97 protein-coding genes and 6 pseudogenes (2 of these 103 running past the window's edge) are annotated in these 113,674 nt (G+C 64.9%); 52 read left to right on the top strand and 51 right to left on the bottom strand.

Annotated elements, in window-relative coordinates:
* Positions 1-141 carry the 3' portion of a hypothetical protein gene (locus ACIPK7_RS04955; RefSeq protein ID WP_192431341.1) on the top strand. Its footprint begins 33 nt before the window's first position, so the window shows 141 of its 174 coding nt (coding positions 34-174); its start codon lies off the left edge, out of view; the stop codon is at positions 139-141.
* Between the two features lie 125 nt (positions 142-266).
* On the opposite strand, the gene ACIPK7_RS04950 is transcribed toward ACIPK7_RS04955, so the two are convergent.
* A complete protein-coding gene (locus tag ACIPK7_RS04950) occupies positions 267-434 on the bottom strand; it encodes a general stress protein (RefSeq protein WP_192431342.1) in 168 nt (55 codons plus the stop codon).
* A gap of 285 nt (positions 435-719) precedes the next feature.
* Between ACIPK7_RS04950 and ACIPK7_RS04945 the strand changes: the two genes are divergently transcribed.
* The gene (locus ACIPK7_RS04945) at positions 720-1,007 is read left to right on the top strand and encodes a hypothetical protein (protein WP_192431343.1); all 288 of its coding nucleotides are present in this window, start codon (positions 720-722) and stop codon (positions 1,005-1,007) included.
* A 6-nt stretch (positions 1,008-1,013) separates the two neighbouring features.
* On the opposite strand, the gene ACIPK7_RS04940 is transcribed toward ACIPK7_RS04945, so the two are convergent.
* Positions 1,014-1,196, bottom strand: a complete 183-nt coding sequence (locus ACIPK7_RS04940) for a hypothetical protein (protein WP_401085896.1) — start codon at positions 1,194-1,196, stop codon at positions 1,014-1,016.
* Positions 1,197-1,459: 263 nt separating this feature from the next.
* Here ACIPK7_RS04940 and ACIPK7_RS04935 point away from each other — a divergent pair, with 263 nt between their 5' ends.
* Together ACIPK7_RS04935 and ACIPK7_RS04930 are read left to right on the top strand one after the other, a co-directional pair.
* Complete coding sequence (locus ACIPK7_RS04935) at positions 1,460-1,699, top strand: hypothetical protein (RefSeq protein ID WP_192431344.1); 240 nt, start codon at positions 1,460-1,462, stop codon at positions 1,697-1,699.
* Between the two features lie 94 nt (positions 1,700-1,793).
* On the top strand, positions 1,794-2,039 hold the full coding sequence (locus tag ACIPK7_RS04930; protein WP_192431345.1) for a hypothetical protein: 246 nt from the start codon (positions 1,794-1,796) through the stop codon (positions 2,037-2,039).
* A 9-nt stretch (positions 2,040-2,048) separates the two neighbouring features.
* Here the strand turns inward: ACIPK7_RS04930 and ACIPK7_RS04925 are convergent, their stop codons facing one another.
* On the bottom strand, positions 2,049-2,267 hold the full coding sequence (locus ACIPK7_RS04925) for a hypothetical protein (protein WP_401085894.1): 219 nt from the start codon (positions 2,265-2,267) through the stop codon (positions 2,049-2,051).
* 111 nt (positions 2,268-2,378) lie between these two features.
* Positions 2,379-3,521 carry an FMNH2-dependent alkanesulfonate monooxygenase gene (ssuD, locus tag ACIPK7_RS04920; protein ID WP_401085891.1) on the bottom strand — a complete coding sequence of 381 codons (1,143 nt, stop codon included), beginning with the start codon at positions 3,519-3,521 and terminating at the stop codon, positions 2,379-2,381.
* A gap of 379 nt (positions 3,522-3,900) precedes the next feature.
* Between ssuD and epsC the strand changes: the two genes are divergently transcribed.
* Both epsC and dapA read left to right on the top strand, forming a co-directional pair.
* The gene (gene epsC / locus ACIPK7_RS04915; RefSeq protein ID WP_401085888.1) at positions 3,901-4,854 is read left to right on the top strand and encodes a serine O-acetyltransferase EpsC; all 954 of its coding nucleotides are present in this window, start codon (positions 3,901-3,903) and stop codon (positions 4,852-4,854) included.
* A 341-nt stretch (positions 4,855-5,195) separates the two neighbouring features.
* Positions 5,196-6,062, top strand: a complete 867-nt coding sequence (dapA, locus tag ACIPK7_RS04910) for a 4-hydroxy-tetrahydrodipicolinate synthase (protein WP_401085886.1) — start codon at positions 5,196-5,198, stop codon at positions 6,060-6,062.
* A gap of 141 nt (positions 6,063-6,203) precedes the next feature.
* Here the strand turns inward: dapA and arnT are convergent, their stop codons facing one another.
* The gene (arnT, locus tag ACIPK7_RS04905; RefSeq protein ID WP_401086893.1) at positions 6,204-7,634 is read right to left on the bottom strand and encodes a lipid IV(A) 4-amino-4-deoxy-L-arabinosyltransferase; all 1,431 of its coding nucleotides are present in this window, start codon (positions 7,632-7,634) and stop codon (positions 6,204-6,206) included.
* An 87-nt stretch (positions 7,635-7,721) separates the two neighbouring features.
* Here arnT and ACIPK7_RS04900 point away from each other — a divergent pair.
* A pseudogene (locus ACIPK7_RS04900) lies at positions 7,722-9,092 on the top strand (transposase).
* Between the two features lie 337 nt (positions 9,093-9,429).
* Positions 9,430-9,825 (top strand): DUF4280 domain-containing protein, encoded by a 396-nt coding sequence (locus ACIPK7_RS04895; protein ID WP_192431351.1) that lies wholly within the window; start codon positions 9,430-9,432, stop codon positions 9,823-9,825.
* A 6-nt stretch (positions 9,826-9,831) separates the two neighbouring features.
* On the opposite strand, the gene ACIPK7_RS04890 is transcribed toward ACIPK7_RS04895, so the two are convergent.
* The 11 genes from ACIPK7_RS04890 to tssB form a co-directional block, all read right to left on the bottom strand.
* A complete protein-coding gene (locus ACIPK7_RS04890; RefSeq protein ID WP_192431352.1) occupies positions 9,832-10,377 on the bottom strand; it encodes a toxin-antitoxin system YwqK family antitoxin in 546 nt (181 codons plus the stop codon).
* A 10-nt stretch (positions 10,378-10,387) separates the two neighbouring features.
* Positions 10,388-12,394: a type VI secretion system tip protein TssI/VgrG gene (gene tssI / locus ACIPK7_RS04885; RefSeq protein WP_192431353.1), complete on the bottom strand. Its 2,007-nt coding sequence runs from the start codon at positions 12,392-12,394 to the stop codon at positions 10,388-10,390.
* A gap of 128 nt (positions 12,395-12,522) precedes the next feature.
* Positions 12,523-13,080: a hypothetical protein gene (locus tag ACIPK7_RS04880; protein WP_192431354.1), complete on the bottom strand. Its 558-nt coding sequence runs from the start codon at positions 13,078-13,080 to the stop codon at positions 12,523-12,525.
* A 43-nt stretch (positions 13,081-13,123) separates the two neighbouring features.
* Positions 13,124-14,110: a hypothetical protein gene (locus ACIPK7_RS04875; RefSeq protein WP_401085881.1), complete on the bottom strand. Its 987-nt coding sequence runs from the start codon at positions 14,108-14,110 to the stop codon at positions 13,124-13,126.
* A 56-nt stretch (positions 14,111-14,166) separates the two neighbouring features.
* Positions 14,167-16,716: a type VI secretion system ATPase TssH gene (gene tssH, locus ACIPK7_RS04870; RefSeq protein ID WP_401085878.1), complete on the bottom strand. Its 2,550-nt coding sequence runs from the start codon at positions 16,714-16,716 to the stop codon at positions 14,167-14,169.
* The gene (gene tssG / locus ACIPK7_RS04865) at positions 16,716-17,729 is read right to left on the bottom strand and encodes a type VI secretion system baseplate subunit TssG (RefSeq protein WP_401085875.1); all 1,014 of its coding nucleotides are present in this window, start codon (positions 17,727-17,729) and stop codon (positions 16,716-16,718) included. The genes tssH and tssG overlap by 1 nt, the downstream gene beginning before the upstream one ends.
* Positions 17,693-19,519 carry a type VI secretion system baseplate subunit TssF gene (tssF, locus tag ACIPK7_RS04860; protein WP_401085872.1) on the bottom strand — a complete coding sequence of 609 codons (1,827 nt, stop codon included), beginning with the start codon at positions 19,517-19,519 and terminating at the stop codon, positions 17,693-17,695. The genes tssG and tssF overlap by 37 nt, the downstream gene beginning before the upstream one ends.
* Entirely contained in the window at positions 19,503-19,931 is a 429-nt protein-coding gene (gene tssE, locus ACIPK7_RS04855) for a type VI secretion system baseplate subunit TssE (RefSeq protein ID WP_192431359.1), read from the bottom strand. The genes tssF and tssE overlap by 17 nt, the downstream gene beginning before the upstream one ends.
* A gap of 12 nt (positions 19,932-19,943) precedes the next feature.
* Positions 19,944-20,441 carry an Hcp family type VI secretion system effector gene (locus ACIPK7_RS04850; RefSeq protein ID WP_017518799.1) on the bottom strand — a complete coding sequence of 166 codons (498 nt, stop codon included), beginning with the start codon at positions 20,439-20,441 and terminating at the stop codon, positions 19,944-19,946.
* Positions 20,442-20,511: 70 nt separating this feature from the next.
* Positions 20,512-21,999, bottom strand: a complete 1,488-nt coding sequence (tssC, locus tag ACIPK7_RS04845; protein ID WP_192431360.1) for a type VI secretion system contractile sheath large subunit — start codon at positions 21,997-21,999, stop codon at positions 20,512-20,514.
* A 24-nt stretch (positions 22,000-22,023) separates the two neighbouring features.
* A complete protein-coding gene (gene tssB, locus ACIPK7_RS04840; RefSeq protein ID WP_026079019.1) occupies positions 22,024-22,596 on the bottom strand; it encodes a type VI secretion system contractile sheath small subunit in 573 nt (190 codons plus the stop codon).
* Positions 22,597-22,822: 226 nt separating this feature from the next.
* On the opposite strand from tssB, the gene ACIPK7_RS04835 reads away from it, so the two are divergent.
* Genes ACIPK7_RS04835 through tssA form a run of 5 tightly spaced genes read left to right on the top strand, consistent with a single transcriptional unit; the run spans position 22,823 to position 30,328 of the window.
* Positions 22,823-23,278 carry a type VI secretion protein gene (locus ACIPK7_RS04835; RefSeq protein WP_138214554.1) on the top strand — a complete coding sequence of 152 codons (456 nt, stop codon included), beginning with the start codon at positions 22,823-22,825 and terminating at the stop codon, positions 23,276-23,278.
* A gap of 56 nt (positions 23,279-23,334) precedes the next feature.
* Entirely contained in the window at positions 23,335-24,666 is a 1,332-nt protein-coding gene (gene tssK, locus ACIPK7_RS04830; RefSeq protein WP_401085867.1) for a type VI secretion system baseplate subunit TssK, read from the top strand.
* A 15-nt stretch (positions 24,667-24,681) separates the two neighbouring features.
* Positions 24,682-25,452 carry a DotU family type IV/VI secretion system protein gene (locus ACIPK7_RS04825; protein WP_192431362.1) on the top strand — a complete coding sequence of 257 codons (771 nt, stop codon included), beginning with the start codon at positions 24,682-24,684 and terminating at the stop codon, positions 25,450-25,452.
* Complete coding sequence (locus ACIPK7_RS04820; protein WP_401085864.1) at positions 25,449-29,273, top strand: type VI secretion system protein; 3,825 nt, start codon at positions 25,449-25,451, stop codon at positions 29,271-29,273. Before ACIPK7_RS04825 ends, ACIPK7_RS04820 begins: the two co-directional genes overlap by 4 nt.
* Entirely contained in the window at positions 29,270-30,328 is a 1,059-nt protein-coding gene (gene tssA, locus ACIPK7_RS04815) for a type VI secretion system protein TssA (RefSeq protein ID WP_192431364.1), read from the top strand. Before ACIPK7_RS04820 ends, tssA begins: the two co-directional genes overlap by 4 nt.
* Positions 30,329-30,442: 114 nt before the next feature.
* On the opposite strand, the gene ACIPK7_RS04810 is transcribed toward tssA, so the two are convergent.
* Positions 30,443-30,991, bottom strand: coding sequence for an arsinothricin resistance N-acetyltransferase ArsN1 family B (locus tag ACIPK7_RS04810; protein WP_401085861.1), 549 nt, complete (start codon positions 30,989-30,991; stop codon positions 30,443-30,445).
* A gap of 7 nt (positions 30,992-30,998) precedes the next feature.
* Positions 30,999-31,136, bottom strand: a pseudogene (locus ACIPK7_RS04805) (arsenical resistance protein ArsH); the annotation flags it as partial.
* Between the two features lie 253 nt (positions 31,137-31,389).
* Here ACIPK7_RS04805 and ACIPK7_RS04800 point away from each other — a divergent pair.
* The 3 genes from ACIPK7_RS04800 to ACIPK7_RS04790 all read left to right on the top strand — a co-directional run bounded on the left by ACIPK7_RS04800 (position 31,390) and on the right by ACIPK7_RS04790 (position 32,595).
* The gene (locus ACIPK7_RS04800; protein WP_192290379.1) at positions 31,390-31,728 is read left to right on the top strand and encodes a response regulator; all 339 of its coding nucleotides are present in this window, start codon (positions 31,390-31,392) and stop codon (positions 31,726-31,728) included.
* 228 nt (positions 31,729-31,956) lie between these two features.
* A complete protein-coding gene (locus tag ACIPK7_RS04795; RefSeq protein WP_192209981.1) occupies positions 31,957-32,202 on the top strand; it encodes a hypothetical protein in 246 nt (81 codons plus the stop codon).
* Positions 32,203-32,319: 117 nt separating this feature from the next.
* Positions 32,320-32,595, top strand: coding sequence for a hypothetical protein (locus ACIPK7_RS04790; protein ID WP_192209982.1), 276 nt, complete (start codon positions 32,320-32,322; stop codon positions 32,593-32,595).
* A gap of 72 nt (positions 32,596-32,667) precedes the next feature.
* Here the strand turns inward: ACIPK7_RS04790 and ACIPK7_RS04785 are convergent, their stop codons facing one another.
* Entirely contained in the window at positions 32,668-32,826 is a 159-nt protein-coding gene (locus tag ACIPK7_RS04785; RefSeq protein WP_401086891.1) for a hypothetical protein, read from the bottom strand.
* Between the two features lie 289 nt (positions 32,827-33,115).
* On the opposite strand from ACIPK7_RS04785, the gene ACIPK7_RS04780 reads away from it, so the two are divergent.
* A complete protein-coding gene (locus tag ACIPK7_RS04780) occupies positions 33,116-33,325 on the top strand; it encodes a cold-shock protein (RefSeq protein WP_192209983.1) in 210 nt (69 codons plus the stop codon).
* 65 nt (positions 33,326-33,390) lie between these two features.
* Here ACIPK7_RS04780 and ACIPK7_RS04775 read toward each other — a convergent pair whose 3' ends face one another.
* Positions 33,391-34,299 carry a slipin family protein gene (locus tag ACIPK7_RS04775; RefSeq protein ID WP_401085857.1) on the bottom strand — a complete coding sequence of 303 codons (909 nt, stop codon included), beginning with the start codon at positions 34,297-34,299 and terminating at the stop codon, positions 33,391-33,393.
* Positions 34,300-34,868: 569 nt separating this feature from the next.
* On the opposite strand from ACIPK7_RS04775, the gene ACIPK7_RS04770 reads away from it, so the two are divergent.
* Positions 34,869-35,018 (top strand): lmo0937 family membrane protein, encoded by a 150-nt coding sequence (locus tag ACIPK7_RS04770; protein ID WP_192209985.1) that lies wholly within the window; start codon positions 34,869-34,871, stop codon positions 35,016-35,018.
* A 53-nt stretch (positions 35,019-35,071) separates the two neighbouring features.
* Here the strand turns inward: ACIPK7_RS04770 and ACIPK7_RS04765 are convergent, their stop codons facing one another.
* On the bottom strand, positions 35,072-35,578 hold the full coding sequence (locus ACIPK7_RS04765; RefSeq protein WP_192290377.1) for a hypothetical protein: 507 nt from the start codon (positions 35,576-35,578) through the stop codon (positions 35,072-35,074).
* 209 nt (positions 35,579-35,787) lie between these two features.
* Here ACIPK7_RS04765 and ACIPK7_RS04760 point away from each other — a divergent pair, with 209 nt between their 5' ends.
* Together ACIPK7_RS04760 and ACIPK7_RS04755 are read left to right on the top strand one after the other, a co-directional pair.
* Positions 35,788-36,030, top strand: coding sequence for a hypothetical protein (locus ACIPK7_RS04760; protein ID WP_192290376.1), 243 nt, complete (start codon positions 35,788-35,790; stop codon positions 36,028-36,030).
* Positions 36,031-36,474: 444 nt separating this feature from the next.
* Positions 36,475-44,985 (top strand): GH36-type glycosyl hydrolase domain-containing protein, encoded by an 8,511-nt coding sequence (locus ACIPK7_RS04755; RefSeq protein WP_401085852.1) that lies wholly within the window; start codon positions 36,475-36,477, stop codon positions 44,983-44,985.
* A 7-nt stretch (positions 44,986-44,992) separates the two neighbouring features.
* Here the strand turns inward: ACIPK7_RS04755 and ACIPK7_RS04750 are convergent, their stop codons facing one another.
* A complete protein-coding gene (locus ACIPK7_RS04750) occupies positions 44,993-45,730 on the bottom strand; it encodes a Crp/Fnr family transcriptional regulator (RefSeq protein WP_192319026.1) in 738 nt (245 codons plus the stop codon).
* Positions 45,731-45,776: 46 nt separating this feature from the next.
* The gene (locus tag ACIPK7_RS04745) at positions 45,777-46,226 is read right to left on the bottom strand and encodes a hypothetical protein (protein ID WP_401085849.1); all 450 of its coding nucleotides are present in this window, start codon (positions 46,224-46,226) and stop codon (positions 45,777-45,779) included.
* Positions 46,227-46,288: 62 nt separating this feature from the next.
* On the opposite strand from ACIPK7_RS04745, the gene ACIPK7_RS04740 reads away from it, so the two are divergent.
* Complete coding sequence (locus tag ACIPK7_RS04740) at positions 46,289-46,573, top strand: hypothetical protein (RefSeq protein ID WP_192290374.1); 285 nt, start codon at positions 46,289-46,291, stop codon at positions 46,571-46,573.
* A gap of 356 nt (positions 46,574-46,929) precedes the next feature.
* Here ACIPK7_RS04740 and ACIPK7_RS04735 read toward each other — a convergent pair.
* Positions 46,930-47,114 (bottom strand): annotated as a pseudogene (locus ACIPK7_RS04735) (arsenical resistance protein ArsH); the annotation flags it as partial.
* A gap of 270 nt (positions 47,115-47,384) precedes the next feature.
* Between ACIPK7_RS04735 and ACIPK7_RS04730 the strand changes: the two are divergent.
* Positions 47,385-48,005, top strand: a complete 621-nt coding sequence (locus ACIPK7_RS04730) for a tyrosine-type recombinase/integrase (RefSeq protein WP_401085846.1) — start codon at positions 47,385-47,387, stop codon at positions 48,003-48,005.
* A gap of 605 nt (positions 48,006-48,610) precedes the next feature.
* On the top strand, positions 48,611-49,000 hold the full coding sequence (locus ACIPK7_RS04725) for a response regulator (protein ID WP_192290372.1): 390 nt from the start codon (positions 48,611-48,613) through the stop codon (positions 48,998-49,000).
* A 584-nt stretch (positions 49,001-49,584) separates the two neighbouring features.
* Here the strand turns inward: ACIPK7_RS04725 and ACIPK7_RS04720 are convergent.
* The 17 genes from ACIPK7_RS04720 to ACIPK7_RS04640 form a co-directional block, all read right to left on the bottom strand.
* Positions 49,585-50,892, bottom strand: a complete 1,308-nt coding sequence (locus ACIPK7_RS04720) for a hypothetical protein (protein WP_401085842.1) — start codon at positions 50,890-50,892, stop codon at positions 49,585-49,587.
* Positions 50,889-52,472: a VWA domain-containing protein gene (locus ACIPK7_RS04715; protein ID WP_401085839.1), complete on the bottom strand. Its 1,584-nt coding sequence runs from the start codon at positions 52,470-52,472 to the stop codon at positions 50,889-50,891. The genes ACIPK7_RS04720 and ACIPK7_RS04715 overlap by 4 nt, the downstream gene beginning before the upstream one ends.
* Entirely contained in the window at positions 52,463-53,449 is a 987-nt protein-coding gene (locus ACIPK7_RS04710; RefSeq protein WP_401085836.1) for a vWA domain-containing protein, read from the bottom strand. Before ACIPK7_RS04710 ends, ACIPK7_RS04715 begins: the two co-directional genes overlap by 10 nt.
* Positions 53,436-53,915 (bottom strand): DUF4381 domain-containing protein, encoded by a 480-nt coding sequence (locus ACIPK7_RS04705; protein WP_401085833.1) that lies wholly within the window; start codon positions 53,913-53,915, stop codon positions 53,436-53,438. Before ACIPK7_RS04705 ends, ACIPK7_RS04710 begins: the two co-directional genes overlap by 14 nt.
* Before the next feature lie 2 nt (positions 53,916-53,917).
* Complete coding sequence (locus tag ACIPK7_RS04700) at positions 53,918-54,865, bottom strand: DUF58 domain-containing protein (RefSeq protein WP_401085830.1); 948 nt, start codon at positions 54,863-54,865, stop codon at positions 53,918-53,920.
* Positions 54,866-54,875: 10 nt separating this feature from the next.
* Entirely contained in the window at positions 54,876-55,862 is a 987-nt protein-coding gene (locus ACIPK7_RS04695) for a MoxR family ATPase (RefSeq protein WP_318652856.1), read from the bottom strand.
* 91 nt (positions 55,863-55,953) lie between these two features.
* Positions 55,954-57,744 carry an acyl-CoA dehydrogenase gene (locus tag ACIPK7_RS04690; protein ID WP_401085827.1) on the bottom strand — a complete coding sequence of 597 codons (1,791 nt, stop codon included), beginning with the start codon at positions 57,742-57,744 and terminating at the stop codon, positions 55,954-55,956.
* A 45-nt stretch (positions 57,745-57,789) separates the two neighbouring features.
* Entirely contained in the window at positions 57,790-59,775 is a 1,986-nt protein-coding gene (locus tag ACIPK7_RS04685) for an alkyl/aryl-sulfatase (RefSeq protein WP_401085824.1), read from the bottom strand.
* 104 nt (positions 59,776-59,879) lie between these two features.
* Positions 59,880-60,476 (bottom strand): GNAT family N-acetyltransferase, encoded by a 597-nt coding sequence (locus tag ACIPK7_RS04680; protein ID WP_401085821.1) that lies wholly within the window; start codon positions 60,474-60,476, stop codon positions 59,880-59,882.
* A complete protein-coding gene (locus ACIPK7_RS04675) occupies positions 60,473-61,540 on the bottom strand; it encodes an alpha/beta fold hydrolase (protein WP_225614712.1) in 1,068 nt (355 codons plus the stop codon). The genes ACIPK7_RS04680 and ACIPK7_RS04675 overlap by 4 nt, the downstream gene beginning before the upstream one ends.
* Before the next feature lie 2 nt (positions 61,541-61,542).
* Positions 61,543-61,983, bottom strand: coding sequence for a hypothetical protein (locus tag ACIPK7_RS04670; protein WP_401085819.1), 441 nt, complete (start codon positions 61,981-61,983; stop codon positions 61,543-61,545).
* 15 nt (positions 61,984-61,998) lie between these two features.
* On the bottom strand, positions 61,999-63,309 hold the full coding sequence (locus ACIPK7_RS04665; protein ID WP_401085817.1) for an alpha/beta hydrolase: 1,311 nt from the start codon (positions 63,307-63,309) through the stop codon (positions 61,999-62,001).
* Positions 63,310-63,509: 200 nt separating this feature from the next.
* A complete protein-coding gene (locus ACIPK7_RS04660) occupies positions 63,510-63,926 on the bottom strand; it encodes a MaoC family dehydratase (RefSeq protein ID WP_401085814.1) in 417 nt (138 codons plus the stop codon).
* Positions 63,927-63,940: 14 nt separating this feature from the next.
* Positions 63,941-64,381 (bottom strand): MaoC family dehydratase N-terminal domain-containing protein, encoded by a 441-nt coding sequence (locus ACIPK7_RS04655; RefSeq protein WP_192431376.1) that lies wholly within the window; start codon positions 64,379-64,381, stop codon positions 63,941-63,943.
* A gap of 18 nt (positions 64,382-64,399) precedes the next feature.
* Positions 64,400-65,584, bottom strand: coding sequence for a lipid-transfer protein (locus ACIPK7_RS04650; RefSeq protein WP_401085811.1), 1,185 nt, complete (start codon positions 65,582-65,584; stop codon positions 64,400-64,402).
* Between the two features lie 25 nt (positions 65,585-65,609).
* Complete coding sequence (locus ACIPK7_RS04645) at positions 65,610-66,710, bottom strand: acyl-CoA dehydrogenase family protein (RefSeq protein WP_225614747.1); 1,101 nt, start codon at positions 66,708-66,710, stop codon at positions 65,610-65,612.
* A gap of 508 nt (positions 66,711-67,218) precedes the next feature.
* Entirely contained in the window at positions 67,219-70,029 is a 2,811-nt protein-coding gene (locus tag ACIPK7_RS04640; protein ID WP_401085809.1) for a LuxR C-terminal-related transcriptional regulator, read from the bottom strand.
* Positions 70,030-70,317: 288 nt separating this feature from the next.
* Between ACIPK7_RS04640 and ACIPK7_RS04635 the strand changes: the two genes are divergently transcribed.
* The 20 genes and pseudogenes from ACIPK7_RS04635 to ACIPK7_RS04540 form a co-directional block, all read left to right on the top strand.
* Positions 70,318-71,478, top strand: a complete 1,161-nt coding sequence (locus ACIPK7_RS04635; RefSeq protein ID WP_401085806.1) for a CaiB/BaiF CoA transferase family protein — start codon at positions 70,318-70,320, stop codon at positions 71,476-71,478.
* A gap of 182 nt (positions 71,479-71,660) precedes the next feature.
* Positions 71,661-72,800, top strand: a complete 1,140-nt coding sequence (locus tag ACIPK7_RS04630; protein ID WP_401085803.1) for an acyl-CoA dehydrogenase family protein — start codon at positions 71,661-71,663, stop codon at positions 72,798-72,800.
* 28 nt (positions 72,801-72,828) lie between these two features.
* Entirely contained in the window at positions 72,829-74,016 is a 1,188-nt protein-coding gene (locus ACIPK7_RS04625; protein ID WP_401085801.1) for a lipid-transfer protein, read from the top strand.
* A 111-nt stretch (positions 74,017-74,127) separates the two neighbouring features.
* A complete protein-coding gene (locus tag ACIPK7_RS04620; RefSeq protein ID WP_192431383.1) occupies positions 74,128-75,285 on the top strand; it encodes an acyl-CoA dehydrogenase family protein in 1,158 nt (385 codons plus the stop codon).
* A 26-nt stretch (positions 75,286-75,311) separates the two neighbouring features.
* Positions 75,312-76,322, top strand: a complete 1,011-nt coding sequence (locus tag ACIPK7_RS04615; protein ID WP_401085796.1) for an acyl-CoA dehydrogenase family protein — start codon at positions 75,312-75,314, stop codon at positions 76,320-76,322.
* On the top strand, positions 76,319-77,107 hold the full coding sequence (locus ACIPK7_RS04610; protein ID WP_401085793.1) for a crotonase/enoyl-CoA hydratase family protein: 789 nt from the start codon (positions 76,319-76,321) through the stop codon (positions 77,105-77,107). The genes ACIPK7_RS04615 and ACIPK7_RS04610 overlap by 4 nt, the downstream gene beginning before the upstream one ends.
* A gap of 59 nt (positions 77,108-77,166) precedes the next feature.
* The gene (locus tag ACIPK7_RS04605; RefSeq protein ID WP_401085790.1) at positions 77,167-78,000 is read left to right on the top strand and encodes an SDR family NAD(P)-dependent oxidoreductase; all 834 of its coding nucleotides are present in this window, start codon (positions 77,167-77,169) and stop codon (positions 77,998-78,000) included.
* Positions 78,001-78,137: 137 nt separating this feature from the next.
* Positions 78,138-79,697: a long-chain fatty acid--CoA ligase gene (locus ACIPK7_RS04600; protein WP_401085787.1), complete on the top strand. Its 1,560-nt coding sequence runs from the start codon at positions 78,138-78,140 to the stop codon at positions 79,695-79,697.
* A gap of 40 nt (positions 79,698-79,737) precedes the next feature.
* Positions 79,738-80,562, top strand: a complete 825-nt coding sequence (locus tag ACIPK7_RS04595; RefSeq protein WP_192431388.1) for an SDR family NAD(P)-dependent oxidoreductase — start codon at positions 79,738-79,740, stop codon at positions 80,560-80,562.
* Between the two features lie 140 nt (positions 80,563-80,702).
* Complete coding sequence (locus ACIPK7_RS04590; RefSeq protein WP_401085783.1) at positions 80,703-81,185, top strand: PaaI family thioesterase; 483 nt, start codon at positions 80,703-80,705, stop codon at positions 81,183-81,185.
* A gap of 153 nt (positions 81,186-81,338) precedes the next feature.
* On the top strand, positions 81,339-83,174 hold the full coding sequence (locus ACIPK7_RS04585; RefSeq protein WP_401085780.1) for a DUF1302 domain-containing protein: 1,836 nt from the start codon (positions 81,339-81,341) through the stop codon (positions 83,172-83,174).
* A 22-nt stretch (positions 83,175-83,196) separates the two neighbouring features.
* Positions 83,197-84,561, top strand: coding sequence for a DUF1329 domain-containing protein (locus ACIPK7_RS04580; RefSeq protein ID WP_192431391.1), 1,365 nt, complete (start codon positions 83,197-83,199; stop codon positions 84,559-84,561).
* Positions 84,562-84,779: 218 nt separating this feature from the next.
* Entirely contained in the window at positions 84,780-87,239 is a 2,460-nt protein-coding gene (locus ACIPK7_RS04575) for a LuxR C-terminal-related transcriptional regulator (protein WP_401085777.1), read from the top strand.
* A gap of 173 nt (positions 87,240-87,412) precedes the next feature.
* Positions 87,413-88,753 carry a coniferyl aldehyde dehydrogenase gene (locus tag ACIPK7_RS04570; RefSeq protein WP_401085774.1) on the top strand — a complete coding sequence of 447 codons (1,341 nt, stop codon included), beginning with the start codon at positions 87,413-87,415 and terminating at the stop codon, positions 88,751-88,753.
* 77 nt (positions 88,754-88,830) lie between these two features.
* Complete coding sequence (locus ACIPK7_RS04565) at positions 88,831-89,916, top strand: Zn-dependent alcohol dehydrogenase (protein WP_401085771.1); 1,086 nt, start codon at positions 88,831-88,833, stop codon at positions 89,914-89,916.
* An 85-nt stretch (positions 89,917-90,001) separates the two neighbouring features.
* Complete coding sequence (locus ACIPK7_RS04560; protein ID WP_192431395.1) at positions 90,002-91,198, top strand: acyl-CoA dehydrogenase family protein; 1,197 nt, start codon at positions 90,002-90,004, stop codon at positions 91,196-91,198.
* Between the two features lie 12 nt (positions 91,199-91,210).
* On the top strand, positions 91,211-92,353 hold the full coding sequence (locus tag ACIPK7_RS04555) for an acyl-CoA dehydrogenase family protein (RefSeq protein ID WP_401085769.1): 1,143 nt from the start codon (positions 91,211-91,213) through the stop codon (positions 92,351-92,353).
* Between the two features lie 54 nt (positions 92,354-92,407).
* Positions 92,408-93,988 (top strand): arylsulfatase, encoded by a 1,581-nt coding sequence (locus tag ACIPK7_RS04550; RefSeq protein WP_401085766.1) that lies wholly within the window; start codon positions 92,408-92,410, stop codon positions 93,986-93,988.
* Between the two features lie 61 nt (positions 93,989-94,049).
* Positions 94,050-94,202: pseudogene (locus tag ACIPK7_RS04545) on the top strand (electron transfer flavoprotein subunit beta/FixA family protein); the annotation flags it as partial.
* Positions 94,203-94,259: 57 nt separating this feature from the next.
* Positions 94,260-94,433: pseudogene (locus ACIPK7_RS04540) on the top strand (electron transfer flavoprotein subunit alpha/FixB family protein); the annotation flags it as partial.
* A gap of 135 nt (positions 94,434-94,568) precedes the next feature.
* Here the strand turns inward: ACIPK7_RS04540 and ACIPK7_RS04535 are convergent.
* A complete protein-coding gene (locus ACIPK7_RS04535; protein WP_401085763.1) occupies positions 94,569-95,861 on the bottom strand; it encodes a tyrosine-type recombinase/integrase in 1,293 nt (430 codons plus the stop codon).
* Between the two features lie 137 nt (positions 95,862-95,998).
* Here ACIPK7_RS04535 and ACIPK7_RS04530 point away from each other — a divergent pair, with 137 nt between their 5' ends.
* The 6 genes and pseudogenes from ACIPK7_RS04530 to ACIPK7_RS04505 all read left to right on the top strand — a co-directional run bounded on the left by ACIPK7_RS04530 (position 95,999) and on the right by ACIPK7_RS04505 (position 102,389).
* Positions 95,999-96,502 carry an HAD domain-containing protein gene (locus ACIPK7_RS04530; protein WP_401085760.1) on the top strand — a complete coding sequence of 168 codons (504 nt, stop codon included), beginning with the start codon at positions 95,999-96,001 and terminating at the stop codon, positions 96,500-96,502.
* Positions 96,503-96,639: 137 nt separating this feature from the next.
* A pseudogene (locus ACIPK7_RS04525) lies at positions 96,640-96,747 on the top strand (ISL3 family transposase); the annotation flags it as partial.
* Between the two features lie 1,268 nt (positions 96,748-98,015).
* Positions 98,016-98,858, top strand: a complete 843-nt coding sequence (locus ACIPK7_RS04520) for a sugar phosphate isomerase/epimerase (protein ID WP_192431401.1) — start codon at positions 98,016-98,018, stop codon at positions 98,856-98,858.
* 22 nt (positions 98,859-98,880) lie between these two features.
* Positions 98,881-99,924: an isopenicillin N synthase family dioxygenase gene (locus ACIPK7_RS04515; protein ID WP_401085757.1), complete on the top strand. Its 1,044-nt coding sequence runs from the start codon at positions 98,881-98,883 to the stop codon at positions 99,922-99,924.
* A gap of 33 nt (positions 99,925-99,957) precedes the next feature.
* Positions 99,958-100,767, top strand: a complete 810-nt coding sequence (locus ACIPK7_RS04510; protein WP_192431403.1) for an ABC transporter substrate-binding protein — start codon at positions 99,958-99,960, stop codon at positions 100,765-100,767.
* 65 nt (positions 100,768-100,832) lie between these two features.
* Positions 100,833-102,389, top strand: coding sequence for an amino acid ABC transporter permease/ATP-binding protein (locus ACIPK7_RS04505; RefSeq protein WP_401085754.1), 1,557 nt, complete (start codon positions 100,833-100,835; stop codon positions 102,387-102,389).
* Positions 102,390-102,457: 68 nt separating this feature from the next.
* Here ACIPK7_RS04505 and ACIPK7_RS04500 read toward each other — a convergent pair whose 3' ends face one another.
* A complete protein-coding gene (locus ACIPK7_RS04500; RefSeq protein ID WP_192431405.1) occupies positions 102,458-103,816 on the bottom strand; it encodes a PLP-dependent aminotransferase family protein in 1,359 nt (452 codons plus the stop codon).
* A gap of 137 nt (positions 103,817-103,953) precedes the next feature.
* Between ACIPK7_RS04500 and ACIPK7_RS04495 the strand changes: the two genes are divergently transcribed.
* Both ACIPK7_RS04495 and ACIPK7_RS04490 read left to right on the top strand, forming a co-directional pair.
* Complete coding sequence (locus ACIPK7_RS04495; protein WP_192431406.1) at positions 103,954-104,583, top strand: LysE family translocator; 630 nt, start codon at positions 103,954-103,956, stop codon at positions 104,581-104,583.
* 67 nt (positions 104,584-104,650) lie between these two features.
* Positions 104,651-105,478, top strand: coding sequence for a PhzF family phenazine biosynthesis protein (locus ACIPK7_RS04490; RefSeq protein ID WP_192431486.1), 828 nt, complete (start codon positions 104,651-104,653; stop codon positions 105,476-105,478).
* Positions 105,479-105,510: 32 nt separating this feature from the next.
* Here ACIPK7_RS04490 and ACIPK7_RS04485 read toward each other — a convergent pair whose 3' ends face one another.
* From ACIPK7_RS04485 to ACIPK7_RS04465, 5 genes are read right to left on the bottom strand one after another with little or no spacing between them, the layout of a single operon-like run.
* Complete coding sequence (locus tag ACIPK7_RS04485) at positions 105,511-106,248, bottom strand: ABC transporter permease (RefSeq protein ID WP_401086889.1); 738 nt, start codon at positions 106,246-106,248, stop codon at positions 105,511-105,513.
* Between the two features lie 8 nt (positions 106,249-106,256).
* A complete protein-coding gene (locus ACIPK7_RS04480; protein WP_401085750.1) occupies positions 106,257-107,456 on the bottom strand; it encodes an ABC transporter substrate-binding protein in 1,200 nt (399 codons plus the stop codon).
* Positions 107,422-108,258, bottom strand: a complete 837-nt coding sequence (locus tag ACIPK7_RS04475; RefSeq protein WP_192431408.1) for an ABC transporter ATP-binding protein — start codon at positions 108,256-108,258, stop codon at positions 107,422-107,424. Before ACIPK7_RS04475 ends, ACIPK7_RS04480 begins: the two co-directional genes overlap by 35 nt.
* The gene (locus ACIPK7_RS04470) at positions 108,255-109,313 is read right to left on the bottom strand and encodes an acyl-CoA dehydrogenase family protein (RefSeq protein ID WP_401085748.1); all 1,059 of its coding nucleotides are present in this window, start codon (positions 109,311-109,313) and stop codon (positions 108,255-108,257) included. The genes ACIPK7_RS04475 and ACIPK7_RS04470 overlap by 4 nt, the downstream gene beginning before the upstream one ends.
* A gap of 45 nt (positions 109,314-109,358) precedes the next feature.
* Positions 109,359-109,919 (bottom strand): carboxymuconolactone decarboxylase family protein, encoded by a 561-nt coding sequence (locus tag ACIPK7_RS04465; RefSeq protein ID WP_401085745.1) that lies wholly within the window; start codon positions 109,917-109,919, stop codon positions 109,359-109,361.
* A gap of 104 nt (positions 109,920-110,023) precedes the next feature.
* Here ACIPK7_RS04465 and ACIPK7_RS04460 point away from each other — a divergent pair, with 104 nt between their 5' ends.
* Positions 110,024-110,926: an AraC family transcriptional regulator gene (locus tag ACIPK7_RS04460; protein ID WP_401085742.1), complete on the top strand. Its 903-nt coding sequence runs from the start codon at positions 110,024-110,026 to the stop codon at positions 110,924-110,926.
* Between the two features lie 81 nt (positions 110,927-111,007).
* Here ACIPK7_RS04460 and ACIPK7_RS04455 read toward each other — a convergent pair whose 3' ends face one another.
* The 3 genes in view from ACIPK7_RS04455 to ACIPK7_RS04445 are tightly spaced (each overlapping or abutting the next) and all read right to left on the bottom strand, a layout consistent with a single transcriptional unit that may run on beyond the window.
* The gene (locus ACIPK7_RS04455) at positions 111,008-111,853 is read right to left on the bottom strand and encodes an alpha/beta fold hydrolase (protein WP_401085739.1); all 846 of its coding nucleotides are present in this window, start codon (positions 111,851-111,853) and stop codon (positions 111,008-111,010) included.
* Positions 111,846-113,054: an LLM class flavin-dependent oxidoreductase gene (locus ACIPK7_RS04450; protein WP_401085738.1), complete on the bottom strand. Its 1,209-nt coding sequence runs from the start codon at positions 113,052-113,054 to the stop codon at positions 111,846-111,848. The genes ACIPK7_RS04455 and ACIPK7_RS04450 overlap by 8 nt, the downstream gene beginning before the upstream one ends.
* Positions 113,051-113,674: the final stretch of an ABC transporter ATP-binding protein gene (locus ACIPK7_RS04445; protein ID WP_401085735.1), read on the bottom strand. It continues 987 nt past the right edge of the window; only the last 624 of its 1,611 coding nucleotides appear in the window; its start codon lies beyond the right edge, outside the window; its stop codon occupies positions 113,051-113,053. Before ACIPK7_RS04445 ends, ACIPK7_RS04450 begins: the two co-directional genes overlap by 4 nt.

The raw sequence follows: 113,674 nt of genomic DNA, 5'->3' as shown, positions 1-113,674 counted from the left end.
GGCCAACCCATGAGCACTGTGCTGCGACAGGAAAGCCTGAGTCGCGAGCAGGCACAGAAGTTCGTCCGTGCGCTGCATGGCCCGGTCGGGCGCGATTCGCGCTCGGATATCCAGGTGAGCGAGGTGCTCTGCACTCAGTGACCAGACTGTTGGCATGGCACTCCATGAAAAACGGCGCCGAACCTTCGGCGTCGTTTTCGTTATTGCGGGGAATCAACGATGTGCGGTGAGCCGGCGAGTGCCGATGCGCCTCGCCAACTCGGCGATCAGTGGCCGCCTTGGCTGCGCTGACCTCCCTTGCGGCCCGCGTCGGATGCGCGAGCCGGATCATTCTTGAAGTTGCCGCCACTGTGTTGACCGCCTTTTCTGCCGGCTTCGGAAGCACGCTGGGGGTCTTCTGCAAAGTTGCCTTTACCGCCTCTATGTTCGGCCATGAGAACTACTCCGTGGGCAATGTGCGTGGGAAATGTCCGTAAGAATTGGACAGGCGAATGTCGTGCACTCCCTTCATCCGAGACATATTGCGCAGGCGGGTTCGACCCTTTTTCAGAACGATCCGTCATGGCTCCGACGAAAAGCCGTTATATGTAAAGTCTTGCCGTCGGTCCGGGGTGGTTTATTGGCGATGCCGGAGAATTGCTGTTGCACCTGGTTCAAGCCGCTCAAATCCTTGACCTTTGCAGGTTCAGCAACGAAAGCGGCGCCGGCGGTAGTGGCCAATGGCTGCGGTTTCATTCCTGGCGCAGCGGCGCAAGATGGGCGCAGAAATGCAGGAGAAGCTGATGAACCCGCCAAGCTGTCACGACGTCGCCGACCTCCTTCACAGGAGTTACCCACTGTTCGACTTCACCTGCGACCGCCAGGAAGATGGCCGCTATCTGATCAGTCTCCAGAGTCGCTACACCTCCACGCCACGAACCAACGTGATCGGTATTCACGGACGTGAGCTGCGCACGGATCGACAGGTGAGGGACCTTGGCATGGAACTGATCTGCGGTCTGATGTAAGGCTTTTCAGACGACCCTTTTGCGCAACCGGGCGATAAGCTTCTGCCGCTGCTCAGCGTCGGCGTCCCAGACCTTGCCGTCCAGGGCATGGCAGATCAGCCAGATTTCCTCGTTGTTGAGCATCACCGCGCCACCACCGGACTCCGCCCGGCGTTTTCGATATGCGGCCTGTTTCTCGGCGTTGGTCATGGCGCCTTCCTTGCGAGGCCGTCCTTTGCGCGGTGCTTCGAAGGCGTCGCGGGTGGCTCTGTCCTTGGCGTCTTTCATCGGGGTTCCCTGGTAGTGGAGTAACGCGTTACTGTTATTCATGCGACCTTGTGGTAACGCGTTACTTATCATAGCTACCGCTGCAAGCCTCGCCAATCGTCGGCTGGCACGATGAGCAAGACAAAACCGGGCTATTCCTGCAATGCACACCCACAGGCACGCATTCACAAGGACGGGAGGCTGACGTGGAACGACTGCGAAAGGTACTGATGGCCTCGGCTTTCAACGAGACCTGCGTCGTTCAGGTGCTGCGTGAGGCTGCACTCAAGGCCAGCACTGCCGATACGGCAACCGCGCTGATGGCGGCCGCGCTGTTGCTGGAACACGACGCCGAAACCCTGCTTCACGCTGCCCACCGAATCGACCTTGTCCTGCACCATGCCCCTGCCGAAAGCGGCACGATCACCCTGGTCGTAATGGACTGAGCTGCTTGCCGATAGCCTGGCCAGCAGTCTCTTTGAACCACCGGCGCCGGCGCCGGGTCAGTGCTTGAACCACAGCCAGAAACCCGGAGGCTCCATGCAGGACGAATCCCTGACAAAGCGTTACCACGTCAGCTTTGTGAGAGAGGGGCGGGAGTTCGAATTCGAGGCCGAGGACGACGCCATGAGCGAGGCGCGGGCGTGGAGCCATGTGGCGCGCCACCTGCACATCCCGACCCACGACCTGCGCGGGTTTCAGAAGCGTTACCACACCATCCGGCGCCACGTGGAAGCGCACAACGTACAGGACGTTTCCTTTCGCGCCATGGGCGCTGGCGACTAGGAAGCTGCCTCAGGCCTGCGCGCAGGCGAGACGTACGTCAGTGATGGTGATGCCGCAGGCGCACAGCCACGATTCAACCTCGGCGTTGGCGTGCAACGGTCGTGGCTGCTCGGGGAATTCACGAACATAGACGGAGAAGGCGATGGCCTTGATGTGAGGGATGGTTCGCGCTCGCATGAGCAGATGGCGGTCCTCGCCATTGAATCGATACTCGATCAGCCACTGCATGGTCGTTCTGCTTCCTTGGCAGAGCCGACCTGCAGTATGGGCTGTGAGAATAATAGCCCCAGATTATTCAGGGGCAATGCTGGCCATCGGCCGCCCGCTCTGGGTTGGGCCTCAAGCGGCGGCTTCGCTCGATTTCTCGCGCCCGGCGCGCACGTCGAAGGCGCCGCCGGTGAGCACGCCGTCGATCGTCACGCGCCCCTTGCCGGGCAGCAGCGGGAACACCAGCTCAGCGAAACGATAAGCCTCTTCCAGGTGCGGATAACCCGACAGCACGAAGCTGTCGACGCCCAGCGCGGCGTACTCCAGCAGCCGCTCGGCAACGGTCTGCGGGTCGCCCACCAGTGCGGTGCCGGCGCCACCGCGTACCAGACCGACACCGGCCCAGAGGTTCGGCGCCACTTCCAGCTTGTTGCGATCACCGCCATGCAGCGCGGCCATACGCTGCTGGCCGACAGAATCCATCTTCGCGTAGTTGGACTGCGCGGCGCTGATGGTGGCGTCGTCCAGATGGCTGATCAGTTCGTCCGCGGCGGCCCAGGCTTTCTCGTTGGTCTCGCGGACGATGACATGCAGGCGCACGCCGAAACGCACCGTACGTCCCAGGCGCGCAGCGCGTTCGCGCACGTCGGCAATCTTCTCGGCCACGGCGGCGGGCGGCTCGCCCCAGGTCAGGTAGGCGTCCACGTGCTTGGCGGCCAGGTCGTGGGCTGCGGGGGAAGAGCCGCCGAAGTACAGCGGCGGATAGGGCTTCTGCACGGGCGGAAAGAAGTTCTGCGCGCCGTTGACCTTCAGATGTGCGCCTGCGAAGTCCACGGTTTCACCTGTCAGCAGGCGGCGCCAGATGGTCAGGAATTCGTCGGAAGCGGCGTAGCGCTCGTCATGACTGAGGAAAACGCCGTCAGCCTCCAGTTCGGTACTGTCGCCACCGGGGACGACATTCAGCAGCAGGCGGCCACCACTGGCCTGGTCGAGGGTCGCCGCCTGGCGCGCCGAGGCGGTCGGGTTGCCCAGCGAAGTGCGCAGAGCCACCAGCAGCTTGATGCGTTGGGTCACCGGCACCAGGCTGGCGGCGGTCACCCACGGATCGAGGCAACTGCTGCCGGTTGGGATCAACAGGCCGTCATAGCCGAGTTGGTCGGCGGCGACTGCGATCTGCCGCATGTACTCGTTGGTGGCCGGGCGACCGCTGCTGAAATGCCCCAGATAGCGCGTGTCGCCGGAGGTTGGCAGGAACCAGAAAATATCGAGACTCATGGAGTGTCCTCGTTGCCATCGTCGAAATGGGGCGCAGCCCCGTCGGTGCACGCGTGGCAAGTCTTCATTGGAATTCGGGCCCGGCAGCCGTCTTTGTCGGTGCGCTTGGTCAGGCAGCAAGCAGAGGGCGGCATCCTGGCGGGCAATGCTCGGCAGCAAGGCCTGTGCCAGAGCGGGAGACAGCAGTTTTCGGGCATCTGAAGGTAAGAAAGTGTTTGCGCGGCAACAGCACTGTTGATTCGCTGTTGCTCGGCAAACATGTCGTGCTGCGAAAAAGGCATTAGGTTATGCCTTCCGGCGATTTGTCCTGCGCGGCGCGACCGATCAGGATAGGCAATCGTGATTGAAAGCCCCCGTGGATCAAGGAACACAGCAAGCGATGAACGACGCCAACCGACTGAACGAGAATGGCCCAGTGAACTGGCAACTGGCGCAGATCGTCGAGGACCTGCGTGGCGCACGCAGTGAATGGCGCAGCCGAACGGGCCGGCACCCGGAGCAGGGCGGTCGCGAGCTGCCTTCGCGGCAGTCCGTCGAGGAAGTGGTGGAACGCCTGGCCAGCGCGCTGTTCCCTATGCGTCTAGGTCCCAACGATCTGCGTGAAGAGAGCGAGGACTTCTTCGTCGGCCACACCCTGGACGCCGCGCTCAATGCACTGCTGGTACAGGCCCGTCTGGAGTTGCGCTATAGCGCGCGGCAGCGCGGTGATGTGGTGGACAGCCGAATCGATGAACACGCGGTGGTGCTGGTTCGCGATTTCGCACGCGCGCTGCCGGAGATGCGCAGGCTGCTCGATGCCGACGTGCTTGCGGCGTACCAGGGCGACCCGGCTGCGCGCAGCGTGGACGAGGTCCTGCTGTGCTATCCGGGCGTAGTGGCGATTATTCACCACCGTCTTGCGCATCACCTTTACAACGCCGGTCTGCCGCTGCTGGCGCGAATCATCTCGGAGCTCGCGCACTCGGCGACTGGCATCGACATCCACCCAGGCGCGCAGATCGGCAGCAGTTTCTTCATCGACCATGGCACCGGCGTGGTGATCGGAGAAACCGCGATCATCGGTAAACAGGTACGCATCTATCAGGCGGTGACCCTGGGCGCGAAGCGCTTTACCTCCGACGAAACGGGCCAGCTGCACAAGGGCGAGCCGCGTCACCCGATCGTCGAAGACGAAGTGGTGATCTACGCTGGTGCCACCATTCTCGGCCGCGTGACCATCGGCAAGGGCTCGACCATTGGCGGCAATGTCTGGCTGACCCGCAGTGTTCCGCCGGGCAGTCAGGTGAGCCAGGCCAGCCTGCAGCACGATGAGAGCCGCTGCGGAAAGGATTGATCAGCAACGCCTGCGGACACGCAAAGCGAAGCGGGGGAGTTGACAGCTCTCCCGTTCCTTCAGCAGTATCGGTCAGACATTTCACGCAACCTTATCTTGGATAAGAGAGCTTTCATGTTTTCCATCTTCAACCACTCGCTTTTCGCTTCGGGCTTCCTTGCCCGGGCCTGCGCGTGCGTTGTCGTTGCGAAGAAATCGAAGAAACAGTCGCTCATTTGACCGGGGCGCTGTCCCGTCAGATGGGCTGACAGGACACAAGGCGCAAGGTCGAACCTCCCTCCCGCTTGATTCCCGCACCCTCCCTGACGGCGACCCGACGGTCAGCCAACAGGAGTTTTTGCATGTCGAATTTTCGTGGGATCTGGGTGGCGCTGGTCACACCCTTTCGTGATGGCGCAGTCGATTACCCGGCGCTGCAGGGGGTGGTGGCGCAGCTGCTGGAACAGGGCGTCGCGGGCTTCGTGGTTTGCGGCACCACGGGCGAGGCTGCCGCGCTGAGCCATGAAGAGCAGCTCGAAGTGCTCGACGCCGTTTTGCAGTGGGTGCCCGCGCAGCAGGTGATCATGGGGCTGGCGGGCAACAATCAGCGTGAACTGCTGGCCTTCCTGCAGGACATCCAGCGCCGTCCGCTGGCGGGCGTGCTGGTGCCGGCGCCGTACTACATCCGACCGTCCCAGGCTGGGCTGGAAGCCTTTTTCCGCACCGTTGCCGACGCCGCCAGTGTCCCGGTCGTGCTCTACGACATCCCGTACCGCACTGGCGTGCGCATCGAGCGCGAGACGCTGCGCCGCATCGTGCGCCACCCGAACATCATAGCGATCAAGGATTGCGCGGGGGATGTGGAAACGACCCTGGCGCTGATCGCCGACGGCCAGGTCGCGGTACTCACCGGGGAAGACCTGCAGATATTCACTAACCTCTGCCTGGGCGGTGCCGGGGCAATTTCGGCGTCATCCCACGTTCGCGCCGATCTCTATGTGCAGATGCACCGGGAGATGGGACAGGGAGATGTGACCGCCGCGCGCCGCACTTTCTACCGACTCCTGCCCTGGATGCAGGCTGCCTTTGCCGAGCCGAATCCTGCGGCGGTGAAAGGCGCGCTGGCCCTGCAGGGTTTGATCGCCAATGAAGTACGAGAGCCGATGCAGGCGTGCACGCCGGCAATCCTGGAGCGCCTGAAGGTCGTTCTGGCGGATCTGGCCGACTAGGCGCTGCGGGGCTCCAGCGCGGAAACGTCCTGTAACGCGTTACCTTAAATGATGTCGAGAAATGGTAACGCGTTACGCTGACTTCCATGATTTCATGCCGATATACGTCTGAAAGCCCCGTGCCATGGGTGCTTTGAGCCGTCAGGGCCGGGTAATGACGATCAGCAGGTTGTTTTCCCGGAACACGTCGGCACCCGGCGGAATCCAGGAGGGTGCCGCGCCCCCGGACTTGCCGGACAGATCCAGGACTATCCCGACCGGGCCTTTCTGTGAGCGCTCGGCCAGCCAGCGTCCGACAGCCTCCGAAGTGACCTTGCGATCCTCGGCGTCGGCATAGGACAGGCCGTACTGCAGCTCACCCTGCACATCGAGCAGCGTCACGTCGCTGCGATCGAGTCGCCACGCCAGTGCCGACGCGGCCCCCAGTTCATTGCTCAGGAGACTCTTCGAGCCCTTCAGTTCGCTCAGATGCCGGGCGATAAACTGGTCGGGCATCTTGTTATCGACCACGGACAACGGCATCGCCGCCGGCAGCAGGGCGATCAGCACCCACAACCCCAGGGCCGGCGCGAACCAGTGCCGCGTCGGGCGCATCCATTGGGCGAAGCCACAGGCGGCCCATGCTGTGCAGACCAGCACTGCCAGCGTCAGCTGCAGAGGTTGGCCGATATAAATCGGATGCACGACCTGCACGATCAGCAGGCAGAGCAAGGCCAGGCAGCCCGTGACCAGGTTGAACAACCCGTTGCCGCTGAGTGCGAACACATCCCTTTGCCGAAGCTTGTCGACCAGGGTGTTGGCCATCAACAGGGCCAACGGCACGAAGCACGGCAGTATGTAGGTCGGCAGCTTGCCCTTGCTGAGGCTGAAGAACAGGAAAGGCATGGCAAACCAGAGGGAGAGGAAGGCACTGCGCCGCTCCTTTTTCTCGCGCCAGGCGCGCCGTAGGCTGGGCGCCACCAGCAGGGCCCAGGGCAGGGCACCAGCGAACAGCATCGGCACGAAGAACCAGAAGGGCGCGGCGTGCTGCGCCTTGGTGCCGGCGAAGCGGCGGATGTGTTCGTTCCAGAAGAAGAACTGCCAGAAATCCGCTTCGCGCTGATGCACCGCAAGCGCCCAGGGCAGGCTGAGCAAGACGGCCAGCAGAATTGCCAGCGGTCCGCCCTTGAGCAGTTCGCGCCAGCGCTGTTGCAGAATCGCGTAGGGCATCACCACGATTACCGGCAGCAGCCAGGCCAGGAAACCCTTGGTCATGAAGCCCATGGCGCAGGCCACGCCCAGCAGGCACCAGCCCGTCCAGCGCTCGCGCGGATTTTCGCCCTCCAGCGCATGCCAGGCCGAGGCCAGGCTGAGCGTGATCCAGAGAGTGAGCTGGGGATCGATGTTGGCGTAACCCGCCTGTCCGGCGGCCAGGCCGTAACTCATATAGAGCAGGCACGCCGTCCAGGTTTTCCAGGGGTCGTTCCACAAGCGGCGGGCCAGCAGGGATATCAAGCCCAGGGTAGCGGCGGTTGTCGCGGCGGAGGCGATGCGAGCACCGAACAGGTTGTCGCCGAAGATCGCCTGGCCGATGGCTATCAGCCGATTCTGTTGAAAAAGTAGCTGCCCACCTATGTCGCCGGCAGAATTGCTCTGTCAGCGAGCGCGGGGGCGAACAGCATGATGGGACAGCTACCGAGTGGACAGCAGCGCCTGTTCTACTCGTTCAATCTGGAAGACCACGTTCCGTCCCAACACCTCTTGCGCAGCATCGACCAGTGCCTGGATCTCAGCGATCTGCGTGCCCACCTGGCCGACTTCTACAGCCCCATCGGACGCCCCTCGATCGATCCGGAGTTGATGGTGCGCATGCTGGTCGTTGGCTACTGCTACGGCATCCGTTCCGAGCGACGGCTGTGCGAAGAGGTGCATTTAAACCTGGCCTATCGCTGGTTCTGCCGGCTGGGTCTGGAAGACGAAGTACCCAATCACTCGACTTTCTCGAAGAATCGCCATGGCCGTTTTCGTGACAGTGGCCTATTCCGCTGGTTGTTCAATGAGGTGCTTCGGCGCTGCATGGCGGCCGGCCTGATCAAAGGCGAAGGCTTCGCTGTCGACGCCAGCATCATCAAGGCTGATGCCAGCCGGCAACGTGGGGTGGCGGGTGATGAGGTCGATTGGAGCGATCCAAAGCTCAGCAGCCGCGCCGTGCGTGAGTACCTCGAAGCCCTTGATCACGAGGCGCTGGCTGAAGCTCTTCCCAAGAAAATCTCTCTCACCGATCCTCAGTCCCGTTGGACTGCTGCACCAGGCGGCCCAGCCTTCTTTGCCTACTCCACGAATTACCTGATCGATACTGAGTACGGCGTGATCATGGATGTGGAGGCGACTCCGGCGCACCGTACCGCCGAAGTCGATTCGACCAGGATGATGGTCTAGCGTGTCGCAGCGCAGTTCGACCTCACGCCGGAACGCCTCATCGGGGACACCGCCTACGGCACTGCCCCGATGCTGGCCTGGCTGGTCGAAGAAAAGAACATCGAGCCGCATGTGCCGGTGTGGGACAAGACCGAGCGCAAGGACGACAGCCTCTCCAGTAACGACTTCCTCTGGAATCCGGAGGCCAATGAATACCGCTGCCCGGCCGGCAAACCGCTACGCAGTCAGTGGCGCGCCTTCACTCAGCAAAGGTCGCGCGTGACCAAGGCCAACACCATCATCTACCGCTCCAGCCAAACCGACTGCGCCACCTGTCCGTTGAAAGAAAAGTGCTGCCCCAACACACCGAATCGGAAGATCGTTCGCAGCATCCATGAGGCCGCCCGTGACGTAGCTCGACGCATCGCCAAGACACCGGAATACCTCGTCTCTCGCTGCGAACGAAAGAAGGTGGAGATGCTTTTCGCCCACCTCAAACGGATCATGAAACTCGACCGTTTACGACTGCGTGGCCTGACGGGAGCGACTGACGAATTCACCTTGGCCGCGACAGTGCAGAATCTGCGCCGCATGGCCAAGCTTTTGCCTCAAGGGCCACCGCTCACAGGCTAGTTACGCCTGCTGCGAGCAGAAACCCTCGAATTAACCCTCAAACCTGAGCCCGAACGCTCAGTGCAACGCCGAAAGGCAACTTGAAGTGGCTTGCAGCCACTTCGAAAGCGGGCTCAGTTGTCCGGCTGGCTGCCGCAGAACCGCCTTTTTCAACAGAATCGGCCGATTGCTGCCCCTGGCGAGAAGCCGCTACCGACCCACATCTGCCGTCATGCAATAGCGCCAGCTAATCTATCTGTCGCAAGCGTTGGCGCTTGGAAGGGCTATATTTGACCCACTCATCCTCAACTGCGACACGAAGGAAGGCTTGCCAGGCGAAGGCAGGCGAGGTGACTCCATGGGCTGTCCCCAGGTCTGCAGCGGCGCGACGCTGCAATGCAGTTTCGGTGTTGCTCCGTCGGTGCTCAACGTACTGCCGGTCAATCGCACCCTGACCGGCGGTATGCCGGCAGCCAACCTGCAGGATCACATCCCTCTGCTGAATATCTTGCCCTTCGATATGTGCTCCAGCCCAGCCAACCCGACGGTGGCCGCCGCTACTGCAGCCGCCCTCGGGGTACTGACGCCAATGCCCTGCATACCGGCCACCGCAGCGCCGTGGATACCTGGCGGTCCGCCTACGATGCTGCTGGGCGGCATGCCTGCGCTGGACGCCAACGGAACGCTAATGTGCACCTGGGGCGGGGCGATCAAGGTGGTGTTTCCCGGCCAGGTGCAGATGCTGATTCCCTGATTCGGATCAGGCCTCGCTGGCCTCGCCGCGGTTGCCCAGCCACCAGCGCAGTCGCGAAATGGGTTTGCCGTTTTCGTCCAGCGGGCGACCGTCCTCGGCATAGGCGCGTGGCTGATCCAGTGGCGCACCTTTCACGTAGCGTGCCTCCTGCGCCAGTTGGCCGTTGCCGTGGAAGCGGCGGAACGGGCCCTCCTGTACACCCTCGCGGTAGAAGGCCTGCTCGGCAAGCGTGCCGTCGGCGAGATAGCTACAGGCCTCGCCGTGCATCAGCCCGTCGTGGTAACCCACCTTGCGCTGCAGCCAGCCTTCGGCCGCAAAGAAGCGCGCCTCGCCCTGCAGGCGCCCGCGTACGTAGGGCAACTGCGCACTGACCTGGCCGTTGGGGTAGTAGAGCGTGCTGGTGCCGTGCAGTTCGCCGTCGCGGTAGTCCAGGCTGGCCTGCGGGCGCCCACGCTCGCTGATGCGCAGCGGGCCTTCCAGCCCGCCGTCCTGCAGGCGGCCCTGCAGGGTGCTGTCGCCGCGCTTGAGGTCGAGGGTTCCGCTGTTGGCCATGTCGTTGTCCTCAGTTGACCTTCACCAGGCCGCCCTTGAGGGTCAGCATGCCGCCGCCGTCCACCGTCTGCTCGGCGGCGGCTTTGTTGGTAAGGCTGACGCCAGCATCGTTGGTCAGGGTGGTGCCGGCCTTGTTGGTGAGCGAGGTGCCTGCCTGGTTGGTCAGGGTCGTGCCTGCCTTGCTGGTCACAGAAGTGCCGGCCTGGGCGGCGAGATCGGCGTCGGTCTTCAGCGTCAGGCTGCCGCCGCTCTGCAGGGTCAGGGTGCCGCTGACCTTGATGGTCAGGTTGCCGTCCACCGTCAGCTCGAAGTTGCCGCTCACCTGGTGGCTGTAGTTACCGCCAGTGCTGTGGGTCTGGTCGGCGCCGACCTTCACGGTGCGCGTGTCCTTCACGTCCAGCGTGTCGCTTCCGGTCTGGATGGTCACGCTGCGCTTGCCCTTTTCCAGGGTGATGGTTTCGTCGCCTTCCTTCACCGTACGGGTGCGGGCGTTCTGCACCGTGAGCGTCTCGTCGTGGCCGATGGTGGCGGTGCTGTCGTTGAGCACGTTCACCTTCATGTCCTTCTGCGCCTGCAGGAAGACTTCCTCGGCGTCCTTCTTGTCCTCGAAGCGCAGCTCGTTGAAGCCGCCGCCACCCTTGGAGGAATTGGTCTTGATGCCGGACTGGGTCTGGTTGTCCGGCAACGCATAGGGCAGGGCGTTGTCGCCGTTGTAGACGCAACCGGTGACCAGCGGACGGTCCGGGTCGCCATCGATGAAGGTGACGATAACCTCCTGGCCAATGCGCGGGATGAACTGCATGCCGAAGCCCTTGCCGCTCCAGGGCAGCACCACGCGCACCCAGCAGGACGAGGCCTCGTCGTTCTTGCCGTCGAGGTCCCAGGGGAACTGAATCTTGATGCGGCCGTACTGGTCGGTCCAGATTTCCTCGCCGGCCTTGCCCACCACCTTGGCGGTCTGGGTGTGCATGCGCGGCTTGGGCGTGGTGCGGGGAGGACGGTAGGCAGTGGACTTGGGGATGGCCTCGAAGCGATTGCGGTAATGCTCGTGGTCGGCCTCGTGGGTCACCGAGGTCAGCACCCAGTCGATGTTCAGGCTGGCGTCGTCATGTCCGGTCAGGGTGAACCAGTGCCCCGGCACCAGCCAGCGGCAGTCGCTCTCGCCGATCAGCCGCTTCTCCTGGCTGCGCAGGCCGTCCACGCGCTGCTTGGTCAGCGCATCGCCCCGCGCCTTGGCGGTATAGCCCCCGGGGTGTTCGTATTGCGCGCGTGGCCCTGCTTCCGCCTGGGCCTGGGAATAGAGCGAAGTAGCGGGTGTGGTGAACTCATAGTCAGTAGCGCTGTAGGTCCCGGCCACCGCCTGCAGGCAGTACTGTGCCGAGCGAATGCCATGCAGTTCGCGTACGCCGATCTCCTGGCCCACGTACGCCACCTTCGGCCCGTTGGGGATGGGCGGGAAGGCGTCGTTGCTGTCCGCCAGCACCAGCGTGTGCTTGCCCTCTTCGTGGGTGAAGAACCAGAAGATGCCTTCCTCCTCCAGCAGCCGCGAGACGAAGGCGAAATCACTCTCGGCGTACTGCACGCAGTACTCGTGGGGCTCATAGCTGCCGGTCAGCGACAGCTTGAAGTCGGTGAAGCCATGGGCCTTGAATATCGTGGTGACGATGTCGCTGGTGGCGAGGTTCTGGAATACGCGGTTGTTGCTGGCCAGGGTCAGCCACCAGAGCCAGGGGCGGAGGACGAGCTGGTAGCGCTCGGCGGTGGCGTCGGCGGGGAGTTGGTGGATTGCGGCGACGAGGGCGTCGAGGGGGCGCTGCTGGTCGTCGTGGCGCAGGCTGGTGGTGATGTGGGAGGTTACGGCGCCGAATAGGCTGAGTGAGGTGCTGCTGATGCCCATTAGTTGTAAGTGGAAAAATTCATTCAACGCTTCCCGTCCTGTGACCATTTGCGGATAGAGGTCCGACAGCACCGACGCCTTGAATAGAAGGCTGGTGGTGGCATCAATGGGACTAGGCATGGCGTATCTCGATCAGTTGCTGAATTCGGAAAGGCCGAGCGTCGAGAGTCTGAACGAGTCGCTGTGTTCCATTGTAAGTTTCTTGCTCATATTGTGCTCTTGGAGGGAAAGTTATGAATTGCACGGTTTTATGATTTTTTAATCTTCAAATAGGTGCCAAAATCGCAGAGTCTTATGGTTTCTCCGATCAGGTCGTAGTTGAGGACCATTGCACGATTGGCGATGATTTCTTTGGCAAATGATTTGTGCGATTCGAATAGGTAGGAGATGTCAAATAAACAGATTATGTTGTCTCTTTCCTCTTTGGAAATGGCGGTTGTTATAGAGTATTCGAGTTGGCCTTCGGATGATTCGCTAAGTATGTCGATGTCATTATTCTCATCTTCGGAAAGCAAGTATTTCCCTACATATTCAGTTTTTAAATCTATGTAGCGATTGGGTGTGCTGCCCAGAGCGTTGCCAATGACCAAGTCGTAGGCGGCGTTCGCATTGGCCGGGCGTTGGCACTGGTAGCTGCAGTTTATTAGCATGGCTGTAGATATGCACTCTCGTCTGACCGTGTGTGCTTGGCTTTCATAGTCGCCGGGTAGAAAGCCGAAAAGTGCACACGCGTAAGTGAAACAGTTGTCGTTGATCATGACGTCAAAAGTTTGCGATTTGTCGAATATCACCTGTTTTACTGTCATGGCATGCCTTTGTCAGTGTGTTGTTGCTCTTGTGCGTGTGGTATTAGGGTGATGTCATGTAAAGATATCCAGGTGTGTCGTGAAAAACCACTTCATGAAGTGTTCGATCTGAAAAGCGGTTGTCGTCGCTTATTTGTTTCCGAATGAGCCTGGCCGTGGCGAATTCACTTCGTTTCCAGTCTGTCTGGGTTGAGTCGTCTACCTTGATATTTGCAAATTTTACTTTTGCAGTAGGGGTGTTTTGATTTACTGCTGTTGCCCAATTTCGATTTGCATAGCGCATGCATAGGTAATTTGAAATGAAGTGGTTTTCCCTTGGCTGAAAGCGAGGGTAGCTTATCAGGTGTCGCGTAATGTTATTCGGTGATCTAAAGCTGTTTGTGACGAGTCGCGTGTCCGGGTCGCGTGCGCCACCTCCATCAAGGGGGAAGCAGTCCACAAGAAATTGCCAAAGATTGATATTGTCCGTCTTTTTCATTGTCCAGTAATCGACAACCCTGGAGTAGAGGTCGTCGATAGGAGAGATTGTTTGTCCGTTGAGTCGCCTTGCTATAGCTAGCCACTGTATGCTGTGGCTGTGCTCGCCATGATCCGCCGATATACTGTCTTTCCAGAATAGCTTCCGTCGAATCAGATAGCCAATATAAGGGTCGCCGCCGGTCAACTTCACGCCGATGGGGACCGAGTTAAAGTCGGTATCCGCCGATAATCCTTGCTGAAAAGTGAAGTTGCAGGCTCGGGCGGTCATTCCCAGTGCCCTGGTAAATAGATTTCCTGGAGGGCAGTGGATGGGCTGATAGAATCGAGTGACCTGATTTGTGATGATCCGATAATTGGTCCAGAGCTCTTTTGAAAGTTCGTTGATGGCAGTGATAAAGGCATCTCGATTTTCGAGTAGATCATAGATGATGCCGTAGTCATGTCGGTCATTTTCCAGTTGTTGCTTGTTGACCAATATTTCGCGTGGCTGATCCTTTTTCTTCTCGGTGAGAAGGAAATTTAGTTCCTTGATGATGTCGTAGCCAGGCATGTCTATTCTCCTGTCTTGAATGTTCTTTTTCGCGCCGCGTTATTGGCTATTTTGATCTACTCCAACACCCACTCCGCCAACTTCCCTGTCACTTCCGCCATCAACACATTCTCGATATCCCGCGCTCCCGCTGAACTGCACTTTGCGAGCACTGCCTTGACGATTGCCTGGTCGAAATCGAATTGCTTGCCAGTCGCCGCCTTGTAGCGCTCGCGCAGTTTCTCCAGCTTGGCGACCACGATGCCTTCCAGCGTCGTTTCCTCCAGCGGCCGGTAGGGCACCACGGTCATGCGCGCGAGGAAGGCGGCGCGGAAGGCTTGCAGGAGCACCTTGCGCAGACGTTCGTCGAAGGTGGGCGTGGCGATCTGTTCGGGTGGGGTGTCCTGCAGCAGCTCGGCGCCGACGTTGCTGGTGGCGAGGATCACGGTGTTCTTGAAATCCACCACCAGGCCGGTGCCGTCTTCCATCACGCCCTTGTCGAAGACGTTGTAGAAGGCTTCCAGCACGTCCGGGTGGGCCTTTTCGATTTCGTCCAGCAGCACCACCGAGTAGGGGCGGCGGCGCACGGCTTCGGTGAGCACGCCGCCGGTGCCGTAGCCGACGTAGCCTGGCGGGGCGCCCTTGAGCTGGCTGACGGTGTGGGCTTCCTGGTACTCGGAAAGGTTGATGCTGATGAGGTTGCGCTCGCCGCCGTAGAGGGCGTCGGCCAGGGCGTAGGCGGTCTCGGTCTTGCCCACGCCGGTGGGGCCGAGCAGGAGGAACACGCCGACCGGCTTGGCCGGATCGGTGAGCCCGGCGCGGTAGGCCTGGATGCGTTGGGCGATGGTGCCCAGCGCGGCTTCCTGGCCCATCACCCGCTGGCCCATGCGCTGCGCCAGGGTGCGGATGGCGTGGGCTTCGTCGGCGAGCATCTTGCCCACCGGGATGCCGGTCCAGCCGGCGATTACTGCGGCGACGGTCTTCGAGTCGACCTGCTCGGGCACCAGCGGATCGTCCTCGCGGATGGCATCGAGGCCGGCTTCCAGGCGCGCCAGTTCGGCGGCCAGGTGGTCGATGCGGCCGTCGAGTTCCTCGTCGGGTTTGGCGGCGTCGGCGCTCTCGCTCAGGGTCAGCAGTTCGCGGCGTGATTGCAGCAGCTCGCGCACGGCTTCGCGCTCCTCGCCCCAGCGTTTTTCCAGGGCGCGGATGGCCGAAAGGTTGTCCACTGACTCCTGCTCCAGGCCGGTGATGCGCGCGCTGTGGTCCAGGCCGGTGGCCTGTTCGCGGCGCAGGCGTTGCAGCTCTTCCTCCACTGCCAATTCACGGTGGCGCAGGTTCTCCAGGGCCGGCGGCACGTCGTGCTGGGCCAGGGCGACGCGGGCGCAGGCGGTGTCCAGCACGCTGATGGCCTTGTCCGGCAACTGGCGGCCGGAGATGTAGCGGTGCGAGAGCTTCACCGCGTCCTGGATGGCCACGTCCAGTACCTGCACGCCGTGGTGCTGTTCGAGTTTGGCGGCGACGCCGCGCAGCATGTCAACGGCGGTGGCCTCGTCGGGCTCCTCGACCTGCACCAGCTGGAAGCGCCGGGCCAGTGCCGGGTCCTTCTCGAAATACTTCTTGTATTCGAGCCAGGTGGTGGCGGCCAGGGTACGCAGCTCGCCACGGGCCAGCGCCGGCTTCAGCAGGTTGGCGGCGTCGCTGCCGCCTTCCGAGCCGCCGGCGCCGATCAGGGTGTGGGCCTCGTCGATGAACAGGATGATCGGCTGCTCGCTGCTGCGCACCGCGTCGATCACACCTTTCAGACGCTGTTCGAATTCGCCCTTGACCCCGGCGCCGGCCTGCAGCAGACCGAGGTCGAGGACGCGCAGCACCACGCCTTGCAGGGGCGGCGGCACCTCGCCGGCGGCGATGCGCAGGGCCAGGCCTTCCACCACGGCGGTCTTGCCGACACCGGGTGCGCCGACCAGGATCGGGTTGTTCTGCCGGCGACGCAGGAGGATGTCCACGCATTGGCGGATCTCGCCGTCGCGCCCGACTATGGGGTCGATGCGCCCGGCGTGGGCGTCGGCGGTGATGTCCAGGGTGTACTGGTCGAGCACACTGTCCTGGACTGGTGCGCTGTTGGGTGCGGCCTTGGCCGGGGTGCGTGCGCCGGGGGGCTGCTCGCGGGAGCCTTCGGTCCACTCTAGGAGTTTCTCCCGCAGCGTCTCGTGGGGAATGCGCAGCAGCGACGAGGCGCTGTTGAGCAGCAGGGCGCGGCGCTCCTCGCGGTCGAGCAGGGCGAGCAGCAGCAGCCCGGAGCGGATCGCCGGCTGGCCGAGCACGCTGGCCTGCACCACTGCGTCTTCCAGCAGGCCGATGGTCTGCGGCGACAGCGCCGGGGTACGCGTGCTGCCGATGCGGAACAGCTCCAGCGCGGTGTTGATCTCGCCCACCAGTTGGTCGCGCTCGAGGCCGAAGCGTGGCAGCAGCCGGGAGAGATCGCCACCGTCGATGTCCAGCAGTTCCAGCAGCAGATGTTCGATCTCGACGTAGTGGTGGGTGCGTTGCAGGCAGCGCTGTGCGGCGCGCTCCAGGGCGCGGCGGGATTCGGGATTGAGGCGGCCGATCAGGCTGGCGAGGTCCATCAGGGCATCTCCGCGTGGCGCAGGGTCAGGTCGATGGGTTGTACGGCGCCGCCGCTGCGACGCAGGCCGGTGTTCCAGTTCAGTCTCGGGCCATTGCCACGTCCCAGGGCCAGCGGCCCGCTGGCGCGCACCAGCAGACGTAGCCGGCAGTCCAGGTCGGGGCCGAAGTACAATGCGCAGAGGTGGGCCAGCAGCGGATAGGCGATGCCGTCCGGGAAGAAGTGCCGAGCCGCGGCTTCGTCCAGCGGGCCGAGGCGCAGATGGAAACCGGCGTGTTCGTCCCACACACGGGTGCCGGCGATGGCGTCACGGCCAAGGCCCAGGTTGGCGCCGCCGCGTTGCAGCACGCTGCGGCGGGCCAGGGGAATCTCGCGCCAGGCGCCGGCATAGGCTTCGCACTCGGCGGGGAGGCCGAATTGCTCGCGGAGCATGGCGGCGAAGCCGGCCAGCGAGCGCCGACTGCCGGAGAAGTGCGCGCTGCGGGCGAGCACGCTGGCATCGGGCAGCGCACCGCGCTCATGCAGGCCTGCTGGCAGCAGGCCCACCAGGGCACGCAACGGGCGGCGCAGGGGCGCGGCGGCGGGGGGCTGGAAGCCCACGGCCAGCCGGTGCTTGCGCAATACCCGGTAGAGCAGGCTGAGCAGGCGGTGCTGGAACAGGTCGAGGAATTCGGCGGGCGCGTGATCCTTCTGCCGGGCGCGTTGCTGCAGCCATTCCTGGTAGGCGTAGGGCAGGGCGCCGTCGGCTCCGCCCAGGCCGAAGATGGAGGTGCTCAGCAGCGGCCGGCCGTCCTCGTCTTCCAGTGCGTCGATCTGGCTGGGGGCGAATACTGGCGTCAGCGGGCCGCGCAGGCGCAGCGCTTCGGCGTCCGGGCGGCTGCCGTGGCCCAGCGGCGTGGCCTGGGGCCGCTCATGCTCGAGCAGCAGCAGGGCCTGCAGCCACTCGAAGCGGTGCGGCTCGGCGCGCAGGCGCCGGCTCAGAGAGTGATGGGCTGGCCGGCCTGGGGTTGCCATCGGCAAATCTCCTGGTCCGATTGCACCAGCACCGTACGCACGAAGCGGTTGGCATTGGCGTAGAGCGAAAAGAACTGCGCGAGCACGGTGCCGAACAGCACCGCACTGGCACCGACGAAGGCCTGGCGTTCGAGGTGCACGCGAACTTCCAAGCCGTTGCGCCAACCGCGCCAGGCATCGCTGCCGACGTGGTCGACCACGCGCGCGCAGTCCAGCCGGACCAGCCCTTCGATCTGCCGGGCGGCCAGCTTGTCTTCGCTGAATTCGTGCAACGCGAGGATTTCCCGCAGGGCATCGAGGGCTTGCGGGCCTTCCACCAGCGACAGGTGATTGAGCGTGAGCTGCGAGACCAGCTGCCAGCGTGAAGGGCCATCCAGAGCTGGCTGGCATTGCCGGCTCGGTGCGCGCAGCAGGCTGGCGCGGGCCACCGGGCCGGGGCGCTCGAAGGCCAGCTCGGTGCCGGCCGGCAGGTACTCGGCCAGGCCGCGGTTGGTGCACAGCAGCTCCGCGCTGAGGCTGTACTGGGGCGTTTCTTCAAGGGGTTGCAGGCCGGCGTCTACCAGGGTCAGCAACAGGTCGCTGCCACGTCGGTTGGGAGTCATGCCCTCGACCCGCCGTGCGTGCCAGTAGAGGCCGAGCGCGCCGGGGCGGTGCTGGGTGCCGTGGTAGGGCGCGACCTCGACCACGCCAAGGGGGGTGCTGGCGCGCAGGGAACGGATGCTGTGGATCTCCACCGAGTTCTCGCGGTGGGCGTCGGCGATCAGGCGGTACTCGCTGCGCGTGCCGTCCGGCCGTAGCGGCTCGGAGGTGCGTGGGAACAGGTTGATCGCCGGTACGCAGCCCAACGCCAGGTCGCTGGCTTGCAGGGTCAGGCGGGCGGGCGCGGGGCGGTCGAAAAGGATGTAGAGGTAGAGCTGCTCGCCGCTGGCACGCAGGCCCTGGAGCGGCAGGTCGAAGAAGGCGAACTTGTCGGGGAAGGAGAAGTATTCGGCGAGCAGGCGCAAGCCGGGCTGCACGCGCTCATCCTCCGGCAGCAGGGCCTGTTCGGCGACGAAGCCGACCCGTTGCGGCAGGCCGGGGAGGCGTTGCGGTTCGGCGCCCTCGGCCTCGGCGATGAGGCCGCAGGCATGGGCACCGAGCAGGTCGTAGAGGGCGGCCTTGGCGATGGGGTTGGCGGCCAGGTGGATACGCAGGCTATCGATGTCCAGTGCAGCCCAGCCGTCCTTGTCGAGGCAGCGCAGGTCCAGTCGCAGGGCGCCACGCACGCCGGCGCTGCCGGTGGCGGCCTGGGCTTCCTCGGCGCCGAGCAGCACCGCTTCCTCGATGCGCAATGGCCACAGGGTGACTTCGTCGGTGGTGCGCCAGTGCAGGGTCTGGCCGCGAAGTTCTTCAGGCAGTTCGATGCGCTCCTGGCCCGGCACACTGACGAACAACGGGGTGCCGCGCGGCAGGTGGAAGCCGGCGCTCAGCTTGCCCTTGGCCGGGTCCGGCTCGAAGCGCACCACGGCGCAGGAGGGCAGGGGTCGCAGGGCAAGGGGATAGAGTTGCTCCAGCAGGGCGTCGCTGAACTGCGCGTAGTCGTCGTCCAGGCGTCTCTGCAGCCGTGCGGCAAGCAGGGCGAAGCCTTCCAGCAGACGCTCGACGTGGGGGTCGCCGCACTCACCGGGGCCCAGTTCCAACCGCCGTGCCACCTTGGGGTAGCGCGCCGCGAAACCGGCGCCGGCGTGGCGCAACCAGGTCAGTTCGCGCTGGTAGTAGTCCAGCAGTTCGGCATCAATCGAGTCGCTCATGGCGTACTTCCAGTGTTCCGCCAACGGGGATGAGTTCGAACAGCAATGGCGCGCGGTCGGCGCCCTGGCGCAGGTTGCCGAGCAGGCGCACGCGTAGGCGCTGCGGATGCTGCGGATCGGCGTCGACCACCACTTCGCTCAGCCCCAGGCGCGGCTCGAAGCGAGCAACCGCCCGGCGGATTTCCCGTGCCAGGTGCAGGCGGTCAGCCTCGCGGCGGGCCTGCAGGGCCGTCCAGTCGGCAATGCCGTAGGCCAGGATGCCAACACCGTTGCCGGCAGGGCTGCGGCTGTTGAGCAGGCGCGACAGTTCCTGCGCGACCGAAGCCGCCAGGGCGCGCTGGTCGAAGGCCGGTTCCGCCTCTCCGGCTTCGGAGAGGCGGTCCAGCAACGGTGGCCGTGCGATGCCGTGCAAGGCCGGGCTGCCTTAGCTGGCCAGCTTGTTGGCGGCCAGGTCCCAGGTCGACGCGGCGGTGCCTTCCTTGCTGCCGTCGTCCTTTTGCGCGGTGAGCTCCCATTTGATCTTGGTGAAGTTCAGCGACAGGGTTTCCACCGGCTTCCCACCGGCGCCACCGCTGACGCTGACGTTCGACAGCACGACGTTGTCCAGGGTGTAGGTAATGAACGGCATGATCTTGCCGTCGCCCTCGGCGGCGTTGCGGCCGATGGTCAGGGTGGCGGAGGGGATGGCCTTGCCGGAGCAGCAGTATTCGTTGAGCGTTGGGGTCGAGGTGTCGACGAACTTGGTCAGGGTGAATTCGCCGATGTGCGGCTTGCCGGAGGTGCGCTCCGAGTTGCTGACATCGTTGGTCACCTGCATGGCGACGTTGTGGCTGTACGACATGATTTCGATCTTGTTTTCGAAGCCGGCCAGCAGGCTGTCGCCCTTGATGTCGTCGCCCAGGTCGAGAAGTATCGCGTCCATGTTGGAAAACTCCGCAGCTTGAAAGAGGGGGATCAGGTGAAGGGGCCGCCCGAAAGGGCGGCCCCCTGGCTCAGGCGGCGACCGGCGGCGGCAGGCTGGCGACCAGGCGGATCGAGGCGGTCAGTTCCTCGAGCTGGAAGTGCGGGCGCAGGAACACCGTGGCACGGTAGACCCCGGGCTTGCCGGCGACCTCGCTGACATCCACGCGCGCCTCGCGCAGCGGGTACTGCGCCTTGATCTCCTGCGGGGCGTTGTCGTTGATCAGCACGTAGTCGGCGATCCAGTTGTTGAGGTAGGTCTGCACGTTGTCGCGGGTCATGAAGCTGCCCACTTTGTCGCGCATGATCACCTTCAGGTAGTGGGCGAAGCGCGAGGCCGCCAGCACATACGGCAGCATCGCCGAGAGCCGAGCGTTGGCGTTGGCCTCGTTGGTGTTGTACTGGCGCGGCTTGTTGGTCGACTGGCCGCCGAAGAACACGGCGAGGTCGGTGTTCTTCTTGTGGCACAGGGCGATGAAGCCCAGGTCGTTGAGTTCCTTCTCGCGGCGGTCGGTGATCGCCACTTCGGTCGGGCACTTGAGCGACAGGTCGCCCGCCTGGGTGCGGAAGGTATGAGCCGGCAGGCCTTCGACGGCGCCGCCGCCTTCGCTGCCGCGGATCGCCGCGCACCAGCCGTATTTGCTGAAGGCTTCAGTGATGCGCTGGGCCAGGACCCACGCCGCGTTGCCCCAGAGGTACTTGGCGTGGTCGGTGCCGTCCACGTCCTCGACGAAGTTCATGCCTTCCACCGGCAGGGTTTCCGGGCCGTAGGGCAGGCGCACCAGGAAGCGCGGCAGGGCCAGGGAGACGTAGCGCGAATCCTCGCTCTCGCGGAACGAGCGCCACTTGATCAGCTCCAGGCTCTCGAAGACCTTGCTCAGGTCACGCGGCACCGCCAGCTCGGTGAAGCTGCCCATGTCGAACAGGCGAGGGCTGGCCGCAGCGATGAAGGGCGCGTGGGCCGCGGCGGCGACGTTGGAGAGTTTTTCCAGCAGGGCGATGTCCTGCGGATGGCGGCCGAAGGAGTAGTCGCCTACCAGCAGGCTGAACGGGTGCCCGCCGAAGGTGCCGTATTCCTCTTCGTAGATCTTCTTGAACAGCGCGCTCTGGTCGAACTCGACGGCCTTCTCCAGGTCGTTCTGCAGGTCCTGCTGGCTGACGTTGAGCAGGCGCAGCTTGAGGCGCGAGCCGGTCTCGCTGTTCTGCACCAGCTGGTGCAGGCCGCGCCAGGAGGATTCAAGTTGCTGCAGCTCCGGATGGTGGAGGATCTGGTTGAGCTGGGCGCTGATCAGCTCATCGATTCGGCCGATGCGCTCGTTGATCATGGCCACGGTGTCCTTGCTGACGGCCATGCCTTCGTCGAGGACCTGGGTGGCGAACTCCGCGAGCATGTCGCGGGCGTATTCCTGCTGGCTGTCGTCGTGGGCCATGCGGCCGTCGGCAATGATGCGGTCAAGCAGGTCGAGGGTCTGGGTGTTGCCTTCGGCGCCTTGCGCCGCGGCGGAGCTGGGTTTGGCCATTGCTGTGCTCTCCTGGCGGCGGGATCAGGCTTGCGGTTCGGCAGGCGCTTCGCCTTCGTCGGCGGCGGCCTGGGCGGTGTCGTTGGCGGCACCGGCATCGGCGGTCACCGGATGGGTTGCGCGGATTTCCTGCAGGCCTTCGGTGTTGCTCACCACGTCCTGCAGCAGCTGGTCCAACTCATCATTTCCATCGAGCTTGGTGAGCAGGTCGCGCAGGCGCTGGCGAGCTTCGAACAGACGGCGAAGGGGCACGACCTGATTGACGATGCTGACCGGGTCGAAGTCGTCGATGTGCTTGAAGTTCAGCTCGACATTGAGCCGGCTTCCGTCGTTGCTCAGCGTGTTGTCGACCTGAAGCGCCACGCGCGGTCCGATGGACGAGAGCACGGCGTTGAAGTTATCGCGGTCAATCTCGGTGAAGCGGCGCTCGCCGAGCTTTGGAAGGGGAGTGACGGGCTTGCCGGAGAGGTCGGCGAGGATGCCTACGACCAGCGGCAGCTCCTTCTTCTCGATGGCGTTGCCGATTTCCACGTCGTAGGTGATCTGGACCCGAGGCGGACGCACTCGGTCCAGTTTGTGCTGCGTGCTTTCTGCCATGCTGGCGAACTCCACTGCGTAGGAGACGGGCACGCCGCAGCGGGGCTCGCTGTCGTCGCGCTCCTTGGCTGGACCACACGACAGGAAGGGGAAATGCGATACAGGCCTGTCCTTGGCGATCCCATCTGAACTCGTTTATCGACGAGCTAACCAAGCACGCTAGATCAGGTTGGTGAAAACGCAAATCCGAAACTAATCTCTGACAGTCATCCCACAAGGACGTTTCATGAAGTCGACGAAAGCCTGCCTCTGTGCTGTGCTCCTGGCAGTTCTCGGAGGCTGTTCCTGGTTCGGCCCGAAGGTCGATGTCGACCGTCTGACCCTCGATGTCGCGAGCAAGGCCAATGGCGATTCGCCCATCGCCGTGGACTTCGTCGCGGTACAGGATGCGGACCTGCTCAAGCTGCTCTCGGCGATGAGCGCCAAACAGTGGTTCAGCGACCGCGAACAATACCGCCGCGACTACCAGAAGCAGCTCTCGGTGTGGAGCCTCGAGCTGGTGCCCGGGCAGTTCATGGAGGCCAGGGACTTCCCCCTGGCCGGCAAGCCGGCTTCTGGACTTTTGGTCTTTGCCGGCTATAACACTCCCGGCGCCCATCGCATGCGCCTGGATCAGCAGCCCAACGTATGGCTGCGTTTCGACAGCAGGGAGATGCGCCTGCTGAGTGCCGAGGAGCACTGAACCACCGCCTTTCCAGGCGGGCCCATGACAATCCAGGACGTCGAAGGGGGAGTGGTGTGAGAGTTCTGCCTGACGCAGTTTGTTGGCACGAAGGGATGCAACTGCTTCCCCAGCACTTCCAGCTCCAGGGACTGCGCGCCGAGGTGCTGTCCGCGCGCCTGGCCCATGCGGCCAACCCCTGGTTCTGGGGGCTCGAACACCTGGATCTGGACCCTTCCGCCCTGAGCACCGGCGTGGTGCGTATCCTCGCGCTGGAGGCGATCCTGCCCGATGGCTTGCCGGTCAGCCTCAGCCCGGGCGATACCCTGATCTTCGACACAACGACCGCCATCGCCGCCTCCCCCGATGCCAGCATCACCCTCTACCTCGCACTCAGCCCGCTCGCCCGTGGCGGCCAGGTGCTGCCGCTCAAGGGTCGCCTGCAATCCCTGAGCGGGCCGGCCGTGCCGGACCTGGCCAGTGGCGAGAATCCGGAACCCGTTGTCGTCTGGCGTCCGGCCCTGCGGCTGGTGACCGAAGCCCAGCGCGCCGACTCGGTGTGCCTGCCGCTGTTGCGCGTGGGCAAGGACGCCGGTGGCTTCGTCGGCCTGCCTTACGTGGCGCCCACTCCGCGAATCGCACCGGCGTCGATGCTGGGGCAGGCGCTGGTGGCGGTGTGCGCCCATGCGCGGGAGAAATGCGTGTTTCTCGCTGGCCGCCTGCGCCAGGCGCAGCAGGCGGAAAACACCGAGGACAGCCAGGAAATCCGCCGCCAGCTGGCGGCGCTGTGGGCGCGCCTGCCGGAGCTGGAGGCTTCGCTCTACAGCGGTACAGCGAGCCCGGCACAACTGCATGGCCTGCTGTGCGGTATGGCCGGCAGCTGGAGCGTACTCGATCCGCTGGGCGGCGTTCCGGCCTTCCCGACCTTCGATTTCAACGAACTGCTGCGGACTTTCAACCCGGTGATCGAGTGGCTGGAAGTCACCCTTGGCAGGGTACGCGCGGGCTATCGTAGTCTGGCATTTGAACGGGTCGGCAATGACTTCGTGCTGGCCCTGCCGGACCTGCGATCGCCGGTACAGCGTCTGGTCATCGGCCTGCGCATGCCGCCCGGTTGTGGCGAGGAGCAGGCGCACGAGTGGCTGTCACGCTGCATCGTCGCCTCCGAATCCAGCCTGGCGATACTGGGCAGGCAGCGTATGTCCGGCCTGGAACATCTGCCCATGAGCCGCGCCGAGCAGATCGCCTACAGCGTAGGGGAGGACACCCACCTGTTCGTGGTGCAGGCCGAGGGCGACTGGTTCGATCCCGCCCAGCGCCTGTGCCTGCGCGCCGCCGCGGCAGGCAGTGGCGGTGGCAGTCCATGGCAGGTCGTGCTGTTCATCGTGGACGGCGCCAGCGGCGCCTGAGGCAGGGAAGCGAAGATGCTTGAAGGGAGTCAGGCGATCTATCCGCCGTCGTTCGGCGAGGCACCCCTGAGTGGCGCTTTCCAGGGCGCCTGGCTGGAGTGGCGCAGGCGCTGGGAAGACCTGCGCGAATCCACCGGCGACGACAGCGCGACCCTCGAACGGGTTGCCGACGAAGCTCAGGCGGTAGTGCGTCGCCTGTGGCGCAGCGCCAATGCCAGCGTCGGCGATGCCGCCGGCGATCAGGTCAAAGGCATGGTCTACGCCTTCGTCGCACTGCTCGACGAAAGCCTGCTGTTCGACCCCTGGAATGGCCAGTCCGGGTGGCAGGAACGGCCGCTGGAATCCCGTCTGTATGGTACGCGCAATGCCGGCGAGCGCGTGCCCCAGGCGATTCATCGCCTGCTGGACACCCGCGCACCGGGCACTCGTGATCTTGCCAACGTCTACCTGCAATGCCTGTTGCTGGGCTTCCACGGCAAGCTGCGCGGCCCGAAGGGCGAAGCGCTCCATGAGAAGTGGCGGCATGCGCTGTTCGCCCATGCCTGGCAGCGTGACGCCGAGGTGCCAGCGCTGCTGGAGACCCTGGCGCATCCGGCCGCTGCAGCGCCGCTGCGACTGCCATTGCGGCGCGCCTTGCCCGACGGCCTGCGCCTGACGCTGATGGTTGTCGCCGGCGTCCTTCTGCTCATCGTCCTCGGCCATTGGCTTTGGAGCGACGTTCGCGGTGAACTGGCGCCCCTGCTCGACCTCGCCTGGGCGGCTACATTCCCGGAGCTGGCGGCTTGAGCGGCTGGCTGGCGCTGGCCCTGCTGTTGCTGCTGTTGGTGGCGCTGGCGGTCGCGGGATTCCTCTGGCTGCGCAGCAAGGGCGGCGAAGCGGTACGCGCCTTCTACCTGACCGTGCGGCAGATGGAGCAGGACCACGATGTCGCCGATCGCTACGACGTGTCCTGGTATCTCCTGCTGGGCGACCCGCTGCTGGGCGAGCGCCTGGCTGCAGATTGGAGCCTGGCCCCGGTGAACCGCCCGGCCTGGTTCGGCCGCTGGTGGGCCGATCAGGACGGGGCCGTGCTGGCCGTGCCGCAGACCCTGTTCATGCCGGAAGAGGGTGTGCCGTCGTCACTGCAGCCCTGGCGGCGTCTGCTCGGCCTGCTGCTGCGGATGCGCCCGCGTCGCCCGCTGGATGGCGTGATCTGGGCGGTGCCGGCGGAGCGTCTGCTGGACCCGGCCAGCCTGGCCCAGGAAAGCATCCAGCTGCGTCGACGCTTCAACGACCTGTTGCAGCGGCTGGGGCTTAGCCTGCCGGTCTACGTGGTGGTGACCGGGCTGGAAGAACTCGATGGAATCGCCGAACTGCGCGCGGCGCTGCCTGCCGAGGTTCGCGAGCGACCGCTGGGCTGGGCCTCGCCCTTGCAGGCGGATGCGGCCTGGCAGGGCGAGCACCTGGAGCGAGGCTTCGACCAGGTATTGCAGGCGTTGCAGGCGGCGATACTCGAAGCGGGCGTGCTCAAGGGGCAATTGAGCGAGGAGCTGTATCGCTTCCCGCAGGCGCTGGAGAGTCTGCGCGAAGGTCTGCGCCAGCGACTGGAACCGGTCTTCCAGGGCAATGCGCTGGGTGAAGCACCGCGCTTGCGTGGCCTGTACTTCAGCGGCGCGTACCGCATGGCTCCCAGTGGTGACGACTGGGCGCTCTCGGCGCGGGAGGAGGCACCCGCGCAGTTGCTGTTCACCCAGCATCTCTGGCAATCGCGCCTGCTCGCCGAGCGCGGGTTGGCCCAGGCCGTGCCACGGCTTCTGCGCCTGCGCCAGCGCTCGCAGCGCGTGCTGGGAGCTGTGGCTGGTGTGATTGGCGTCTGCTGGCTACTGGGGATGCTCTGGGTGTGGCACGTGGATTCCCGCGAGGCGCAGGCGCTGGGGCAGCGCATCCTGGCCATGCAGCGTGGGCAGGGCGAAGGCGAGGCGGCCGGCGCATCGCCGGAGGAAGCCGCCCGACAACGCCTGCAGGCCTACTGGGCGCTGCTGCAGGCTGCGCCGCGCTGGCACTTCAGCTCACTGGTGTATCCGAGTTCCTGGTTCTCCGGTTTCGACGAGCACATGGATGAACTACTGCGCGACCTGACCCGCCGGGAAGTGCTGGTGCCCCTGCAGCAGGCGCAGGCCGCTGAGCTGGTCCGGCTGCGCGCCATCCGTAGCAGCGAGCGCCGCGCCAACGTACAGAGCGACAGCCCCGAGCAATGGCCGAACTTCGTCGCTGCCCGCGACCTGGCGCACGGCGTACTGGCCTTCGAGCAGCGCAACCGCTGGTACACCGAGCTGCGTGCCGGCACCTCGAAGAACGCTCTGGAAACCCTCGGCAAACTGGGCGGACAGGCCTACGGCCTGACCCTGGAACCGGGCTCCTTGCGCAATGCAGGCTACCTGCAGTCCGTGCTCGGCCAGGGCATTCCCGATGCTCCGGCGCCAGTCGACCCCGGCCCGCGCGAGGGCCAGTTGGCGCGCAACTTCGACGACCTGATGAACCTCTGGCTCGACCAGTTCTTCCTCGCCGACAACTTCGTGCGCCCAGCCGGCTTCCTGCGGCTGCACCTGAACGAACTCAAGGCACGGCAGGGCAACAGCCTCGAGGAGCTGGAAGAGACCGCGGCGCAGATCGACGCGCTACGCAATATGGTGGCACTGACCAACGCCGCCTGGAGCCACGGCAATGCCCAGGAAATCGTGCCGGGCTTTCGTGCGATGCTCGACGACATACGCCAGTCCTACTTGCTCGGCCCCTCGGCGGAGGCCCGGGTAACCAGCCAGGCCAGCAAGCTGCAGCGGGCCTTCCACGACCAGTGGATCTCCGCCGCCGGTTCCCGTGACAACCTGCTGCAACTGCAGCCCGGAGGTACTCTCGCGTTACAGGAGCATGTGGTGGCGCTGGGCAGCACCATCGATTCGCTGTTGCGCCAGGACTTCGCCGGTACCGCCTTGAGCAAGGGCACGCAGGACATTGATCCGCGCGGCCTGGGCAATCTCGATGCCCACTCGCTGAATGCTGCCCTGGCGTACTACGCCAGCTATCGCAAGTACAGCGAGCAGGAGCAGGCGCGGATTCCGGCCGAGTACCGCGATGCTCTCGCCGAGAGTGCCGCGGCCGCTGCCGCCAGCGCGATGTGGAGCAGCCTGACGCAATCCGTTTCGGCCAGCGGCGCGCCTGCGAAGAACACCTTCGATGTTCCGCTGGAGCAAGCCGAGCAGGTCCGTTCGGCCCTGGAGTCCGTGCAGCGAAGCGACCTGGCGAACGCGCTGGACATTCACCTGACCCGTGGTGCGCTGGCCGACGTCGACGAAGTGTTGAAGTCTATCGATGCGTTGCCACTGTTCCGGGTTCGTTCTGAGCCTTCTGGTTGGGATGGCACACGTAACTTCGGCTTGCAGCTGTATCGCTCGACCGACACCCAGGACCTCAAACGCAATCTCGCCCAGCAGTTCGAGACCATGCTCGCCCTGAGCGAAGAGCATGCGCCGGCGCTGACCTGGCTGCGTGACCGGGGAAACCTCGGCTCCACGGACCAGGACAAGGTGCGGCGCTTTACTGACCTCAGCGATGAGCTGGTCAAGTACAAGGCGCAGAACCCGACCAGTTCGCCGATGCTGCTCGACCAACTGGTGACCCGCGACTTCGTGGAAATGGACGCCGCTAGCTGTGGCAAGATTCTGAGCACTTCCGCGCTCGTGCCGGGACAAGGCGACGTGGCACGTTTCACCCGCGGATTGCACAGCCAGGCGCAGCAGCGTTGCCTGGAACTGCAGCAGAAGGATGCGGCCCAAGCCTGGGCCGCCATCGCCGACTACTTCAACCAGTACCTGGCCAACCGCTTCCCCTTCGCCTACAGCCTGCAGGCGGAGGATGCTGACCCCGCGCGGGTGCAACACCTGGTAGAGCTGCTCGACCAGAATCTGGAGCGGGCCCAGGAAGGCCTCAAGCTGAGCCAATCGGTGGATCGGGCCGCTGCCGCGGACTTCCTCCATCGCCTGCAGCTGGCCAGGGCCTGGATGGGGCCGCTGTTCCAGCGCGACAAGGGCGGTTCGCAGGGGGTCGACCTCGATGTGCGCTGGCGCACCGACCGCGAAGCCGAGCGTGGCGCCGACCAGGTGATCGCCTGGACGCTATACGCAGCGGACCGCCCGTTGAGCTTCCCCGGCAGCGACAGCCAGCGTCTGCACTGGAACGTCGGCGAGCCGATGAAGTTGATGCTGCGCTGGGCGAAAGACAGCCCGCAACGGCCGGACATCGATCCGCAACAGGCAAGCATGGCCGTGGCGGACCTGGAAGTGGGCTGGGAATACGGCGGCCCGTGGGCACTGATGCGCCTGCTGCGTTCGCACCTGATCCTGCAGCGCCAGCCCAGCGCCGACTACACCGATTTTCCGCTCGCGCTGCAGGTACCGGTCAGAGCGCCCAACAGCCGCGAACCCGAGGCACGGATGTTCCTGCGCATTTCGTTGATGACCCAGGACGCCAAACAGCCTTTGTCCGTCCAGCCCTTACCTGTACGCGCGCCGCGCACGCCCTTCAGCGGTATCGGCGTGGCGAACCTTGCCGGCGCTCAGGAGTTGCCATGATTTCAGACGAGGCGCTGCAGGCGCTCCTGCAACCTCTGCCGGGCGAGTCGCCGTGCGGAGAGTCGCTGCGCCATGATCCGGTGATGGATCGCCTGCGTGAGCTGCGGCGCGAGGAGGATACCGAGCTGCCGGCTGGCGTTTGGAAAGCTGAGCCTAAGCGTGCTGATTGGCTGGCCCTGACTGCACTGGCCGAAGAGGTACTGAAACAGCGAAGCAAAGACCTGACCATCGCAGGTTATCTAGGTGAGGCCTGGATCGTCACCCACGGCCCAGCAGGTCTCGCCGCAGCACTGAGGTTGCTGGCCGATCTTTGCATTGCATTTCCCGAACAACTGCACCCGCAGGCCACAGATGGCGACCAGGAGTGGCGCGCTGCACCGCTTGCCTGGGTGTCGCGGCGCTACAACGAACTCCTGCTCACCCGCGTCCCGCTGTGCAGCGGCTGGCCGCAAACCACACTGCACGGCTGGCAGGAGCTGCAGAGGCGGCAGGTGCAGGTCAGCGACAATAAAGTCGACAAGGTTGCTGCAGAGAACGCACGCCAGGAGCAGAAACGGCTGAACGAATCGATTCGCAGTGGCGCGGTGAATGGCTGGGCGGCGACGTTGGCCCAGCTGGACAGCGCGGCCGGCCATCTGCGACGTCTGGATGCCTGGTGTGACCTGCAGCTCGGCGATGCAGCACCGAGCCTGCACCAACTCGCAGTGTCCATCGACGCTTTCAGCAACATCATCCAAGGATGCAAAGCCATGGCCCCGCAAGAGTTCGTACCCAGCGCATCATCGGAAGCGCCTTCCGAGCCGGAGCCGGCTCCTTTGGTTGCTTCCGGATCGCTTCCCGCCGGCGGTGCTCCGCAGAACCGTGAAGAAGCCTACCGACAGCTCACCGCCATCGCCGAGTACCTCGCGCGCACCGAACCGCACAGCCCGGTGCCCTATATCATTCGTAGGGCGGTGGAGTGGGGCGGCATGCCGCTAAGCGCATTGATGGACGAGTTGGTCCATGCCGACGCGGAGGCTCGCAGGGTGTGGGTCATGTTGGGGGTGCTGCGTTAGGCCCTGAGGCGGTTTTGACCTTAGTAGATGTGCAATGCGCAACATGCTGTTTGCTAGCGGCCGCAGGATTTGATTGTTCGCTGATTACGTCAGTTACCGACCCATTGCTGCCGCTCAGCGGGTGATTTCCGGGTATCGACAGGGATCGCTGGGCGAGTTGCTCGGCGTACCGAGTTCCAGTCGCCAATAGCCCACGTCGTGCCACTGGCCCAGCTTGAAACCGACCTGCGGGAGGGTGCCGATGTGCCGGAATCCCAGCCATTCATGCCGGCCAACGCTTCCGGCGTTGGGCAGCGCGATGCCGGCATAGGCAGCGTTGAATCCCTGCTTGGCAAGAATGGGAAGCCGCGCTGCGTTGAGACTGCGACCCACTCCAGCACGACGCTGCTCACCCTCTGCTATGTAGACGGTCACATCTACTGTCCATCGGCATGCGGCGCGCGCCCTGTGCTGGCTGGCGTAGGCGTAGCCAACCAGGCGTCCAGCGCGCTCTGCAACAAGGTACGGGTAGTTCTGCAGCGTCGTGACGATGCGCTGCCGCATCTTCTCGATTGTCGGCGGTATCTCCTCGAAGGAGATTGCCGTATTCGCCACTATGGGGGAGTAGATGAGTTGGATTGCCGGCGCGTCTTCAGGGCGTACTTGTCTGATTTCGATGGGCATGGCGACCTCAGATCGAGCGCTGAGTCACGCGGGCGGAAAGCTGCTCGGCGCTCTCCTTGCGCTCCGAATAACGATCCACCAGGAAGTCCTGGCGATCGCGCAGCAGCAGGGTGAACTTCACCAGTTCCTCCATCACGTCCACCACATCTGATTTGGCTGAGCTACCCACGAGTTACTTGCTCCTTCACTTAGACATCTCAGGCGTCATCTTCTGGGCCCCTAGGCTCGGATGAGAGACCGCCATCTTAGATGGGCGTCAATCGCTCCAAGACGGTAAGCGGCTGATGGTGGAAACCCTAACAATTTCCACCACACGTCGGCAAAGTGACGAGTAACGCGGATAAGGTGAACGTACGCGAGACTGTGCCTTCTACCGCTGCACACAGAGGAGTTTAGGCATGGAAACGCTCAGAGGCCCGCTCACGAAAAACGTCACATACGTGCTCGTCCTCGATGATGATTCGACTCTGGCGAGAGTTCTGGGTCTAGCGATGGAAGACTATGGAATCCCCGCGATCGTTCTTGGAAATGCCGATGACGGGCTCGACTGGATCAATACTAATCCTGGCCAACTAGCCCTCTTGCTTACTGACATCTCAATGCCTGGAGAAATCGACGGCGTAGAACTCGCGCGTCAAATTGCAGAAAGATCCCCAGACATCCCGGCGGCTCTTGGAGCAGAGACTTCCCAACGCATAGATTTCTCGACAAGCCATTTGATTTCACGGCGCTCATGACCACTGTAGAAGAGGCTCTAGCGCCTCAACACTGAGCGAACAGCTCGCGTGCGCGTGACAACGCCGATGGATCTGCCGAGCAGTTATCGGCAGTCAGTGCGGTCAGTGAAGGGTAGGGAGATCAGTGTCTGTCGCGTTCTCGACCCTTGGTCGAATAACCGAACCATTGAGAGCTATTCAGCGGTATCAGGAGGATAGTGGGTTATCCCCTGAAATTGTGAGGCTCCCATGAACGAACGTGCATTCCCCGGTTACGACACGTGGAGCCTAGCCAAGATGAATGGCGACCACGCATTAGCCTTTATCGCAGTGCAGGACCAGTATGAGGGCTCGACGCCGAGTTTTCACTTGGTCTATGGGTTGTCCTGCTTTGGTGTGATGTCCCAAGCGTTTGCCGCAGCAGAAAAAGCTCTGGCAAAGATCACGCGCATCAATCGCCACGGCGAGCCGGTATTCAGCTCGCCAGATTGCTGACGCAACCTACCAATAGCTCCGCTTAGGGGCATACAGTCGCAAGCTGTCTTCCCTGCCCGCAGGTCCCCGCGGGCTTTTAGTTCCCGCCCTAAGAGAGCTTTCACTTAGGAGACCGGCATGACCGATACTACTGTCTCGGCGCTGCTTTATCGCCTCAATGAGAATATCAACGCCATCGGTGCAGCAGCAGAGGAGTTGGCAATCTGGATCGAGCAACGCGGTTCCACCGAAACAGCCTTGGCGGCTAAAAGCCATCTCGATGTGCTGGTTAGCAATGCTGACCTGATCGCGAATGGATTGGCGGAATTGATTGCGAGGGAGGCGAAGACCAAGAGCGATGTGCGGGCTTGGCGGTGCAGGTCGAGGACTTGCAAACCGGCTGGGATCTGGTGATGCCGAATGGTTTGAGGAGTAGCGGTCACACGGTAAAAGCCGCATCTTCCGATGCGGTTTTTTTCAAAAACATCAGGCGGCTGAATTTTTCGCCTTGCCAATCGTCCACTCGCTCCGTTTGTATGGCTCCTTACGGCCATGCCTACCGGCGGGAATTTCTTGGATTTCTCCGCCTTTGGAAAGGAACGCTGCGATTTTCTTCTCCAGATCCGAACGCGCAGTTTCTAACATTGAATAAGACATCATGTCACCTCAGGCGATGAGCCACCAGGTTGGTGACTAGCATTCACTATACGCATATCTCGTGCTCATCCCCGACCGTCTGCCAGATATCTGCATATTTTTTAAATTGCCTATCTATTCCTTGCAGAACCTGTATGGTGAGTCTCCTGCCTGCTCGGTTTAGCGGCACCGATTGATGTTTTGTCTTCTGGATTCTCCATCTTTGCGGCCCCTCTTCACTTCGCATCCAGTCATGTCTCGCATATCGCATGGCATGATCATTATTTGGAGATTCATCATGACTACTCGTCAAACTGGTATCGTTAAATGGTTCAACGCTGAGAAAGGTTTCGGTTTCATAACCCCCGAAAACGGCGCAGATGTTTTTGTTCACTTTCGCGCGATCGAAAGCAGCGGATACAAAACGCTTGATGACGGTCAGCAGGTCAGCTTTTACGTGACCAACGGGCCCAAAGGTCCTCAGGCTGATCAAGTGCAAGCAATGTAATCTGCGCAAATAAAAAGCCCCGCAAATGCGGGGTTTTTTTTCCAATGCCCCGTCCTGAATAAGGTTTACACCTTTCCCCTTATTGCAGCATTGACTCGCGGACTCTTATACGAAGGTTCGTCGCCGACATCAGTCGCACCGGCCTGGGTGGCCACGGCTGTGGCGACGGCAACGGTCGGATTCATGCTGTCGATCATGGCGCTGGGAATGAGGATGGTGGTTCCGCGCTCCTTGGTGGTCTCGTAGATGATGTTCATTGCGCGCAACTGCAAGGCAGTAGGCTGACCGGCATAGATAGTGGCCGCTTCCACGAAACGTCCGGCGATTTCCGCTTCTGCGGAGCCTAGGATGATTCGCGCCTGCTTCTCGCGTTCGGCCTGCGCCTGGCGTGACATGGCGTCCTGCAATGCTACCGGGATGGCCACGTCGCGGATCTCCACCGAGCCGACGGTGACACCCCATTCCTGAGTCTTTTCACCAATCTCGCGGCACAACTGCTGATCGGAGCTGCGTCGATCGGATAGCAGCGCGGCCAGCATCGACGAGCCGATCACTTCCCGCAGAGAGGTCTGTGCTACCCGGTAGATGGCCTGCCGGTAGTCGGTGATCGCCAGTGCCGCTTTGCGGGCGTCGTGCACGTGCCAGAAGATGATGGCGTCGACGTTCACCGGCACTGTATCGCGGGTCAGTGCCTGCTCGGCATTGAACGCCGTGGTCTGGATTCGCTCGTCGATCACAGCGACGACGCTGTCCAGGACCGGAATGATCATGAACAGTCCGGGCCCGCACACGCCTTGCAGGTTGCCTGCGCGCAACACGACGAATTTCTGCCAGGTATTGGCCATCTTGAGGGACAGCGAGACGACCAGTGCGCACACCAGCACAACGATGCCCACAACCGTGTGGCCAAAGTAGATGAGGACGGCCCCCATGGCTGTCAGAACCATGACAATGAAGAGGGTGATGGGGTTCATAGTGTCCTCCTGCATTCAAGTGCAACGCTCATTTGAAGATTGCGTCTTAGGCGTTCGTCTGTCTGTGCGCTAGACCACTGGAGCAATCCGCTGGGAAGGTCCCCGCGAGCACTGCCGGTCTTTGTGAGGGGCTAAGCGCGCTTGCGCACCGACGCCAGGAGTTGCGACCTGCCATGGTTGCATTCCGTCGACAGCGAGCTGGCCTGGTGTTTCGGTACGTCCTGGCGACCAGCAGTGATCGGCTCACCAGAGGTCGCCATGAAAAGACAACCGGGAACAGTTCCGGACAGCCCATCGCCAGCCGGTGGTGGTGTCAGGCCCACACTGCCGGGCGGTGAATATGGCTCTCCCGCCGAGCGATATTCATTTCGAGATCGCGACAAGAAACAGCCGACGCTGCCTCCATCGTTTAACCCGGCCGAAGCACCATCACAGGCTCCGCACCAGTCTCCGGTCGATCCCTCGGAGGAGTAGTCCCCACCGAACGTGCGATGGCGCACGGACGGCTATCCGGCCTGGCTGGCGAATCAGGTCATCGAGTGCCGCAAGCCGCAGTAGGAGAAATCATCATGCTGGAAACCGTTGTTGTTTGCTTGCTCATCCTCTGGGCGCTCGGGATGTTCACCGCCTACACCCTGGGCGGCTTCATTCATGTTCTGTTGATCGCGGCAGTAGCAATAGTGGTGATGCGTATGCTCCAGGGACGACGGCCATCCTGACGCTGTTGTCCGTCCGCTGCCCGGAGTCGGCCGCTGCGTCGTCATGTGCCAACTCAGACCAGGCTGATGTCCATGTGCGCACCGACTCCGGGTGCTCTTTCGATGATGTCGAAGGCGCGCAGGGTTTCGCGCGCCGAGCGGGTCTCGGCAAGCAGAACGACATTTCCTGGCAAGAGGGTGTACCCGAAGGGATGGTCGTCCTGGCTGACGTTCGCCGACGCGCCGATTGCCGCGCCCACCAGCCCTCCCACGACAGCACCCCAGCCCAGCAATTCGAATAGCGGCGAGCCGCCGAAGAGGCCTGCTCCGGCGTTCGTCATGGCGAATGCGAACAGCGCACTGACCAGCAGGCCGAACAGCGTCCCGACGGCAACGCCCTTGATGACCTGCCTGAAGGGGCGCCGCTTCGCGCGCAGGCGCCCGGAGGGCACCAGTTCCTGGTTGTCGAATATGCGCACTCGGTCCAGACGAATGCCCAACCCCAACAGGTCCTGTTTTGCGCAATCGGCCTGTGATCGTCGGTTGAACACACCTGAGACCTGATGGCAGTAGCGGGTCATGGTTGCTCTCCTGGCATGCGACCTTTCGAACCAGTTTCCAGCATCCGCGAAGCCAAGGCGTCGGTCCGTCTGTTACCGCACGTACCGGTGCCCGTTATTGGATGACCAGCGCAAGTGGGCTACCGCACCGACAACCTGGTGAAAGGTTGTCATTGTCGCTCCCTCCACACTCTGCATGGTGCAGGAGTGGCAAGCGCGGCGAGGCGACCATGAACCAGACAGGCAAGCAAGGCCCCCATGGCGGGGCCGCTGATCCCAAGGGGAAGACTCATCCGCCCGGCAGGCGCAACGAAGCGCCGCGTCTGCCGGGCTCAGATAACGACGTCAATCCGAAGACCAGAGCGGAAGCGATACTCCAGCAATCGCTGGAGGTCGATTCTGCTGGAAAGCCCACCCATCGACCGGAGAAGGGAACGAAGCCCAGCCGCGCCGGAGCTGTTCATGAGCAGTGATGCGCCATCAATGGATGACTACAGAAGGCGCAGTGTGGCGGCGGGTCTACGGCGCCAATGGCGGCATGCGGTGATTCTCTGCAAGAGGGCATGGCGTCATGCTGTCCATGACCACACACTCCGTGCCGCAGGTCAATCGCCGGACCAGGGTGAAAGAAACGTCGGTGGTTCGGCGCAAGCCGCGTCGTTGATCGTGCAACTGCCGGTTACGATGGAGGTCACCAGAGCCGAGCATCAAACGGCCCTTACCTTAAGTGCGCAACCGCACCGACGTCGTAGTCCTGGTCTGCGAAGGTTGCAGTCAGACATGCCTCACGGCTTGCGGTGATACAGGCAGCCTCTTCAGGACTCGCCGGGTACCGACAGACGCGGCTTGCTCTGTACGTGCCACCCTGACGCTCGTGTCGGCCGGCCAGGTTTCCGCTGCACTTCCGGAGCAATGCCATGATGTCGCTCCATTTCCGGGCCTTGCGCCGCGACCGATCAAAGCCTCCCTGGGACAGTCTGGCACCGGTTCGAGAAGAACTCTTCGGCATCGAACGGCTCGAACAGCACGCGCAGAGCCTGGCCCTGGCACAACAAGTGACGGATACGCCAAAGCGTGTACTGCCGTTGCATGTGCGCCTGGATGACAACTCCCGTGTCCTGCTGGCTGCCTACCGGGCTAGCGCTGTCGAGTTGGAAAGGGGCAATGGTGTGGTACCGGCTGCCGAGTGGCTGCTGGACAATTACCACATTGTCGAAGAGCAAATCCGCGAGGTCCACGACGACCTGCCGCCTGGCTACTACCGGCAGTTGCCCAAGCTGGCCGATGGGCCGTTCGCCGGCTACCCGCGCGTCTTCGGGCTGGCCTGGGCCTTCGTGGCGCACACCGACAGCCACCTCGATGTTGAACTGCTGCAGCGCTACATCCATGCCTACCAGCGGGTCCAGCCGCTGACTATTGGCGAGCTGTGGGCGGTAGCGATTACCCTGCGCATCGTCCTGATCGAGAACCTGCGGCGCTTGGCCGAGCAGATCAGTGCCGGGCGCATAGCCCGTGCCGATGCCGATGCCCTGGCCGAGCGTCTGCTCTCGCCAGGGCACGCTCGTTCGGCACTGGAGGCGGATATCGCCGCGCGCTCGACCGGTCCGCTTTCCGAGGTGTTCTCGGCCCAACTGGCCAAACGCATGCGCGACCAGGACCCGCGCACGACACCGACACTGGGTTGGCTCGAAGACCGCCTGCACGAACAGGGTGTCAGCGTCGAGGCGGCGGTCCAGCATGCGCAGCAGCGCCTGGGCGCCTCCAATGTCACTGTGCGCAATGTGATCACTAGCATGCGCCTGATCTCCGATATCGACTGGGCACAGCTGTTCGAGAATGTCAGTCTGGTCGACGCGCGGCTGCGCGACGGCAGCAACTTCGCTGCCATGGACTTTCCCACTCGTAACCTCTATCGCAGCGCCATCGAACAGTTGGCGCGCGGCTCGTGTCTGGACGAGCTCCAGGTGGTCGATCACGCCCTGGAGGCTTGCCGTCAGGCCGTTGCCGAACATCCGGACGGCGAAGACTCCCGCCGTGAATTCGATCCCGGATTTCATCTGATTGCTGAAGGTCGCCCGACGCTGGAGCGCGCCATCTGCTTCAGCCCGACGCTGCACCTGCGCCTGAATCGCTTCAGCGTGCGCCTGGGCATGGGCGGCTACATCGGTGCCATCGGCCTGCTCAGCCTGGTGCTGCTGGGATTCGTATCGCATCTGCTGAATCAGCCTGCGTTCTCCTGGGGTTGGATGCTGGCCTTCCTGGCCTGCCTTTTCGTTCCGGTGACCGAAGTGGCCACGGCACTCATCAACCGCTTGGTGACCTGGAGCTTTGGCGCGATCACGCTGCCTGCGCTGGAACTCCTGGCCGGCGTGCCACGGGCGTTGCGCACCGTGGTGGCGGTGCCGACCTTGCTGACCACCGAGGCCGATCTGCTGGAGCAGATCGAGCGGCTGGAGGTCCACCATCTGGCGGGTATCGGCGGTGACCTGACTTTCGTGCTGATTCTCGATGGCGTCGACGCGCCACAGGAGGTCCTGCCCAGTGATGCACCGCTGCTCGATGCTGCGGCTGCGGCCATCGACCGCCTGAATCAGCATTACGGCCCAGGGCCCGGCGGCCAGCGCTTCTTCGTGCTGTTTCGCAGGCGCTGCTTCAACTCTGCCGAGGGCTGTTGGATGGGCTGGGAGCGCAAGCGCGGAAAATTGCATGAACTGAATCGGCTGTTGCGCGGCGCCACCGATACCAGCTTCGTGGCGATTGCCGGAGAGCCGCCGCGAGTGCCGAGCGAGGTACGCTTGGTCATCACCCTCGACGCCGATACCCGCCTGCCCCGCGAGGCGGCTCTGCGCCTTATCGGCAAGATGGGCCACCCGCTTAACCAGCCGCGCTTCGATGCCTTGCAGCAGCGAGTGATCAACGGCCACGCGGTACTCCAGCCGCGGGTGACGCCATCGCTGCCGATGGGCGGGGAGGGGTCGTTGTACCAGCGCGTCTTTTCCGGCCCGGCAGGGATGGACCCCTACGCGGCGGCGGTGTCGGACGTTTATCAGGATCTGTTCGGCGAAGGCTCCTTCACCGGCAAGGGGATCTATGACGTCGATGCCTTCGAGCGCGCGATGGCCGGTCGGGTCGCGGACAATCGACTGCTCAGCCATGATCTGTTCGAAGGCATCTTCGCCCGCGCAGGGCTGGTGTCGGATGTCGAGGTCGTTGAAGAGTCGCCGTCGCGCTTCGATGTGGCGAGCAGGCGCATGCATCGCTGGACCCGCGGCGACTGGCAGCTATTGCCGTGGATGCTCGGCCACTGGCGCGGGCCGCAGGCGATGCCGTTGATCGGCCGCTGCAAGATGCTCGACAATCTGCGACGATCGCTGGTCGCGCCCTTCGCCCTGTCCGGCCTTCTGCTCTGCTGGTGGTTGCCATTGCCCCAGGCGCTGCTGGCCGCGATGTTGGTCATTCTGACCCAGGCGATCCCCCCGTTACTGCCGATCTACTGCGCATTGCTGCCAGCGCGCTCGGGTGTTCGAATACGCAGCCACTTCGCCATGCTCGGTGCCGACTTCCGTCGTGCGTTGCTGCAGATCCTGCTGTCGCTGGCCTTTCTGGCAAACGATGCCTGGAGCATGGTCGATGCCATCTTGCGCACGCTTTGGCGGATGTACGTCAGCCAGCGCAACCTGCTGGAGTGGACCACCGCCGCACAGTCCTCACGCAAGCCGCGCCCCGGCTGGCTCGGCAGCTATCGGCAGATGGCCGGCGGGACGGCCCTCGCCGCATCGGCCGGCATCACCGGGTTGGTATTGCATCCGGCGAACTGGTTGCTGATCCTGCCATTGACCCTGCTCTGGTTAGGCGCGCCTCTGCTCGCGTTCTACAGCAGCAGGCCCACGCAGCCGGCGCGCCGTTCAGGCCTGGAAGAGGATGACGCAACTGCACTGCGCCTGGGCGCACGGCGGACCTGGCGCTTCTTCGAGACCTTCGTCACACCGGCGGACAATCTGCTGCCGCCGGACAACTTCCAGGAGCAGCCCCGGCCTGTGCTGGCTCACCGCACTTCACCTACCAATATTGGCCTTTACCTGCTGTCCGCGGTGGCCGCCCGCGATTTCGGTTGGGCCGGCGGCCTGCAGACGCTGGAGCGCCTCGAAGGCACCCTGGCGGTGCTGGAGAAGCTGCCGCGCAGCCACGGCCATTTCTTCAACTGGTACGGAACCCACGACCTGCGTGCCCTCGAACCGAGGTACCTGTCCTCGGTGGACAGCGGCAACCTGGCTGGGCACCTGATCGTGCTGGCCAACGCGTGCGAGGAGTGGCGCGCCAGCCCGCTGGTGGTGGAAGCGCGCCAGGGCCTGCTCGACACCCTGCATCTGGCACGGCAAGCCGTCGCAAGGCTTCCGCTGGTAGAAGATGTCGCGTTGCTGCAGGTGAAGGAGGACGTGCGGGTGATTCACCGGGCCCTCACCGGCCCACAATCGCTCGACGCCTTGCTGCCCGCCCTCGGGCACCGCGCGGAAAAGGCCGTGCGTTGCGTCGCGGGCCTCGCGCCGGCTGGCGAGGAGGGCGACGACCTGTCGTTCTGGTTCGACGCACTGTGCAGGGCCTTTGCCGAGCACAGCCGAGACCGACGGCATGGCCATGAAAAGACAGTGGACCGTCGCCTTCAGGCCTTGGCCGATACCTCACGGCGGCTGGCACTGGAAATGGATTTCGGTTTCCTACTCAACCAGGAGCGCCAGCTGCTGTCCATCGGCTATTGCGTGGACAACAACCGCCTGGACCCGAGTTGCTACGACCTGCTGGCCTCCGAGGCACGCCTGGCCAGCCTGTTCGCCATCGCCAAGGGCGACCTGCCGACCCGCCACTGGTTCCGCCTGGGCCGCACGGCCACGCCGGTGCCCGGTGGCTCGGCGCTGATCTCCTGGTCCGGTTCGATGTTCGAGTACCTGATGCCCTCGTTGGTCATGCGGGCGCCGGCCGGCAGCCTGCTGGAACAGACCAACCGCCTTGTCGTGGCGCGGCAGCAGGCCTACGGCGCCGCGCTGGGAATCCCCTGGGGCATCTCCGAATCGGCCTACAACGCCCGCGATCTGGAATTCACCTACCAGTATTCGAACTTCGGCGTGCCGGGACTTGGTCTCAAGCGCGGGTTGACCGAAAACGTTGTCATAGCGCCCTATGCCACGGCGCTGGCGGCCATGGTCGATGCGCAAGGGGCGCTGCGCAATTTCGATCACTTGACGGCTGTCGGTGCGCTCGGCCGCTATGGCTTCTACGAGGCTCTGGACTTCACCCGCTCACGCCTGCAGGACGGGGAAAGCGTCGCCATCGTCCGCAGTTTCATGGCCCACCACCAGGGCATGAGCATCGTTGCCATCGCCAATACTCTGCTGCACGGGCGCATGCGCTGCCGCCTGCATCGCGAGCCGATGATCCAGGCCAGCGAACTGCTGTTGCAGGAGCGCGTCCCGCGCGACGTGGCGCAGGGGCATCCCCGCGCCGAGGAAATTACGGTAGCGCCCAGTGACACCATTGCCGATGCGTCCACGTTGCGCCGAGTCGATGCAATGCTCGATGGGCCGCCGATCACTCATCTGCTGTCCAACGGCCGCTACGCATTGATGCTGACTGCCAGCGGTGGCGGCTACAGCCGCTGGGGCGATATCGCAGTGACGCGCTGGCGCGAGGATGCTACCTGCGACGACTGGGGCAGTTTCATCTTCCTGCGCGACCTGCAGAGCGGCGCACTGTGGTCGACCACGGCGCAGCCTGGCGGACAACCGGTGGAGAATGGCGAGGTACTGTTCGACGAGGACCACGCCGAGTTCATCCAGCGCGACGCCGCGCTGCTGACCAACCTGGAGGTACTGGTGTCCGGGGAGGACGACGGCGAGGTGCGGCGGGTGTCGCTGACCAATCATGGTCGCCGTGCCTGCGAAATCGAACTGACTTCCTATGCCGAAGTGGTGCTGGCAACGCCGGCAGCCGATGCCGCGCATCCGGTGTTCTCGCGGATGTTCGTACAGACAGAATACCTTGCCGAGTTCGGCGCCCTGATCGCCACGCGGCGCCTGCGCTCGCCGGACGATCCATCGATATGGGCGGCCCATTTCGCAGTGGTCGAGGGCGAGGTGATCGGCGAGACGCAGTATGAGTCCGACCGCGCTCGCTTCCTCGGCCGCGGCCGAACCCTGCGGGAGGCGCAGGCAGTTCTGAGCCACCGTGCCCTGGGCAACTCCCAGGGCAGCGTGCTCGATCCGATCTTCTCCCTTCGCCAGCGCCTGCGGGTGGCGCCGGGCAAGGTTGCACGGGTCGCATTCTGGACACTGGTAGCCAGTACCCGGGACGCCTTGCTTGACCTGATCGACAAGCATCACGAACGCAACGCCTTCGAACGCGCCAAGACCCTAGCCTGGACCCAGGCCCAGGTGGAATTGCGCGACCTGGGGATCGATGCGGAGGAGGCCGCCGATTTCCAGCGCCTGGCGGCGCCGATTCTCTATGCGGATTATCGCTGGCGGGCACCGCAGGAAGCCCTCCGGCGCGGGGCGGGGCGCCAGTCCGGGCTCTGGCCGCTGGCGATTTCCGGAGATTTACCGATCGTGCTGTTGCGCATCGACGAAGTCGACGATCTGTCGCTGCTGCGGCAACTCCTGCGTGCTCGCGAGTACTGGCGGATGAAGGGCCTGGACGTCGACCTAGTGATCGTCAACGAACGAGCCTCGTCCTATGTCCAGGATCTGCAGACAGCTATCGAAACGGCCGTACGCAGCAGCCCCTCGCGTCAACGCAGGGAGGGCGAGGCCATACGGGGTGCCGTGTACACTTTGCGTGCCGACCTGATGACCGTGGAGGCAAGGGCACTGCTGAACGCCGTGGCGCGGGTCAACCTGCTGGCGCGCCGCGGCTCCATCGCTGCCCACCTGGAGCGCCTGCCGCTGGCCCAGCCGCGGCCGTCTGCCGCCCTGCACTCACCGGTGGCCTTGCCGCTGGTGCCCGCGACCGAGGGAGCGAGCAGTGATGAGCCGCTGGAGTTTTTCAACGGCCTGGGCGGCTTCGCGCTGGGCGGGCGCGAGTACCACATCGCTCTGAACAATGGCCACATGACCCCGGCGCCGTGGATCAATGTGATCGCCAATCCAGCGTTCGGCTTCCAGGTCTCGGCGGAAGGCAGCGGCTACACCTGGGCCGGCAACAGTCGGGACAATCAGCTTAGCCCCTGGTCCAACGACCCGGTCATCGATCCTGCAGGTGAGGCTTTCTACCTGCGCGACGAAGAAAGTCTGGCAGTCTGGGGCGTTACCGCCCAGCCGATCCGCGACGCAGGCTTGTACCGCGCCGCCCATGGTTTCGGCTACAGCCGGTTCAGCCACACGGCCCACGGTATCGAGGCGCAGCTGCTGCAGTACGTGCCGCTGGAAGACCCGCTGAAGATATCGCGGCTGACACTGCGCAATACCTCCGGCCGGCCGCGCCGGCTATCGGTGACAGCTTACGTGGAATGGATACTGGGTACCGCGCGCGGAGCCTGTGCCCCTTTCATCCTGACGGGGGTGGATGTCGACAGCGGCGCGCTACTGGCACGTAACCCATGGAGCATCGCTTATTCCGAGCTGCTGGCTTTCGCAGACCTGGGCGGGCGGCAGAGCAGCTGGACCGCCGATCGCAGCGAATTCATCGGTCCTGCCGGTAGCCTGTCGGCTCCTCGGGCGCTGCTCGGCACCACGGCGTTGTCGGGCGCCAGCGGCGCTGGCTTCGATCCTTGCGCTGCCCTGCAATGCATCGTCGAGCTGGGCGTCGGCGAGTCCGTGGAAGTGCTGGCGTTGCTGGGGCAGGCCGGATCGAACGAGGATGTTAGTCGACTCGTGCTGCGTTACCGCAGTCTTGATCTCGATGCAGTGTTGGCCGACGTGACCCGGTATTGGGAACAACGGCTTGGCGCGGTTCAGGTCCGCACGCCCGATCGCGCCATGGACTTGATGCTCAATGGCTGGCTGCTCTACCAGACCCTGTCGTGCCGCATCCATTCCCGATCGGCGTTCTACCAGGCCAGCGGTGCTTATGGTTTCCGTGACCAGTTGCAGGATGCTCTGGCGTTGTCGTTCGCCTGCCCAGAGCTGACCCGCCACCACCTGCTGCGGGCCGCCGGGCGCCAGTTCGTCGAGGGCGATGTGCAGCACTGGTGGCTGGAACAGACGGGGCAGGGAGTGCGCACGCGAATCTCCGATGACCGGGTCTGGTTGGCCTATGCCTGTGCCAGCTACATCGAGTCATCCGCAGACCTTGCGGTGCTCGACGAAATGCTGCCTTTCCTCGAAGGGCCACAGCTGAATCCTGGCGAGAGCGATACGTTTTTCCAGCCGATGCTTGCGGAGGAGAGCGCCTCGCTGTTCGAACACTGCGCTCGGGGCCTGGACCGGTGCCTGGAGATGACCGGCGCCCACGGCCTGCCACTGATGGGGAGCGGAGACTGGAACGACGGAATGAACCGTGTGGGCGTCGGCGGCCAGGGCGAAAGTGTGTGGCTCGGCTGGTTGCTGTTGCATACCCTGGAGCGCTTCGCTGCCCTGGCCGAGGGGCGGGATGAGGTACGGTCCGTGCGCTGGCGAAAACATTCGGCGGCGCTGCAACTGGCCTTGGAGGAGCATGGTTGGGACGGCCAGTGGTATCGCCGGGCGACCTTCGACGACGGCACCTGGCTCGGTTCGGCGGCCAGCGACGAATGCCGGATCGATTCCATTGCCCAGTCCTGGGCAGTGCTCTGCGGCGGTGCGAATCCCGAGCGTACAGCCACTGCTATGGCGTCGCTGGAGCGCTGGTTGATCCGTCAGGATGAGGGGTTGGCCTTGCTGTTCACTCCCCCCTTCGATCAATCAGCACATGATCCCGGGTACATCAAAGGCTACCCGCCGGGCCTGCGCGAGAACGGCGGGCAATACAGTCATGCGGCGATGTGGAGCATCCTGGCGTTTGCCCGTCTCGGTCAGGGCGACAAGGCGGCCGGGCTGTTCTCCCTGCTCAACCCGATCAACCACACGCGCACGGCGGCAGAGGTTGAGTGCTACAGGATCGAACCCTATGTCGTCGCCGCCGATGTCTATTCCATTGCCCCCCATGTCGGGCGTGGTGGCTGGAGCTGGTATACCGGCTCCGCTGGCTGGATGTACCGAGCGGGGGTGGAGGGAATCCTGGGGCTCCGGCGCGAGGGTGCAAGTCTGGTCATCGATCCGTGTATCCCGCTGGACTGGCCGGGGTTCGACGCCAGCGTAACGGTGGATGGTTGCCATTACAGCATCGTCCTAACCTCGGCCGGGAAGCACTGCCGCGGCATCCAGCGCGCGCTTCTGAATGGCTGTTCACTGGTCTGCGGCGAAAGCCCTGTGCGGGTGCCGCTGGCGGTTGGCGAGCATCGCCTCGAGCTGTTCCTGTAAACGCGTGTCACCCCGCCGTATGGCCTGGACGACGGGGAACGTAGGGTAGCAAGCGGTCGGTTTCCGCCTTCACCACCGCGTAGCACTCGCAACTCAATACCTCCAGGCGCGAGCGGTCCAGCACGGTGATCCGCCCCCGGCTGTACTCGATCACACCTTGCTTCTGCAGTTTGCCGGCCGCTTCGGTGACGCCCTCTCGCCGCACACCGAGCATGTTGGCGATGAGCTCCTGGGTCATGATCAGCTGGTTGCCGGGCAGGCGGTCGAGGGACAGCAGCAGCCAGCGGCAGAGTTGCTGGTCGATGGAGTGATGGCGGTTGCAGACAGCCGTCTGGGCCATCTGAGTGATCAATGCCTGGGTATAGCGGAGCAACAACTGGAGCATGTCGCCGTGGCGGCCGAACTCGTCCTTCATTCGTTGCCCTGCGAGCCGGTAAACGCTGCCGGCGCTTTGCACGATAGCGCGGCCGGGGGTGCTCTCGCCGCCCATGAAGACGGCTATACCGACCAGCCCCTCGTTACCGACCACGGATATCTCGGCCGATGCACCACTTTCCATCACGTACAAAAGCGAAACGATGGAGTCGGTGGGGAAGAACACGTAACGCATCGCATCACCGGGTTCGTAGATCACCTTGCCCAGTTCCAGGCGTTGCAGCTCCAGATGGGGGAAGAGGCGCTCCTGAACCTCTCGGGGGAGTGCGGCCAGTAAATGGTTCTGCGCGGGGGAGGGAGTCTCTCGCATGGCGGCCTCCTCACGGGGCGTATCGCGACTACTCAAGCATACAGTTTCAGGCCTTTACCGGTGGTGCAAAGTTCCCTATCGCACAGACCGGGCTCCCGCTGGCGCGCAGTCTGGAGCTTGCGGCGGCGGATGCTGATCTGGCGCTTTGTACGACCAAGTCATCGCATCTTTTCAGGGATTTTCCATGAACATTGAAGATGGCGATTCCTTCAGTATGTACGAGGGCCATAACGGCGTAGCCGCCGATGACCATTCCTGTCTCGGCCCCCAATTGCTGAGCGCAGATACGCTCATCGAGAGTGACATCTGCAACTTCGAGGACGAAGGTCTTGGCGGCCTCAAGAAAATTATGCTGTATTCGCAAAGTAGGTAAGTTGCCTGCGCCGGGCTGTCGTTCGGCGGATTCCTGGAGATGGGAGAAAAACAGTTTGCAATTCCATGGAGTCTCTTGAGGCTGGATACGGTGAACAAGCGCTTCGTGCTTGATGTTGACCAAGACCGCCTCAGCAGCGCACCGAGGTTCGACTAGGATGATTGGCCGGACATGCAGGGCCCGACATGGGGCGGGATATACATGCTTTATATGAAGCCCGGCCGATTGAGCTGTCATTCCCCAACAATCTCGAAGTATCGACGAGGAATCTCGGGCGAGTTGCCCGGATCACCACGATCCAGTCGCCAATAGCCGACGTCGTGCCATTGGCCCAGATTGAAACCGACTTACTGGAAGGTGCCGATGTGCCGGAAGCCCAGCCGCTCATGCAAACCGACGCAATCCGCGTTGGGCAGCGCGATGTCGACAGAGGCAGCGTTGAATCGCTGCTTGGCGAGTATGTGAAGTAGCTTGCTGTAGAGGTCGCGGCTAACCTCCGCGCGTCGCTCGCTCTCCGCAATTATAGACAGTGACATCCACTTCCGAGCGGTGTGTTGCTCGGGCCCTGTACTGGCTGGCGCAAGCTTAGCCAACCAGACGCCCATCGCGCTCCGCGGCGACAAGGTAGGGTAGGTCTGCTGTGGCGTGACGACGCGCTCCCGTATCTCCTCGCCGCTCGGCGGCAGCTCCTCTGGGGGTCGCCGTGCCGGTCACAACCGGAGCACAGATGGCCTGGATAGCCGCAGCGTCCTCGGGGCCGGCGTCTCTGATTTCGATTCTCATGGCGGCCTCAGATTGGGCGCTGACTCAGGTGGGCGGAAAGTTGCTAGGCGCTCTCCATGCGTTCCGAATAACGATCCGCCAGGAAGCCCTGGCTATTACGCAGCAGGGTGAACTTCACCAGTTTTTCCATGACGTCCACCACGCTATCGTAGTAAGCCGACGGTTTCGCACCCCCGCGTCGTCGAACTCCAGGTAGGCCTTGGGTACCGAGGTTTGGTTGGGAATGGTGAGCTTTTCGCTCGACGACGGACCCAAACTGGAATGGAAACAGGCCGCTCCATTCTTGCTGGGTCATGCTGATTACCCCAGGGGCGATCGATGAGGGGAGTATCAGCGGCGAATCTGAAAGTAGTCTGAAGTCGCTGAGAGCCAGCGGCGGTGGAAACGAAATATCCAGCACGCGCGTTATAAGGGCATTCCACCCATAGGGCTTGGCCGAAGCTCTTTTGGAGCTAGGAGCGATGCACCCTATTCCTTCACTCATGTGGAGGACGAATCATGGCCACACACAAAACGAAAGCTTTCGAACCTTGGAACAAGGGCAAACTGGTCGGCCAGAAAGCACCGCTGAGACTCAGGGACATTTGGGCTATCAGAGTGCGACTGGAAATCGCAAACAAGGAACGTGATCTGGCGCTGTTCAACCTCGCCATCGACAGCAAATTGCGAGCCTGCGATTTAACGAAGCTGCGCGTCAGAGACATCGCTCACGGTGATCATGTATCGACGCGTGCAATCGTCATGCAACAGAAGACCCAGCGGCCGGTCCAGTTCGAAATCACCGCCCAGACGAGAGCATCAGTTGAAGCTTGGATCAGTGCCGCCCACCGTCGCAACGACGATTTCCTTTTTCCCAGTCGTGCTCGACATTCGGCGCACATATCCACGAGGCAGTACGCCCGCATAGTGAAAGCTTGGGTAACGACAATCGGTCTCGACCCCACGCTCTACGAAACCCATACCCTTCGTAGAACCAAAGCATCGCTGATCTATCGCAGAACGAAGAACCTGCGTGCGGTTCAACTGCTGCTAGGCCATACGAAACTGGAGAGCACCGTTCGATACCTCGGGATTGAGGTGGACGACGCTCTAGAAATGGCGGAGCAAACTGAGGTTTGACCTTTTCTCCAGGTTGGCGCCGGGTTTCGAGCCGGCGCCTCTTTGAGTCAGCTAGCGACCCATAGCTGATATCGACAGGTACTAGGTGACACGCCCTTAGGCCCTGTGTTCAACCAAATCGATTGCAGAATCAGAGATAAGGGGGGAGTGTGACCTCATAGCGCCCGAGTTTTGGCGGAAATCCCTTCCCCCGTTCGGTCGTCAGCCGAGGACGGTATGGATGATCGACGATTCACCTCTGGTCTAAACATCGCTACGTGCTTTCTGAGGATGTTGGCGGATGAGCTCTCTACAGAAGCCGCCCCATCTGATCCCCCCTTTTCTGCTCAGCGCTTCAACGAGCTTCGGCGCAACATTGAGTGCTGCGTATTTATTTTGGAGAGCCTACAAGCGAGTCACGGGCATTCACCTGGCATTCAAAAGCAGCCTGAAATTACCCACAGCTCTGGATGGCTCGCAGCGAGAGGTCAGAGTACTGGCGTAAACCTGATTTGGCTGAGCTACCCATCAACTCCACCGTGCGTCGGATAAAAAACGGGTAACGCGAATAATGTGAACGTAGGCGAGGAAGTGCCTTCTACCGCTGCACACGCAGGAGATTAGGCATGGAAACGCTCCGAGGTCCACCCACAGAATGCGTCACATACGTACTCATTCTTGATGATGATTCGACTCTTGCCAGAGTCCTGGGGCTGGCGATGGAAGATTACGGAATCCCCGCCATCGTTCTTGGAAGTGCTGATGATGGACTCGCGTGGATCAATGCAAATCCAAGTCAACTTGCCCTCTTGCTCACTGATATCTCAATGCCAGGAGAAATTGACGGCTTGGAGCTAGCGCGCCAAATTGCGCAGAGATCCCCAAGCATCCCCATTATCATTATGTCAGGCGGCTATTGGAGTAGAGACTTCCCGGCCTACCGCTTTCTCGACAAACCATTTGATCTCACGGCACTCATGACCACAGTAAAAGAGGCTCTTGCTCTTCCACACTAAGCGAGTGGATCGCATGGGCGCCTATCCAAGTAGTTTGAGTAGTTCCTCGGGGGGCAGCCGTCTGTTCTGCGCAAGGTCACGACGATACAGCTCTATCACCTGGCTCGCTTAATTCATTGGTTGAATGCCTGCTTGCTTTGCCGCATGGCACAGCTCTGACCAGACCTTATGCCGAAAGAGGGACCCACCCTCCTCGCGAGACATCGAAGCAGGAATTAGCAGTCTGATCTGTTCGCGTAAGGAGGGAGTCAGCTCTAGGAAGGCTAGGATTGCGAGCTCGATCATTTCACGTTCGGTGTCTTTCATGACTGCTGTCCGGAAGCAAAAATGAAAGTTAAGCGATTGTTTGGGCTGGTCTTCCACGGTTGCGGCGTCTACAACGACCAAAGCCTTTTCAACATAGCTCAGCATCGGAAAATCATCACCAGCTACGCCGCAGAAGAAGCTATGAGCTGCTACGACAGTCCGCTAGTGGCCGATCTCTGCCAGTCGCGACCGACAGAAAGCGACTCTCTGCATCCGTTCTGGAAGTCTCCTGCAGGATTTCCTTAGAAAGTCCATATCCTGATTTTCCTTTTTCCAGCTTAACCCGTAAGCACGCGCAGCGGCCTGAGCGCGCCCGCGCCGCCGGGGCCGGCGGGGCCGGCGGTGCGCCGTTTCTGCGGTCCGGCCTTGCCCAGAAGGCGGGCAAGGCTCCGGAGTTGCGCGTCAGCCGAAGCCATTGCGGCGAATCGCGCGCGGAAGTAGTGGTCGAGCGCTTGCTCATGGGCGGCGCAGCCAGCCAGCTGTTGGCGCAGCTCGAGGCTCCCGGTCGACTTGCGCGCCCATCCATAGAGCCCGTCCAGCCGTGCCGGGCGCATCGCCAGATGGCGCAGCGCCAGGCGCCATGCGTACTCGGCGGAGGCCAGGCGCCTGGCCTTGCGTGCGCTCCACCTATGCGACCAGCGCCTGCCAAGGGTGCTGCCCCAGGTGCGGATCAGCACATACAGCGTCGCGGCCATGCCGACCAGCGCGCCGATCATCAGACAGTGACGGCCCAGCCAGCGGGGCAGAGCCTGCTCGTCGACGAGGGCGAACGGGCTTGGCAGCGCCTGTGCCTGCCGCGCCGAGACCTCGACGCCCGACACGCTTGCCGCCTGGCGCTGGCCAGTCATGTCCCACCAGTGCAACTCGATGGGCGGTAGGGTGAAGTGGCCGGAACGTTCGATCAGGTAGTCGACAGACGCGACTCGGCGGGCGCCGATGAAGCCGCCGCGGCCATCGTGCAGCGACTCGACGCGGGCCGGCAGGGGATAGGTGCGCAACCCGTCGACGCTGGCGAAGACGATGGGCGGCATGGCCTCGGCCTGCGCACCGGTGGCTTCCACCACGACCTCGCGGGTGATCCGCCCACCGACCGCCAGCGGATCGGCGGAGCGGAGGACGCGCTGCGTGACGTTCAGCGCCTCGGCGACCAGCGTCGGCGCGCCGCTGGCAGCGCCCGCCGGCTGATGGGCGGTGAAGGTCAGCGTCGGCAGGCGCACGCTGACCCGGCCGCTCGACTGGCCAGGCTGCACCTGCACGGTCAGTGCCGGGGTGCCGAAAACACCGGCGCGGCGAGGAGAGATCAGGTAGCTGTAGCGCAAACCGAAAAACGGCGTGCCGTCGCGCACCACGCTGAGGTTCTGCTCGGCCTGCTCCGGCATCGTTACCGTGGCGCCGTCCAGGTTCAGCTCGGGCAACTGCGGCGCGGCCCTGAACCAGCTGTCCACCAGCACGTCCACCTGCAGGCGCAGCGTCGCGCCGACCAGTACCGAGTCGGCAGGTTGCAAGTGTTCCTCGATCCGCACTTGAGCTTGATCCGCACACGCCAGCGCACTCATCAGGCACAGATACAGGGCCGGCCATTTCATCGCGGATCCTCGTGGACCTGGGCCGCGCGTGCGTCCTGCAACTGGAATTTGCGGCGCAGGAACTGCGCGGGCGAGGTATCGAGGTTCTGCAGCCAGCGTTCCTCGCTGACGACCCGGTGCTGCAACGTGGCGTCCTTGCCGTTTTGGCCCTTGAGATCCATTTCGACCTTGTCGGCGGACTGCTGCGGCGCATTGGCCTGGGCGTCTTCGTAGTCCTGCTGCAAGGCCAGGGCCAGTTGCAGGTTGGCCTGGGCCTCGGGGAAGACCGGCTGCAGGACCAGCGCCTGGCGATAGGCGGCGATCGCCAGCCCGAAGTGCCAGAGACGGCAGTAGACATTTCCCAGGTAGAAGTACGCAGGCGCCGTCTGCAGGCGCGCGAAGCTTTCCAGCGCCAGCGGATAATCCGCCGCACGGTAGGCTGCCAGCCCTTTCCAGTAGGGATCCTCGAAGCGGGCGGCGGCCTGGGCATAGCGCCCCTGCTCGAAGGCCCAGCGCCCCTGCTGATCGGCGCTCATGAAGGCTTCGTCGAAGGGCTCGGCCCGCGCGCCCTGAGCTTGTCCGGCGAGACCGATGGCCAGCAGCAGCGCCGCCGCCCAGGACAGGTTCCAGCCACGGCGAATGCAGCCCAGGGCGAGCAGCGCAAGCGGCCAGCACAGCCAGTAGCCGGCGTCCTGCCATTGCGGAGCCTGCTCGCCACTGGCGCTGCGCAGGTGCTGTTCGGCGTGACGCTCGATCCAGTCGAGGTCGCCGCTGTCCACCCGGAGGCTGGCGATCGGCGCATCGGCCGCATCGGCGAGCGACTCCAGGGCGTCCTTGTCGAAGCTGCCGAGCAGCGGCCGGCCGTTGCCATCGACCCTGGGCTGGCCCGTGGCGTCGCGCAGCATGCCGCCATCGTACTGGCCCACGGCGAGGATCAGGACCTGCAAGGCGCTGCCGCTCAGGCGTTCGCGGATGGCCTTGAATTGCCCGCGGTCGGCGCCATCGGTGGCGATGACCAGGGTGCCGGGCTGCGCTTCGGTGGCGAGCAGGCGCTGGGCCAGTTCGACCACCGCCAGCAGGTTCTTGCCCGGGTGCTCGATCATGCCGCTGCTCAACGCCTGGCCGAAGCTGTCCAGCAGCTCCGTGTCGGCGGTGGGTGGCAATACCAGGTGCGCGCTCCCGGCGAAGGCGATCAAGCAGGTCCGGGCGCCGGCCCGTCGATGCACCAGTTCGCGCAGCTTGTAGCGCGCCGCGTCGAGGCGGGTGGGCGGCACATCCGAGGCGTCCATCGAGGCCGACAGGTCGAGGGCGAAGATCAGCGGCGCGCGGTCTTCCAGGAAAGCCGGACGGTCCTGCTTCCAGGTCGGCCCGGCGGCCGCCAGGGCACCGCCGAGCAGCAGGGCACTGATTAGGTGGATTGGCCGCAGGCGTCGACCCTGCTCGCCACCGAGCAGCAGATGCCGCGACAGGTGCGCGGCTATGCCCGCTCCCTCGATGCCGGGGGCGCGGCGGCGAGCGCGCCGGATCAGCGGCAGCAGGAAGCCCGGCAGCATGGCCAGCAGCCAGATCGGGCGCAGGAAGTGAAAGGCGCTCAGGTCCATCGGTCACTCCGCGCGCGTGCACCGGCGAGCGCAGCCAGCGAGTGGCCCAGCAGCAGCGCCAGGAGCGCGCCGCCCAGCGGTAGCCAGAACAGATCGTGGCGCGGTTGCCTGATAAGGGTCGCCACGTGACGCGGGGTCATGCGGTCGAGGCTGGCGTAGACCTGTTCCAGCGCCTGGCTGTCTTGGGCGCGCAGCAATTGCCCGCCGGTGGCGTCGGCGATCTGCCGCAGGGCCTCGAAGTCGACCTTCTCCTCACCGCTGGTATTCGGGTCGCCAATGCCGATGCAGTGCACGCGGATGCCGTGTTGCGCGGCCATCTGCGCGGCCCGCAGCGGGGCCACGGCGCTGCCGTTGTCACTGCCGTCGGTGAGCAGGATAAGCACCTTGTCCGTGGCGGTGGAGTGCTCGAACTGACGAATCGCCAGGCCGATGGCATCGCCTATGGCGGTGTTCGGACCGGCCATGCCGACGTCGGCTTCGTCGAGCAGCAGTTTCAGGCTGGCGTGATCCATCGTCAGCGGCGCCTGCGCAAACGCGGCGGTACCGAACAGAATCAGCCCCAGGCGGTCGTCCTGACGGTGCTGGATGAACCCCTTTACCACGCGCTTGACGGCGCTCAGGCGGTCCGTCCGCGCTCCTGAGCGGTCACTGAAGTCGCGGGTTTCCATGGACTGCGAAATGTCGATGGCGAGCATCAGGTCGCGCAGCGGCACCGTGCGCTGCAACGGCTTGTCGACCCACACCGGCCGCGCCAGGGCGATCAGCAGCAGACCCCAGACCAGCAGGTTGAGCGGCAGCTGCCAGCGGCTGGCGCCATCGCTCAGCGGCCGGGAGCGCTGGCCCAGCGTGGTGGCTATGGCGGTGAAGAACGGGATGCGCAGGGCCAGGCGGACTTCGCGGTATTCCGGCAGGCAGCGCCAGGCCAGCCAGGGCAACGGCGCTGCCAGCAACAGCCAGGGATAGTCAAACTGCCACATGATGGCTCTCCACCCAGCGACGGCACTGCCCCAGCAGGGTTGCGCACTGGGCCGCGTCGAGCCCCTCGAGGTAGTCCGCGGGTGCATAGGCGAGCAGCGCCAGGCGCTCGGCGAAGTCCGCCGGCAGGCGTTCCGGGCAACAACGCTGCAGCAAGGCCTGCCAGTCCGCGCCCCCCAACGTCGCGGCGGGTGAGGCGTCCGGCATCGACAGGGCGACGCGCTTGAGCAGCGCCGGCAATTCGCGTAACACCGTGCGATCGTCTGGCAGCGCTCGTTCCACGTACACCAGGCACGCCAGGGCTTCGCGGCGGTAAGCGTCGTGAAGCCAGCGCCGGTAGCGCCGCGCCAGTTGGCCGAGCAGGGCGGCGCCCAGCAGCGCGGCGAGCAGCAGCCAGCCCCAGGTCTGCGGGTAATAGGGTGGCGGCGCCGGCAACGGCAGTTCGCGCAACTGCGCGAGGCTGGCCATGGTCATCCTTGCCACCCTGCTTGTGCGCCAAGCTGCCTGCGCAACTGCGCGAGGGCCGGCTCGGCGGTGCTGAAGCGCAGGCTGGGCACCCGGCTCCGGCACAGCAGTTCGCCGACCGCATCGAGGCGTGCGCGGAGCAGTTCGGCGAGCACCTGGCGAACGGCTCGATTACCCAGCGGGAGGTCCAGCGCGGATTCACCCTGCGTCACCCGCAGACGCTGGCGGACGATTGGCGCCAGCGCTCGCGGGTCATAGACCTGCAGGGCGATAAGCTGGTTGCGCGCGGCGAGCTGGCGCAACAGCAGGCCAGTGCGCTCGCCGGCGCCGGCGAAGTCGCTGACCAGGCAGATCAACTGGTCGTGGCGAGCCAGCTTCAGGCATTCGAGCAGGACCTCGTCCAGGCGCGCCGCGCTGTCGATAGCTGGGTTGCCGGCGTGCAGCTCATGGTTCTGCCTGACCAGGCCGGCGCACAGGCGCTCCACCTGGCGGCGGCCCCGGCGCGGAGCGATCAGGTCGATGCGCTGGTCGTTGAACAGCAGGCCGCCGACCCGGTCGCCGCCGTACAGGGCGATCCAGCCGCAGAGCGCGCCAAGCTCGCAGGCCAGCGCGGACTTCAGGCTGCGGCAGCTGCCGAAGAACATGCTCATGCGCTGGTCGACCAGAATCAGCGCCGGGCGCTCGCGGTCTTCGCTGTAGCTGCGCACGTGCGGGTGGCCGGTGCGCAGGGTCAGGCGCCAGTCCACCTGGCGGAGGTCGTCGCCGGGCTGGTAGTGGCGCAGTTCCTCGAAACTCAGGCCGCGCCCACGCAGGCGCGAGCCGTGATGACCGACCAGCCGGCTGCCGGCGCGCTGTGGGACGCAGAAGCCGAGACCGCGGGCATGCGCTTGATGGCCGATCAACTGCGCCAGCGACACGTACGCCAGCCCGTCGATGTCACTGCTCAGCGGCATGACCGGCCCCTCATGCGGGAATCGGCACCAGGTCTAGCAGGCGATCGAGCACCTGGTCGGCATCGACCCCGTCGGCCAGCGCATCGAAGGACAGGCTCAGTCGATGGCGCAGCACCGGATGGAGCATGGCGCGGACGTTGTCCGGGGTGACGAACGCCTGCCCGTGCAACCAGGCGTGGGCGCGCGCGGCGCGATCCAGGCCGAGCGTGCCGCGCGGGCTGGCGCCGACCGCGAGCCAGCGGCGCAGCTGCGGATCGTAGGCGTCGGGATGCCGGGTGGCGCTCACCAGGTCGAGCAGATAGTCGTCGATGGCGGGCGCCACATAGACACCGCTGACTTCGCGCCGCGCCTGCAACAGCACCTCCGGGTCCAGCGGCGCCGGTTCGTCCTGCCGGGAAGCCGCGGCGCCCTCGAGCGCCTGCTCTTCCTCGCGCAACAGGCGCAGCATCTGCGCCTCGTCCCGCGGTTCGGGATAGTCGAGCAGGACCTTCATGAGGAAGCGGTCCAGCTGGGCCTCGGGCAGGGGATAGGTGCCTTCCTGTTCCACCGGGTTCTGCGTGGCCAGCACCATGAACAGCGGCGGCATGCGGTGGGAGTGCCCGGCGACGGTGATCTGCCGTTCTTCCATGGCCTCCAGCAGGGCCGACTGGACCTTGGCCGGTGCGCGGTTGATCTCGTCGGCGAGGATCAGATTGCCGAACAGCGGGCCGGGCTGGAAGCGGATGTCCTGGCGGCCTTCGGCCTGGTGCAGCACCTCGGCGCCGGTGATGTCCGAGGGCAGCAGGTCGGGTGTGAACTGGATGCGGCTCATGCGTGCATCGAGGTGCCGGGCCAGTGCCTTTACCGTGCGCGTCTTGGCCAGGCCGGGGAGCCCCTCGAGGAGCAGGTGACCGTTGGCCAGCAGGCCCAGCAGGATCTGCCGGATGGCCCGACCCTGGCCCAGCACGGCAAGCGCCAGCGACCGTTCCAGCTCGAGTATTCGATTGCGCACGCTCACCGCTTGTCTCCCCCTCACGGGATGGCTTTGTCGCCCCATAGATAGCGCACCCGGCGCGCCGGATGGGCCCCCCGGGCCGGGGGGGGGTGGGTCAGAATTGCGCATCGTCCAGCCGCAGCGCCGAGTCGCCGCCGTGCCGCACCACCTGCGCCAACGCCGGAGCCCGCACCAGCAGGTGCTCGGCGTAGAACCGCGCGGTCGCCAGCTTGGCGTCCAGGAAGGCGGCGTCGCTGCCGCCTTGAGCCAGTCGCTGCTGCGCCGCCAGCGCCGAGCGCGCCATCTGCCAGCCGCCGGCGACCAGGCCGAGCAGTTCGAGCAGGGGCACCGAACCGAACAGCACCGCTTGGGGCTGGCTGTCGAAGCCGGCGACGATGTAGGCCACCGCGTCCTTCAGCGCCGCGATAGCCCGGCCCAGGCCATCGGCGAGGGACGCCAGAGACGCCGCGTCGGCGGCGCGCAACTGCTGTTCGACCGTGCTCATCCGCCCGATCAGCGCGTCGATGGCACGGCCCTGGTCACGGGCGATCTTGCGCCCCACCAGATCGGCGGCCTGGATGCCGGTGGTGCCTTCGTAGATGGTGGTGATGCGGGCGTCGCGCAGGTGCTGGGCGGCGCCGGTTTCCTCGATGAAGCCCATGCCGCCGTGGATCTGTACGCCCAGGGAGGCGATGTCCACCGCGTTCTCGGTGGCGCAGCCCTTGATCACCGGGATCATCAGGTCGACGAAAGCCTGGTTGCGCTGGCGTTCCTCGGCGTCGTCGTGGGCATGCGCGTAATCCATCGCCAGGGCCACCTCGGCGGCCAGCGCGCGCATGGCCTCGATGCGCGATTTCATCGACAGCAGCATGCGCCGCACATCCGGATGGCGGATGATCGCGACTTTCTCGCGGCTACCCGGCGCGCTGCCCTGTACCCGCTCGCGGGCGTAGGCGAGGGCGCGTTGGTAGGCGCGTTCGGCCAGGCCGATGCCTTCGATACCGACCGAGAAGCGCGCGGCGTTCATCATGATGAACATGGTTTCCAGGCCCCGGTTCTCTTCACCCACCAACCAACCGCTGGCGCCGCCCTGGTCGCCGAAAGCGAGTACCGCGGTGGGGCTGCCGTGGATGCCGAGTTTGTGCTCGATGGACACGCAGCGTACATCGTTGCGCACCCCAGGCTGGCCGTTGGCGTCGAGCAGAAACTTTGGCACGACGAACAGCGAGATACCTTTCACGCCGTCCGGTGCACCTGGGACGCGGGCGAGTACCAGGTGGACGATGTTGTCCGTCAGGTCGTGCTCGCCATAGGTGATGAAAATCTTCTGCCCGAACACTTTATAGCTGCCGTCGGCCTGCGGCTCGGCGCGGCTGCGCACGGCGGCGAGATCCGAGCCGGCCTGCGGTTCGGTGAGGTTCATGGTGCCGGTCCACTCACCGCTCACCAGCTTGGGTAGCCACGTTCGCTTGAGTGGTTCGGAGCCACGCAGCTCGATGGCCTCGATGGCGCCACGGGTGAGCATGGAGCACAGGCCGAAGGAGACGTTGGCGCCGTTCCACATTTCCTCGACCAGCGCCGAGACCAGCCGCGGCACGCCCTGGCCGCCAAACTCAGGCGAGCAGGAGAGGGCATTCCAGCCGCCCTCGACGAACTGCCGGTAGGCCTTGCGCCAGCCGTCGGCCGTGCGCACCTCGCCGGCCTCCCAGCGCGCGCCCTGGCGGTCGCCGATGACGTTGAGCGGCGCCAGGACGCCCTGGGCGAAGCGCGCGGCTTCATTAAGAATGGCGTCGACCAGCTCGCCGTTCATCTCTTCCTGACCGGGCAGGCGGTTAAGCGTATCGAGCAATTGCAGGTCACCCAGAACGAACTGCATGTCGCGCAGCGGGGCGGTGTAGTCACTCATGGCGAAGCTCCTGTTCAAATCGACTGCCGTAGCAGGGCGGCGCGGTCAGGGGGTAACGATGTTGAACTGCGGCGGGAAGCTGTCGAGCATGCCGAAGAAGCCGCCCAGCATCTTGCCGTCGCCTTCGAGCTTGATCTCGCCCTGCTTGATCGCGGTGGGGAAGTCCAGCTTGCGCAGGCTGATCTGGTCGAGGGTCGACTTGGCCAGCTTGATCGTCACGTTCGCGCTGGGGCTGGTCTGATTGTCGCGGTGGGTCAGCACGCCATTGCGGAGGGTCACCGCGTAGGATTGGCCAAGGTCCTCGAAAACCCAGTTCATGACCATGTCGTGGCCCTGCGCCTTGTCCGAGTCCAGGCGGATCGCCAGGAAGTCGAAGAACTGGCTCGGCTCCATGTTCTTCACCAGGTCGACCTTGGTGGCGCTGGAGTCATAGGTGGGCACGCCGTGGCGCAGCTCCATGGCCCCGGTCAGGTAGATGTTGCGCCAGAGGGCGTTTTCCGTTTGATAGCCCAGTTGCTCCAGGGCATCGGCCTGGAGTGACTTGGCCTGCTGGTTCTGTGGCTGGGCGAAGACCAGGTGGTTGCCCAGTGTCGCCGCCCAGCGGTAGTCGCCTTTGTCCATCGCAGCGCGCATCAGTTTCTCCACCGCGGCGCCGCCGCCCAGTGCGTCGACGTAGTGCGTCGCTGCCTCTTCCGGGGTGAGCGGGTCGAGATTGGCCGGGTTGCCGTCGTAGTAACCCAGGTAGCGCTGGTATACCGCGCGGGAGTTGTGGCTGAGCGAGCCGTAGTAGCCACGGGTGTACCACTTCTGCTCCAGGGCGCCGGGCAGCTTGTCCATCTTCTGCGCGATCTCGGTGGAGGTCAGCCCCTGGTTCATCAGGTGCAGGGTGCGGTCGTTGAGGAAGGCATACATGTCGCGCTGGTCGGCGAGCAGGGTGCGGACGCGTTCGCCGCCCCAGGTCGGCCAGTTGTGCGAGACGAACATCACGTCGGTCTTGTCGCCGTAGCGCTCCAGGCTGACATCCAGGTACTGCGACCAGGCCTTGGCATCGCGCACCAGCGCGCCGCGCGGGGTGAGGATGTTGTGCATCATCTGTGTGCTGTTCTCGGACATGCACAGCGCGCGCAATTGCGGGAAGTAGAAGTTCATTTCCGCCGGAGCTTCGGTGCCGGGGGTGAGCTGGAATTCGATGTCGATTCCGCCGACCGTGCGGGTTTCGTAGTGGTCCTTGATCAGGTCGGTCGGCTCGATCAGGGTGAAGGTGCCGCCGGACGGCACCGCCTTGCCCATCCCGACATCCACTTGGCCACGTTCGTTGCGCGGCAGGAAACTCCCGAACTGGTACTGCGCGCGGCGGCTCATGGCGGTGCCGGCGAAGATGTTCTCGCTGATGGCATGTTCGGTGAAGCCGGAGGGCGCGAAGATTTTCACCTTGCCGCTTTTCACATCGGCTTCATCGACTACCCCGCGCACGCCACCGAAGTGATCGAGGTGGCTATGGCTGTAAGCAACGCCAACGATGGGCTTCTTCGGTCGGTGCTGGTAGTAGAGCTCCAGCGCGGCGCGGGCCGTTTCGGCGTAGGTCAGCGGGTCGATCACGAAGAGACCGTCCTTGCCCTCGACGATGGTCATGTTGGACACGTCCATGCCGCGCAACTGGTAGATGTGCTCGGCGACCTGGAACAGCCCGGCGTGGTTGTTCAGTTGCGCGAGCCGCCAGAGGCTGGGGTTGACGGTGTCCGGCGCCTTGTCGGCGTCCAGGAAGGCGTAGCGTTTGGCATCCCAGATAACCTTGCCGTCGGCGTTCTTGATCTGCCCGTCGAAGGGCGCCACCAGTCCGCGGGTGACCGACTGGTAATCGGTGCGGTCGGTGAACGGCAGGTGCTGCATGACCTCGGCATTTTTGGCGACGGTGCTCGCGCTGGCCGCTTCGCCATCACGGCTTTCGGCCGCCGGCAGCGCTTGGCTGAGGCTGGCGGCGACGACCAGGGCGAGCAGGGAAGGGGGCAGAATCTGGAAGGACTTCTTCATACGCAACTCCGTGTTTTTTGTTCTTTGAGAGCGCTCGACAGCGCGCTGTCCGCGCGTGTGAAACTGCCGTGGCGCCCATGCCGGTTCGCCGCGGCAGCGACGGATCATTCATTGAGCGCCGAGGACATCCCTCGCGCCCGCGAGCACAGGTAGAGCTGGCTCACTTCCAGGCTGAGCAAGGCCAGGTCGTAGGTCTTGCCGTCGTGGTCCTTGACGTGGTTGCGCAGCACCGACTCAGGCCGGAAGCCGAGGTCCTCGAACACCGCGATGGCCGCGCTCTGGTCCACGGTCATTTGCACCGTGAGCTTCTCCAGGTCCAGGGCGAGAGCCTGGGCGAAGCTTTCTTCGGTGAGCACCCGGCCCAGCCCGCAGCCGCGCCAGGACGGCTTGACCAGGATGCGCAGGTCGCCGACGTGGGGTGACCAGGACAGCGCATCGGTGACGACCGCCGAGCAGCCGACGATTTCGCCTTCGGCGACGGCCACCAGGCTGGTGATGCGCTCGCCCAGGGCCGCCAGCCAGGCGGCGATCACCCGTGGGTGGCTGATATTACGGCGGACGAAGAGCAGGTCGTGGACGGGCAGACGGCCGATGAACTCGCTCAGCGCGGGGCCGTCGGCGGCGGTCATCAGCCGCAGCTCCACGCTCGAGCCATCGAGCGTGAGGCTGTGCGGGTATTTGCGCGGATGTGGTTTCTTCATACGGAGCGTCTCCCTAACCATTGATCGAGTGCCGGCCACAGCCGTTTCACCGCCGAGGGGCCGGCCACCAGGCTGACGTGGCCGCCGGGCAGGACCAGTTCTTCCTTGTCCGTCGAACTGACTTTCTCCAGCAGGGGACGGGCACAGGCGGGGGGCACCAAGGTGTCGTACTGAGCTATGACGTGCAGCAGCGGCACGCTGATCCGGCCGAGATCGACCGGGCGCCCGCCGATGCGCAGGCTGCCGCTGTGCAGGCCGTTCTTCCACACCAGCTCCTTGACGATCTGCCGGTAGTAATCGCCGGCCAGCGGCAGGGTGTCGTCGCCCCAGCCGTTCATGATGCGGTAGCCCTTGACGTACTCGGCGTTCCACAGGTTGTCCCATAGGCGCAACTGGCCGGCCAGGCGCCCGGCCGGGCGGAGCATGTCGAAGGCGTTTTGGATCATTCGCGGCGGAATGATGCCCAGACGGTCCACCAGGCGGTCGACGTCGAAGTAGTCGGGGTTGGCGACGATCCGTTGCCAGGCCACCTGCGACCAATCGATGGGGGTGGTGAAGCACAGCAGATTCTTCACCGGGCCATCGGGGTGCAGGGCGGTGTAGATGCTGGCGAGAACGCCCGCCATGCAGTAGCCGAGCAGCGAGACGTCTTCGCTGCCGGAATGCTCCTGGACCCGGCGCAGGCAGTCGGGGATGAAGTCGAGCACGTAGTTCTCGATCTTCAGGTGGCGCTCTGCCTGGGTCGGCGGGCTCCAGTCCATCACATAGATGTCATAGCCGCGATGCAGGAGGAACTCGATGAGGCTCTGGCCCTTGGCCAGGTCGAAGATGTAGGCCTTGTTGGTGGTGGCCATGACCAGCAGCAGCGGCACCCGGTACACCTCGTCCGCGGTGGCGTGGTAGTGGTACAGGTTCAGGGTGCCGCGACGATGCAGCAGGGTCTTCGGGGTCATGCCCACCGCCGGCCTGGGCGAGCTGAGATAGTCGAGGGCGTTCAGCCGGCGCTGCAGCATCCGCTTGGCTTCGCTGCGCAAGCGTCCTGGCAGGCCACGATCCAACGGCATGCTTACTGCTCCTGTTTTGGCTGGCGCCGCGCGGGCCGGGGGGCGGTCTTGCGTGGTGCGGCTTTGGCGCGCGCGCGGGCTTCGGCCAGCGCCTGCTCCGGTTCGATGCTCAGTGGCCGGCGGGTTCGCGGCGGCCGCGGCGCGAGCGCGGGCTTGGTGCCGTCGCCGAGAAGCAGATCGAGCTTGTCCTCGACCCGTTGTACCGCCGTGGCCAGTTCACTCACCTCGCTGCGACTCGGCAGATCCAGGCGCTCCAGCACGCAGGCGAGGGATTTTTCCAGGGTGAACTGCACGCCCAGGGAGACCTGGGTATAGCGCGAGAGGACCTGGGAGAATTCTTTCGAGTCCATGTTCCGCGCCGCGAATTCATTGATGCCATTTTCCAGCCGGGTAATGGCGTCACGGCACAGTTGCAGCGGATCGGGAAACAGCGAGAAGGCCATGGCTGACTCCAGGATTCAGGGGTGAGCGGGATAGGTCTGGATGGCGATGCGTTGTTCAAGATGCCCGTCCAGTTGCCGACGCATCAGGTTGACCGGGGCGAGGCAAGGCGTGAGCATCCAGTGGGTGAAGCCGGCGAGCGTCGGCGACACCTGGCGCAGCAGGGTGTCGCGCCAGCCATCGGTGGCGCTCCACACCGTCAGCGCGGTACGGGCGACTTCGCCAGCCGCGCTGCCTTGGGCGCTTGCATCGGCGATCTCGACGGTGTAGTCACTGGCAGCTTCACCCGCAAAGGCCTGGGCCAGTGCCGCGCCGATGCGCTGCAGGGCATCCTGGCCGGCGCCGACGACAGCGTCGAAATTGAGAAAGCCGTGGAACTGCCCGGCATAGTGCAGCAACTGCACCGGCACCTTGGCGGCGCGCAGGCGGCAGGTGTAGTCGAGGCCGTCGTCGCGGATCGGATCGAAGCCCGCGCTCACCACTAGAGCCGCTGGCAGCCCCGCCAACTGCGGGTTGCGCCGGGGCGACAGCCATGGATCGCTGGGGTCGAGCCCTTCGATGGCACTGGCGGCGACCGTTTGAATCTGGCTGAGCAGGCTGTCGGTGATCAGATAGCCGTCGGCGTTTTCCGCCAGCGAGGGGAATGCCAGCACCAGTTCGGTGGCGGGGTAGGCGAGCACTTGCAGGCTGAGCTTCGGCCCCTTGCGGCGCACGCATTCCTGGGCGACCGCGGCGGAGATATTGCCGCCGGCGGAGTCGCCACCGATGGCCAGGCGGCGGGTATCGATACCCAACTCCGCGCCATGTTCGGCGACCCATTCCAGGGCGGCGAGGAAGTCCGCGCGCCCGGCCTTGAGATCGTGCTCGGGCGCTAGACGATAACGCACCGCGATGGTGATGCAGCCGGCGGCGACGGCGATGTTGCGACAGATGCTGTCCGCCGTGTCCAGGTCGCCCACCACGAAACCGCCGCCATAGCACCAGAGGAAGGCCGGCAGCGCCTGCTCGCTACGTTGTGGGGTAAAGACACGAAGGGCGAGGGGGCCGCCCGGCCCGTCGATTTCCAGGTGCGTGACCGAGGCCACCGGAAGGCGGCGGCCGAGCGCCTGCGCGGTGAGGCGCCAGACCTTGCGAATCTCCGACAGCGAATAGTGTTCGATGGGGCGCACGCGGGTGGCCAGGTTGAGCATGCGCAGAAACACCCGCGCATCGCGGTCCGGCACGGCGGCCCGGCAGACCTGCGGCAGGCCCTCGCCGGAGGGGCGCAGGGCTATCAGCCCGGGGGGCGTGGGGAGCAACGGGGCTAGCTGAGGGACCGGTTGTTTCAAGGGGGCGTCCTCCGACGATCCATGTGCGCAGCGAATAAGTCCTGCGGGCACGATACGGTCGCCTCCAGGTCGTCACACCACCCGAATCAGGCGGTGGAGTGGGGCGCCAGTGGCCAGTCCGGCGTCCAGCCTTATGGTCCGCACTGGCGTGACGAAAAAGCCCCGCCGAGGCGGGGCTTGTGTTGCAACGCCAGGAGCGGTTACAGCGCCACCACCGCATCGCCGAGGATCTTCACCTCGCCATACTGGTTGGCCGTCTGGATCTCCAGCTTGATCCGCCGCTCGCCTTCGGCCTCGAACTTCTCCACCACTTTGCCGGAGCAGGTGATGACATGGCCGAGGTGGGTGATGCCGGTGAAGCGCACGGCGAAGTCGCGGATCTGCCGCTGGTCCACCCACTGGGTCAGCAGGCGGCCCAGATAGGCCATGGACAGCATGCCGTGGGCGAACACGTCCGGCATGCCGGCCTTGCGCGCCACGTCGATGTCGATGTGCACCGCGTTGTGGTCGTTGGAGGCGCCGGCGAACAGCGCCAGGGTCGTGCGGTTGATCGGCGCCAGGGTCAGCGGTGGCAGCAGCTCGCCGACCTGGATCGATTCGAAGTTGAGTTGGCTCATCAGTAGTCTCCGCTTCAGCCGTTGCGCTGCACGAGGATGCTGCGCAGGTCCGCCACGTGCTCGCCGCGCTGGTTGGTCACGCGGGCCTCGCGCACGACAAACTCCAGGGCGCCGCCCTTCTTGTCGTAGATGTCGGCGATCCGCACGTCGAAGGTCAGGGTGTCGCCGGCATAGGCCATGCGGTGGTATTTGAACGACTCCTCGCCGTGGAGGATGCGCGTCGGCACGATGCCCAGCTCGTCGCGCCAGGCGTTCGACGGGATGAGGAACTCCAGCGAAAAGAGGAAGGTCGGCGGCAGCGGTACGCCGGGGTGGCCGGCGTCGCGAGCGGCCTGCTCGTCGGTGTAGATCGGGTTGGTTTCGCCGATGGCCTTGGCGAAGAAGCGCAGTTGGCCCAGCTCCGCCTTGGCGGAGAAAGTCGGCAACTGCTTGCCGATGTGTTTCTTGTCGATCATCAGGGCTGTCTCCGCCGATCAGTTTTTCTGGTAGATCGTGACCACGCCCGCACCACCCAGACCGAGGTTGTGCTGCAGGGCGATGCGCGCGCCTTCGACCTGGCGATCGCCGGCGCTGCCACGCAGTTGATGGGTCAGCTCGAAGCACTGCGCCAGGCCGGTGGCGCCCAGCGGGTGACCCTTGGACAGCAGGCCGCCGGAGGGGTTGGTCACCCACTTGCCGCCGTAGGTGTTGTCGCCATCGAGGACGAACTGTTCGCCGCCGCCTTCGGGGCACAGGCCCAGGCCTTCATAGGTCAGCAGCTCGTTCTGCGCGAAGCAGTCGTGGAGTTCCACCACCTGGACGTCCTCCGGGCCAACGCCGGCTTGTTCGTAGGCCTGGGAGGCAGCCAGGCGGGTCATGTCGAAGCCGACCACGCGGATCATGTCGCGGGCCTCGTAGGTGCTCGGCAGGTCGGTGGCCAGGGACTGGCCGGCGATCATCACGTCGGTGCGCAGGCCGTGCTTTTTCGCAAAGCGCTCGGAGACCACGATGGCGGCGGCGCCGCCACAGGTCGGCGGGCAGGCCATCAGGCGCGTCAGCACGCCTTCCCAGAGCATCGGCGCGGCCATCACGTCCTCGGTGCTGACCACGTTGCGGAATACCGCCAGCGGGTTGCGCGCGGCGTGGCGGCTGGCCTTGGCGCGGATCGCGGCGAAGGTCTCCAGCTTGGTGCCGTACTTCTGCATGTGCGCGTAGCCGGCACCGGCGAACTGGCGGATGGCGGTGGGCAGGTCGGGTTGGCCGATCAGCTCGTTGGTCAATTGCAGCGCGCGTTCGGTGGCCGGGGCGCGGTCGCTCCAGGCGGACTTCAGCGCACCGGGGTTCATCTGCTCGAAGCCGAACGCCAGGGCGCAGTCGACCATGCCGCTCTGCACCGCCTGGCGCGCCAGGAACAGGGCGGAGGAGCCGGTGGCGCAGTTGTTGTTGACGTTGATCAGCGGGATGCCGGTCATGCCGACGCGGTACATCGCCTTCTGCCCGCAGGTGGAATCGCCGTAGACGTAGCCGGCATAGGCCTGCTGGATCGCGGCGAAGTCCAGGCCGGCATCGGCCAGAGCCAGACGGATGGCCTGCTCGCCCATGACGTCGTAGCTGTCGCTGGTACCGGGTTTCTTGAACTGGATCATGCCGACGCCGGCGACGAACACTTTGTTGCTCATGTCAGGTTTCCTGTGCTGGGAGGGGTCAGAGCTTGCGCGCGATCAGTTCGCGCATGACTTCGCTGGTACCGCCGTAGATGCGGTTGACGCGCATGTCGACGAAGGCGCGGGCGATGGGGTACTCGAGCATGTAGCCGTAGCCGCCGTGCAACTGGACCATGTCGTCGAGGCACTTCCACAGCGTCTCGGTGGTGAACAGCTTGGCGATCGCCGCTTCCTCCAGGGTCAGGCGGCGGCGCAGGTGCTCGGCCAGGTAGTGGTCGACCATCAGCCGCGCGGCGACGGCCTGGGCCTTGATGTCGGCGAGCTTGAACTTGGTGTTCTGGAAGTCCCACACGGTCTGGTTGAAGGCCTTGCGGCTCTTCACGTACTCCAGGGTCTGCTCCAGGCAGACCTCCAGTCGCGCGGCGGCGGACACGGCGATGGTGAAGCGTTCCTGGGGCAGCTCGCCCATCAGGTAGGCGAAGCCCTGGCCTTCCTCGCCCAGGCGGTTGCCCACCGGCACGCGGACGTTGTCGAAGAACAGCTCGGCGGTGTCAGCGGCCGGCTGACCGACCTTGGCCAGCTTGCGCCCGCGCTGGAAGCCGGCGCGCGTCGCCTCCACGGCAATCAGGCTGATGCCTTTGGCGCCGGCCTCCGGGTCGGTCTTGCAGACCACGATCACCAGGTCGGCGGTCAGGCCGTTGCTGATGAAGGTCTTGCTGCCGTTGATCACGTACTCGTCGCCGTCGCGTATGGCGGTGGTGCGTACTGCCTTGAGGTCGCTGCCGGTGCCCGGTTCGGTCATGGCGATGGCGAGGATGATCTCGCCGCTGCAGGCGCCCGGCAGCCAGCGCTGTTTCTGTTCCTCGTTGCCGCAACGGGCGATATAAGGCGCGATGACATCCGAGTGCATGGAGAAGTAGGCGCCACTCACCCCGGTACGGGCGAACTCCTCGTTGAACACCACGCTGTGGCCGAAATCGCCGCCACCACCGCCGTATTCCACCGGCAGGGTGATCCCCAGCAAGCCCTCGCGCCCGGCCTTCAGCCAGGTTTCGCGGTCGACCTGGCCGGCGGCGTCCCAGGCGGCCTGGCGCGGCACGCATTCGCGCTCGAAGAAGCGGCGCGCGGTGGTACGGAACATCTCATGGTCTTCACGGAAGACGTTACGTTGGATATGCACGGATGACTCCTGGTCCGGTGCCTGGGGCGCTAGGCCACGGCACGACTGGTTCTTGTTGGTCCAGGCTCTACGGTAGGGGCGTGCCAGCAAGGGGCCGCCACCCGCGCTGGGTGGCGGGTTGGCCGGCGGCTTGCAGCCGCTGTGGCGCGCAACCCGCGGCGGGTGGTCAGGGCTGGGCGGTGGTTGTTCTACTGACGGCGCCGTGGCTAAGGCGTGCGGGGACGCATCGGGGCGAGGTGATGGTGATGGCGCGCAAAGCGCGGCCGTACTCGACGAGGAATGGGTATGTGCTCATTGCCGCGAGGCGAGTGCCGGCCACCCATACCCGAACCCCGTCGAGCTCCGCGACTCACTGCCATTGAGCGCTGCCGGCAAGGTTCTCCAGCGCGCACCGCGCGAGCCATTCAGGGCTGACCGACCCCAGCCTATCGGCTGACTCGCGCTGGCTCCCCGGCGTGCCGGGGAGTGCTCAGACCGCGGACTCCATGTCGCGCAGGCGGGCCACCGCCTCGTCGCGGCTGCTGACGCCGAGCTTGCTGTAGATATGCCGCAAGTGCCATTTGACCGTTTCGTGGGACAGCCCCAGGGCGCGGGCGATTTTCTTGTTCGGCAACGCTTGCGCGAGCAGGCGCAGGACTTCCATCTCGCGCTCGCTCAGTGGCTCGGTCGCTGTGGCTGCCGGCCGGCGCGCGGCGACCGGCTTGCCGCTCTGCGGCTGGGCGGCCTGTTGCTGGATGGTCTGCAGGCGCTCGACATAGAAACGCAGCACCGGGTCGAGCGTCGACCCCTGGGCCACCTGGTCGATCAGCTCCACCGCCCGCGGATGGGTATCCAGCAGACTGCGCACCTGGCCGTAGCGGTGGCCGGCGCGCAGGGCGGCGAGCACCTTTTCCCGCGCGGCTTCTTGCAGGCCGCGCTGCTCATCGAGAATGGCGCCGAGCATCTTCAGGCGCGTGACGTCGAGCTGGCGACCACCGGAGTCGCAGAATTCGACGAGCTGGTTCAGCCGCCGCGCCGCCTCCAGCAGATCGCCCTCGGCGAGTTGCCAGCGGATTCGCGCGCTCTGCGCCAGCACGTGGATTTCCCGGGAGGCACCGGGGCCGCTGCCGACATGGCGTGCGGCGATGTCTTCCAAACGCGCCAGCTTGGTTTCCGCGGCGACCAGTTCGCCCAGTTGCAGGTGCCAGAGGATCTGCCCTTGCAGACTGTGTGCTTGCAGCCGGTCGAGCCCCAGGCGTTGGGCGTACTCGTCCAGGCGCTCGAGGTAGGCGAAGGCTTCGCGGTGGTTGCCGGCCAGCCACTGGCATTTGCCCAGCACTTCCAGCACGCGCAGCACAGAGTCGGGAATCGACATGCGTTCGAAGGCGTCGATGCGATCGGCCAGCAACTGGTAGGCGGCCTCCGCCTCGTTGCTTTCGTACAACGCTTCGCCGAGCAGCGCGGTGGACAGGAACAGCGCGTCGATACAGGGCCGGCCGCCGCGTTCGGCTTCGTAGATCACCTCGCGGTAGATGCGCTCGGCCTGGATCATCTGGCCCTCCATGGCCAGGCTCAGGCCGATCAGGCTACGGCCCAGGAGAGTGCCCGAGGCGGTGCCGCGCAACGGCGAGCCATCCACCAGCATGGTCGGTCGGTCGATCTGCAGGCGCCGCGCGCGCTCGAACTCGCCACGGTGCATGTACAGCCAGGAGAGGATATTGATGCCACCGCCGACGGTGAAACCGTCCGCTTCCTCGGGCGGCGACAGCAGCTCCGGCAGGTAGGCCATGGCCTGGTCGGTATCGTCGTGCTGAACCGCCACCGCCGCCCGCAGGACGGTGATGCGAAAGCGTGTGGCGAGGTCGCTTTTGGGTACGTCGCGTTCCAGTTCCTCCAGGGTCTTGGCGCTCGCCGGCAGGTCGCGCGAGTACAACTGCATGCGGGCCAGTACCAGGCGCAGGCTGATACGCGGTTGCAGGTACTCCAGAGGCAACTGCCTGGCCAGGTCGATCAGGAAGCGAATCTCGCCGCGTGCCGACAGCTCGTCGACACGCTGCTCCACCAGGTCCGCAGCGGCGGCCGCCTGGCCGCCAACCACGGCGTGGCGGATCGCCTCGTGCAACTGGTCGTGGTCGCGCAGCCAGTTCCAGGCGCGGCTGTGCACGGCGAGCCGATCCGCTTCGGCGCGAGCGGCGAACAGTTGCAGGAGAAGTTCCCGCAGCAAGGGGTGCAGACGGTACCAGTCTTCCTGTTCGCCACTGTCGATGGCGATCAGGAACAGGTTGTCGTTCTCCAGGCGCTTGAGCAGTTCGCGCGCCTCGCCGGTGGCCTCCGGGCGGCCGACCAGCGTGGCACACAAGGGCGCACAGAAGCGGCTGCAGACGGCGGTGTGCAGCAGCAGTTCGAGGTCGGTGGGCGACAGGTGCGAAAGGACTTCTGTCTCGAAGAAGCGGGCGAACGCCTGGTTGTCGCTCAGGTGTTCCTGCGGCAGCAGCGCCGGGCGGCCCGGGCCCGCCAGGCGCTGGCGGCTCTTCTTGTGGCTGGCCGCGACCAATTGCAGGCCGGCGATCCAGCCATCGGTCATCTCATAGATGCTCTGGATCTCTTGCGTGCTGACTTCGCCCAGCTGCGCCTTGAGGAAGATCTCCGCTTCGGCCGGGGTGAAGCGCAGGTCGCGCAGGTCCAGTTCGAGCACCAGCCCATGGCTGCGCAGGCGCGCCAGGGAGAGCGGAATGGCGCTGCGCGAGACCAATACCAGGTGCAGGTTGCTCGGCGCATAGTCGATCAGCCACTGCAAGGTCTGGTGGATGTCCGGGTCGGTCAGCGCATGCAGGTCGTCGAGCATCAGCACCAGCTCGCGCGAGTGCGCGGCGATGCCCTGGACCAGAGTGATGACGGTGTTCTCGGCGGCGTCGCGATCGTTGCCATAGCCTTCCAGCAGCGCGGCATCGCGGACCATCGCCGGTTCCACCTGGGCCAGGCTCGCCAGCAGGTAGTCGAGGAAGCGCATTGGCTGGTTGTCGTCGCTGGTCAGGGTCAGCCAGGCGACGTCGAAGCCCAACGGCAGTAGCAGTTGGCGCCAGGCGACCAGCGCGGTGGTCTTGCCGCAGCCGGCGGGCCCCTTGAGGACAATGCAGCGCTTGCGCCGGGCTTCCTGCAGTTGGGCATGCAGGCGTTCGCGGGCGACGATGCGACCGCTGTTGCGTGGGGGAGTCAGCTTGCTGCTGTCGACGGAATCGAAACTCGGATTCGCATTGAGGACGGCAGGCGACTGATTTGTTGTTGTAGGTCGGGTATCCATGGGTGATCCAGGGCAGGTGGTACCGAACGGCATTCAGTCTAGTTCGACAGCATGAAGCAAACTGGCGAGGTTTCACCAGAGGCTGGTCGTCGGCGGGCTCGCGCGCCGCCCGCGAGCCCGCGCAATTGCTGCGTTGCACCGTTCGTGGCCACCCGACGCGGGGGGTCGTGGCCCGGTGGGGGTTGCTCTACTTTTCCGCCAAAGCGTGCCACTCCCGGCCGGCTGCGGCGTGGGTGAGGGCGATCCGAACAATCGAACCGACCGCGCGGTCGGGCCAGGGGGCTGTAGATGGGTGTTCTCAAAGGGATTCGCGTACTGGAGTTCGAAGCGATCGGGCCGGCGCCATTCGGCGCCATGCTGCTCGCCGACATGGGCGCCGATGTCCTGCGTATCGATCGGCCGGTGGCCGCCAGCGACCTGGGGCCGAAGCTGGACGGTCCGCGCCTGGACCTGATCGGGCGCAATCGCCGCTCGCTGACCCTGGACCTGAAAACGCCCGAAGGCGTGGCGTGCGCGCTGGAGCTGATCGAAAAGGCCGATGTGCTGGTCGAAGGCTTCCGCCCAGGGATCATGGAGCGCCTGGGTCTCGGCCCGGAGGTGGCGCTGGCACGCAACCCGAAGCTGGTCTATGGGCGCATGACCGGCTGGGGGCAGACCGGCCCGCTGGCGCAGAACGCCGGCCATGACCTCAACTACATCGCCCTGTCCGGCGTGCTCTCGGCCATCGGCCCGGCCGGCGGGCGCCCAGTGCCGCCGCTGAACCTGGTGGGCGACTATGGCGGTGGCGGCATGCTGCTGGCCATGGGTGTGCTGGCCGCGCTGCTGAATGTGCAACGCGGCGGCCAGGGCCAGGTGGTCGATGCCGCCATGACCGAAGGCGCGGCGCAATTGGGAGCGATCTTCTGGGGCCTGGTGGCCAGCGGCAACTGGCGCGAACAGCGCGGCAGCAACCTGCTCGACGGTGGCGCGCCCTGGTACGACACCTACCGCACCCTGGACGGCCACTACATGGCCATCGGCCCGGTGGAATCGCGCTTCTATGCCGAGTTGCTGGAGAAGCTCGGCCTGGCCGACGCCGCGCTGCCCGGGCAACACGACCGCGATGGCTGGCCGAAGCTGCGCGATGCCTTTACCCGCGCCTTCCTCGGCCGCACCCGCGACGAGTGGAGCAAGCTCTTCGAGGGCAGCGATGCCTGCGTGTCGCCGGTGCTGGGCTTCAGCGAGGCCGCCGAGCATCCGCACAACCGCGCGCGCGGCAGCTTCGTCGAGGTCAACGGCATCGTCCAGCCCGGCCCGGCGCCGCGCTTCCAGGGCACCCCTTCGGCCCAGCCGAGGCCGGCCCCGCGCCGTGGCCAGCATGGCGGCGCGGCGTTGCGCGACTGGGGTTTCGATGAGCAGCAGATCGGTGCGTTGCGCAGCCGTGGGCTGTCGTTCATCGACGAAAACTGAGTCGCTCAGCGACTCCTGCAAAGGCGCCCGCGGGCGCCTTTTTTGCGTCCCGTTTCAGCGTGAAAAAAGCCGCGGACTTCGCCACCCGACGCGGGGGGCCGTCTGCGCCGGCTTCCTCTCTAGATTCGTTGACACAACAACAGCCTGGGCGCGCGACGTCCCCTGGCCATCTGGAGAATCCGATGCACATTCAACGTACCGTTTACCGTGACGACCACGAGATGCTGCGCGAGAGCGCGCGACGCTTCTTCGAACGCGAATGCGTGCCGCGCCAGGCCGCCTGGGACGCCGCCGGCCAGGTCGACCGCGAGACCTGGCTGAAGGCCGGCCGCGAAGGCCTGCTGTGTCTGACCGTGCCCACCGAATACGGCGGCGGTGGCGGTGACTTCGGTCATTCCGCGGTGCTGATCGAGGAGCTGCACCGTGCCGGTATTTCCGGCTGGAGCCTGGGCGTGCACTCGGACATCGTCGCGCCCTACATCGTCCGTCTGGGCACCGAAGAGCAGAAGCGTAAGTGGCTGCCGGACATCTGCGCCGGCAAGACCGTGCTCGCCGTGGCCATGACCGAGCCGGGCTCGGGCTCCGACCTCAAGTCGATCCGTACCAGCGCCGTGCGCGACGGTGACGAGTGGGTCATCAATGGCAGCAAGACCTTCATCAGCAATGGCCTGCAGTGCGACATGGTCGCGGTGGTCTGCAAGACCGACCCGGCCGCCGGCGCCAAGGGCTGCAGCATCATCATGGTCGAGGCGAACCGCGAGGGCTTCCGCCGCGGGCGCAAGCTGGAGAAGGTCGGCCAGTCCGCGGCGGATACTTCCGAGCTGTTCTTCGACAACGTCCGGGTGCCGGTCGGCAACCTGCTCGGCGAAGAGAACAAGGGCTTTATGCACCTGATGGAAGAGCTGCCGCAGGAGCGCCTGGTGATCGCCGTGTACAGCGCCGCCAAGCTGGAACGCATGCTCGAGCTGACCCTGGAGTACGTCAAGGAGCGCAAGGCGTTCAACCAGACCGTGTGGGACTTCCAGAACTCCAAGTTCAAGCTCGCCGACATCAAGGCCCAGGCCACCGCCGTGCGACTGATGGTCGATTACTACCTGGGCGAGCACATGCGCCGTCGCCTGACCCTGCAGGAAGCGGCGATCGCCAAGCTGTTCGCCACCGAGACGCTGTGCAAATGCATCGACGACATGGTCCAGCTACACGGCGGCTACGGCTACATGCTCGAGTACCCCATCGCCCGCGCCTTCGTCGACATGCGCGTGACGCGCATCTTCGGCGGCACCAGCGAAGTGCTGCGCGAACTGATCGCCCGCCAGCTTTGATCCCATCCTTCCGAATTCAGGTGAAAGCATGAGCGAGAAAGTCCTGGTTGCCGGCGTCGGCATGATTCCCTTCAGCAAGCCGGGGGCCAGCCCCAGCTATACCGAAATGGGCGCCGAAGCGGTGCGCCGCGCGCTGGCCGACGCCGGCATCGGCTACCAGCGGGTGCAGGAAGCCTACGCCGGCTACGTCTACGGCGATTCCACCTGCGGCCAGACCGCCCTCTATGAAGTGGGCATGTCGGGCATCCCGGTGGTCAACGTCAACAACAACTGCTCCACCGGCTCCACCGCGCTGTACCTGGCGCGCAAGGCCATCGAGTCCGGCTCGGCCGACTGCGTGCTGGCGCTGGGCTTCGAGCAGATGCAGCCGGGCGCGCTGAAGTCGCAATGGAGCGACCGTCCGCCGACCCGCGAGCGCTTCCTGCCGGTGCTCTGGGGCCAGACCCCGGACATGGACGGCATGCCCCAGGCGATCCGCACCTTCGGCGGCGCCGGGCGCGAGTACATGGCCAAGTACGGCTGCGGCATGGACACCTTCGCCGCGGTGCGCGCCAAGGCCAGCCGCCACGCGGCGAACAATCCCCTGGCGCTGTTCCGCAAGGTCCTCAGCACCGAGGACGTGATGAACGACACGGTGATCCTGCCCGGCGTGCTGACGCGCCTGATGGCCTGCCCGCCGACCTGTGGCGGCGCCGCGGCGATCCTGGTTTCCGAACGCTTCGCCAAGCAGCACGGCCTGCGCAGCGACGTGCAGATTCTCGCCCAGGCGATGACCACCGATACCGCCGAATCCTTCGACCCGCCGTCGATGCTCAGTTGGGTCGGCTCGCACATGGTTCGCGCCGCGGTGGGCCAGGTCTACGAGCAGGCCGGCGTCGGTCCAGAGGACATCGACCTGTGCGAGCTGCACGACTGCTTCGCGCAGATGGAAGTGATCAGCTACGAGACCCTGGGATTCTGCCCCGAAGGCGGCGCCGAGCGCTTCGTCCGCGACGGCGACAACACCTATGGCGGGCGCATCGTCATCAACCCGTCCGGCGGTTTGCTCTCCAAGGGCCACCCACTGGGTGCCACCGGCCTGGCCCAGTGCTACGAGCTGACCCAGCAGTTGCGCGGTAACGCTGATGCGCGCCAGGTCGCCGGTGCGCGCCTGGGGCTGCAGCACAACGTCGGTTTGGGCGGTGCCTGCGTGGTCACCCTGTACGGCAAGAACTGAACGCGCCGTGGCGGGCCACGGTGCCCGCCCGTACGCCACGAGGACGCAAGACATGCGACACCTGCCAATCGCCGGCGCGTCCGGCACCCCTGATCACCCGGAGGTCGCCCGATGAGCCAGTTGCTCGACGCCTTCCGCCTGGAGGCGCTGCCGGCCCACGCCGAAGCCTTTCGCAGCGAGGTGCGCGGCTTCCTCGCCGAGCACCTGCCGGCGGTCGCGGCGGACGTCCGCGCGCGCAGTTGGACCGGCTTCGACGCCGCCTTCAGCCGCAAGCTGGCCGAGCGCGGCTGGGTCGGCCTGACCCTGCCGAAAAGCTGCGGCGGCGCCGGCCTGGACGCCTTCAGCCGGTTCGTGCTGGTGGAGGAGCTGCTCTGCGCGGGTGCCCCGGTGGCCGCGCATTGGATCGCCGACCGCCAGAGCGGGCCGCTGATCCTCAAGTTCGGCAGCCAGGCGCAGCAGGACTTCTACCTGCCGCGCATTTGTGCCGGCCAGGCGTTCTTCTGCATCGGCATGAGCGAGCCGAACTCCGGCTCGGACCTGGCCAGCGTGCGCAGCCGCGCCGTCCCCTGTGAAGGTGGCTGGCGGCTGAACGGGCGGAAGATCTGGACCACCAACGCCCAACACGCCCACTACATGATTGCCCTGGTGCGCACCTCCGGCGCGCCGGAAGACCGCCAGAAGGGCCTGTCGCAGTTCATCATCGACCTGCGCCAGCCGGGGGTGAACGTGCGGCCGATCGCCGACCTCGCCGGCGACTCGCACTTCTGCGAAGTGACCTTCGACGATGTCCTGCTCGGCCCCGATGCGCTGGTCGGCGCGGAGGGCAGCGGCTGGCAGCAGGTCAACGCCGAGCTGGCCTTCGAGCGCAGCGGGCCGGAGCGCTTCTACTCCAGCGTGGTGCTGCTCGATCTCTGGCTGCAACACCTGCGCCGTGCAGGCCACAGCGAGGCCGAGGCCAGCCAGTTGGGTGCCTTCATCAGCCAACTGGCGAGCTTGCGCTGCCTGTCGCTGGCGCTGACCGCCAAGCTGGCCCGCGGCGAGAGCCCGGTGATCGAGGCGGCGCTGGTCAAGGACCTCGGCACCGAGTTCGAACAGTCGATCCCGGTGGCCATCGCCGCGGCCATCGGGGCGAATCCGGATGCCCCGGTGGACGCCGAGCTGTACCGCACCCTGGCCTACCTGAGCCAGATATCGCCGACCTTCTCGCTGCGCGGCGGCACCCGCGAAATCCTTCGCGGCATGATCGCCCGCGGCCTCGGCCTGCGTTGACCGCCTCTGAACAGGACTCCTCGAAGATGTTCACTGAAGCAATTGAAAAGCTCCTGGCCGATCACTGCACCTCAGCGCTGATCCGCGCGGTGGAGGGCGGCGAAACACCCAGCGCGCTATGGCGCCTGCTGGAAGACAGCGGCTTCCTCGAACTGCTGACCCCGGAGGAAGAGGGCGGCGCCGGCCTCGACCTGGCCGCGCTGTTCCCCATTCTGCTGGCCTTCGGTCGCTATGCGCTGCCGCTGCCGGCGGCGCATAGCATCGCCGCCCGCGCCCTGCTGCAGGGCAGCGGGGTGGCGGCCCCGGCCGGCATGCTCAGCCTGTGCGGCAATGCCCGGCGCGACGCCGACGGTGCGCTGGTTGCGCCGCTGGTGGCCTGCGGGCGCTTCGCTGAGTTCGTTCTGGCCAATGTCGATGGCGACCTGTTGCTGCTCGATGGCGCCGCCGCCGAGCGTTCGCCCTCCGGCGTCCACGGCAGCCTCGAAGCCACCCTGCGCTGGCCGGCCGGGCAAGCGCTGGCGACCCTGGCCGGACGCGGCGAGGCACTGCGCGTATTCAGCGCGGCGCTGCACGCTGCCGCCATCGCCGGCGCCATGACCTGGTGTATCGACAAGACCCTGGAGTACTGCAACGACCGCGTGCAGTTCGGCAAGGCCATCGGCAAATTCCAGAGCATCCAGCATCAACTGGCGGTGATGGCCGAACAGGTGGCCGCCGCCACCGCTGCCGCCGAAATGGCTTTCAGCGCTGGCGTACGAGTGCCCCAGGCGATCCCGGCGGCCATCGCCAAGGCCCGCGGCAGCATGGCGGTGCCGCTGGTGGCGGCGACTGCCCACGCGCTGCACGGGGCCATCGGCGTGACCGAGGAGTTCGACTTGCAGTTGTACAGCCGCCGCCTCCACGAGTGGCGGCTGGCCGAAGGCGCGGAGGGCTACTGGAACCGCCTCGTCGGCACCGCGCTGCTGGCCCTGAGCGGCACCGGCAGCAGCGAATTCGTGCGCCTGGCCACCCCCCTCACAGAAGGACAATCGGCATGAGCGAGTTGCTCCAGTACCAGCAGGATGGCCACGTCGTCACCCTGACCCTCAACGACCCCGAGCGACGCAACCCGCTGACCGGCAATGGCATGGTCGAAGCGCTGCTCGAGGCCCTGGATCGCATCCACCGCGACAGCAGCGTGCGCGCGGTGATCCTCACCGGCGCCGGCACGGCGTTCTCTTCCGGCGGCAACGTTCGCGACATGCAGCGCTACGCGAGGATGCCGAACATGGCCCTGCGCCAGGAGTACCGCCTGGGCATCCAGCAGGTGCCGCTGGCGCTGTTCAACCTGGAAGTGCCGGTGATTGCCGCGATCAACGGCCACGCCATCGGCGCCGGGCTGGACCTGGCCTGCATGTGCGATATCCGCGTGGCCGCCGAGCAGGCCAAGTTCGCCGAGAGCTTCGTCAAGCTGGGGATCATTCCCGGTGACGGCGGCGCCTGGCTGCTGCCGCGGATCATCGGCCTGTCGCGGGCCAGCGAGCTGACCCTGACCGGGCAGACCATCGACGCCCGCCAGGCACTTGACTGGAACCTGGTGTCGCGCGTGGTGCCGGCCGAGGAACTGCTGCCCTGCGCCCGCGAGATCGCCGAGGCGATCGCCGCCAATCCGCCGCATGCGGTGCGCCTGGCCAAGCGCCTGATGCGCGAGGCCCTGCACACGCGCCTGGACACTCTGCTGGAAATGTCCGCCGCCTATCAGGTGCTGGCACACCAGAGCGCCGATCACCAGGAAGCGGTGGCGGCCTTCATCGATAAACGCACGCCGGTGTTCACCGGTTGAACCCACCCCGCGCGCCGGGCCGTGCGGCCTGGCTGCGCCCAGTACTGAGGAGAAGAACCATGAAGAAACTCGAAGGCAAAGTGGCCCTAGTGACCGGTTCCGGTCGTGGCATCGGCCGCTGCGTGGCCCTGCAACTGGCGGAAGAGGGCGCTCGCCTGGTGATCAACGACCTCGACCAGGCGCCGGCCGACGAAGTGGTCGCGGAAATCCGCGCCGCCGGCGGTGAGGCCGTGGCCTGCGTCGGCAGCGTGACCGTGCCGGACTTCGCCGAGCGTTTCGTGCAGACCGCGGTGAAGCACTTCGGTGGCATCGACATCATCGTCAACAACGCCGGCTTCACCTGGGACAACGTGATCCAGAAGATGAGCGACGAGCAGTGGTACGCGATCATCGACTGCCACCTGACCGCGCCGTTCCGCATCCTCCGCGCCGCCCAGCCGATCATCAGCGCCTTGGCCAAGAAGGAAGCCGCCGAAGGCCGCGAAGTGCTGCGCAAGGTGGTCAACATTTCCTCCGGGGCCGCGGGCGGCAACGCCGGGCAGAGCAACTATTCGGCGGCCAAGGCCGGCATCCTCGGCATGACCAAGACCCTGGCCAAGGAATGGGGCCGGCTGAAGGTCAACGTCAACGCGGTGGCCTTCGGCTTCATCGAGACGCGCCTGACCCAGGCACTGGCCGGCGACGAGAGCAAGACCGTGAACATCGAGGGCCGCGAAATCAAGGTCGGCATCCAGCAGGCCTACATCGACAACGCCAGTCGCGCCATCGCCCTGGGCCGCCCGGGCAAGCCCGAGGAAGCCGCCGGTGCCGTGGTACTGCTGTGCCTGCCGGGCTCGGACTTCGTTTCCGGGCAAACCCTGTACTGCGGTGGCGGCCCCGGTGGAAACTTCTGAATCCTGGCTGATGGTCCGACGTTAGCGTCGGGCCACTGACGGCAAGCGTATCGATTGTCCGGAGTCTTTTGCCGCTGCCTTGTTCCGGCGCTCCGCAAGCGAAGCACCATCGGTGATACCCACGAGGTAAAACAACAATGAATATGACGCAACCTCTGCATCGCGCCCTGTCGCTTCATCCTGACGCCGTAGTCACCATCTTCCGTGACCGTCGGCGCAGCTACCGGCAACTGGTCGAGCGGGTCGCCCGTCTCGCCGGTGCTCTGCAGCAACTGGGCATGCAGCCCGGCGACCGGGTCGGCATGCTCGGCCTGAACTCCGACTGGTACTTCGAATACATCCTCGGCACCTGGTGGGGCGGTGGCGTGGTCAATGGCGTCAATACCCGCTGGAGCGTCCCGGAGATCGTCTACTCGCTGGACGACTGCGACACCCGCATCCTGCTGGTCGACGATAACTTCCTGAGCATGGCCGAGGATATCCGGCGCACCGCCAAGCACCCACCGCTGCTGATCCACGTCGGCGACGGCGCGGCGCCAGAGGGCATGCTCTCCTACGAACAACTGCTGCGCGACACCGCGCCGGTGGCCGACGCCGAACGGCGCGGCGACGACCTTGCCAACATCATGTACACCGGCGGCACCACCGGGCACCCGAAAGGGGTGATGCAGTCGCACCACAATCTCTGGTCCTTGCTGATGTCGCGCCTGGCCGGTCGCGCCCCGGCCGAAGGCTATGCGCCGGCCCTGCATGTGGCGCCGATGTTCCATGGCGCGGCCTTGGGCGGGGTGATGGTGCAGTTGGTGCTGGACCAGCCGCACGTGTTCGTTCCGACCTTCGAACCGTTGGAACTGATGCAGACCATCGAGCGCGAGAAGGTCCACGAAACCCTGCTGGTGCCGACCATGCTGCAGGTGATCCTGATGCACCCGCAGTTCCCGCGTTACGACCTCAGCAGCCTGAAAATGATGGTCTATGGCGCCGCGCCGATCTCCCCGGCGCTGATGGAGCTGGCCCTGGAGCACCTGCCGGAGCTGGAGTTCACCCAGGGCTACGGGATGACCGAAACCACCAGCGGAGTGGTGTTCAACGGCGCGGCCAACCACAGCGCCGCGGGCGTCGCCAACGGCCGCATCCGCGCGGCGGGGCAGCCGGCGGTGGGCGTCCTCGCGCGCATCGTCGACGAGCAGGACAACGAGGTACCGCGCGGTGTCGTCGGCGAGATTCTCCTGCGCGGCGACTCGGTGATGCTCGGCTACTGGAACCGCCCGGAAGACACTGCCCAGGCCAAACGCGGCGGCTGGATGCACACCGGCGACGCCGGCTACATGGACGACGAGGGCTACATCTACATCGTCGATCGGGTCAAGGACATGATCGTCAGCGGCGGCGAAAACGTGTACTCGGCGGAAGTCGAGGGCGCCCTCGCCAGCCACCCGGCGGTAGCGCTCAGCGCGGTGATCGGCATTCCCCATGCGAAGTGGGGCGAGGCGGTGCACGCGGTGATTGTGCTCAAGCCCGGCAGCAGCGCCGAGGGCGAGGAAATCATCGAGCACTGCCGGCGCTTCATCGCCGGCTACAAGTGCCCGAAGACCGTCGAGTTCCGCGAAGCGCTGCCGTTGTCGGCGGCCGGCAAGATCCTCAAGCGCGACCTGCGCAGCCCGTATTGGAAAGACCAGCAGCGCGCGGTCAATTGACCGCGCGGCAGGCGAACCCGTGACCAACAAGGAGACAAACGTGAGCAAGAACCTCGAAGGCAAAGTCGCCATCGTATCCGGCTCCGGCCGTGGCATCGGCCGTGAGATCGCCCTGAAGCTGCACCGCGAAGGCGCCGCCGTGGTGATCAACGACCTCGACGCCGCGCCAGCCGAAGAGCTGGTCGCGCAGATCGTCAGCGAAGGCGGCAAGGCCGTGGCCTGCGTCGGCAGCGTCACCGATGGCGACTTCGCCGAGCGCTTCGTCGGCACCGCGCTGAGCGCCTTCGGCGGCCTCGACATCATCGTCAACAACGCCGGTTACACCTGGGACAATGTGATCCAGAAAATGACCGACGAGCAGTGGGATGCGATCCTCGACGTGCACGTCAAGGCGCCGTTCCGCATTCTCCGCGCCGCGTCCGCGCACTTCCGCGAGTGCGCCAAGAAGGAGGCCGAGGAGGGCCGGGAAGTCTTCCGCAAGGTGGTCAACATTTCCTCAGTGTCCGGCGTGCGCGGTGGTGCCGGCCAGGCCAACTACTCCTCGGCGAAATCCGCGGTCAATGGCCTGACCAAGGCCCTGGCCCGCGAGTGGGGGCGCTACAAGGTCAACGTCAACGCGGTGGCGTTCGGCTTCATCAAGACCCGCCTGACCGAAGTCTCCGCCGAGGACAACACGGTGTTGACCATCGACGGCCATGACATCAAGGTCGGCATCCGTCCGGAGATGGCCAAGAACGCCGCTTCGATCATCCCCCTGGGCCGCGCTGGCACCCCGGAAGAGGCCGCCGGCAGCGTCTACCTGCTGTGCGCGCCGGAGTCCAACTACATCTCCGGCCAGGTGCTGATCGTCGACGGCGGTCGCTGACCGCAACCGGGCCACCCTCGGGTGGCCCGATTCCTCCCGAACCCCGCGCGATACCGCCACTACCCCAGCCTCGCGGCGACAGCCGTAGCACCCCGCCATCGACTGTTCCCGCGCTGGCCCGCACCCCAAGGAACACTCCGATGAGCGCCTGCGATGCACCCTCCGATCTGTCTGCATTTCCCATCCCTGAAGGCTTCGAACCGATGCGCCGGCCCGATGGCCAGCAAGGTTTCGTCCAGCATTGCCAGGGGATCTACCTGAACAGCGAGCGCCGGATCGTCGCGGCGCGCGTGCTGCCGGTGCATCTCAATGCGCTGCGCATCGCCCACGGCGGCTTTCTCGCCACCCTGGCCGACACCGCCTTCGGTGCGCTGCTGCGTCTGGCCGGCGATTTTCCGCAGCCGCCGGTGACCATCGAGTTGAGCGTCGACTACCTCAGGCCGGCCCGGCTGGATAGCTGGATCGAGGCGCACATCGAGGTCCACAAGCTCGGCCGCAACCTCTGCCGCGCCAGCCTCAGCCTGATGGATGGAGAACGGCAGGTGGTACGCGCCAAGGGCACTTTCATGGCCAATCCGCCCGGCTTGCGTGATACCTCGCGCACCGATGTGGGCGCGGTGTAACGCACGGTAACGCCATTTTCCCACGCTGGTTTACGAATCATCGAATTGCCCTGCAGTGCGGTAATTCGAATTACCCGATCGGGTGAATAGGAGAAGGGGGCGCCTCGATAGCATGAGCGCTCCAACACCGTTCACCCTTCTTTGGAGCGCCGCATGACAACAACAACAAAGCGCGGAGTCTTTCAGCCGCAACTGCTGGCTGCAGCCGTCGCCTTGGGCATCAGTGCAAACGCCAACGCCGTGGATTTCAATTTCGGCGAGATCGAGGGCAAGTTCGACTCGTCGCTGAGCTTCGGCAGCAGTTGGGCTACCAGCTCCCCCGACAAGCAGTTCATCTCCAACTTCAACTCGATGGGCGTGCGCGGCGGCAAGTCGTCGTCGCGCACGGTCGATGACAACCGCCTGAACTTCAAGAGCGGCGAAAACATCTCGACCATCGTCAAGGGGTTGCATGACCTGGATCTGCGCTATGGCGACAGTGGCGTGTTCATGCGCGGCAAGTACTGGTACGACTTCGAGCTCAAGGATGGTCACCAGCATTTCTATGACATCGACGACGCCGGGCGCGACCAGGCGGCCAAGTCCTCCGGGGCGATGTTCCTCGACAGCTTCGTCTACCACAACTACAACCTCGGCGACCTGCCGGGCAACGTGCGCCTGGGCAAGCAGGTGGTGAGCTGGGGCGAGAGCACCTTCATCCAGAACGGCATCAACGTGATCAACCCGATTGACGTCGCCGCCGTGCGCCGTCCCGGTTCCGAGGTCAAGGAAGGGCTGATCCCGGAGAACATGCTCTATGTCTCTCAGGGCCTGGCCGACAACCTCACCGCCGAGGCCTTCTACCAGATCACCTGGGAGAAGACCATCGTCGACAACTGCGGCACCTTCTTCGGCAGCGACGGCGTACCCCAGGGCTGCGACGACCGCCTGGTGGTCAGCGGCCTCGACCTGGCCCCCGGGGTGGCGACCAACAAGGGCGGCGCCGCGGCCATCGCCGCTGGTCTCGACGATGTCTACATCCCCCGCGCCAAGGACAACGATCCGCGTAACAGCGGGCAGTTCGGTATTGCCTTGCGCTGGTTCGTGCCGGAGTTGAACGACACCGAGTTCGGCGCCTATGCGATGAACTACCACAGCCGCAACCCGTACCTGAGCACCATCCGCACCACCGGAGCGGGCACCCCACCCAGCGCGCTGAACGTGCCGCGCAATGCCCAGTACTTCATCGACTATCCGGAAGATATCCGCCTCTACGGTCTCAGCTTCGCCGCCAACGTGGCCGGTACCTCGCTGGGCGGGGAACTGAGCTACCGGCCGAACATGCCACTGCAACTGAGCACCCCCGATCTGCTCAGCGCCACGGTCGGCACCGCCAACTCGCCGCTGCTCACCACCGGTTTCGCGACCACCACGCCGGGTGGGGTGATCAATGGCTACGAGCGCATGCCGGTGCTGCAGGCGCAGATGACCGCGACCAAGCTGTTCAACCAGGTCTGGGGGTCGGACCGCCTGACCCTGGTCGGCGAGGTCGGCTACAACCGCATCAACGGCCTGGGCGATTCCGATGGTACCGACCTGCGCTTCGGTCGCAGCCCGGCCTTCGGTTCCGGCATCCTCCCCGGCGCCGCCGGGCTGGCCTCCTGCAAGGGCAGCGCGGTGGGCCAGCCCAACGCCAGCAATCCGGCGCAGCAGTGCAACAGCCACGGTTTCTACACCACCAGTTCCTGGGGCTATCGGGTCCGCGCGCAACTGGATTATCCCAACGTCTTCGCCGGGGTGAACCTGGCGCCGAACCTGGCCTGGTCCCACGACGTCGATGGCTGGGGGCCGAACTTCGAGGAAGGCGCCAAGGCCGTCAGCCTCGGCCTCAACGCCGACTACCAGAACACCTACACCGCCGCGTTGAACTACACGAATTTCTTCGACGGCAAATACAACACCATGACCGACCGCGACTACGTCTCGCTGAGTCTGGGCGTGAACTTCTAACCAGTAACAGCGGAGAATCGACATGATCAGAAGTACTATGCTGCGCGCTGGCGCGATGGCGCTGTCGTTGCTGGCCACCAGCGTGATGGCTGCCGTCACCCCCCAGGAAGCCGAGCAACTGGGCACCACCCTGACCCCGCTGGGTGGCGAGAAGGCCGGCAACGCCGATGGCAGCATTCCGGCCTGGACCGGTGGGCTCAAGCCCGGCGCCGCGCCGGTGCAGAATGGCTTCCTGGGCAACCCGTTCGCCGATGAGAAGCCCTTGTTCACCATCACCGCGGCCAACGCCGAGCAGTACAAGGACAAGCTCACCCCTGGCCAGCTCGCGCTGTTCAAGCGTTACCCGAACAGCTACAAGATCCCGGTGTATCCGACCCATCGCACGGCCGCCGCTCCCCAGGCGGTCTACGACGCGGTGAAGAAGGGCGCTACCGTGGTCAAGCTGATCAACGATGGCAACGGCCTGGCCGACTTCAACACCCACTACTACCCGTTCCCGATCCCCAAGAGTGGCGTGGAAGTGGTGTGGAACCACGAGACCCGCTATCGCGGCACCAACATGGAACGCTTCAGCGCCCAGGCGGTGCCGCAGACCAACGGTGACTTCACCGTGGTCGGCTTCAAGGAGAACCTCGGTTTCCCGCAGTACATCGCCGACAACGACCCGAGCAAGACCGGCAACATCATGTACTACTACAAGCAGGAGATCGTTGCCCCGTCGCGCCTGACCGGCACCGTCAACCTGGCCTACGAGACCATCGACCAGCTCAAGGAGCCGCGCCAGGCCTGGACCTACAACGCCGGCCAGCGCCGCGTGCGGCGCGCCCCCGAGGTAGCCTACGACGGCCCCGGCAGCGCCGCCGACGGCATGCGCACCGCCGACAACTCCGACCTCTACAACGGCTCGCCGGACCGCTACACCTGGAAGCTGATCGGCAAGAAGGAGCTGTACATCCCGTACAACAGCTACAAGCTGTGGTCGCCCACCTTGAAGTACGCCGACATCATCAAGCCGGGGCATATCAACCAGGACCTGACGCGCTACGAGCTGCACCGCGTCTGGGAAGTCGAAGGCACCCTCAAGCCGGGCGAGCGGCATATCTACGCCAAGCGCCACATGTACTTCGACGAAGACACCTGGGCATTGGTCGAGATCGACCACTACGACAGCCGTGGCCAGCTCTGGCGCGTCGCCGAGGGCCATCAGGTCAACGACTACGAGCACGGCCAGGCAGCCTACGCGGTACAGACTCTTTATGACCTGATCGCCGGACGCTACATGGCGATGAACATGATCAACGAGTCCAAGCGCGGTCCGCAGTTCGATCAGCAGTACAAGAACAACGACTTCACCCCGGCGGCCCTGCGCAACGCCGGCATCCGCTGAGCCAGTGCGGCGGCCGCCGAGCGCGCCGCCGCACTTTCCGAACGCTCAGAACCTTGCTCTGCATCAAAGGGCGGCGGGGACTTCCCGCGGCCACCTGATACGGGGGGCGTCCGCGCCTCCCGGCACTTCCAAGATGCTTGCCAATGCAGCACAGGAGCGCGATTGCGTTCCTTGGCTGGAGTGATCGCTTCGTCTAACGCCATAGATCGAGGTATGTCATGCAAGGTCTGGGTGCCACTCTTCCGCACGCCAATGGGCGCTGGGCTTGCCTGCCGGCCCTGCCGTCAGGGCACGTTCCCCGGCAACAGTTGCAGGCGCGTTTGCGTGGCAGCCGCCAGCGTCTGTGCCTGCTCTGCGCACCGGCCGGCTACGGCAAGAGCGTTCTGCTCGGCGAGAGCCTGGCGCAGCTTGCAGCGGGTGAGCAGGTGGTCTGGCTGAGCCTGGGCGGACAGGTCGAATCGCTGCAGGCGTTGTCCGCGCGTATCGCCCTGGAGCTCGATCTGAACCTGCCTCAGGGCGCCGGGCCGGCCACTTTGCTGAGGTATTTCGCCACCCATCCGGCACCGCTCAAGCTGGTGCTGGACGATCTGCCCGGTGAGCTGTCGATAGAATTGAACAACTGGTTCGACCACCTGCTGGCGTTGCCCAGCAGCCACCTGCAGTTGTGGGTCAGCAGCCGCCAGCGGCCGAACTGGAACCTGCCGCGGCTGATGCTGCGCAATGAGTTGCTGGAGCTGGATGCCGCCGAATTGGCGATGACCCGCGCAGAGTTCGAGCGCTTGCTCGAGGTTTCTTCCAGCCCCTTGCCGGCGCCCGCGCGCGAGCACCTCTGGCAGCGTGCCGAAGGTTGGTGGGCGGGTATCCGACTGCTGCTCAGCGGCGGCGCGGACAGCGATCCCGGCAAAGGCCTCGGGCTGATCCGGGACTACCTGGAGCATGAACTGCTGGCACGCCTGGGCGATGCCGAACGCAATATTCTCTACGGGCTGACCCACCTGCCGAGGTTCTCCACCGATCTCTGCGCGCAATTGTGGGAGGAGCACGGCGGCCGCCAGGTGTTGCGGCGGCTGCTGCAATGCCAGGCCTTCATCTTCCCGCTGGAGGCGAGCGGCGCCTGGTTCCGCGTGCTGCCGGTGGTGGCCGAAGCGCTGCAGGAGCGGGTCGAGGCGGCCGAGCTGTCGCGTTTGCGCCTGCACTCGTGCCGGATGCTGAGCATCGCCGGTCACCTGAACGAAGCCATCGAGCAGGCGCTGCAAGCCGAGCAGCCGGAAGTGGCCGCCAATTACATGCAGAAGCTGCTGCCGAGCTGGCAGTTGGCCGAGCACAACCTGCACCGCCTGCTGGAGTGGCGCGAGCAGTTGCCCGGCTATCTGCTCGAAAGCACCCCGCGGCTGATCTATCTGTGCTCCCTGGCCTTGTACGGCAGCGGGCGCCTGAGCGAGGCCGATCAGTGCCTGGCGAAACTGGAACGCTTCCTGCCTTGCGCCGACCCACAACTGGACGTGCGACTGCGTGCCAACTGGCAGGCGCTGCGGGGGCTCGGCCTGGCCTCGCGGGGGCAGGCCGAGGAGGCGCGCCAGGCCTGTCAGGAAGCCTTGCGCCATCTGCCCTCGGGAGACTGGATCTCCATCGTCGTGTGTTATTCGACACTGGCCCGGCTGGCCATGGCCGGCGGCCGACTCGCCGAGGCCCGCGAGCTGCTGGACGAAGCCGTGGAACTGGCGCGCCGCGAGGGCTGCCTGGACAGCGAAGTACTGATCAACACCGATCGCCTGCGCCTGCTGATACTGCTCGATGAAGTCTCGATCGCCGAGGCGCTGCTGGCGGAAACCCTGGAGTGGCGAACGTCGGCGCATATCCCGCGCGATCCGCTGCTGGCTCGCCTGTTGTTCCTGCAGGGCGAACTGCACCTGCTCCGTGGCCGCGTCGGGGCGGCGGAGGATTCATTGCGCGCGGGGCTGGCTCACGCGCAGCACAGTTCGGCGCCGTACATCCAGTTCGGCCACCTGCTGCTGGCGGAAGCGGCCAGCCGCACCGGCCAGCATGAGCAGGCGCTGCTGCACCTGCATGAGACCGAGCGGCGCATGCATTGCGGCCGTATCGACAGCCAGTGCTACGGCGGATCGGTGCTGCTGCACTCGCTGCGCGTGCTCGCCCGCCGTGGCGAGTGGCGCACGCTGCTGCGCCGCGCCGCCAGTGCCGAGGCATGCCAGCCGTCGCTGCTGCATCCCAGCCTGCCGCAGGAAATAGAGCTGATCGTGGCGCAAGCGGAAATCGCCCTGGGCCTGCCGCAACAGGCGCGCCTGCGCCTGAATGCGCTGGCCGGGGACTGTGCCAGCCGCCGCTTGCGCCTGCTTGAGCGCGAAGCGCGGGCGCTGCTCAAGCAGTTGCCCGAGGTTGCCGAGAAGACTGTCGCCGCATCGTTCGATAGCCCCCTCAAGGCCAGCCCGGACGTGGCGGAAGAGGCGAGCTTCTGCGCCCGCCTGGAAGACCTGACCCCGCGCGAGTCCGCGGTACTGACGCTGCTGGCGCGCGGCATGTCGAACCAGGAGATCGCCGACAGCCTGTTCCTCTCGGTGAACACCGTGAAGTACCACGCCAAGAACATCAACGCCAAGCTGGGCAGCACCCGGCGCACCCAGGCGATTGTCTTCGCCAAGGCGATGGGGCTGATCTGAGGCGCGGGTGCAGCGACCCTCCTTACCACCTGAGGCGGGTGGGGCCCTCCTGCAAAAAAGGTTCAAAGATGGCGAAAACCCGCTGCGGGGCCAGCCATCTACCTTTCGCTCCCCCAGGACGGACCACGGATGGCTACGCCATGCCCGATGACATCAGAACAATAGGAGCCGTTGTGACCAGCGCCATTGACTCTTCGCCCCACGCCGCCATTCGCGCCATTCTCGACAAGCAACGCGCTGCCAGTCGCGCCGCCGGCGCCTGGAGCGCCGAACAGCGCATCGAACTGCTGGATCGAGCGATCGACCTGCTGGTCCGCAACGAACAGGCGATCATCGATGCGCTGACCGCCGATTTCGGCCAGCGCAGCCCGATGTTCTCGCGCTTCAGCGAAGTGTTGGGGCCGCTGGCGACACTGAAACAGACCCGCGACGAACTGGCCGAGTGGATGCAGCCGCAACCGCGCAAGGTGCCGCGCGGCGAGGCCTGGGTGCAGTACCAGGCGCTGGGCGTGGTCGGCATCGTCACCGCCTGGAACGTGCCTGGGAACATGTTCTTCAACGGCCTGGCCGGCGCCCTGGCGGCGGGCAACCGGGTCATGCTCAAGCCCTCGGAATACACCCCGCAGACCTCCGAGTTGTTCGCCCGGCTGATCGCCGAGGCTTACGCCCAGGACGAAGTCGCCGTCATCACCGGTGGCGCCGAGGTTGGCCAGGCCTTCTGCAGCCAGCCGTTCGACCACCTGCTGTTCACCGGCGCCAGCAGCATCGGCAAGCACGTGCTGCGCGCCGCCGCCGAGAATCTGGTGCCGGTGACCCTGGAGCTGGGTGGCAAGTCGCCGACGGTGATTTCCCGCTCCGCCGATTTCAAGAAAGCGGTGGCCAAGATCGTCGTCGGCAAGGTGCTCAATGCCGGGCAACTGTGTGTGGCCCCCGACTACGTGTTCGTCCCGGAGGAATCGCTGGATGCCTTCGTCGCGGTGGCCAAGGCGACCATCGCCGGCTTCCTGCCGAAGCTTGCGGGCAACCCCGAGTACACCGCGATCATCAATGCGCGCCACTACCAGCGGCTGCAAGGCTACCTCGACGAAGCCCGCGCCGCCGGCGTCGAGCTGGTCGAACTGAACCCGGCCGCCGAAGTGCTCGATGCCGCGTTGCGCAAGATCGCGCCGACCCTGTTGCTGAACCCCGGCGACGAGTTGCGGATCATGCAGGACGAGATCTTCGGTCCGCTGCTGCCGATCAAGCCCTACCAATCCCTCGAGGAGGTGGTCGCCTACATCAACGCGCGGCCGCGCCCGCTGGCCCTCTACTACTTCGGCCAGGACGCCGGCGAAGAGACGTTGCTGCTCGACGCCACCTGCTCCGGCGGCGTGACCCTCAACGAGGTGATGCAGCACGCCGCGATGGAAAGCCTGCCGTTCGGTGGCGTCGGCGCCAGTGGCATGGGTGCCTACCACGGCATCGACGGCTTCCGCACCTTCAGCCACGCCAAGGCCGTGCTGCGCGCGGGCTGAGGTTTGCCCGGCGTATCTCCACGAGCGCGGTGGCGGTGGTCCGCCGCACCTTCCTGTCCTGTTGCGAGAGAAAACTCATGAAAGCTGCGGTATTCCATCAAGTCGGCGCCCCCCTGAGCATCGAGGAAGTCGGCATCAGCAAGCCCGGCCCGCGCGAAGTGCTGATCCGCACCCACGCCGTGGGCGTCTGCCATTCCGACCTGCACGTCATCGAAGGGGCCTTCCCGTATCCCGGCCCGATGGTGCTGGGCCATGAGGCGGCGGGGGTGGTCGAGCAGGTGGGTGCGGAAGTGCGCACGGTGAAGCCCGGCGACCACGTGGTCACCTGCCTGACCGTCTACTGCGGCCACTGCCCGCACTGCGTCACCGGACACATGGCGCTGTGCGTGTCGCCGGAAACCCGTCGCGGCAAGGGCGAAGAGCCGCGCATGACCTATGCGCACAAGCCGATGCCGCAGTTCGTCAATCTTTCCGGCTTCGCCGAGCAGATGCTGGTGCACGAGCACGCCTGCGTCGCCATCCGCCGCGACATGCCGCTGGACCGCGCGGCATTGCTGGGCTGCGCCGTCACCACCGGCACCGGCGCGGTGTTCAACACCGCCAAGGTGCGCCCGGGTGAAACCGTGGCGGTGCTCGGCTGCGGCGGCATCGGCCTGGCGGCGATCAACGGTGCGGCGCTGGCCGGGGCAGGGCGGATCATCGCGGTCGACATGCTCGATTCGAAGTTGGAACTGGCCCGCCAGTTTGGCGCCACCGACGTGGTCAATGCCTCGGGCGGCGACGCAGTGAAGCAAGTCATCGAACTGACCCGTGGCGGCGTCGACCACTCCTTCGAGTGCATCGGGCTCAAGCAGACCGCCGAACAGGCCTTCGCCATGCTCGCGCGCGGTGGCTCGGCAACAGTGATCGGCATGATCAAGCCGGGCCTGAAGATAGAGGTCGACCCCTTCCAACTGCTCAACGAGCGCCGCCTGCAAGGCTCGCTGATGGGCTCCAACCGCTTCCCGGTGGACCTGCCGCGGCTGGTGGATTTCTACCTGCAGGGGCGCCTCAAACTCGACGAAATGATCTCCCAGCGCATCCGCCTGGAGCAGATCAACGAGGCCTTCGACGAACTGCGCCGCGGCGAGCTGGCGCGTTCGGTGATCGTTTTCGACCAGTGAGCCATCGCCCTCGCGGCCCGGTGCCGCGAGGGCTGCCCAGCCGATACCCGGCCTCGCCGCCGACGGATACCCAAGGAACTACCCGATGGACATACATTTCACGCCCGAGGAAATCGTCTTCCGCGAGGAGGTTCGGGCCTTCCTGCGCAGCGAGCTGCCGGCCGAGATATCCACGCGCATCCTCCAGGGCAAGCGCCTGAGCAAGGAGCACCAGGTGGCCTGGATGCGCACCCTGAACCAGCGCGGCTGGCTGGCCCCGGGCTGGCCGGTGGAATATGGCGGCACCGGCTGGAGCCTGGTGCAGAAGCACATCTTCGAGGAGGAGTGCTTTGTCGCCGGGGCGCCGAAAGTGGTGTCCTTTGGCGCCAAGATGGTCGCGCCGGTATTGATCAAGTTCGGTACGCCGGAGCAGAAGGCGCGCTTCCTGCCGCGCATCCTCGACAGCAGCGAATGGTGGTGCCAGGGCTACTCCGAGCCGGGCGCCGGCTCCGACCTGGCTTCGCTGAAGACCCGCGCCGTGCGGGATGGCGAGCACTACGTGGTGAATGGCCAGAAGATCTGGACCACCCTGGCGCACTACGCCGACTGGATGTTCTGCCTGGTCCGCACCGACCCGGAAGCGCAGCAGCAACGCGGTATCTCGTTCCTGCTGATCGACATGAAAACCCCCGGCATCACCATTCGCCCGATCATCACCCTGGATGGCGAGCACGAAGTCAACGAGGTGTTCTTCGACAACGTGCGGGTGCCGCTGCAGAACCTGGTCGGCCGCGAGAACGAAGGTTGGACCTGCGCCAAGTACCTGCTCACCCACGAGCGCACCACCATCGCCGCCATCGGCATGACCAAAATCATGCTGCAACGCCTGAAGCGGGTGGCCGCCCGTGAACTGCGCAATGGCCGCCCGTTGCTCGAGGACCCGCTGTTCCGCGCGCAGATCGCCGACGTCGAGATGCAGGCGATGGCCACCGAGATGAGCAATCTGCGCACCCTGGCTGCCGCCCGCGATGGCGGTGCGCCCGGCGCCGAGAGTTCGATCCTGAAGATCAAGAGCACCGAGCTGCGCCAGCAGATCGCCTACCTGATCAGCAAGGCGGTGGGCGCCTATGCCTTGCCCTTCCTCGACGAGGAAATCGGTTACGGCGATGGCCAGGCATTGCTGCACAACGCCGACAGCAGTGCCGCCACCTACCAGTACCTGGATACCCGCAAGGCCTCGATCTACGGCGGCGCCAACGAAATCCAGAAGAACATCATCGCCAAGATGATCCTCGAGCTGTAAGGGGCCCCGAACATGGACTTCAAACTCACAGAAGAGCAGCAGATGCTGCAGGACACCGCGGCCCGCCTGGTTCGCGACACCTATAGCTTCGAGCAGCGCGAGACTTTCCTGCGCAGCCCATTGGGCTTCAGCGCCGATGCCTGGCAGCAACTGGGTGCGCTCGGCCTGACCGCCGCGCCCTTCGCCGAGGCATATGGCGGTTTCGCCGGGAGCGGGGTGGACATCCTGCTGATCGCCAAGGAACTGGGCCGTGGCCTGTGTCTGGAACCCTTCCTGCATTCGGTGGTGTTCGGCGGCGGCCTGCTGGCCCAACTGGGCAGCGCGGCGCAACGCGAAGCGTTGCTGCCGCGAGTGGCCGACGCCAGCCTGCAACTTGCGGTGGCCCTGGAGGAGCCGCAAAGCCATTACCAGTTGCATGACTTGCGCACCCGCGCGCAGAAGGTCGACGGCGGCTGGCGCCTGAACGGCCACAAGGCCGCGGTGTTCGGTGGGCATAGCGCCGGGCTGATCCTGGTTTCCGCCCGTACGGGCGGCGCCGAACGCGACGCGGCGGGCGTCAGCCTGTTTCTGCTCGACCCGCAGAGTACCGGCGTGCGCCGACGCGAGTACCCGACCACGGACGGGCGCAAGGCCTGCGACCTGTACCTGGAGGACGTGTTCGTCGCCAATACGACCTTGCTGGGCGGAGAGGGCAAGGTTTTGCCGGCGCTGTACTACCAACAGGGGCGGGCCATCGCGGCGCAGTGCGGCGAAGCGTTGGGCAGCATGGAGGCGGCCTGCCAATTGACCCTCGACTACCTGAAGGTGCGCCAGCAGTTCGGTCAGCCGATCGGCAAGTTCCAGGCCCTGCAGCACCGCATGGTCGACATGCGCATCGAGTTGGAACAGGCCACTTCCATGGCGTTGCTGGCGGCGTGCGTGGCCGATGAGGCGGACAGCGACGACCGCAGCCGGACCCTGGCCGCCGCCAAGTACATCATTAGTCGCGCCGGGCGCTTCATCGCCGACCAGGGCATCCAGTTGCACGGCGGTATCGGCCTGACCTGGGAGTATGCGTTCTCCCACCACGCCAAACATCTGCTGATGATCGCCCGCCAGTTCGGTGACGACGATCATCACTTGCAGGCCTACAGCGCGCTGATGCAGGACGCCTGAGGCAACGTTGCACACATCGCTCGACACACAACAAGACCAAACCGGAGAGCTGTCATGAACCTTCTGCGTAAGCTGCTGCCAGGCGTGGCCCTGGCGACGACCCTGCTGGGCGCGTCGCTGGCGGCGATGGCTGCCGACAAGCCGAATATCCTGGTGATCTTCGGTGACGATATCGGCTACTTCAATCTCAGTGCCTACAACCAGGGCATGATGGGCTACGAGACGCCCAGCATCGACCGGATCGCCAAGGAGGGCGCGCTGTTCACCCATGCCTACGGCGAGCAGTCCTGCACCGCCGGCCGCGCCGCTTTCGCCCTGGGCGAGCATCCGTTCCGCACCGGCCTGCTGACCATCGGCATGCCTGGCTCCGAGCACGGCATTCCCGACTGGGCGCCGACCATCGGCGATGTGATGAAGCAGCAGGGCTACGCCACCGGGCAGTTCGGCAAGAACCACCTGGGCGACCGTGACAACCACCTGCCGACAAAACATGGCTTCGACGAATTCTTCGGCAACCTCTATCACATGAACGCCGAGGAGGAGCCCGAGACCTACTACTACCCCAAGGACCCGGAGTTCCGTAAGAAGTACGGCCCGCGCGGGGTGATCCACTCCTACGCCGACGGCAAGATCGAGGACACCGGCCCGCTGACCCGCAAGCGCATGGAAACCATCGATGATGAACTGGTGCAGGCCACCGAGAACTTCATCGACAAGGCGCACAAGGCCGACAAACCCTTCTTCGTCTGGTTCAACTCCACGCGCATGCACGTCTGGACCCATTTGAAGAAGGAATCCGAAGGCAAGACCGGCATCGGCCTGTACCCCGACGGCATGGTCGAGCACGACGGGCAGATCGGCGAGCTGCTGAAGAAACTCGACGACCTCGGCATCGCCGACAACACCATCGTCATCTACACCACCGACAACGGCGCCGAGAAAGTCAGTTGGCCGGACGGTGGCACCACGCCGTTCTACGGCGAGAAGGGCACCACCTACGAGGGCGGCCACCGTGTGCCGTTGCTGGTGAAATGGCCGGGAGTGATCAAGCCGGGCAGCCGCTTCAACAACATGATCGCCCACAACGACTGGATGCCGACCCTGGCCGCCGCGGCCGGCGACCCCAATCTGGTGGCGGAGATGGCCAAGGGCTCCAGCCTCAATGGCAAGCCATTCAAGGTGCACCTGGACGGCTACAACTTCCTGCCGTTCTTCAAGGGCGAGGCGAAGGACAGCCCGCGTGAGGAGTACTTCTACTTCGGCATGGGCGGCGAGTTGAACGCCATCCGCTGGAAGGACTGGAAGGTCAGCTTCGCCAGCGTCGACGGCGATATCGGCTCGGGCACGCGCAAGGTGACCAACTTCCCGCGCATCACCAACCTCAAGGCCGACCCCTTCGAGACCGCCAACAACGACTCGCAGATGGCCATGCGCTGGCGCGCCGACCAGCTCTGGCTGTTCGTGCCGATCCGGACGGAGATCCAGAAGTTCATGGCGACCATCCCTCAGTACCCGTTCCAGGAAGGGGAGAATCTCAACCCGGCGAACATCAACTACCAGAGCCTGGCGGCCAAGCAGGCGATGATGCGCCTGCAAAATCTGACCGCGCCGCCGGCACCGCCGGCCGCCCAGTAAACCCGCCAGCGCCTTTCCTTGGTCCGGGCCGCACGTGGCCCGTTTTTTTGAGGAGTCCCCGATGAATATCCTCGTCGCAGTCGAGCGCGTGGTCGATTTCAACGTCAAGGTTCGCGTCAAGGCAAACGACAGCGGCGTCGACCTCGCCAACGTGAAGATGGCCCTCAATCCGTTCTGTGCAATCGCCGTGGAAGAAGCGGTGCGCCTGAAAGAGTAGGGCGTCGCCAGCGAAGTGGTGGTGGTTTCGGTCGGCCCGAATACCGCTCAGGAGCAACATATAGCGGTGGGCATCTCCGGCGCCATCCAGCACCTGGCGGGCATGAAAGACTCCAAGGTCATCGTGGCCATCAACAAGGACGAAGAGGCGCCGATCTTCCAGGTGGCCAACTACGGCCTGGTGGGCGATCTGTTCGAGCTCGTGCCGGAGCTGGAAAAGGCCATCTGAGCCCAGGCGGCCTAAAGGTGCAAAAGCTAATTGGAGGTCTGATCTCGCGAAATATCCAACAAAGCCATGGAAGTTGCACCTGCACGAGTCAACTGAATGTCTCGGATGGATAGACTAAGCACCCAGAGTGCGCCACTAGCGCTTTACCTTTAATCCCTTGATTGAGTGAGCCCGCTGCTCGTCGAGCGAGTTGTAGTAGGTGTTCTGCGTGGTGCTGAGGCTGTTGTGGCGGAGATCAGCCTGTAAGTCCTTCATATCTCGGTGGGGGGCATCGAAGGTTGCAGCGGTGTGGCGCAGCCAGTGCAACGAGGCGGAGCGTAGCTGGTCGATTTCATCGTCACTCCAACCTTCGGCGGCCATGCGCCTCAGCGATCGATCGAAGACTTCCTGCAGGAGTAGCCGGATGTGGCGATCAGAGAGGCCGGCGCGTCCTCTCAGGGTGGTGAGCAATGGAAATTTATCCTGGGGCGAGGGCAGGGGAGGCAGTCGCAGGTGACGGCGGTAGCGCACCAGGTAGTCCTGCACGTAGTCGTCACGCACGCTGATCTTGGCGGCCTTATTGCCCTTACCGACCACGTGGAACCACCAGTTGCCAGTGCTATCGCGGCGGAAATCACCCATGGTCGGTTCCCAGTTATCGCGACCGACGAGATCGGAGATACGCAGGTACATGGAGAACAGCGTGGCAATGACGAACAGCGTGCGTTCGTGCTGCGGATCTTCCGCGGCCATCAGTTCGGCTGTCTCGATGACGAAGTTCCATTGCAACTGGGTCAGCGAGCGGGAGGCGACGTCGAGGGTATTGCGCTGCTTATAAATGGACTTCTGTTTGACCGCGCGGAACGGATTCACCTCGGTCAGGCCTTCGTCCATAGCGTGTTGGAAGAAGCTGCCGCACACTGCGAAAACCTGCGCCACCGACCCCTGGGACATGCGATAAGGACGCTCGGGCAACTCGCTCAGCATCTCGGCAGCAAGCTTGCGTTCGCGCTTGGCCAGGGTGCTGGAGAAGGGGCGCCAGTCTGGATTGACGACACAGCTGTCGGACTCCAGCTTCTTGCGACCGCCGACCCGCACGAAGCGCGACTTGATCACAGGGCCGATCCAGTCGGCAGGAGGATTGAGGCAGAATTCCATGAAGGCCTCGGCATCTTTTCGACGCAGATCAATCAATGGTTTTTCAGCCACCAGAGCTGACCAGAGAAGCAGGCGTTCAACGTGGGTGCGGTACGAGTTGTAAGTAGCCTCATTGCCTGCGTAGGACTTCAGAAATCCGCGCACGGCCAGGTAGCTGTCAATTGCCATGGTTTGGTCAGGCAAATTCCGCAGGAAGCCGAGAACGACAGGAAGCTCTGAGTTAAGCCCCAGGAAACTGAGTTCATGAAAGCGGGCAAAGGTGTCGAACAGTGGCTGGGGATTTTGAGGCATGGAAATCGAGACGTGGCTGCGAGGCTATATAGAACGGGGCTTTACAGCCCTATTGGCAATATCCGGGTCTAGCCATTATCGGATATTACATTTCCGTATTCACTTCCCTTGAATTGACTTGTATTGGGTTCAGAACTATGTCCAAAAACTCTCACCCTAAAGTGCTTTTCCTCGACTTCGATGGAGTCCTTCATCCCGATACAGTGTTTCACTCACGCAAAGGCTTGCAGCTTCGCGGCGAGGGCCAACTGTTCATGTGGACCCCTTTTTTGATGCGAGCTCTGGCGGACCAGCCGCAGGTTAGTATTGTTCTAAGCACTAGCTGGGTTCGCCAGTTTGGCTTCCATCGCACACGGGGATATCTCCCAGAAGCCATTCGGGACCGAGTAATCAGTGCCACATGGCACAGCACAATGGCTCGCAACTCTGCAGATCAAAGCTGGTGGGATGGAGCGTCACGATACGAACAGATTTGCCGTCACGCAGCACGAGCGAGACTGAGCGGTTGGCTTGCTATTGATGACGACACTGCAGGCTGGCCAGTTGAGGCCAGACACCATTTACTGCCGTGTGACGGAAGGTTTGGACTCTCACAGCAAGGATGCATTGATTCACTACGGGTATGGGCAAGCGGGGAGTGAGAGCCATAACTCGCGCATTTCGCATTGCGAAATGCTGCCTGCAGGTGTGCATGGGGAAGTGACCGCGGGACTCCGGGGGAAGAGAATCTGACAGTCAGCGAAGACCGAGCGCAATGATTGGCTCGCTCCGGCCTCGTGGCTGGCGGCGCTGGTGGGAGTAGCTACGTCATGGCAGGGACAGTGGCCTGGCTCCGCTACAACGTTTCGCTCGTAGCCTGTGCAGACATGTCCGTGGCATCCTGGCCCGGAAGAGCCTTTTTCACTTCGCACTGCGAAATGGCCTGTACACAGCTGTCATGCCACAGCGACTGTACGCTCCGACCGCGAAGCGCTTCGGAAGCGTCTTGGTAGACCTGACGCAAACGTACAATGGCAAGGTCTGCTTGAGTAATTTGCTCCAGATTCAGCCCAAGACGAGTATTCTGAGGAAAGGCCGTCGCAGATCACTTCGCACTGCGAAATCATTTGCACCCGTTTGCCTGCCGATTTCTGCATTTAGAGATTCGGCGCGCAGGTTCCTAGGTCAGTGGCACTGAAACAGACACGGCTCTGCGGCGGCGAAAGTACGCATAAGTCTCTGAAATCAAAGAGTCCATTTTTCAAAAAACGAAAATCCATTTTTTAAAAAGCGGCGACAGCAAAACAGCCAATTCGATAGCTTGCATTCTGTGGCGCTCGACCCTCTGCTTCCTATAGTTAACTTCGCATAATGTATATTATGTTAAATACCATATGGCCGATCTGGCAGCTATCCAGGGTTATCTGTAGTTCTGCAAGACTCTCATGTCCTTGCGCCCCGCCTATCGTCGCAGTTGGAGCAAGACCCTGCGTAATGCGCTGACGCTCCATCACTCCGTTCAGATTGCTGCAATTCAAAGCGCCGAGTGGCTACGGCAGATACGGGCCGTGTATCCCGAAAGCCGCGAGACGTCGCGCAATTGCGCGAGCCGATCAACTGACTTTTGCGGCAGGCGACCAGGCCAGCGGAACCGGCTTGCCTTTTGAGGCCGATAGTTGATGTCCCGCAGGTCGCCAGACACCCGCGGCGACGATGCGACCGCGCCATGGGCTGGCTATCGATGGCGCGAGTATCCCGTCCTTACAGGGAGATTTACTTTAGAAAAGCCTGAAGTAATTATTTGCGTCGGACTATTTTTTCCAGCGCATCAAGCTGCGACAACTGCATCCACGCCAAGCCGCAGAGGTCTTGGTCTACGCGGACCGGAGCGCCCGAAAAGCTCCGGCCGTGCTGTTGTTCCTTACTGCCAAAGCCCGGCGACAACACGCCAGGCATACAACAACAATCGGCGAGTACAGACCCGCGAAGCAGAGGTCTGTCAGAGGAATACCACCATGTCCATGCGTGTGCAGTTCTCCCCTTCGACACCCTCCCCCACGTCCGCCGATTCGTTTCGTCGCCTGACGCCTTCAGTCGCCGCGCCCGTGCGCTGAACCTCCTGCCGAATCCTTCGCCGTGCCCGACGGCGCGGTTCACTCTGTCCGGAGTTCGTTCATGCGACTCGAGATCTTCCGCACCCTGTGGGGCTATACCCGTGGCTGGCCGCAGGCCATTTCCGAACTGCGGGAGGCCGGCTTCGACGGCCTGGAAGCGCGCCTGCCCCTCGATCCTGCCCAGCGCGCCGAGTATGCACAGCTGCTGGCCGCAGAGGATGTGCCTTACATCGCCACCCTGTTCACCGCCCATGATGTGCTGCCCGACCAGTCGGCCAGCCCGCAGGTGCACTTGAACGACCTGCGGTGCAAGCTTGGCTATGCCGCTGAGCTGTCGCCCCGGCTGGTCAACACCCTGGCCGGCAACGACCGCTGGCCACTGGCCGCGCAGGTCGACTTCTTCGGCAGCGCCCTCGAGCTCGCCGCCGCGCAGGAACTGACCTGCCTCTTCGAGATCCACCGCGCCCGCTCGCTGTACAGCCCCTGGGTGACCCTGGAGCTAATTCGCCAGGTCCCCGAGCTGCGCTTCACCACCGACATCAGCCATTGGGTGGTGGTCTGCGAGCGTCTGCTCGACGACCCCGCCGACGACCTCACGCCTTTCGTCGAGCGCGTGCAGCACATCCAGGCCCGCGTCGGCTACGACCAGGGACCGCAAGTGCCGCATCCCGGCGCGCCGGAATACGCCAACGCACTGGCCTTCCACCAGAAGCACTGGGAAGCCGTCTGGCGCGCCCAGCAGGCTCGCGGCCAGCAGATCACCACGCTGACTCCGGAATTCGGCCCGGACGGCTACTTGCACCACCTGCCCTTCACCAATGCCCCGATCGCCGATCTGTGGGCGCTGAACCGCTGGATAGCCGAAGAAGAACGGCGTCACTTCCAGCGCTTCCTCCAATCCTGAATCCGAACTGGAGCCATCGAAAATGCAGGAGCAAGCGAGCAGGGCCTTCACCTCCATTCCCGTCATCGACATCGGCGGACTGTTCAGCGAACGCCTGGACGAGCGCCGGGCGGTGGCGGCCGAACTGGGTAAGGCAGCCCGTGAAGTGGGCTTCCTCTACATCCGCAACCACGGTCTGGACCCGAAGCTGATCGAGGGCCTGCAAGCCGCCGCACGGGCCTACTTCGCCCAGCCGCTGGACGCCAAGATGCGCCACTACATCGGCGTCTCTGAAAGCCACAAGGGCTTCGTCCCGGAAGGTGAAGAGGTCTATGCCAAGGGCAAGCCGGACCACAAGGAGGCCTTCGACGTCGGCTTCGAAGTAGCCGCCGACGATCCGCTGGTGCTTGCCGGCACGCCGCTGCTGGGGCCTAACCGCTGGCCGGAAGTGCCCGGCTTCCAGCAGCAGGTGAGCGCCTACTACCAGGCGGTGTTCGCCCTCGGCCGCAAGCTGTTCGATGGCTTCGCCCTGGCGCTGGGCCTGGAGGAAGGCTACTTCGACCCGCTGGTGAGCCGGCCGCCGTCGAAACTGCGCCTGATCCACTACCCCTTCGATGGCGCTGCGCAGGATGCACCAGGCATCGGGGCTCACACCGACTACGAGTGCTTCACCATCCTGCACGCCACGCAGCCGGGCCTGGAAGTGATGAACGAGGACGGCGAGTGGATCGACGCGCCGCCGGTGCCCGATGCCTTCGTGGTGAACATCGGCGACATGCTGGAGGTGATGACCAACGGTGCCTTCGTGGCCACCGCGCACCGCGTCCGCACGGTGCGCGAGGAGCGCTACTCGTTCCCGCTGTTCTACGCCTGCGACTACCACACGCAGATCCGCCCGCTGCCGCAGTTCGACAACGGCAGCCAGGACTACGAAACCATCGCCATCGGCGAGCACATGTGGAGCCAGGCGCTGCAGACCTACAGCTACCTGCGCCGCAAGGTCGCCGACGGTGAGCTGGCACTGCCGGAGCGGGCGCGCAAGCCGTCCAGCTTCGGCCACCTGAAAAAACAGACGCAGCCTTCCTGAAGCCGCGCGCAACCCTAGACTGGAGCAATCACGATGCTGAAAACCACCCGCACCCTCCTGGCTGCCGCCCTCGCCGGCGCAGCCCTCCTGGGCACCCTGCAGACCGCCAGCGCCGCCCTGACCGCCACGCCGGGGCAGTTCAAGGTCGGCATGGAAATCACCTACCCGCCCTTCGAGTCCTATGACGGCGACAAGGTGGTCGGCTCGGACCCCGAACTGGCAGAGCTGCTGGCCAAGCACATGGGCCTCACGACGAGTTTCGTGAACACCAAGTTCTCCGGGCTGATTCTGGGCCTGAACGCCGGTCATTTCGACGCGGTGATCTCAGGTATGTACGTCACCCCCGAGCGCGCCGCCCAGGCCCTGGCCATCCCCTACGCACAGACGGGCGCCGCCATCATGGTGCCGGCCGACAGCGCGGAGCGCCCGGCCAAGCCCGAAGACCTCTGCGGCAAGAAGATCGGCCTGGAGAAAGGCACCACCTGGGTGCCGAAGTTCGAGGAGCTGTCCAAGACCTACTGCGTTCCCAATGGCAAGGGCGCGATCAGCGTGAGCGAATACCCGTCCGCCCCGGAAGTGACCCAGGCGCTGCTGTCGAAGAACGTCCAGGCCCAGGTGGAGATTTCCGGGGCCGCGCACATGATCGCCGAGCGTTCAAAGGGCCGCGTGGTCGTCAGCTCCAGCGAGCTGATCTACAAGCAAACCCTGGGCATGTATGTGAAGAAGGGCAATCAGGAGCTGTACGACGCACTCAAGACCGCCTTCCAGAAGACCAAGGACAGCGGCGAATTCGCTGCCCTGTTGAAGAAGTACGCTCTCGAAGAAGCTCCGGCGACCGAGTGATCCGCTTTAACGCAACATGAAAGACGGGGCTGGCCTCGCGCCAGACCCCGCTCGCCGAGGTGCCCATGCAGTTCGACTGGTCCTATTTCTTCTCCCTCTTCTCCTTGCCGGATTTCTGGAAGGCCTGCGTCACGGTGATCGAGCTGAGCGCCCTGACCTGGCTGATCGGCATGGTCCTGGGCTTCTTCCTCGCCTGTGCCAAGCTCTCCGGCTCGCGCTGGCTGCGCGTGCCGACAGGGCTTTACATCTGGTTCTTCCGCAGCGTGCCGCTGCTGGTGCTGGTGGTGTTCGTCTACAACCTGCCGCAGCTGTTCCCGGCCAGCGGCGCCCTGCTGTCCAACCCGTTCATTTCCGGCCTGCTCGCCCTGGTGCTGACAGAGGCGGCGTACATGGCCGAGATCCATCGCGGCGGCCTGATCTCCGTGGCCAAGGGCCAGAAGGAAGCCGGCCGCGCCCTGGCCATGGGCAGCATCGGCATCCAGCGCCTGATCGTCATTCCGCAGGCCTTCCGCATCTCGCTGCCGACGCTGATCAACGAGTACGTCACCGTGGTCAAGCTGACCTCGCTGGTCTCGGTGATCTCCCTCACCGAACTGCTGCAGGTCGGCGAGCGCCTCTATGCGCAGAACTTCCTGGTGATGGAAACCCTCTCGGCGGTGGCCATCTACTACGTGCTGATCGTGACCCTGTTCGGCTGGGGCCTGCAGTACCTGGAGCACCGTCTGGACCTCAACGCGCGCAAACCGGAAACCCTGGCGGACGAGCGCCTGGACAGCTTGCGCAAGACCCTCCCGGCAACTTCCGTGGCCAGCCGCGAGGCCGCCCCCGCCGGTGCCCCGCCCGCGCTGCAGCTCAAGGGTATCCGCAAGAGCTACGGCACCCACGAAGTCCTCAAGGGCGTCGACCTGAGCGTCGGCAACGGCGAAGTGGTGTCGATCATCGGCCCGTCCGGCTCCGGCAAGACCTCGCTGATTCGCACCGTCAACGGCCTGGAAGGCATCGACGGCGGCGCCACCGCGCTCTTCGGCAAGCCCTATATAGAAGCCGGCAAGCCCGACCCGGCGCGCCTGCGCGACGGCGTGCAGCACATCGGCATGGTGTTCCAGAACTTCAACCTGTTCCCGCACCGCACCATCCTCGACAACGTCACCCTGGCGCCGCGCTTCCACGGCCTGGCCGGGCGCGACCTCTGCGAGCAGAAGGCCCTCGCGCTGCTGGACAAGGTCGGCCTGCTGGCCCATGCCAACAAGTACCCGCACCAGCTCTCCGGCGGCCAGCAACAGCGCGTGGCCATCGCTCGCGCGCTGGCCATGGCGCCGGCGATCATGCTGTTCGACGAACCGACCTCGGCGCTGGACCCGGAGCTGGTGGGCGATGTGCTCAACGTGATCCGCGATCTGGCGAAGGAAGGCATGACCATGGTGATCGTCACCCATGAGATGGACTTTGCCCTGTCGATCTCCGACCGGGTGATCTTCATGGAGCACGGCCAGGTGCAGGTCGACGCTGCGCCGGCGCGCATTCGCAACGGTGACTGCGGCGAACGGGTAATGCGCTTCATCGGCCTGGAGCGTCAGGCCGAGCAGGACGAGGCGCAGCAGCGCGCCTTCCTCGCCAGCTGACGGCGAAATATCCAGGCGGCACACGGGCGTGTCGTCTGGATATTCCCAGGTCGAGCGCCCGTGTGTCGTCACATGGCCGAGCGCTGACTGTCCTGCAGGATTCTTCCCAGAAGCGCCAGCCCTCCCCTCACCTCCTCCAGCGATGGACCGCCGAGACAAAGGCGAATACCTGATGCCGGGTCGCACGGGTCAACCATGACCGATTCAGGCGGCGTCACTCGGATGCCCACCGAAGCAGCCGCTGCGGCAAGCTGATCGGCAGCCTCGAGGGGCATCGGCAACCAGAGGTGATAAGCGTCTGGATGCGCGACGAGTTCGGTCGCGCCGAGCAGCGAAACCGCCAGGCTCGACCGCCGGCTTGCTTCATGGCGTAAGTCCTGCGGGATGGAGGCGATGACACCGCTGGACAACCACTCCTCGACGACGGCACAGGACAGCGGCGATGGGGCCATCGGGATGTCCTGCAGCACGTCGTGGGCCACGCCGGTCATTGCCGCTGGCAACGCTAGCACGCCGATGCGCAAGCCGGGACCGATCGACTTAGACAGTCCATTGACGTGCAGCACACGCTCGGGCGCCAGCGTCACCAGCGCCGGCAGTGCAGGCGGCCCCAGCGCGTAGACGCCGTCCTCGATGATCCAGGCTCCGGCCTGCCGGCATACCTCGACAATCGCCTGCCGGCGCGCCGCGCCCATGGTGGCGGTGGTCGGGTTGTGCAGTGTCGGTGTGAGGTAGACCGCCGTGTTGGTGCCGGAAGCAACACCGTCCAGTGCCTGCGCGAGCGACTCCGGCACCATGCCTTCGGCATCGATAGCGACGCCCCGCATCCGATAACCCTTGCGTCGTGCCAGCGCGATGGCGCCGGGATAGGTGAGCCTTTCGGTCAGAATCACTCCTTGAGGCCCGCAGGCGAGATCGAACGCCAGTGAAATCGCCTGGCGGGCATTGCTGGTCAGCGCCAGATTCGCCGCGTCCACCTCGATCCCCAGCGACTCGAGCCAGCGGGCCAACAGGCGCCGGTGTTCCAGATGGCCGGCGGGAGGCGAGTAGAGATTCAGATGATCGGCATCGATCTTCCGTGCGACGCCGGCCAGGGTGCGCGCCAGCAGACGCGCCGAGAGCATCGCCGGCGGCACGTTGGAAGATAGATCGATCACCCGGTCCTCATGGGCCTGTCGGATCGCCACGAACATGCCGCGGCCCTTGACGCTGCGCACCAGCCCCCGCCGCTCCAAAGCCGCATAGGCCTTTGTCACCGTGCCCAGGCCGATTTCCAGCTGCCAGGCGAGATCGCGATGGGCCGGCAGGCGGTCGCCGCCCCGCAGGCGTCCCTCGATGATGTCATCGGCCAGCGCCATTACCAGTCGCTCGGCGGCGCTTGCGTCAATCTGAGCAAGGCGCGGCGTCCAGGGCGATCGAAGAAGCATGTTGGGTGTCCCGAGTGATTAATAGTGTTGCGTGACACTATTTAAATAGATCAAAAGTGTAACGTGCATTAGGGTGATTGGCGACATTCAACCGTTCCACCACAGCCTCGCTGGCACGGCGAGGCAACGGAGGCCAGATGATCAGCAGCACCATCGCCCTCGCCTTCTGCTCCTACTTCCTGGCCGCGGCCAGTCCGGGGCCGAGCAACATGGCGATCATGGCCACGGCAATGCGCGACGGCCGCCTTCCCGCCCTCGTCCTCGCGTGCGGGGTGATGACGGGCTCGCTCACCTGGGCAGGGCTGGCGGCGACCGGTCTCTCCACCTTGCTGGCCACCTTTGCCGAGGCGCTCATCGTCATCAAGGTGCTGGGCGGCCTTTACCTGCTCTACCTGGCGGTACGCGCCGGCAGGTCAGCCCTCCGGCCGATCGAAGCTTTCACCCGCGCCGATGCGCCACGAACGCCTCCGCGCTATGTACCTCTGTACCGCCAGGGCGTGCTGATGCACATCAGCAACCCCAAGGCGATCATGTCCTGGCTGGCAATCATGTCGCTGGGACTTCAGCAAGGCGCTCCCAGCGGCACCTTGCCGACGATCATCGGCGGCTGTGCCGTGCTCGGGATCTGCATATTCGGTGGCTACGCCCTCCTGTTTTCGACCGCCCGGATGATCGCTGTCTATTCCAGGCTCGGCCGCTGGATTCAGGGGCTCTTCTCGACGCTGTTCGCCGTCGCGGGCGTGAAGCTTCTGGTCGCGCCCAACTGAGGCTCCTAATCGATCCCCATCCAACCGTACCCAGGCAAGGAGCGGTGTCGTGACCCATGAATTTCAGATGATCGATGTGTTTGGCACCCGGGCTCTGTCCGGCAACCCCTTGGCGGTCGTGCTGGGCGCCGATGAGCTTACGACCGGGGAGATGCAGCGCCTGACGCGCTGGCTCAACCTATCGGAGACCACCTTCCTGATGCGGCCCACCCGCCCGGCGGCGGACTACCGGGTGAGGATATTTTCGCTCGACAGGGAGTTGCCGTTTGCAGGGCACCCTACCCTCGGCAGTTGCCATGCCTGGCTGTCCACCGGGCGCGCCGCGAGGAAAGCGACGGAGATCGTCCAGGAGTGCGGCGTTGGCCTGGTGACGATTCGCCGTGAGCCCGAGCTTCTCTCCTTTGCCGCGCCACCGCTCATGCGCAGCGGCTGCCCCACGCAGGAAGAGTTGAGTGAAGCGATTGCATTCCTGCGGATAGAATCAGGCGAGATTGTCGATGCCGCGTGGGTCGACAACGGTCCGGGCTGGCTGGGAATCCGCTTGGCTTCGGCGGAAAAAGTGCTGGCGCTGGCCCCGCAACGCAGTTGGCCGCGCAGGATCGACATCGGCGTGGTCGGGCCGCACTTCCAGGGCGATGCCGCCGTCGAGGTCCGCGCGTTCTTCAACAATCACCTGGGCACCATCGTCGAAGACCCCGTCACGGGAAGCCTCAACGCTTCCCTGGCGCAGTGGCTGTTCTCCACCGGCGTGATCGATGGGGCCTATGTCGCCGCGCAGGGAACCCGACTCGGCCTGCACGGGCGGGTCCACGTATCACGCGATAGCGCGGGCCATATCTGGATCGGCGGCAAGACCCACACCCAGGTCACCGGCCGCCTTCAAGGCCTTCCCTAACGTCTTCCCCTGGGCCGCCTGTGCATCTCCAACTACCCGCGCCGCCGGTACAGGCTGCGCGCCAGCGCATCCAGGGCGAAGCCCAGTACGCCGATCAGCAGCACCATGGCCATCAGCTCCGAGTAGGCCAGGCGATCCCGCGTGTCGAGGATGTAGTAGCCGAGCCCGGCGCTGACGCCGAGCATCTCGCAGGGCACCAGGACGATCCAGAGGATACCGATGGCCAGGCGCACGCCAGTCAGCACGTGGCCGAGCACGCCGGGAAGGATGACCTTGCGCAGCGTCTCGAACGGCGTGGCGCTCAGGCTCTTCGACAGCTGCAGCCAGCGTGGGTCGAGCTGACGCACGCCGGCGGCGGTGTTGAGCAGGATCGGCCAGACGGCGGCGAAGGCCAGGAGGAAATAGATCGGCGAGTCACCCACACCCATCAGCATTACTGCAATGGGCATCCAGGATAACGGCGAGATCATCCGCAGGAACTGGAACGCCGGCGTGGTGGCCGCCTCCAACTGGCGGGACGCCCCCACCAGTAACCCCAGCGGAACGCCCACGGCCAACGCCAGGAGCAGGCCAATCAGCACCCGTTTCAGGCTCACCAGCACGTGTTCGTACAGCTCAGGGCGAGCCAGCAGCTCGCCCAGGCTGATGAAGGTGGCCCGGGGCGAAAACAGCTGCCCCAGGCCGTCGCCGCCGAACATCCGTACGCCGAGCCACCACAGGCCGAGCAGCCCGGCCAAGCCCAGCGCCCAGTGGCTGCGCGTGGAAAGCACGACCGGTGTCACGTGGTGATCTCCTCGCGGCGTTCGAAACTGTCCGGGTAGCCGAAGGCGCCCAGTCCGCCGACGCCGGCCAGCGCCTGGCGTACGAAGCGGTCGTCCACCAGGTCCTTCGCCACCTGCGTGGGTTCCAGCGCGGCGAGGAAGCTCTTGTCGCCCTGGATCAGCGTGTCCTTCAGGCGGCGCACCAGTTCCTCGGTGTAGCTGGGGAATGGATACGGCTGGAAGTCGATGCGTTCCTCGTGCCAGTCGGCATGGCGGATCGCCCCGTCTGCCAGGTACTGCTGGCGTTCGCTGGCCGCCGGGGCCAGCACGCGGCCGAGCACTTCGGGGGCATGGGGCGTATAACGATTCTCCCCGTCCTTGGACAGCAGCCTGGCCGCTTCGGCGCGATTGTTGCGCGTCCACAGCTGCGCCTTGACGATGGCGTTGACCACCTTCTGCGACCACTCTGGCCGGTTGTTCAGGTCGTGCTCGTGCATGAACACCACGCAGCACGCATGGTTGCGCCAGACGTCGCCGGTGAAGCGCTGGATGCGCCCGACCTTGAGGTTTTCCGCCAGGGCATTGAAGGGCTCGGCGACGATGTACCCGGCGATGCGTTTGGACGCCAGCGCTGGCGGCATGTCCGACGGCGGTAGCACCACCAGGTTGACCTCGTTGGCGGCCAGTGCGGCGTTGGCCGGTTTGCTCACCGCCTGCAGGCCGTTGTCGCGAAGCAGCGATTGCAATACCACGTTGTGGATCGAGTACCAGAACGGGATCGCCAGGGTCTTGCCGCCCAGTTGCTTCACGTCACTGATGTCCGGAGCCACGGTCAGGCCCGAGCCGCCGACGTGGTTCCAGGCGACGACCTTGGCCGGCACCTTGCTTCCGTAGCGCGCCCAGACGGTCATTGGCGACAGCAGGTGGATGACGTTGACCTGGCCGGAGATGAACGCCTCGATCACCTGTGCCCAGCTGCGCAGCAGCACCGGGCGTTCGGCCTTGATGCCTTCGGCGTCGAACAGGCCATTGGCGTGGGCTACCAGCAGCGGCGTAGCGTCGGTGATCGGCAGGTAACCGATGCGCACCGGCGCATCCGGCTCGCTGGCGGCGCGCGCCTGCAGGCTGGTCAGCAGTGGCAAAGCACCGGCGGCGGAAAGCAGCGCGCCGAGTTTGAGGATGTCACGTCGGGAGTGTGTGGGGTCGTCCAGGCACATGGGCAGGCTCCTGCGCAGAAGGGATATTTGCGTGGGTGCGGCTTGCCCGCCGTAGGGTTAGGAGTATCTCGACCCGCAGCGCGCCCAGCTCCTCGACCAGGTCCGCACGGGGTTGCGGAAGGTCAATGCGCCACTCGCCCAACGTCCGCGCCGGGGTGTCGCCCAGTAGCAGGATACGGTCGGAAAGCAGCAGGGCTTCGTCGATGTCGTGGGTGATGAGCACGGCGGCGGTGCGCCGTTGGTGGATCACGCCGAGCAGCAGTTGCTGCATGTCGGCGCGGGTGACTTCGTCCAGCGCGCCGAAGGGTTCGTCGAGCAACAGCACTTGCGGTTGCCGCGCCAGGCAGCGAGCCAGTGCGGTGCGCTGGGCCATGCCGCCGGACAGCTGCGCGGGCATGAAGTCGCGGGCGTGGCTCAGGCCGACCGCGGCGATGGCGTCGTCCACGCGCTGTTGCAGCGTGGCCTTGTCGAGTTTCGGCTGGCGAGTAAAGTCGAGGCCGAAGGCGACGTTCTTCACCAGGCTCAGCCAAGGCAGCAGGCTCGGGTCCTGGAAGGCCACGGCGACGCGCGGGTGCGGGCCATCGATGGGCTGGCCGAGCAACCGCACGCTGCCGGCGGCAGGTTTCTGCAATCCGGCGAGCACGCGCAGCAGGCTGGACTTGCCGACGCCGCTGGGGCCGAGGATGGACACCACCTCCCCCGGCGCCAGCTCCAGCGCGAAGCCTTCGAGCACGCTGCGCCAGCCGTTGTTGCCGGGGTAGCCCAGGGCAACGTCGCTGGCCTGCAGGATCACCTCGCTCATGCCCGTCCCTGCTTCTGCAGTTCGGCTCGCAGCTGCACCAGGCTGGGCGTGACGATCGGTACGAAGGCCGACTCGCGCCAGCGACGGGCGAACGCCGCACCGTACTCGCTGAGATAGGCCTTGCCGCCGCTGGCCTGCAGCTCCAGCTGTACGGCCGCTGCCGCGCCTTCAGCCAGGCCGATGCGGATGCGGAACAGCTTCGCCGGCTCGCCGAGAAAGACGCCTTTCAGCAGCCCGTCGCGCAGCTGCGCAATGAGCTCGTCGAGCTCCTCGCTCAAACGCTGTTCTTCCTCGCGCAGCACTGAACGCCGGTCGCTCAAGTGGCTGCGCACGGTTTCCAGGGCCTTGCGGGTGAGGCCGATGGTCATCGCGCATTGCAGGCCGAGGAAGGCTGGGCGCACGGTCGGCAGGTACTGGCGGGCATCGTCGTGCAGCAGCCACTCGCGAGGCAGCTCGACGGCGGAGAAATCCAGCGCCGCGGTGTTGCTCGATTGCAGACCGAGCAGTTGCAGATCGTCCGAGCGGGTCAGGCCGTCGCTATCGGAGGCGATGGCTGCCACCAGCGGCGCCGCGCCCGGCCGCTCGATGGCGGCGGCCACCACAAAGCGGCCCTTGCGCAGGTTGGTGACCCAGTGCAGGCGGCCGTCCAGCGTCCAGCCATCGCCGGCGGGCGTGGCGGCCACCTGCAGGTTCTCGATGCCGGAGAGGAACTTCATGGCGTTGGAAAGCCCGGTGGCGCCGGCCAGGCTGCCATCGAGCAATTCGCCCAGCAGGCGGTCGCCCAGTTCGCGATTGGGGCTCTGCAGCAGGTATTCGATGAAGGCGCGCTGGCCCCAGAAGACGAAAGCGGCGGTCAGGGAATGGCTGGCGACCTCGGCGATGGCGTCGATCGCATCAAGCACAGTGCCGCCGCTGCCGCCGCGTTCTGTCGGCACACCGATGGCGAACAGGCCGGCAGCGGCGAGTTGCGGCAGTACACTCTGCGGATCGGTATGGCCGAGGTCGAGGCCCTCGGCGTGCTCGTCGAGCCAGCGGCTCAGGGTCGGGTCGAGCATGGTGCTCTCCTTGCAGGGGCGGCGCGGGCCGCCGGTCACACGAAATCAGACGGCGGCCTGTTCCCAGCGATAGCGGCCCAGCTCCGGGTTCAGCGGGGTCTGCGCGAGCACATTGGCGAAGTTGCACAGGGTCGCCAGGCTGATGCCCAGCAGCACTTCCAGGGCGTTGCCGTCGCTGAAGCCGGCGGCACGGAAAGCCGCCAGGCTCGCATCGCTGACTGCGCCCCGGGTGGCGATGGACTCGCGAGCGAAAGCGGCCAGGGCTTCCAGGCGGGCATCGGGAAGTTCGCGCTGTTCGCGCAGGGCGGCTATGACTTCCTCAGGCAGCTTGGCCTTGTTGTAGGCCACCGCAGTATGCCCGGCGACGCAGAAGTCGCAGCCGTGGGTGGTGGCGGCGATCAACTGGACCACCTCGCGTTCCGGCAGTCCAAGGTCGGACTTGCCGTTGAGCCCGGAAACGGTCACATAGGTTTCCAGGGCGGCCGGTGCGTTGGCCAGAACTCCCAGCAGATTGGGGATGAAACCGGAGCCCTTGAGGGCGTTCTCAAGGAAGGGCTTGGCGGCTTCCGGGGCGCTGTCGAGGGTCTGGATGGGCAGGCGGGACATGGTTCGACTCCGTGGAAATGGGGTGTCGAAAAAGTCTGTTGGTAATAAGAAATCCATTCAATATTCTAAAGTCGCTATCACTTGCTCATGAGTCTTTCCATTAGATGATTTCGTCCAGCCCCCTGGTAGATTGGTTATTAGACAGCCTTGAACTGAGCGCGAGCCTGTTCCATGTGGGGCGCTATTGCGGCGGCTGGCACGCCTCTACCCACGGTCTGGCACGGGCGAGCTTCCACCTGGTGGTGCAGGGACATTGCTGGTTGCATCTGGAGAACGAGCCGCCCTGCCGCCTGGACAGCGGTGACGCAGTGTTCATCCTGCGCGACGTTCCTTACCGGTTGTCCAGCGAGGCCAGCGCCGAAGACGCTGCCTGCCAGCCTCGCCAGAGCATGACTGCGCTGGAGTGGCAGGCCGAGGACGGCGTTGGTCTGGTCTGTGGCTTCTTCCACTTCGACTCCGGCCTGTCGGCGTTGATCATCGACGCCCTGCCTGCCTTCCTCGTGCTGCGTGCCGGGCAACCGTCCCAGCGCGCAGCGCGCAGCCTGTTCGAACTGATCCTGGAAGAGTGCCAGCGACAGCCTGCGCCGTCCCAGCAGATGCTCGAACGCCTGAGCCACCTGCTGTTCCTCTACGTCCTGCGCCAGCAGGTGGTGGCAAACCCATCCCTGGGCGGACTGGTCGCCCTCGCCCGCCAGCCGCAGTTCGCCGGCCTGCTGGAGCAGATGATCCAGCAGCCGCAATTGCCCTGGACCCTGGAGGACATGGCGGCCTGTGCCGGGCAGTCGCGCTCGGCCTTCTTCAAGCGCTTCAACGAAACCTCCGGGCAGTCGCCTGGCCAGGTGTTGCTGGCCCTGCGCATGGGCCAGGCGTGCCGGCTACTGAAAGCCGACCAGAGCGTGGCGGAAGTTGCCGCGGCTGTCGGCTACCAGTCCATCGCCGCCTTCACCCGCGCCTTCCGTAAGGCAACTGGGCAGCAGCCCGGAGCCTTCCGTCGAGCGGCCAACTGAGTACGCGGCTTCGGCAAGCGGCTCGCCAGTTTCCCGGTCCGTGCCACAGCCGATGAATGATGGGCACTCGCCGCCCTCGCTTTAGAGTGCCAGCAACTCGCGCAGGTGCTGATTGATGGCCTGCGGCTTTTCCAGCATCAACTGGTGGCCGCAGTTCTCCAGCACTTCGAAGTGCGAATTGGGCAGCCGCTGGTGCAGGGACCGGGCACGCTCGGCGGGTGTCAGGCCGTCGCTGTCGCCCGAGACGATCCGTACCGGCAGCAGCAGGCGATCCAGTTCCGCTTCCGGTAGCCAGGAAGCCTGGCTCACCAGCGCCTTGAACACATCGAGGCGGTTGCTGCGGGTCAACCGCTCTTCGTAATCGACCAACTCCGGGTCGGCGTCAGCGTGCCAAGCGCGCTCACGAAAGCCCTTCGACAGGACAGGCCTCAACCACTCCAGCAGCCACGCCGGCAACGACAGCAGACCGCCGCGCCCCAATGGCCGCGCAAGCTGGGTACCCAACAGCAGCGACGCGTCGATCAACGCGCCCTGCCCTTCGGCCTGAAGCTTGAGCAGGCTGCTGACGCTCAGGCCGGTGCCGAAGGAGTGAGCAGCGAGGATGTTGCGCTCACCGGCGTAACGCCGCAGTACCGCGACTTGATCGGCCACCAGCTCGTCCCAGGCGTAGTCCGTCTTGCGCCGGGGCTTGTCGCTGGCGCCGTGGCCCAGCAGGTCCCAGGCCACCAGGCTGTAGCCTTCGTTCTCCAGCTCGCGCCACTGTTCGCGCCATTGGTCCTTGTTGCCGCCGCCTCCGTGGGCGAAGAACACCACGGTCTGCGGGTGACTATGCCCCTTGCTGTGGGCCAGGCTGATGTGTCGGCCGGGGCGGATTTCCACGCGCTCGCCGCGTACCAGCGGCAGGGCTTGCGTCCAGTGTTCAGCCATGTTCGGCAGTCTCCATGCTGTGGGCCAGGCCCAGGTGATCGCGCAGGGTCCGGCCACTGTAGCGCCGGCGGAACAGGCCGCGGTGCTGCAATTGCGGTACTACCTGTGCGACGAAATCGTCGAGGCCGCCGGGCAGGTACGGCGGCATGATGTTGAAACCGTCCGCTGCGCCGGCCTCGAACCATTCCTGCAACTGGTCGGCGATGTCCACGGCGGTGCCGGCGACCACGCGGTGGCCACGGGCGTCGGCGATGCGCTGGTAGAGCTGGCGGATGCTCAGGCCTTCGCGCCGCGCCAGCTCCAGCAGCAGGTGCTGGCGACTGACACCGGATTCGGTCGGCGGCAGCTCCGGCAATGGGCCATCAAGCGGCAACCGCGACAGGTCGAAGCCGCCGGCCACATCCGAGAGCAGGGACAATCCCACCACCGGCTGTACAAGCTCCTGCAGCTGTGCGCGGCGCTCGTCGGCCTCGGCGCGGCTGGCGCCGAGGATCGGCAGCACGCCGGGCATTACCTTCAGCGCATCCGGGTCACGCCCGTGGCGTGCCGCCCGCTGCTTGATGTCACGGAAGAAAGCCTGGGCGCCGGCCAGTTCTGGCTGCGCGGTGAACAGCACCTCAGCCCGCTGAGCAGCCAGCTCCCGGCCGGCTTCCGAAGCGCCGGCCAGAACCTGCACCGGAGCCACGCCGCGGGCCGCCCAGCGCTCGCGCACGCGCTGGAGGAACTCCTCAGCCATGCGGTAGCGGCAGGCGTGGTCGAAGTGTCGGTCGCGGCCGAAGTTGCCGGCTTCTTCGGCGTTGCTCGAGGTCACCAGGTTCCAGCCGCTGCGCCCGCCACTGAGGGATTCGAGGGTTGCGAAGGTGTCGGCCACGTTCGCCGCGTCGTTGTACGAGGAGGTGACGGTCGCCACCAGCCCGATGTGCCGGGTGCTGACGGCAAGATGCGCCAGCAGCGTCAGCGGCTCGAAGTGCTCGGTGCGCGCCATGCGGCTCAGCGCATCCAGCTTGCCAGGCAGCATGGCCAGCGTGTCGGAGAGGAATATCGCATCGAAGCAGCCACGCTCGGCGGTGCGTGCCAGTGCCTGGTAGTGCGCCACATCCAGCCCGCCAGCAGCGTGCGCGCGGGGATGCCGCCAGCCTGCCAGGTGATGCCCGGTGGCCATGAGAAACGCGCCGAGCGCCATCTGTCGCGGCGCCGTCATGCGGGCTCCTCCACGTCGCGCAACGGATGTGCGGCCAGCAGCCGGCGTGTGTAGTCATGTCGCGGGGCGCGTAATACCTGCTGCGCCTCCCCCAGCTCGACGATGTGCCCGCCCTGCATGACCGCGATGCGATCGCACAGGCGCGCGGCCACCTGCAGGTCATGGGTGATGAAGACCAGGCTGAGGCCCAGTTCGCGCTGGAGTCTTTCCAGCAGCTCCAGCACCTGCTGCTGCACCAGTGCATCCAGCGCCGACACGCATTCGTCGGCCACCAGCACCTTGGGCTGCAGGGCCAGCGCACGGGCGATGCCGATACGCTGCCGCTGGCCGCCAGAGAAGTCCCGTGGGTAACGCTCGAAGGCAGCTTCCGGCAGGCCGACCTGCTGCAGCAACTCCCGCGCGCGGCGTTCCGCCTCGTCGGCGGAAACACCATGGGCCAGCGGTCCGGCCATGATCTGCCGACCGACACGCTGGCGCGGATTGAGCGAGGCGAACGGGTCCTGGAAGACCATCTGCACCTCTTGGCGCAGCGGGCGCAGTCGGCGCTGAGACACCGACGCGAGGTCCTGGCCGTGCAGCAGAATCTGCCCGCCGTCTGGGCGCAGCAGACGGACCAGCGC

Source organism: Pseudomonas sp. NPDC086581 (genome assembly GCF_044746165.1).
GTDB lineage: Bacteria > Pseudomonadota > Gammaproteobacteria > Pseudomonadales > Pseudomonadaceae > Pseudomonas.
The sequence above is the reverse complement of the archived record's forward strand: the minus strand, read 5'-3'. Positions and strand labels throughout refer to the sequence as shown.

Bases quoted from the DNA above. Each gene is read 5' to 3' on its own strand.
- ACIPK7_RS04950 (WP_192431342.1), bottom strand. From the start codon at position 434: ATGGCCGAACATAGAGGCGGTAAAGGCAACTTTGCAGAAGACCCCCAG.
- ACIPK7_RS04945 (WP_192431343.1), top strand. From the start codon at position 720: ATGGCTGCGGTTTCATTCCTGGCGCAGCGGCGCAAGATGGGCGCAGAA.
- ACIPK7_RS04940 (WP_401085896.1), bottom strand. From the start codon at position 1,196: ATGACCAACGCCGAGAAACAGGCCGCATATCGAAAACGCCGGGCGGAG.
- ACIPK7_RS04930 (WP_192431345.1), top strand. From the start codon at position 1,794: ATGCAGGACGAATCCCTGACAAAGCGTTACCACGTCAGCTTTGTGAGA.
- ACIPK7_RS04925 (WP_401085894.1), bottom strand. From the start codon at position 2,267: ATGCAGTGGCTGATCGAGTATCGATTCAATGGCGAGGACCGCCATCTG.
- ssuD (WP_401085891.1), bottom strand. From the start codon at position 3,521: ATGAGTCTCGATATTTTCTGGTTCCTGCCAACCTCCGGCGACACGCGC.
- epsC (WP_401085888.1), top strand. From the start codon at position 3,901: ATGAACGACGCCAACCGACTGAACGAGAATGGCCCAGTGAACTGGCAA.
- dapA (WP_401085886.1), top strand. From the start codon at position 5,196: ATGTCGAATTTTCGTGGGATCTGGGTGGCGCTGGTCACACCCTTTCGT.
- ACIPK7_RS04895 (WP_192431351.1), top strand. From the start codon at position 9,430: ATGGGCTGTCCCCAGGTCTGCAGCGGCGCGACGCTGCAATGCAGTTTC.
- ACIPK7_RS04890 (WP_192431352.1), bottom strand. From the start codon at position 10,377: ATGGCCAACAGCGGAACCCTCGACCTCAAGCGCGGCGACAGCACCCTG.
- tssI (WP_192431353.1), bottom strand. From the start codon at position 12,394: ATGCCTAGTCCCATTGATGCCACCACCAGCCTTCTATTCAAGGCGTCG.
- ACIPK7_RS04880 (WP_192431354.1), bottom strand. From the start codon at position 13,080: ATGACAGTAAAACAGGTGATATTCGACAAATCGCAAACTTTTGACGTC.
- ACIPK7_RS04875 (WP_401085881.1), bottom strand. From the start codon at position 14,110: ATGCCTGGCTACGACATCATCAAGGAACTAAATTTCCTTCTCACCGAG.
- tssH (WP_401085878.1), bottom strand. From the start codon at position 16,716: ATGGACCTCGCCAGCCTGATCGGCCGCCTCAATCCCGAATCCCGCCGC.
- tssG (WP_401085875.1), bottom strand. From the start codon at position 17,729: ATGGCAACCCCAGGCCGGCCAGCCCATCACTCTCTGAGCCGGCGCCTG.
- tssF (WP_401085872.1), bottom strand. From the start codon at position 19,519: ATGAGCGACTCGATTGATGCCGAACTGCTGGACTACTACCAGCGCGAA.
- ACIPK7_RS04850 (WP_017518799.1), bottom strand. From the start codon at position 20,441: ATGGACGCGATACTTCTCGACCTGGGCGACGACATCAAGGGCGACAGC.
- tssC (WP_192431360.1), bottom strand. From the start codon at position 21,999: ATGGCCAAACCCAGCTCCGCCGCGGCGCAAGGCGCCGAAGGCAACACC.
- tssB (WP_026079019.1), bottom strand. From the start codon at position 22,596: ATGGCAGAAAGCACGCAGCACAAACTGGACCGAGTGCGTCCGCCTCGG.
- ACIPK7_RS04835 (WP_138214554.1), top strand. From the start codon at position 22,823: ATGAAGTCGACGAAAGCCTGCCTCTGTGCTGTGCTCCTGGCAGTTCTC.
- ACIPK7_RS04825 (WP_192431362.1), top strand. From the start codon at position 24,682: ATGCTTGAAGGGAGTCAGGCGATCTATCCGCCGTCGTTCGGCGAGGCA.
- tssA (WP_192431364.1), top strand. From the start codon at position 29,270: ATGATTTCAGACGAGGCGCTGCAGGCGCTCCTGCAACCTCTGCCGGGC.
- ACIPK7_RS04810 (WP_401085861.1), bottom strand. From the start codon at position 30,991: ATGCCCATCGAAATCAGACAAGTACGCCCTGAAGACGCGCCGGCAATC.
- ACIPK7_RS04800 (WP_192290379.1), top strand. From the start codon at position 31,390: ATGGAAACGCTCAGAGGCCCGCTCACGAAAAACGTCACATACGTGCTC.
- ACIPK7_RS04795 (WP_192209981.1), top strand. From the start codon at position 31,957: ATGAACGAACGTGCATTCCCCGGTTACGACACGTGGAGCCTAGCCAAG.
- ACIPK7_RS04790 (WP_192209982.1), top strand. From the start codon at position 32,320: ATGACCGATACTACTGTCTCGGCGCTGCTTTATCGCCTCAATGAGAAT.
- ACIPK7_RS04785 (WP_401086891.1), bottom strand. From the start codon at position 32,826: ATGTTAGAAACTGCGCGTTCGGATCTGGAGAAGAAAATCGCAGCGTTC.
- ACIPK7_RS04780 (WP_192209983.1), top strand. From the start codon at position 33,116: ATGACTACTCGTCAAACTGGTATCGTTAAATGGTTCAACGCTGAGAAA.
- ACIPK7_RS04775 (WP_401085857.1), bottom strand. From the start codon at position 34,299: ATGAACCCCATCACCCTCTTCATTGTCATGGTTCTGACAGCCATGGGG.
- ACIPK7_RS04770 (WP_192209985.1), top strand. From the start codon at position 34,869: ATGCTGGAAACCGTTGTTGTTTGCTTGCTCATCCTCTGGGCGCTCGGG.
- ACIPK7_RS04765 (WP_192290377.1), bottom strand. From the start codon at position 35,578: ATGACCCGCTACTGCCATCAGGTCTCAGGTGTGTTCAACCGACGATCA.
- ACIPK7_RS04760 (WP_192290376.1), top strand. From the start codon at position 35,788: ATGAACCAGACAGGCAAGCAAGGCCCCCATGGCGGGGCCGCTGATCCC.
- ACIPK7_RS04755 (WP_401085852.1), top strand. From the start codon at position 36,475: ATGATGTCGCTCCATTTCCGGGCCTTGCGCCGCGACCGATCAAAGCCT.
- ACIPK7_RS04750 (WP_192319026.1), bottom strand. From the start codon at position 45,730: ATGCGAGAGACTCCCTCCCCCGCGCAGAACCATTTACTGGCCGCACTC.
- ACIPK7_RS04740 (WP_192290374.1), top strand. From the start codon at position 46,289: ATGGGGCGGGATATACATGCTTTATATGAAGCCCGGCCGATTGAGCTG.
- ACIPK7_RS04730 (WP_401085846.1), top strand. From the start codon at position 47,385: ATGGCCACACACAAAACGAAAGCTTTCGAACCTTGGAACAAGGGCAAA.
- ACIPK7_RS04725 (WP_192290372.1), top strand. From the start codon at position 48,611: ATGGAAACGCTCCGAGGTCCACCCACAGAATGCGTCACATACGTACTC.
- ACIPK7_RS04720 (WP_401085842.1), bottom strand. From the start codon at position 50,892: ATGAAATGGCCGGCCCTGTATCTGTGCCTGATGAGTGCGCTGGCGTGT.
- ACIPK7_RS04715 (WP_401085839.1), bottom strand. From the start codon at position 52,472: ATGGACCTGAGCGCCTTTCACTTCCTGCGCCCGATCTGGCTGCTGGCC.
- ACIPK7_RS04710 (WP_401085836.1), bottom strand. From the start codon at position 53,449: ATGTGGCAGTTTGACTATCCCTGGCTGTTGCTGGCAGCGCCGTTGCCC.
- ACIPK7_RS04705 (WP_401085833.1), bottom strand. From the start codon at position 53,915: ATGGCCAGCCTCGCGCAGTTGCGCGAACTGCCGTTGCCGGCGCCGCCA.
- ACIPK7_RS04700 (WP_401085830.1), bottom strand. From the start codon at position 54,865: ATGCCGCTGAGCAGTGACATCGACGGGCTGGCGTACGTGTCGCTGGCG.
- ACIPK7_RS04690 (WP_401085827.1), bottom strand. From the start codon at position 57,744: ATGAGTGACTACACCGCCCCGCTGCGCGACATGCAGTTCGTTCTGGGT.
- ACIPK7_RS04685 (WP_401085824.1), bottom strand. From the start codon at position 59,775: ATGAAGAAGTCCTTCCAGATTCTGCCCCCTTCCCTGCTCGCCCTGGTC.
- ACIPK7_RS04680 (WP_401085821.1), bottom strand. From the start codon at position 60,476: ATGAAGAAACCACATCCGCGCAAATACCCGCACAGCCTCACGCTCGAT.
- ACIPK7_RS04675 (WP_225614712.1), bottom strand. From the start codon at position 61,540: ATGCCGTTGGATCGTGGCCTGCCAGGACGCTTGCGCAGCGAAGCCAAG.
- ACIPK7_RS04670 (WP_401085819.1), bottom strand. From the start codon at position 61,983: ATGGCCTTCTCGCTGTTTCCCGATCCGCTGCAACTGTGCCGTGACGCC.
- ACIPK7_RS04660 (WP_401085814.1), bottom strand. From the start codon at position 63,926: ATGAGCCAACTCAACTTCGAATCGATCCAGGTCGGCGAGCTGCTGCCA.
- ACIPK7_RS04655 (WP_192431376.1), bottom strand. From the start codon at position 64,381: ATGATCGACAAGAAACACATCGGCAAGCAGTTGCCGACTTTCTCCGCC.
- ACIPK7_RS04650 (WP_401085811.1), bottom strand. From the start codon at position 65,584: ATGAGCAACAAAGTGTTCGTCGCCGGCGTCGGCATGATCCAGTTCAAG.
- ACIPK7_RS04645 (WP_225614747.1), bottom strand. From the start codon at position 66,710: ATGTTCCGTACCACCGCGCGCCGCTTCTTCGAGCGCGAATGCGTGCCG.
- ACIPK7_RS04640 (WP_401085809.1), bottom strand. From the start codon at position 70,029: ATGGATACCCGACCTACAACAACAAATCAGTCGCCTGCCGTCCTCAAT.
- ACIPK7_RS04635 (WP_401085806.1), top strand. From the start codon at position 70,318: ATGGGTGTTCTCAAAGGGATTCGCGTACTGGAGTTCGAAGCGATCGGG.
- ACIPK7_RS04630 (WP_401085803.1), top strand. From the start codon at position 71,661: ATGCACATTCAACGTACCGTTTACCGTGACGACCACGAGATGCTGCGC.
- ACIPK7_RS04625 (WP_401085801.1), top strand. From the start codon at position 72,829: ATGAGCGAGAAAGTCCTGGTTGCCGGCGTCGGCATGATTCCCTTCAGC.
- ACIPK7_RS04620 (WP_192431383.1), top strand. From the start codon at position 74,128: ATGAGCCAGTTGCTCGACGCCTTCCGCCTGGAGGCGCTGCCGGCCCAC.
- ACIPK7_RS04615 (WP_401085796.1), top strand. From the start codon at position 75,312: ATGTTCACTGAAGCAATTGAAAAGCTCCTGGCCGATCACTGCACCTCA.
- ACIPK7_RS04610 (WP_401085793.1), top strand. From the start codon at position 76,319: ATGAGCGAGTTGCTCCAGTACCAGCAGGATGGCCACGTCGTCACCCTG.
- ACIPK7_RS04605 (WP_401085790.1), top strand. From the start codon at position 77,167: ATGAAGAAACTCGAAGGCAAAGTGGCCCTAGTGACCGGTTCCGGTCGT.
- ACIPK7_RS04600 (WP_401085787.1), top strand. From the start codon at position 78,138: ATGAATATGACGCAACCTCTGCATCGCGCCCTGTCGCTTCATCCTGAC.
- ACIPK7_RS04590 (WP_401085783.1), top strand. From the start codon at position 80,703: ATGAGCGCCTGCGATGCACCCTCCGATCTGTCTGCATTTCCCATCCCT.
- ACIPK7_RS04585 (WP_401085780.1), top strand. From the start codon at position 81,339: ATGACAACAACAACAAAGCGCGGAGTCTTTCAGCCGCAACTGCTGGCT.
- ACIPK7_RS04580 (WP_192431391.1), top strand. From the start codon at position 83,197: ATGATCAGAAGTACTATGCTGCGCGCTGGCGCGATGGCGCTGTCGTTG.
- ACIPK7_RS04575 (WP_401085777.1), top strand. From the start codon at position 84,780: ATGCAAGGTCTGGGTGCCACTCTTCCGCACGCCAATGGGCGCTGGGCT.
- ACIPK7_RS04565 (WP_401085771.1), top strand. From the start codon at position 88,831: ATGAAAGCTGCGGTATTCCATCAAGTCGGCGCCCCCCTGAGCATCGAG.
- ACIPK7_RS04560 (WP_192431395.1), top strand. From the start codon at position 90,002: ATGGACATACATTTCACGCCCGAGGAAATCGTCTTCCGCGAGGAGGTT.
- ACIPK7_RS04555 (WP_401085769.1), top strand. From the start codon at position 91,211: ATGGACTTCAAACTCACAGAAGAGCAGCAGATGCTGCAGGACACCGCG.
- ACIPK7_RS04550 (WP_401085766.1), top strand. From the start codon at position 92,408: ATGAACCTTCTGCGTAAGCTGCTGCCAGGCGTGGCCCTGGCGACGACC.
- ACIPK7_RS04535 (WP_401085763.1), bottom strand. From the start codon at position 95,861: ATGCCTCAAAATCCCCAGCCACTGTTCGACACCTTTGCCCGCTTTCAT.
- ACIPK7_RS04530 (WP_401085760.1), top strand. From the start codon at position 95,999: ATGTCCAAAAACTCTCACCCTAAAGTGCTTTTCCTCGACTTCGATGGA.
- ACIPK7_RS04520 (WP_192431401.1), top strand. From the start codon at position 98,016: ATGCGACTCGAGATCTTCCGCACCCTGTGGGGCTATACCCGTGGCTGG.
- ACIPK7_RS04515 (WP_401085757.1), top strand. From the start codon at position 98,881: ATGCAGGAGCAAGCGAGCAGGGCCTTCACCTCCATTCCCGTCATCGAC.
- ACIPK7_RS04510 (WP_192431403.1), top strand. From the start codon at position 99,958: ATGCTGAAAACCACCCGCACCCTCCTGGCTGCCGCCCTCGCCGGCGCA.
- ACIPK7_RS04505 (WP_401085754.1), top strand. From the start codon at position 100,833: ATGCAGTTCGACTGGTCCTATTTCTTCTCCCTCTTCTCCTTGCCGGAT.
- ACIPK7_RS04500 (WP_192431405.1), bottom strand. From the start codon at position 103,816: ATGCTTCTTCGATCGCCCTGGACGCCGCGCCTTGCTCAGATTGACGCA.
- ACIPK7_RS04495 (WP_192431406.1), top strand. From the start codon at position 103,954: ATGATCAGCAGCACCATCGCCCTCGCCTTCTGCTCCTACTTCCTGGCC.
- ACIPK7_RS04490 (WP_192431486.1), top strand. From the start codon at position 104,651: ATGATCGATGTGTTTGGCACCCGGGCTCTGTCCGGCAACCCCTTGGCG.
- ACIPK7_RS04480 (WP_401085750.1), bottom strand. From the start codon at position 107,456: ATGTGCCTGGACGACCCCACACACTCCCGACGTGACATCCTCAAACTC.
- ACIPK7_RS04475 (WP_192431408.1), bottom strand. From the start codon at position 108,258: ATGAGCGAGGTGATCCTGCAGGCCAGCGACGTTGCCCTGGGCTACCCC.
- ACIPK7_RS04470 (WP_401085748.1), bottom strand. From the start codon at position 109,313: ATGCTCGACCCGACCCTGAGCCGCTGGCTCGACGAGCACGCCGAGGGC.
- ACIPK7_RS04465 (WP_401085745.1), bottom strand. From the start codon at position 109,919: ATGTCCCGCCTGCCCATCCAGACCCTCGACAGCGCCCCGGAAGCCGCC.
- ACIPK7_RS04460 (WP_401085742.1), top strand. From the start codon at position 110,024: ATGATTTCGTCCAGCCCCCTGGTAGATTGGTTATTAGACAGCCTTGAA.
- ACIPK7_RS04455 (WP_401085739.1), bottom strand. From the start codon at position 111,853: ATGGCTGAACACTGGACGCAAGCCCTGCCGCTGGTACGCGGCGAGCGC.
- ACIPK7_RS04450 (WP_401085738.1), bottom strand. From the start codon at position 113,054: ATGACGGCGCCGCGACAGATGGCGCTCGGCGCGTTTCTCATGGCCACC.